Genomic DNA, 115,343 nt, shown 5'->3' on the forward strand with positions numbered 1-115,343 from the left:
CGCGGCCCTCGGCGTCCACAACACCGTCTTCCCCGCCGTCGTGGCCGGGGACGACGACCGCGCCTCCTTCGCCTTCATCGGCACCACGACCGCGGGCAACTACCAGGACGCCACCAACTTCAAGGGTGACTGGCACCTCTACGTGTCGACGACCTACGACGGCGGCAAGAGCTGGGTCACGGTCGACACGACGCCGAGCGACCCGGTGCAGCGCGGATCCATCTGCACGGGCGGCACCACGTGCGGCAACGACCGCAACCTGCTCGACTTCATGGACGCCACCGTCGACCGCACCGGACGCGTGCAGGTCGGCTACGCCGACGGCTGCACGGGCGCCTGCGCCCAGCCCGGCGGGGCCCAGAACTTCGACGCGTACGCCACCATCGCCCGCCAGCAGACGGGCAACACCCTGTATGCCGCCTACGACGCCCTGCCCAACCTGACCCCGACGGCCCTGTCGATGGCCAAGAGCAACGGCCTCTACGCGGCGTCCGCCTCCGTCGCGAACACGGGCGCCGCCCCGGCACCGGGCGTCACGACGCGGCTCTTCGTCGACGGGGTCAACGTCGCCACGTCGGCACCGGTCGACCTGCCCGCCGGCCGGTCGACGTCGGTCACCTTCCCCGGCGTCCGTCTCGCCAAGGGCACCCACTCGGTCGTCGTCGTGGCCGACCCGGACGGGCGCATCCGCGAGTCGAGCGAGACCGACAACCGCCGAGAGCTGCAGGTCACCAGGTGAGCAGGCGAGCCCGCAGCGGAAGGGGGCACCCGGCATACGCCCTGTGTGCCGTCGCCGCCCTGGTCCTGCTCGGCGGCTGCGGCACCGACGAGATGGAGTCGGCGATGGCCGAGACGGGCGGCGTCGCCACCCCGCCGGCCACGGTGTGCGCCAAGGACGCGAAGGGCGTGCAGCTGCCGGCCTCGTTCCCGGCCCAGGCGACGCTCCCCGCGGGCTACGTCGTGACGGGGGTGCAGGCGCGGAGCGCGGGACGCACGGTCGTCACGGCGGTGTCGCCGAAACCGTTCAAGCAGACGCTCGCCGAGATGCAGGGCGCCTACTCCACCCGCGGGTGGGCTGCGTCCGAGGGTGAGGTCGAGGAGCGGGACGCCGAATCCAACTTCGACGGCAACGGCCTGCGCGGCCGGTGGGCGATCCGCGAGCTTCCCGAGTGCACCGACAACACCACGGTGAGCGTGCTCATCGGCAAGTGACCGGACGACGACGGCAGGGTGCGTTCAGCGCCCTGCCGTCGTGCTGTTCCCCGTGTCCGGGATGTCCACCCTGTCCACGCTGTCTGGGCTGTCACAACTCGACCCCGAACGCGGTCCGGAGCGGGACGATGGAGGTGGCCGGAGCATGCGGCCCCGACCGCACGGGAAGGGGAGAGCGATGAACGCCGCAGCCAGCACCGCAGACGAGACCACGAGCCACGGCATCGTGGTGGGCTACGACGGGTCGCCCGGATCACGGCTGGCCCTCGACTGGGCCGTCCAGACCGCGAAGCGAGACGACCGTCCGCTGACCCTGCTGCACTGTGTCGGCCTGACGATGACACCGACCTTCCGCGCCTACGACCCGGGAGTCCAGGCGCACGCCTACGACGAGATGTCGAGGGGAGTCCTCGCCGAGGCCATCGAGATCGCCGCAGAGACCATGGACCGCAGCCAGATCCACCCGCTCAGTGTCATCGGCAGTGCCGCCGCGGAGCTCGTCGGGGTCTCCGCGCAGGCGGATCTCGTCGTCACCGGCTCCCGTGGACACGGCGCCATCTCAGCGGGTCTGCTGGGATCGACGTCGTATGCCGTCACCGCGCACGCCCACTGCCCCGCGGTCGTCGTGCGCGGCGACACGGTGGTGCACGCCGGGCGGTCCCACCCCGTCGTCGTGGCGTTCGACGACTCCAAGAACGCCCAGAAGGCGCTCGAGACGGGCGTGCAGGTCGCGGCGGCAGCGGAGGCTCCGTTGCACGTCGTGGCGGTCGACAACGTCGGCGGCCTCGAGGCCTGGCCCGAGACGGAGACGATGCTCGGCCGCGAGGAGATGATGGACCAGATGCACCGGCGCGTCGGCGAGACGCTGCGACAGGTGGCCGACGACGTTGCGCGTGCGCACCCGGGTCTCGACGTGCGCACCAACGTCCTCGGGGGTGGTGCCGGCGCCGCAATCGCCGCCTACGCCGTCGACGTGAAGGCGGGCCTCGTCGTAATGGGGTCGCGCGGCCACGGCGGCTTCACAGGGATGCTGCTGGGGTCCGTCAGCCATCGCGTGGTCCACGACGCCCCGTGCCCGGTCATGGTCATCCACTGACCGCGGCACCCGCCCGATCCGCCTGTCGCACAACGTGCCCCGGATGCACACGTCCAGGTCCGCCGACGGACTCGTCGTCGTCGGCTACGACGGGTCACCGGCCTCGCAGCGCGCGCTCGTCTGGGCCGCCGGGGTGTCCCGCGCGCTCGGTGCCGCGCTCAAGATCATCCACGCCGTCGAGCTCGACCTCGTGCCGAGCCGCCGGGGCTACGCGCTGCGACCGCTCAACCCCTCGCTCGAGATGGTCGCGGAGACGATGGTCGGCGGTCCGTCCACGTGGCCCGGCGAGCCGCTCGCCCGGTCCCGGGTCCGTGCCGTGCACGCGTTCGGCGGCCCCACGGCGGAGCTCGTCGACGCCTCGATGACGGCAGACCTCGTGGTCCTCGGCACGCGGGGTCGCGGCCGGGCCCGCAGCGCTCTCCTCGGCTCCGTCTCGAGCGAGGTCGCGGCCAGGGCCTACTGCCCGGTGGTGGTCCTCCACGGCCTCGCCCACGCACCGCCCCGAGGGAGTCGTCGTGACGTGCTGGTGCCGGGCCCGGAGCGCGAGGTCGTCTGCGCGGTCAAGGCGGGGGCCGCCGACGCCGGGGCGAGCAGGCTCGAGCGGATCGTCTCTGCCGCCGCGAGACTGGCGTCAGGGTGCTCGGCGCCGCTGCGCATCGTCACCGTCAGGGAGGGGGCGGCCGAAGACCCCAGTGCGGCCTCCCGCTCGTATGCCGCCGACGTGCTCGCCCTGCGCCACCCCGATCTGCCGATGACGGCGCAGACCCTGCTCGGCGACCCCGTGGAGCTCCTCACCCGGACGAGCCGCGACAGCGGGCTGCTCGTCGTCGGTGCACCTCACGACTCCGGCGTCGCAGCAGTCCTTGCCGGCACTCCGGCGTACCGGATCATCCACGACGCGACCTGCCCCGTCATGCTCGTTCACTGACCGGGACGCGTGGGTCCCGGGCCCGAATCGGTGCAACTCGCAAGGGATTCGGGTCCCGGGACCGGGCCACACGGCATACGACCGCAGGCGTGGTGTGGCGTCAGGTGGTGGGCGGGTGCTGGAAGCCGGGCCGGCCCGCGGTGCCGGCCGCGCGCTCGACCGAGCGACTCAGCCGACCCACGGCGGAGCCGAGCGGGCTGGACCCCCGGTCCCCGAGTGCGGGTGGCACGACGACGACGGGGCAGTGCGAGGCACGCACGAGCCGGCTGCCCAGCCAGCGCGCCTCGACCTCGGTGGAGTGACCCGCGTCGATCACGACGAGGTCCGCGGAGCGGCTCTCCTCGACGAGGACCGCGCGACGCTTGCCCGCGACGACCCGGGTCTCGACCAGGTGGTCGTGGCCCAGGACGTGTGCGACGTCCTCGGCCAGGCGCTCCATCTCGGCGGCGCGGGCGCTGTCGTCCGAGACGACCGACGGCACGCGGCCCCCGGTCGCCGTCTCGGGCGCGTGAGGGCGCCACGCCCGCACGGCCACCACGCGGCCACCGCGCAGGGACGCCTCCTCGACGGCCCAGCGCAACGCGCCGGGGGAGCCGCTGGTGGGACTCACCCCGACGACGATGGTGTGGGCACGCCCCAGGTTGGCGACGTTCATGCGGGGGCTCCCGACTCCTCCGAGACCTTGCTCAGCGGGTCGGCCACGTCCTCGAGCGATTTCTGCTCGGCGTCGATCCCGATGACCCAGGCGACGACGCCGCCGAAGATCATGATCACGGCCCCGGCGACGTAGCCCCACGTGAGCGGCATGCGGTCCTTGCCGTCACCGATGAGCGCACCGTAGAGGACCGGTGCGATCGCGCCGGCGCACTGGGCGACGACGAAGAAGTAGCTGATCGCCTGGCCACGCACCTCGAGCGGGAAGATCTCGCTCACCGTGAGGTAGGCGGCCGAGGCTCCGGCCGAGGCGAAGAAGAACGCGATGCACCAGAAGATCGTGTGCGTCGTCGCGTTGAGCATCTCGGCGTGGAAGGCCCAGGCCGACGCGAGCAGCACGACACCCGCGATCGTGTAGGTGCTGAAGATCATCTTGCGACGCCCGATGGTGTCGAAGAGGTGACCCAGCAGCAGCGGCCCCAGCAGGTTGCCGGCTGCGAAGGGCAGGAAGTAGAGCGAGGTGTCGGCCTTGGTGATGCCGTAGAAGTTCGTCAGCACGAGGGCGTAGGTGAAGAAGATCGCGTTGTAGAGGAACGACTGCGTCACCATCATCGTGAGTCCCAGGACGGTGCGGCGACCGTAGCGGTGCACGAAGACGTCCCACAGGACCTTGAACCCCATGCGGTCCTCCGGCTTGACGAGGATCGCCTTGCTCTCGTCGACCTCCGGGATCTCGCCGCCTTCGCGGCGCACGCGCTCCTCGATCTCGTCGACCGTGCGCTCGGCCTCCTCGCCGCGCCCGTGCGTGAGCAGCCAGCGGGGGCTCTCCGGGATGTGGCGACGCAGCCAGATGATCGACAGGCCCAGGATCGGGCCGATGAAGAACGCCAGGCGCCAGCCGATGTTCTCGGCGACGTTGTCGGGGTTGAGCAGGTAGAGGTTGGCGAGGGCGCCGAAGAACGCGCCGAACCAGTAGGTGCCGTTGATGGCGATGTCGACGCGGCCACGGAAGCGCGAGGGGATGAGCTCGTCGATGGCCGAGTTGATCGCGGTGTACTCGCCGCCGATGCCCATGCCGGCGATGAACCGGCACACCCACAGGAACCACATGTTCGGCGACAGGCCGGCGAGGCCCGATCCGACCAGGTAGATGACGAGCGTGATGATGAAGAGCTTGCGGCGCCCGAGCCGGTCGGTCAGGCGTCCGAACGTCAGCGCTCCGACCACCTGCCCGACGAGGTAGACCGTGCCGGTCAACCCCACCTGTGCGGCGGACATGCCGAGCGACTTCTGGAAGCCCGACTCGGACACGATCTGGATCTCGAGGCCGTCGAGGATCCACGACACCCCGAGCCCGAAGACGACCGACCAGTGGAACTTCGTCCACGGAAGTCGGTCCATGCGCGCGGGTACCAGACTCCTGATGGCACCATCCGTGCGTTGTGCGACAGTTTCGCTCATCCCATCTCCTTCGATCCGAATCGCTGTGAACCGTCGGGCAGGGCGTGCGGCGCCACGTCCTCACCAGCGGGAGTCGTACCCCGTGCATGAGCAGCCGCAACACATTCCGGGCAACCAGACGCTTTCGCCCATCAGTGGACGCGCGTTGCGGTCAGCCGCGGCGTTCGTCCTCGTCGTCGTCGCCGACCTCGACGCGCTGCTCGACGAGGTCGGCCTCGTCGGCCGCGGGCAGGGCGTCCTCTCGAGTCGTCGGTCGCAGGGTGTCGGGGAAGAGGACGTCCGGACCGTCCACCTCGGGTCCCTCCTCGTCGGTCGTCTGGGGCTGACCGCCGTCGAACTCGCTGGGGTCGGGGTTGCTCGGGTCGGGTCCGGTGCTGCCGCCGGCACGTGAGGTGTCCATAAGCGCCCCGTACCCGTGCCGCGGACCGCCAACCCCGGTCGTGTATGCCGTCACCCCTCCTCGCCGGTGCGTGGCGACCTCTCGCGGTGGGTACGTCCACGACGACCCGGTCGGCGCCCGCAGGCCTCGCGGCCATCGCAGGGCGTCCCCGACGAGTCCCGGAGTTGGCGAACGAGCAGCCGAGGAGGCCCACCATGCCCGCGAAGAAGCGTTCGACCTCGAGGTCGGGGACCGACCTGCCGTCCACCCTCGAGCGGTCACCGAAGAAGGCCCAGGAGACCTGGCTCGCCACGCACGACGCGGCCGTCGAGGAGTACGGCGAGGGCGAGCGTGCCCACCGGACCGCCTTCGCCTCGTTGAAGCACTCCTTCGAGAAGGTGGGGGACCACTGGGAGGAGAAGGACGAGAAGGGGCCGAGCGACGCCCAGGCCGCACGCCGCGGCGCCGACGCGCGGGCGCACCGGGACGACGGCGACTCCGCCGGCGGCGTCAACGCGAACGCCTCCAAGGACCACCTGCTCGAGGTGGCGCGCCGCCTCGAGGTCAAGGGCCGCTCTCGGATGACGAAGGCCGAGCTCGTCGAGGCGATCCAGAGGGCCAACGACCGCGCGACGGCAGCGGCGCGTGCCAGGGACAGCTGACCGAACTGCTTGTCGCACGGACGTTTTCGTCACCAAACGCTCGAAGGGGACGAAGGGGCTCCCGTGATCTGATCGAGCGCCCGCGCCGTTGCGCGCTTTCGCTGCACAGGCCCGTGGGGACGCCCTAGCGTGGTGAGCTGGGCCGCCGCAGGAGTCGGCCCAGCGGCGGGACGCTCATGCCGCCGCCGCGGAGGAGAACACCATGTCCGTGTCACGAAGTCGGGGTGGGTCTCGGGGAACTGCAGTACTCGGAGCGGTCGCAGTCGTCGCGGCCGCTGCGCTGGCCACGGCGGTGGCGTCGAGCGACGCCTCCGCCGCCGGCGCGACGTCCACCTATCTGGTGGTCTACAAGGAGAAGACGTCGACCGGTGGCGCCGGCAGCGCGGTGGCCGCGGCAGGCGGACAGGTCGTTGCGACCTATGCCCCCATCAGCGTCGTCGTCGCCCGCTCGTCCGACCCGGGCTTCGCCGAGAAGATGCGCGTGGTCAAGGGCGTCGAGGGCGCTGTCGCGACAACGAGGTTCGCCAGCGCCTTCGACGGGGGTGCCGTCTCGGCGGACGCAGCCGACACGGCAGACACGACAGTAGCTGCCCCGTCTGCCCCGGCCAATGGGGTCAGTGGGCTGAACGACGCGCTGTCCGGCCTGCAGTGGGACATGCGCCAGATCAAGGTCGGGGAGGCTCACGCCGTCAGCACCGGGTCGCCGACGGTCCTCGTCGGTGACATCGACACGGGCCTCGACTACACCCACCCCGACCTGGCTCCGAACGTCGACGCGGCCGCGAGTGCCAACTGCGTCAGCGGTGTGCCGGTGCCCGGGCTGGCGGCGGCGAACGACGACAACGGCCACGGCACGCACACCGCGGGCACGATCGCGGCGGCAGCCAACGGGATCGGCATCGTCGGGGTGGCGCCGAGCGTCAGGATCGCCGGCATCAAGGCCGGCAACGCGGCCGGCTTCTTCTTCCCCGAGGCTGTCGTGTGCTCCTTCATGTGGGCGGCCGACCACGGCGTCAACGTGACGAACAACAGCTACTTCGCCGACCCGTGGCTCTTCAACTGCCGCAACGACGCCGAGCAGCGCGCCATCTGGACCGCCGAACGTCGCGCCATCAAGTACGCCCAGTCCAAGGGCGTGCTCGTCGTGGCCGCCGAGGGCAACCAGGCGGACGACCTGTCGCACCCGACGTTCGACGCGACGAGCCCGGACGACACGAACCCGGTCCTGCGCGCCATCTCCAACGCGTGCGCCGTCGTGCCCACCGAGGTCCCGGGAGTCGTCGGCGTCAGCGCGACGGGCAACGAGCAGATGAAGTCGTTCTACTCCTCGTACGGCATCTCTGCGGTCGACGTCGCAGCCCCGGGCGGCGACTCCATCCTGCAGAGGACCGCGGCCGCCCCCAACGGCCGGGTCCTGTCGACCTGGCCCGCTTCGCTCCTCACCGTCACCTGCGCCCCGGCGCGGCGCGTGGTGGACCCGAGTGGAGCTGCGTACTGCTACCAGCAGGGCACCTCGATGGCCTCGCCGCACGCGGCCGGCGTCGCAGCCCTCATCGCCAGCGTCACCGGCAAGACCGGTGGTGCGCTGTCGGCGGCCCTGCAGAACGCGGTCAACCCGATTCCGTGCCCGGCGGACGTCTCGCCGTACGCCTTCTTCCCGGCGATCGACAATGGCGCGCCGCAGACGTGCGAGGGCACGCTCGCCCAGAACAGCTGGTTCGGGGCCGGGGAGATCGACGCGCTCAAGGCCGTCGGCTGAGCCCGCACGTGTGCCGTCGGGACGGGCCCATCCGACCCGGCCCGACGGCATACGTGACCGGTCGGCGCCGCTTGTCTGAGTGGTCACAAAGGTCCTGGCCGACCGCGGCTCCGCGGGAGGATGGAGGTGGCCGGAGCAGTGGCCCCGGTCCTGTGACCCAGGGAAGGGGTGCACCATGAACGGCCAGGTACGGACCACGTACGGCATCGTCGTCGGCTACGACGGTTCGGCAGCATCACAGCTCGCACTCGAGTGGGCCGCCGAGACGGCCCGCCAGCAGGGCAAGCACCTGACCCTGGTGCACAGCGTCAACCTGGCCAGCGTGCCGGCCTTCCCCGCCATGGACCTCTCCCAGATGGAGCCGACGCTCGAGCACGCCGCAAAGGCACTCGTCGACGACGGAGCGGTGCGCGCGGGCACGACCCTCGACGCCTCCCAGATCGAGACGCAGTACTGGCTGGGGAGCCCGGCGGCGCAGCTCATCGACGCCTCACGCGAGGCCGAGCTCGTCGTCGTGGGCAGCCGGGGACGCGGACGCCTGCTCGCGGGACTGCTCGGCTCGACGTCGTATGCCGTCGCGGCGCACGCCCAGTGCCCCGTCGTCGTCGTGCGCGGGCCTGAGGGCAAGACGCCCGACGACGTGCCCATGCCGGCGCGACCGGGCCGTGGTCACGACGTGGTCGTCGGGGTCGACGACTCCGACGCGGCGGTGCGCGCCGTCAACGCCGCGGTGGAGGTGGCCGAGCGGGAGGGGGCGGTGCTCCACATCGTCCGGGTCGCGCACTCGCCGTCGATGGAGGCGTGGACCTACGCCGAGACCGCCAAGGGCGGCACGGAGGAGACGCACGCGATCCGCGACCACGCCGAGGAGTCGGTGACACGCGCGGCCAACCGCGTCAGGGCGCTGCACCCCAAGGTGATCGTCACGACCGAGGTGCTCTACGGGGACCCCGGGCAGTCGCTGGCCGACCTGGGCGCGACGGCAGGGCTGATCGTCGTCGGCTCCCGCGGGCACGGCGGCTTCACGGGCATGCTGCTCGGGTCGGTCAGCCACCGCGTCATCCACGACGCGACCTGCCCGGTCATGGTCGTGCGCTGACGAAGGGCCTTGTGAGGCAGAGCATTTCAGTGATGAAGGGGATCAGGCCAACCCGGTGATCTCGGTGGGCCGGTCGTACTCGGCGACCGGCCTCGGGTCCGGTCGTGTCGCTCAGCCGAGGGCTTCGGCGAAGCGTCCGAGCGCGGCGTCCCAGCGCGACTTGTCGCCGGCGCCGTCCTCGGCGATGCCCTCACCCTCGTGGTAGAGGTCGACGCGCGTGCCGTCGCCGTCGGGCTTGAGCTGGAGGTCCACGATGCTGAGCGGCCCGTCCTCGTCGCGGTGCCACGACACGCGCACCTGCTCCATCGGGTGGTAGCTGCGCACGACGCCGTGCGGCCCGTCGGTGCTGTGCCACGACTCGCCCTTGTTGCCCAGCGTGACGCCGGGGCCGAGGAGGGCCTCCGTGCCGCGGGCGCTGATGAGGTGCTGCCACACCTGGTCCACCGGGGCACCCACCGTGAGCGTCGAGTGCACGCCGGCGGGAGACCCCTCGAGTTCTGCGTCCGCTGCGTCCGCTGAGTTCTCGGGGATCGACTGCGTTGAACTGCTCATGGGCACCTCCGGGTCGTTCGGGCCGGCCCCTGATGGGCCGGACCCACCACAGACAGTCGACCAAAGACGGGGCCGGAAGACAATGGCTCGGCGGGACCACTTCGGCCCTAGTCTTAGGGAGATGATCGACCACTTCGGGATCAACTGCTCGGACCTCGACGCGAGCGCGCGCTTCTACGACGCGGTGCTCGGCGTCCTCGGCTACAGCCGCCAGATGGACGTCGGGGTGGCCATCGGCTACGGCACCGAAGGACACCCCGACTTCTGGATCAGCCGCTGGCAGGGGCAGGAGCCCAACCGCGAGATGCACTGCGCCTTCCAGGCCGACGGCGTCGAGTCGGTGCGGGCCTTCCACGCCAAGGCTCTCGAGCTCGGTGCCGAGTCGCTGCACGCACCGCGGCTGTGGCCGGAGTACCACCCCGGCTACTACGGCGCGTTCGTGCGCGACCCCGACGGCAACAACGTCGAGGCCGTCTTCCACCGGGCGCCGCCGGAGGCCTGAACGGCCGCCGGAGCCGGGCCGGAGCCCGCCGGAGGCCCGAGAGCCTCGCAGGCGGGTCCGGTCCCCGCTTCCGCCTCGGAGCTCAGCCGGTGAAGCCGGCCCGGCGCAGCGCGTCGGCCATGGCGCTGTTGGCCGGTGCGTCGTCACGCCGGCCGCGGTTGCCCTGCCCCGCCGAGCCCTGCCCGCGGGACTGTCCACCCCGTGGCTGACCGTCACGGGGCTGACCGCCGCGGGGCTGACCGCCGCGGGGCTGACCGTCACGGCCGCCACGTGCCTGCCCCGGTGCGCCCTGCCCGCGCTCCTTGGAGCCCCCGGGAGTCACCTCGTCGTCGAGGCGCAGGGTGAGCGAGATGCGTTTGCGCGGTACGTCGACGTCGAGCACCTTGACCATGACGACGTCGCCGGGCTTGACCACCTCGCGCGGGTCGCGCACGAAGTTCTTCGACAGGGCGGAGACGTGGGCGAGGCCGTCCTGGTGCACACCGATGTCGATGAAGGCGCCGAAGGCCGCGACGTTGGTGACGACGCCCTCGAGCGTCATCCCCGGCTCGAGGTGCTTGATCTCCTCGACGCCCTCCTTGAAGGTCGCCGTCTTGAAGCTCGGCCTCGGGTCGCGGCCCGGCTTGTCGAGCTCGCTGATGATGTCGGTGACGGTCGGCAGGCCGAAGGTCTCGTCGACGTAGTCGGCAGGTCGGATCGACTGCAGCGCAGCGGTGTTGCCGATGAGCGTCGTCAGCTTCTGTCCGGTCGACTCGAGCATGCGGCGCACGACCGGGTAGGCCTCCGGGTGCACGGCGGACGCGTCCAGCGGGTCGTCACCGCCGGGGATGCGGAGGAAGCCGGCGGCCTGCTCGAATGCCTTGGGGCCGAGCCGCGGCACGTCCTTGAGGGCCTTGCGCGTGCGGAAGGGTCCGGCCGCGTCACGGTGGGCGACGATGCTGTCGGCGAGCCCGGGCGTGATGCCCGAGACGCGCGTCAGCAGGGGAGCCGAGGCCGTGTTGACGTCGACCCCGACGGCGTTGACGCAGTCCTCGACGACCGCGTCGAGCGAGCGCGACAGGGCGGTCTGGCTGATGTCGTGCTGGTACTGCCCGACGCCGATGGACTTCGGGTCGATCTTGACGAGCTCGGCCAGAGGGTCCTGCAGGCGGCGGGCGATCGACACGGCGCCGCGCAGCGAGACGTCCATGCCCGGCAGCTCCTGCGACGCGAAGGCCGACGCGGAGTAGACCGAGGCGCCGGCCTCGGAGACGACGGCCGACGTCAGCTTCAGCTCCGGGTGCGCCTTGATGAGGTCGGCCGCCAGACGGTCGGTCTCCCGTGACGCCGTGCCGTTGCCGATGGCGATGAGGTCGACGGAGTGCTCCTTGGCGAGCCGCGCGAGGGTCGCGATCGAGCGGTCCCACTGGTTCTGCGGGACGTGCGGGTAGATCACCTCGGTGGCGACGACGCGCCCCGTGCCGTCGACGACGGCGACCTTGACCCCGGTGCGGAAGCCCGGGTCGAGCCCCATCGTGGCTCGCGCCCCCGCAGGGGCCGCGAGCAGCAGGTCGCGCAGGTTGGCGGCGAAGACGCGTACGGCCTCCTCCTCGGCCGCCCGGCGCAGCTGCATGCGGGCGTCGATCCCGAGGTGGACGAGGATCTTCGTGCGCCACGCCCAGCGGACGGTCCCGGCGAGCCACTCGTCGGCCGGCCGGCCGTGGTTCTCGATGCCGAAGCGCCTCGCGATGGCGCGTTCGTATGCCGTGGGGCCGGGCTGCTGCTCGGCCGCGGGGTCGTCGGGGTTGATCTCGACGGAGAGGACGTCCTCCTTCTCGCCGCGGAAGAGGGCGAGGATGCGGTGGGACGGCAGCTTGGAGAGGGGCTCGGAGAAGTCGAAGTAGTCGGAGAACTTCGCGCCCTCCTCCTCCTTGCCCGAGCGCACGCGGGAGCCGACGTGGCCCTGCTTCCAGACCCGGTCGCGCAGGTCGCCGATGAGGTCGGCGTCCTCGGCGAAGCGCTCGACGAGGATGGCCCGAGCACCCTCGAGGGCAGCGGCGGCGTCGGCCACCTCGCGGTCGGAGTCGACGAATCCCGTTGCGGCAGCCGTGGGCTCGGTGTCGGGGGAGCCGAGCAGAAGGTCGGCGAGCGGCTCGAGTCCGGCCTCGCGGGCGATCTGCGCCTTGGTGCGGCGCTTGGGCTTGAACGGGAGGTAGATGTCCTCGAGGCGCGCCTTGGTCTCGGCGGCCATGATCTGCCCGCGCAGGGCGTCGTCGAGCTTGCCCTGCTCCTCGACGGAGGCCAGCACGGCGGCCCGACGCTCCTCGAGCTCCCGGAGGTAGCCCAGGCGCTCCTCGAGCGTGCGCAGCTGTGCGTCGTCGAGGCCGCCGGTGACCTCCTTCCGGTAGCGCGCCACGAAGGGGACGGTCGAGCCGCCGTCGAGCAGGCCCACGGCCGCGGTCACCTGTCCGTCACGGACGCCGAGCTCCTCCGCGATCCGACGTTCGATCGACGGCACCTTCACCTGCACGTTCACTGCGGCTGTTCTCCTGCTGGTCGACGACACACCGAGCCACGCATTCTGCCGTGCACCGGCCGGGAGCCGCGCGCGGGGCACGCGGAGCGAGCGGTCAGGATCGGATCGGCCACCTGGGGCACATGGTGTCGGGCCGGTGCGCCTCGAACCAGGCGAGGGCAGCGAGCACGCCGACGTCGTCGAAACGGCGACCTGACACCTGGACACCGATGGTGCGGCCGTCGGCGGTGAAGCCGCAGTTCGTCGTGCCTGCCGGCTGGCCCGAGAGGTTGTAGGGGGCGGTGAACCCGATGTGGGGCATGGCCGCGTCACCGTCGCCCCACGGCATCGGCCACTCGGCCGGGAAGGCCGGCACCGGGGCGACGGGCGAGAGCACGAGGTCGTAGGCCTCGGTCGCTGCGACCGTCGCCTGCTGGACCGCCATGATGCTGGCGTAGTCACGCACGACCCGGATCCCGTCGACCCCCCGACCGGCCTCGGCCCAGCGCCGGATGAAGGGCAGCACCCGTTCGCGGGCCGCGGCGTCGAGCACGTCGAGGTCGGAGAGGGAGCGGACCCGCCAGAACTGGTCGAGGTCGTCGAGCCAGGACGGGCGCATGAAGGGCTCGAGAGGCGTCACGACGGCGCCGGCGTCCGCGAAGGCGGCGGCGGCCTCCTCGACGGCCGTCCGGACCTCGGGCTCGACGGGAAGGCCGCAGCCCGCGTCCAGGTGGAGTCCGACGCGCAGGCCCACAGGATCGAGCGGACGAGGGGCCGCGGGCAGGGCCTCGGGCGGCAGGCTCGTCCAGTCGCGGGCGTCCGGGCGGCTGATCACCGACAGGAGCAAGGCTGCGTCGTCGGCGCTGCGCGTGATCGGCCCGGCCACGCGACCGAGGTAGGGCACGTCCAGCGGGACGCGCCCGGCGCTGGGCTTGAGCGTGGTGAGGCCCAGCCAGGTGCCCGGGAGGCGGATCGAGCCGCCGATGTCGGTGCCGACGTGGAGCGGTCCGTAGCCGGCCGCGGCGGCAGCGCCGGCGCCGGCGCTGGAGCCGCCGGTCGTCAGGGACTCGTCCCAGGGCGAGCGCGTGATGCCGTGCAGGCTCGAGACGCCCGAGCTGAGCATGCCCCAGTCAGGCATGGTGGTGGACCCGATGACGATCGCGCCCGCCTCCTCGAGACGCTCGACGACCGGACTGCTGCGAACCGGCACCACTGGGGTGACGCCGGCGTTTCCGAGCTGCATCGGGACGCCGGCACGCCCGAGGTTCTCCTTGACCGTGACGGGCACCCCGTCGAGCGGACCCTCGGGTATGCCGTCACGGTAGCGGCGCTCGCTGGCGGCGGCCCGGTCGTGGGCGGCTCCGAGGTCGTCAGCGGCCAGGGCGTTGAGGGTCGGCTCGCGTGCTGCGACCACGGTGGCCACGTCGGCGACGACGTCGACGGGCGAGTGGGTGCCTGCGGCATACGCCGCGAGGAGGTCGACGGCGCTCAGGGCGGCCGGACGCTGCATGACGGCTGCCTCCTCTCACCGTGCCTGCGGTCCGCGACCGAGGGCAGGCGTCCACGCTAACGCGTGTGGACAACGCACACCGACTGTCACCGGTCGCCGCCATCCTCGTGCCATGCGCTTCGACGAGCTACCCCGGGACTGGGCCCAACGACCGATCACCGACCCTGAGGTCTTCGAGGGGGTGGTCGACCTCATCGTGACGGAGCAGTCGCGGTCGGAGGGCGCCACCTACCTGCTGCTGTGCCACCCCAACCTGCACCTGCTGCAGCCGATCTGCTTGGCGGAGGAGCCTCGGCGCGTCGATGCCGGCGAGGTGCTGGAGGGTGTCCGCCTGCTGCTCGGCGAGGTCTCGCGCCACGACGTGCACGACGTCGTCATGGTGATCGCGCGTCCGGGTCGGGTCACGCCCACGCCGCGTGACCGGGACCTGAGAACGGCCTTCGAGGGCGCCTGCCGCGCGACGGGCGTCACCCTGCACGCGGTGGCCATCGCTGCGATGGACGACGTCGCCGTGCTCCCGCCGGAAGGTGCGTGCGCGGCGGCCTGACCCACGGGCGAGGGACGGACGCACGGCATGGGGAAGATGCCGAGGCGCCGTCTCGCTCCGGTCTGGTCGGCGGGGTAGCGTCCAAGCCGTGGTCGCGACCGCGGCGATGACGCCCCGAGCTCCGGAGGACCGATGGCCGAGCAGACCCCCAGCAGTGGGAAGAGAGTGACGCGCTCGTACCGGCGCCCGGTCGGCGGTGCGTGGTGGCTGTGGCTCCTGGTCGTCACCGTGGCGCTCGGTTTCGTCGGGCGCAGCGACAGTGGCTTCTGGAGCGTGTTCCTCTGGAGCGTGGTCGGTTTCGTCGTCGGCTCGCTGGCGGCCATCGCGCTGTCCGGTCGCCTCGTGCGGGCGGGCTCGGAGGACGAGGCCTTCGCCGGGCTCGTCGGTGCTGACGGGGTGGGAGGCGCGCGATGAAGTGGCTGCTCATGGTGGTGGCGTTCGTCCTGGGCGCGTCGATCACGTGGTTCCTCACCGTCAAGCGCGTCAGCCGGACGGTGACGGCCGATGGCGCGGCGGCCCCCGTCGTCCCGGAGGCCGAGGTCGCCCCGGTCGTCTCGCCGGGTGGGCCGGTCGCAGGAGCCGTCGGCGTCGCCGGCGGCGCCGACCTCGTGGCCGCGACGAATCCGGGCGTGCTCGCCACGGCGGCAGCAGCCTCGTCCGATGACGGTGACGATGAGGGAGACGACGTGCCCGAGGACGACGCGAGCAGGTTCGGTGGGGTCCACACCCCCGCGTCGGAGTCACCCGGCGTTGCGGAGGGGTGGGACCGAGACGCGGAGGACGAGGACGCCCTCGTGCGGCACGCATCTGACGACACGTCCGGGGATGACGCCCAGCCCGTCGATGCGGAGTCCCGTCACGGCGCGGACGAGGAGGCGACCCCGGGCCTGCCGCCCGTCGAAGGTGCGAGCCCCAAGGGCGATATGGCGGGAGTCGGAGATCCCACCGAGGTTGCCGCCCTCGAGGACGCGTCGCCGGACGCGACCCCCAAGCCCGACTGAAGTCTGCAGGCGGCCGTCGCCGTCGAGCCGGCGGCGCACACGTCCGGCTGAGTCAGCGGGCAACCAGCTGCGCAGCGTGCGTGCCAGAGGAGCTCACCTCGGTCACCGGTTGACGAGCACGCCCTTGGCCTCGCGGACCGTCACCGTCGTCGACGGGCCCGGCACCGTGACCGTCGACGGGATCTCGTCCCAGGTGGACCCGTCGATGCTGAAATCGGCGCCGAAGGTGGTGTCGACACGCACCGGGAACTTCCCCTTGGCGCGGTACACATGGGTGATGTCGCCATCCGGGTACACCCCACCCGTGGACGCGGTAGGCCCCACGGTCGAGCCGTCGCCGAAGACGTAGGTGAAACCGACCAGCTTCGGACGGATCTGCACGGGGATACCCCGCAGCACGGATCGATCCACCTCTCCGGGTTGGAATCCCGCCGCCGACCAGTTCACCTTGTAGAAGGTGCGCAGGTTCACCAAGGTGGTGTTGCCGGCAGGCTGGCTCGAGATCTGCGGCTTCGACCACGGTGTTCGCATGAACGCCGCCTTCAGGTCCGCCATCGTCAAGGTGGGCCGGGAACCGGGGGCGACTTCGGTGTGACACGTAAGACCGACACTGTTCCAGGCTTCGACAACGCGTCCATCGAGAACCGCCCGTCTCCACACCCGTGCCAGCGGCCCCGCGGTTTCAGGAGGGCAGGCTCGTAAGGCCTTACTGCACGACACATCTTGATTAGGCGTGCCCGGTATGGCCTCATCGCAGTCTGCGAGGGTCAAGTACTCGTATCTTGGTCGGTTGTCATTCGCGTCGATCACGGTAGACCCTTTGTCACCAGGAAACTGAGGCAACCTGCTGAGAGCGGCACGGTCAAGCAAGCCCACGGTCGCGTAATTCGTATCGGTCTCGCAATTCACGACATCGTTGGCGCCACATGCGAATGCATATTCGGGCAGAAGCACGATGGCACCGGCCGCGAGACACAAGGCCGCAGCCACACGAAGGGACCTCATGAGGGCCGACCAAGGTCTGTAATCACCCAATGATCAGTGAAGCGAAGTGCGGCGACGAAGGCCCCTTTGCCGGACTTGGTCGTATCAACCCGTTTGCCGCTCTTATTCAGCACGGCGACCGAATGTTGGTCCAGGGTGACCAAAACTTGACGATCCTTCTTGTTAAAGACCGTGGCCGACGCGAGGGTCACTGTCAGCGTGTTGCCAGCGTGATGGCGAGATTGTGCCTCTAGTTCGCGTGAGGACTTCTGCAAGTCTGTGCAGATGCGGCAAGAGGGATCAAAGAGCCCGTCGAGTATCTCGGGAGACGCGTCCATGAAAGAACGATTGAGCTGTTCGAAGTAAAATCGTGCGAACGCGGCGGCCCCCGATTGTGTCTCCAGCCGGGCTGCGGCCGGGATTTTGGCGAGGACGGGGTCGACCGAGGTCGTCGGGCTGGGGGTGGGTGTCGTGGTCGTCGGTGGCGGCGATGCGCTGCTGGCCGACGAGCTCGCCGTGCGGGCGGTCGTGACGGCGGGTCCTGGGTCTCCGCTGGTGCACGCCCCCAGCAGGCCCACGGCGAGGGCGGCGGCGGCATACGAGACGGGCGTGCGGTGTGGGCGTGCGGCGGCGGTCATCGGCGTCCCCTGTCGATCGTCGATCATCGTGCGAGTCCAAGTTCAGAAGGGCATTTCGTGCCCTTCGTTCCTCGAGGGCAACCTACGGGCATCCTCGCGCAGGCGCATCCCGGGCGTGGCCCGTCATCCACAGGCACCCGATGCACGCAGTCCCAGCCGGATCGGGTAAGAATGGACGCGATTCGCTGCCGTCAGGGGCCGTTCGACGCTGCGATTTCTGGGGACCGACGATGACACCCCCACGAGTTTCGAAGCATGGGCGACTGGCAGGTAACCTTCTCGCGGTCCTGCACGCACCTCCACGCGCGCAGTAGCTATGCGTCCTAGAAGTGGGCGTGCAAGGAGCCTCATGTCTCGCACTGACACCGTCGACGTCAAGCGTTGGCGCGCCAAGTACGCCCTCATCGAGCGGGCGGCGGAGGCGGACAAGGACGCGCAGGCCCTCTTCGCCGAGCTCGACGCCGAGCGAGGCGCCCGCAACGGGGAGCTGCGCGAGATCCTCGCCGACCTCGTGGCCTCCAGCGACCTCGTCGCCTTCAAGGAGGCGATGAACCAGTGGACCCGCAAGGACGGTCCCTACGTGGGCTTCGGCCCCGTCGGCGGCCCGTGGCTCGCCGCGCTCGTGCGCCGCGCCGAGGCGGAGTACGCCGAGGTCGTCGGCCTGCTCAAGCTCACCCTCCAGACCCCCGCCTCCCCGCAGGACGCCGGCGACAAGCTCCAGGCCATGGAGGCCTTCCTCGCCCGCGGTGGCTCCCGCGGCCACCGCGCCCCCGGACCGGGCCACACGGCATACGTCCTCTCGCTCTTCTGGTCGACCGACGACGGCGGCGAGTGGCCGCTCATGTGGGAGAACGCCCCGCACATGCTCCAGCGGCTCGGGTGGCTCGAGCGCGGCCTCAGCCACGCCGAGCGCTACGTCGCCTTCGCCGACCTGTGCGCGGCGCTGCGGCCCGAGGACCCGAAGTACGCCGCCCGCATCCTCTGGTACCTCAAGGAGTCGGGCGCGTTCGTCGGCATCGCCCCCCGCGCGCTCGACGTGTGCGTCGAGGCGGCCGAGATCGCGGCCGACTTCCGCCCGTCGACCGGCTACGGCGACGCCAAGCGCGAGGACCGCGCCGCCGACCTGGCCCGCCAGCTGCGCGGCGAGGCCGACCACATCTCCGACAGCCTCATCGAGCGGCTCTCCGCCGAGACCGGCCTCTACCTCGAGGCTCCGACGCTCGCCCTGCAGCAGCACGCGGGGGAGGACGCCGCCTACCGCTCCGACCTGTATGCCGCGTGGATCCTCGTCGGCGGCGCCGGCGCTCCCGGCTTCCGCCTCTGGGTCACCCCGTCCGGCGTCGCGTTCGGCCTGCACGGCGGCTGGGAGGGCGAGTCCGACCAGCAGCACCGCGAGGTCGGCACCATCGTCCAGGAGCACCTGCCCCGCGGCCTCAGCTTCCTGCGCGTCCACGAGGACGGCCGCACCGACCGTCTCGAGCCCGTCGGGCGCGAGTACCCCGGCGGCGAGACGTTCGTCGGCCGCTGGTGGAAGGGCGAGGAGGCCGTCGGTCGCGCCGACTTCGCCGACGACATCCTCACGACCGCGCGCGCCCTGACTCCGCTGCTGCGGTTCATGACCTCGAGCCAGCGCGGGCCGCTCGACGACCCCAGCCTCGAGCTGGCCGCCATGGTCGACCTCGACACCGAGGTCGAGATCTTCAAGTCCGAGCGGCCCTACCCGAGCGAACGCGACGCCTGGCACCAGGAGCAGCGCCGCGTCTTCGCCGCCTGCCTCTCCCGCGAGGGGCTCGAGGACTTCGACCTGCCGACCTTCAAGCGGATCGTCTCGACCCGCGGCTACGGCGACATCGGCGGCCAGTCCGTCCTCATCAGCAGCATCAACGCCCTCGACGCCGGCGGCATCGACGAGCTGCGCGCCATGGTGCGCGACCTGCTCTGGGGCGAGGGCCGTGACGAGGAGCGGATCAACCGCGTCCTCGGCTCCGACGACGTGCCCGTCCAGGGCTTCGGCGAGAGCGTCGTGCTCAAGCTCTTCGCCATCGCCCACCCGGAGCACTGGCTGCCGCTCTTCACCCTTGGCGGCGACTCCGGCAAGATCGCCATGCTCGGCCGTCTCGGCGGCCCCGCTCGCTGGACCGACGGCAAGTCCCGCGGACGCACCCACGTCGAGACCAACGCCCTGCTCAAGCAGACGCTCGACCCGTTGCTGCCCGACGACCCGTGGGGCCAGGCCCAGCTCGCCTACTGGCTCATGCGCCGCTCCGACAAGGCGCTCATGCCCGACCACGACGCCCTCGGCGAGGCCGCCCAGGAGCTGCTCATCGAGGAGGACTTCCTCCGCGAGCTGCAGGGCCTGCTCGAGGAGAAGAAGCAGATCATCTTCTACGGGCCTCCCGGCACCGGCAAGACCTACCTCGCGCAGCGCTTCGCGGCGGCCCTGCAGCCCGACCCGGCCAAGCGCGACATCGTCCAGTTCCACCCGAGCAGCAGCTACGAGGACTTCTTCGAGGGCTTCCGCCCCCAGATCGACCACCAGGGCCAGATGGTCTACGAGCTGCGCAAGGGCCCGCTCGCGCTGCTCGCCGAGGCGGCCGAGGCCGACCCGCTGACCCCACACATCATGATCATCGACGAGATCAACCGCGCGAACCTGCCGCGGGTCTTCGGCGAGCTGCTCTTCCTGCTCGAGTACCGCTCGCACTCGGTCAAGACGAGCTACCGCCCCGACGAGGGCTTCGAGCTGCCGCCGAACCTCTACTTCATCGGCACGATGAACACCGCCGACCGCTCGATCGCGCTCGTCGACGCCGCCCTGCGCCGCCGGTTCGACTTCGTGCCGTTCATGCCTCACGACGGCCCCATGGAGGGCCTGCTGCGCCGCTGGCTCGAGGCGAACGACGGCCCGGTCTGGGTCGCCGAGCTCGTCGACCGCGTCAACGAGGACCTGCGTCGCGCCCTCCGGGGCCCGCACCTGCAGATCGGCCACAGCTACTTCATGCGTCCCGGGCTCGACGGGGACGAGGCGACGCTGCGCCGCATCTGGGACTACAACGTCTACCCGTTCATCGAGGACCAGCTCTACGGGCGCGAGCACGAGCTGGCCCAGTTCCGCTGGGAGAACGTCAAGGCGCGCTACGGCCAGTTCGACCTGACCCGGCCATGACCGCGGAGTCGACGGTCCGATGACGATCGAGCTCGCCCCCATCCCCGAGCACGGGCGCTCGGGGCCGGTGCGCCTCACCCGTGAGACCCGCGCGGCGCTCGTCGCCGCCGCGGGGGAGCGGCTCGTCATCCACGCGACCGCCGACCCCGACGTCGTGACCATCGGCGCGACGAGCTGGGTCGGTGCGCTGGCCGTCCCCGGCCTCGTCGTGCGGGTCATGCCGAAGGTCTCCGTCACGAACTTCTTCGCGATGCTCGGCGCTGGTGTGTCGCCGGACGCCTTCGACCACGAGCACGTCACGTGGAGCGACACCGACGAGCTCATCGACGGCGTCGCCTACTTCGCCATCCGCCTCATCGACTCGGCGACGATGCGCGGCCTCGTGCACGGCTACGTCGCTCGCGAGGAGCGCATGCGCACCATCCGCGGCCGGCTGCTCGTCGAGGAGTTCGCGCGCCGCCCGTGGAGCGCTGCGGAGCCGCAGTGCCGCTTCGACGACTTCACCGCCGACATCGTCGAGAACCAGCTCTTCCGCTGCACCCTCCAGGCCATGCTGAGCTGGCCGCAGCTCGCACCGCACGTGCGTCGTGAGGCCCTGCGCGTCCTCGGCCGCTTCGAGGGTGTCGCCGACACCCCGGCGACGAAACACGCTGCGGCACTTCCGATCACGCGCCTCAACGAGCACTACGAGGACGCCATGCGCCTCAGCCGCCTCGTGCTGCAGGCGATGTCGCTGAGCCACGAGGCCGGCGACCAGCAGGCCAACAGCCTGATGGTCGACATGGACGACCTCTTCCAGCGCTGGATCGCCCAGGAGCTCGACCTGCGTCTGGCCCCGGAGATGCGCATCGAGCGCGACGAGGACGTCTGGCTCGACGAGGGCCGCGCGCTCACGATGGCCCCGGACCTCGTCGTGCGCCGAGGCAGCGAGGTCGTCCTCGTCGGCGACGCGAAGTACTCCATGGGCGCCGATGGCTACGTCGCCTCCCGCGACTACCTCGAGCTCGTCGCCTACACGACCGCCATGGGCCTGCCCACCGGCCTGCTCGTCCACTGCAACAGCGACCGTGCCCCCGAGTCCGAGATCGTCATCCGCAACGCCGGGACGCGCATCCTCTGCCGTCCCATTCGCCTCGACGGGTCGTATGCCGCCGTGTGCCGGTCGCTCGACTCGCTGGCCGAGCTCGTGCGTGAGCTCGTCGAGGCGCCAGGGGAGTTCGAGGTCCCCGCGCTCATCCGTTCGCGTCGCTGAGCGGCTGTCCCCTAGATCACACGGGAATGGGTAGCGGCTGTGAACCAGTCACTACTACGCTTTGTAGTACCGACAGAGAAGCTGCCGGAACACACACCGAGTTCTGGAGTTGAGTTCAATGAGCACCATCCCTCGCGGCACGCACGCCCAAGGCACCACGCCCGTCAGCGCGCACGACCCCACCCAGGGCGTCGTCACCTTCCAGGAGGAGGTGGTCCGTTCGGCCGTTGCTCGTAAGTTCCTCGCTGGTCTTCGCATCGTGCTCGGCTTCACCTTCCTCTGGCCCTTCATCGACAAGATGTTCGGCCTCGGCTACATGACCCCGTCGGCCAGGGCCTGGATCCACGGTGGCACTCCCGCACAAGGCTTCATGAAGAACGCCGAAGGCCCGTTCGCCGGCTTCTTCAAGAGCATCGCCGGCCCGTGGGCCGACTGGCTGTTCATGGCCGGCCTCCTCGGCATCGGCATCGCCCTCCTCGCCGGCGCAGGCCTCAAGCTCGCCGCCGGGACCGGTGCCCTCCTCCTCGCGCTGATGTACCTCGCCGAGTTCCCCCTCGGCACCACCGGCGCCTACACGAACCCGCTCTTCGACAGCCACTGGATCGAGGCACTGGGCATCGCGGTTCTCGCCACGACGCTCGCCGGGGACACCTGGGGCCTTGGCAAGTGGTGGGGCCGCCACGTCGGTAACGGCCTCCTGCGGTGAGCGGGTCGGGTGACCACCGTCCCTGACGTGGTCACCGGCACGGGCCGCACGGCCCGAGCAGCAAGGCGGTCCTCCCGGGAGGGCCGCCTTCCTGCTGCCCCCGACCATCGGACCGGGCCGCTGGGAGGCCGCTGCCGCTGCCGTCACCGCAGGACGACGTATGCCGTCCGCCCGTGGTGGGCGGACGGCATACGTCGTCGGGATGGTGCGAGGGCTGGCTCAGCTCACGCGGAGCGTCACCTTCGCGGAGGTGGACGGGTTGTAGCGCGTCGATCCGTTGTACGTCGCGGTCACCGTGTGCGTGCCGCGAGAGAGGACCGGCAGGTGGAGCGTGGCCCGCCCCTGGGAGACGGACGACGTGCCGAGGACCCGTGCGCCGTCACGGAAGGTGACGGAGCCGGTGGCGCCCGACGGGGAGACCGTCGCGGTCAGCGTCGGCCGCGCGCCGTAGCGGTAGGCCGAGCTGCTCGTGCGCAGGGACGTGGAGGACGTGACGCCCTTGACCGTGACCCTGACCCCCGCCGAGGTGCTGCCGGTGGCGTGGGCGTCACCGCTGTACGTCGCGGTGAAGGTCACCGTGCCGCGGGGCATCCCGTTGACCGTCAGCACGGCCTTGCCGCCCGAGAGCGCGACCGTCCTCAGGAGGGCCCCGTTCTTGCGGAAGACCACGGTGCCCGTCCCACCCGACGGGGTGACCGTCGCCGTGAGCACCGTCCTGCCGCCCTGGGTGAAGGTCGTCGGACTGGCCGTGAGCGACGTGGCCGACGTCGTGCGCACCGTGACGACCTCGGCCCGTGAGCCGTCGGTGTTGAGGTGGTGCAGCAGGAGCAGACCCTGAGGCCGGTCGACCTTCGACGAGGCGTCGTCACGCCGGACCTCGAGCTTCCTGCCGGGGAGGTCGGTGCTCGTGAGCGTGCCGAAGTCACCGAAGGCGGACAGGCCCGGAGAGGCAAGGCTGATCGTCATCGGACGAGCGGCCGAGCCCACGGCGTCGACAGCGACGCCCTGGGCGAGCGAGTCGACCCAGTAGCGCACCCGGGGGGCGCTCCCCGTCACGAGGCCGGCCTTCTGGAGCACCTTGACCGACACGGGCAGCACCAGCGAGTCGCTGTTGAAGACGTCCGTGTCGAACGACCCGTCGATGCCGTTGACCAGCGCGTCGTCGAGCACCTTGCCGTAGCCGGCACCGGGCCGCAGGTCGACGAGCTCGGCCACGAAGTAGTCGAAGTCGTCGGTCGTGGACAGGCGGGTGTTGTAGACGGCGGCGTCGGCGGTGCCGTCCGCGTTCGTGTCGAGGAAGACGTCGAACTCGGTGGACGTGGCCGGCGTGCGCCACGGTCCGTGGGTGCTGACCCCGAAGGTCAGCGTCGCCTGGTCGAGCCCGGCGACGAGCGGTGCGTCGGACGCGGCCCCGACGTAGCGCAGGTCGGCCCCGCGGTCGTCGGGCGTGCCGATGCAGTCGACGACCTGGCTCGGGGAGCAGTCCGTCATCCGCGGGCTTGTGCCCTGGAGCTGGAACGTCGACACCGACGAGGCGTAGGACGTCGTCCCGTCGCCCTGGTCGAGGCCGGTCCCCGTGAGGGGCAGCATCGAGGTGGCGATCCCGGACGGCATACCGGCCTGGTGGGTGACGGTCGTGCTCGACGGCGACGACATGGTCGAGGCTGCGCGGGGAGCCGACCACACCGGCACGCGCAGCTCACCACCCGGCGTGCCCTGCACCGGCTCGAGGACCATGCGGCCGCTCGCGTCGGTGCGGTAGCTGCGCACCAGGTCGATCCCGAGCGGGTCCGTCGCCGTCGTGGGATCGGGCACGGCCCGAAGTGCCGACCGAGTGAAGGTCGCGGTGACCGTGACGTCGACGGACCCACCGGCCGGCACGCGCACCTGCGACGGGCTGAACGCATACGTGACGCCCGGCGTCGGGTGGGCGGCGTCGTAGGAGAGGACGTAGGACGCCGGCCGCAGGGGACGCTTGTTGACGATGTGCACCGTCTTGGTGAGCGTCTTCGTCGGCCCGGTGACCGCGACCGGGCCGAAGGACACGCTGACCGCGCCCTTGTCGTCGGCGACGTAGGCGAGCGTGCCGGTGTCGACGGCCGCATCGGCCACGACCCTTCCGGCACCGACGCGCTCGGGACCGTAGACGTCCCCCGTGTGGTCGGGGCCCACGAAGACGTCCTGCGTGGCGGTGTTCATGATCGAGGCCTTGACCTCCTCGACGGACCACGTCGGGTGCGAGCCGCGCACGAGCGCGGCCTCGCCGGCGACGTGCGGAGACGCCATCGACGTGCCGCTCTCGGACACGCCCTCGTGCCCGGTGCCGACGGCCACGGAGAACGTCGTGACGCCGGGTGCGGTCACGTCGGGCTTGACGCCTCCGGCCACGCCGACACCGCGGGAGGAGAAGCCGGCGAGCTGGTCGACGGCCTTGGGGTTGCGGATGGTGACGGCGTTGCGGAGGTCGTTCGTCATGGTGACGCGCACCTCGTTCGAGGCGTCGAGCTGCGCCTTGACGGCCCGCGTCGCCTGGTTGACGACGAGCATCGCCGGGAGCACCTTGCTGCCGGTGACGCCGGCGGAGAAGGCGTTCACGTCGCTGCCGTAGATGATCCCGGCTGCTCCGGCGGCCTCGGCGTTGGCGCCGCGGGCGACGGAGCCGCAGCGACGGCCGTTGCCGTCGAGCCACATCTGCAGCACGACCTTGCCGGCGATCTTCGCGGCGTCTTGCGCGGAGTAGGGGTCGCAGCCGTCGGTGTTGTTCGTGGCGGACGCCGCCGCGGACCAGTCGCCGACGGACGCGACCGCGGTGTCGGTCACGCCGGGCTTGCCGCCCCAGTCGTAGTCGACGGACTTCAGCGCCCCGAAGACGTCGTCCTGCTTGCCGTCCACGGTGTCGGCCGGCTCGATGCCGGAGGGCGCGTCGACCTTGATGCCGTCCACGACGTCGTTGCCGTCGTCGGACGCGGCCACCGCGAGCACGCGCGGTGCGTTGCCGGGGGAGCCTCCGACCTCGTAGACGTCGCCGGAGTTGCCCATGGAGGCCACGACGACGGTGCCGAGCGCGGCGAGGTTGTTCGCGGCGACGGCGTCGGGGTCCTGCGGTGAGCCGTAGGAGCTGCCGAGCGACATGTTGACGACGTCGAGGTGGTCGGAGAGGTCTCCGTCGCCGTTCGGGTCGGCTGCCCAGTCGAGAGCCTGCCCGACGACGTTGGTCGAGCCGTCGCAGCCGAAGACCTTGAGGGCGTAGAGGCTCGCCTCGGGTGCGACGCCCGGGCCGATCTCCAGGCTCGCCGGGTCGATGTCCTTGGTGTAACCGCCGGACCACGTCTTCCCGTCCGAGGCGACACCGAGTCCGGCGGTCGTGCCGGCGACGTGCGAGCCGTGCCCGTTGCAGTCGAGCGGGTTGGCGTCGGGGTGGGGGACCGGGTCGAACGTGTCGGAGCTCGGGTCGGCGTTGTAGGCGTCGCCCGCGAAGTCGTAGCCGCCGACGACCTTGGCCGTCGGCGTGAAGGTGTTGGAGGCCCCGGCGGCCTTGAACGCCTCGACGGTGCCCGGACCGCCGAAGTCGGCGTGGGTGTAGTCGATGCCGGTGTCGATGATGCCGACGCGGACGCCCTTGCCCGTCTCGGAGAGGGCCTGCCACACCTTGGGGGCGCCGATGAGCGGCACCGAGTAGCTGTTGGTGGGCTGCTTGGGGGTGAGGCGGTGGATCGCCTTGACACCGGGGATCGCTGCGAGCGAGGCGAGCCTCGACGCGTCGGTGCGCACGGCGATGCCTGCGTATGCCGTGTGGAGGCGGTAGAGCGTGCGCGCCTTGGTCGCGGTCGCGCCGAAGCGGGACTCGACGCCCTTCTGGGCGGCCTTGACGGTGGAGGTCTGCAGGCGGCCCGCGGTCCTCGCAGCGGCCAGACCTCGCCCGCGGGCCTGTCCGAAGGCTGCGGTGGCGGGGGCGGCGTCGAGCTCGATCATGACGTCGACCGGCCCCTTGGCCGAGTGCAACGCCTGGTCGACCTTGTCGCCGGCACCGACACGCTGGGTGCCGAGGCCGAGGGCGCCGGCTCCCGTGACGTGGTCGGGCACCGTGCGGTCGCTGCGGTGCTTGACCGACGGGTCAGGGCTCGCCGACACCGGCGTGGCCCCGAGGCTGGTGGCGGCCAGCGCCGCGATGGCACCGGCGCTCACCGTGCACATCACGCCACGGCGCGCGCGCCGTGGTCCCCGAGTGTTGTCGGACAACGAATCCTCCTCGCGCGGCTCCATTCGCACACGGCGCAACGACGCCGCGTGCGCAGGGACGCTCGCCCCCGAACTTGCCTGCCACGCCGGATGCAACCTATATCCGTTCGGGGCTGCGCGCGCGCCGACTCGCACGAGCGCCCACGCCCTGGTCGACGGGCCGGCGAGCGGGCCGGCGAGCGGGCCGCCGGGCTGTCGGTGGGCCCCGGCATACTCGCCTGCATGCAGCGCATCGACGGCCACCTCGTCCTGAGCCCCACGGACCTGACGAAGCACGTCGCGTGCGCGCACATCACGACGCTCGACCTCGAGGCGCTCGACACCGCACGGGGAAGCTCCCGGAGCGGCGTGACGCCGGGAGCGAGCGGGGCCGACGACTCCCTCAACCTCGTCTTCGCCAAGGGCCTCGAGCACGAGCGCGCCTACCTCGAGCGGCTTCGCGCCGAGGGGCGCGTCGTCGAGGACCTCGCGGCGCTCGGGCTTCGGGGCGCCGAGGCCGAGGGGGCCACGCTCGAGGCGATGCGGCGCGGTGTCGACGTCATCTACCAGGCGACCTTCTTCGACGGCCACTGGGTGGGCCTCGCCGACTTCCTCCTGAAGGTCGACGAGCCGAGCAACCTCGGACCCTGGCGCTACGACATCGCCGACACCAAGCTCGCTCGCCGGCTCAAGGTGCCGGCCCTGCTCCAGATGGCGACGTATGCCGCTCGGCTCGAGCTGCTCCAGGGCGTCCCGCCGCAGTGGCTGACCGTCGTCACGGGCGACGTCGAGTCGCACCCGTGGCGGCTCGTCGACGTCGCCCCCTACGCCCGTCGACGGCGGGCAGAGCTGCTCGACGCCATCGCCGGCCGGCACGAGACCGAGTCGGCCCGGGTGCAGCACTGCGGCCAGTGTCGGTGGAAGGAGAGGTGCGCCCAGGAGTGGCTCGAGCGTGACGACCTCATCCAGGTCGCGGGCATGCGCGCCGACCACCGGGCGGCGCTCATCGACCTCGGCATCCCGACGCTGCGGTCGCTGGCGACCGCCGACGAGCAGCAGCTCGCACCAGCCCTGTCCACGGCCTCGCGGCGCCGGCTGCTCCAGCAGGCCCGACTGCAGCTCGCCGAGCGCGAGACGGGCCGGGCGCAGTACGAGCTGCTCGACCCGGAGCCCGGCCGCGGCCTGCAGATGCTGCCCGAGCCCGACGAGGGCGACGTCTACCTCGACTTCGAGGGCGACCCGTGGGCCGAGGGCGGCGCCGGCCGGGAGTACCTCGCCGGGATCTGGACCCGCCAGGGCGAGTTCGTCGAGTTCTGGGCCCACGACTTCGCCGAGGAGGGGCGGCTCACCTCCGGCCTGCTCGACTGGCTGACCGAGCGGTGGCGCCAGCACCCCGACATGCACGTCTACCACTACGCCCCCTACGAGACGACGGCCCTCAAGCGACTCGTCGGCCAGCACGCCACGCGCGAGGCCGAGCTCGACCAGCTGCTGCGCCACGAGGTCTTCGTCGACCTCTACGCGGTGGTGCGCCAGGGCGTCCGGATCAGCAAGGGCTCCTACTCGATCAAGAAGCTCGAGGAGTTCTACTGGGGCCACACCCGATCCGCCGACGGTGCAGGTGTCGCGGACGGGCTGTCGTCCGTCGTCGAGTACGAACGCTGGCTCGCCGGGCGCGGAGACGGCACGGCAGACCAGGCGATCCTCGACGACATCCGTCGCTACAACGAGGAGGACGTGCGCTCCACGCTCGCGCTGCACGAGTGGCTCGAGGAGCGCCGCGCCGAGCTCCAGCGTTCGGGCCACGCCCTGTCGCGTCCGGTGCCGGAGCAGCTGCGCGAGATCTCCGACGAGGAGCGGGCCGAGATCGCGCTGGCCGAACGCCTCGTCGACGGCGGGCACGAGCTGCTCGCCGGACTCGTGGGTTGGCACCGGCGCGAGAAGCGGCCCGAGTGGTGGGACTTCTTCCGCTACAAGGAGCTCGAGACCTCCGAGCTCGTCGAGGACGGGACCGCCATCGGTGACCTCGGCGAGCCCGAGGAGATGCGCGTCGTCAAGCTCTCCAAGGTCTGGCGCTATCCCTTCCCGCCGCAGGACTGCAAGGTGTCGGTCGGCAAGTACGTCCCCGACGTCGACACCCACGCCCCGGTCGGCAAGGTCGTCGCCGTCGACCCCGTGGAGGGCTGGGTCGAACTGTCCATGAAGAAGTCGCTCGCGCCGCCCCGCCCCCGCGGCCTCGGCGGCCCCGGACCGGTGATGGATGCGGCCCTGCGCGCCAGCATCGCCCGCACCGGCGAGCTCGCGCTCGCCGGCGGCTCCAACCTCGCGACGAGGCTCATCGACCGGCTGGTCCCTGTCACCGACGTGCTCGCCGCTCGCGAGGGCGAGACCCCGAAGGACGTCGTCGTGCGCGCCGGCCTCGGGCTCGGTGGCGAGGTCCTCGCCGTCCAGGGGCCGCCCGGCACTGGCAAGACGTATGCCGGGTCGGCCCTGGTGCGTGGGCTGCTCGACGCCGGGCTACGCGTCGGGGTCACCGCGCAGTCGCACGCGGTCGTGCTCAACCTGCTCGACGAGGTGGCGCGGCCCGCCTGGCACAAGGACGGCACCAACGCCGAGGAGGGTAACGAGCCGGTCGACCCCAACGCCCTCGTCCGGCACACGTCCGACAACGGAGAGATCGTGGCCGCGCTCGCGAGCGGTCAGGCCACGCTCGTCGGTGGCACCGCCTGGCTCTGGTCGCGCGAGGACATGGTCGACGCGGTCGACGTGCTCGTCATCGACGAGGCAGGGCAGTTCTCGCTCGCCAACGCCGTGGCCGTGGCACCGGCTGCGCGCTCGCTCGTCCTCCTGGGCGACCCGCAGCAGCTGACCCAGCCGACCAAGGCCGTCCACCCCTACGGGTCCGGCGTGTCCGCCCTCGACCACCTCCGCACGACCGTCGACGGCATCGTCCACGACGTCATCCCGGCAGACCGTGGGGTCTTCCTCGACCGCACGCACCGCATGCACCCGAGCCTCACGGCGTTCGTCTCACAGCTCGCCTACGAAGGCCGGCTCGAGTCCGCCCCCGGGCGTGAGCGGATGTCGGTCGAAGCGCCGGGAGCCCTCTCCGGTGACGGCCTCCGGTGGGTGCCGGTCGAGCACGAGACCCTCAGCGAGCAGGCGAGCCGGCAGGAGGCGGCGGTCGTCCGTGGCCTCGTCGACGACCTGCTGAAGGGCAGCTGGACCACCGCAGAAGGGGACTCGCGGCCGATCGGCCTCGACGACATCCTCGTCGTCGCCCCGTACAACGCGCACGTCGCCGTGCTCGCGGCCGAGCTGCCGGTCGGTGCGCGGGTGGGCACGGTCGACAAGTTCCAGGGCCAGCAGGGCGCCGTCGTCATCTACTCCATGGCCAGCACGACGGCGGCACTCGCGCCGCGCGGGGTGCCGTTCCTCTACGACCTGCACCGCCTCAACGTCGCGATCTCGCGGGCCAGGGCGCTGGCGGTCGTCGTCGGCAGCCCCCTGCTCACCGACGCCGAGGTGCACACCCCCGAGGAGCTGCGGGCCGTGAACGCGCTCTGCCGCTACGTCGACGAGGCCAAGACCGTCTGAACCCGTCGCCGGGTGCGCCAATGGTCCTGTGCCGCCCTGAGCGGTCTGTGCCGTCCTGAGCGGCTGTGCCGTCCTGTGCCGTCAGGCGCGGTCCTGCCCCGGGCTCAGGCGCCGTGCGCTGCGACCTCCCACAAGCGCCCCTCGCCGCGGATGCCGGGCAGCGCCGCACGGATGGACCGCTCGGCGAGCTCGGGGGCGACACCGAGGTCGACGGCATACCGCAGCGCGACCGCAGGGGTGCGCTGGACGCCCTGGCGGCAGTGCACGAGCACCCGCTTTCCCTCGGCCCGGAACTGGCGAAGGGCCGACGACGCGTCGTCGAGGACGAAGTCGAGGTGGGGATTGCTCTCCTCCTGCTCCTCGTCGTTGATCCAGAACTCGATGTGGTCCCGGGCGGTCATCCCGGTGGCCGGGATGTCCTCGAGGCCCAGGGCGCAGAGGGAGACGATGGCCTGCACGTCGAGCTCACGGACGCGGCCGAGGTCCGAGATGGTCCCGAGCACGATGTCGGGGTCGATCGGGTGCGGGGTCCCGAGGGTGGGGATCTGGGGGTCGCCCATGGTCGCGACCGAGGGCCACGAGCCGTGCCGCCTGCCGCCCACGGACGTGGACACGGCGAGCTCGACGAGGTCGTGGGCGCGCAACCCCGGCCAGCCGTGAACCATGCGGCGCCATTGAGTCGGCACCGCGGACGCGCCGTAGCGTGCGCCGAGCAGCGAGCCGGCGATGGCCGCCACGGTGTCGGTGTCGTGCCCGGCTCGGACCGCCGCCTGCAGTCCCCGCTGAAGGTGCATGGCCGAGCCGTCGCCGCGGTCGGTCGTCGTGATGGCGGCCCACGCGTCCTGAAGCGCCGTCACCGTGTAGCCGTTGTTGCCGAACCCGCCCGGCTCGGCGCCGGTCGCGGCCTCGATCCAGTCTCCCCAGCGCCCGACGTGCGCGGCGCTGACGAGGTCCAGGCCGGCGGCGAGGTCGAGACGCCCCTCGGTGACGGCGACACGGATCGCCTCGGACCACAGCACCGCAGAGTCGCCGGCCAACGGGTCCGCGTGGGTCAGCAGCGCGATCGCCCGTGCGGCCCGCGCGGTGGCACCGCGGTCGTCGAGGGCCGACAGCCCGACGATGGGCGTGCGCATCAGGGCGCCGTTGCCGGCAGTCAGGCCGGTCCGCTCGTGGAGGGCCTCGCTGGCACGGGTCAGCCGCTCGTGGGGGGCGCCGGACAGCGCCTTGGCCTCCGTCAGGACGGCCCGGGTCTGGGTCCCGACGTCGGTGGCGCCGCCGTCCAGCCACGCGGTGAACGCCTCGGCGACGGCGTCGAGACCCTCGGGCGAGGCGAGGTCGATGCCCTGGGCGGCCACACGGGCGACGCACAGTGTCATCTGGGTGTCGTCGCTCCACTCGCCCGGCTCGTAGGGGCCGAGGCCGCCGCCCTTCATGACCGCCTCGCCGATCGGCGGCGCGGCCATCTCGTAGGGCACGCCGAGGGCGTCGCCGCAGGCCTCGCCCAGCAGGACCCCGGCCGCACGGTCGACGGCGATGGGGCGGATCGGCACGGCTGCTCCTCTGGCGCGGCGGCTGGTGGTCAGGAAGGCAAACTACCGTCCGGCACGTCCCCCGCGACGGCTGGTCCGACCCTCGACTCCGGTGCGGCAGCGCCGGTTCGACGCCGTAGGCTTCTCGCGTGCTCCAACCCCTGACCGTCGTGCTGCTCGTCGGGAGCGGCCTGCTCGGCCTGCTGGCCGCCCACCACCTGGTGCGACGACGTCTCGTCGACGACCCGCTCATCATCGTCGGTGCCGTCATCGAGCTGGCGCTGCTCGTGCAGCTCGTCGTGGGGCTGACCAAGGCGTCGGCGATCAGCGACGGTGCCGAGCGGGCGACCTTCATCGCCTACCTCTTCACGGTCCTGCTCGTCATCCCGGTCAGCGTCGTCATCGCCGTCAAGGAGAAGACTCAGTGGGCCATGGCGGTCGTGCTCGGCGGGGCACTCGTCGTGGCGATCCTCGTCGCCCGCCTGCAACAGGTCTGGAGCCTCAATGCCTGAACCGACGCCCTCGTCCCCGCAGCCGTCGCCGGAGCCGACGCCGGGATCCTCTCCGGTGTCCCCGCCCGAGTCCTCGTCCGGGCCCGCGCCCGACGTGTCGCCGGCCACCGAGCGTCCGCACACCGGGCACGGCTTCGGCCGTCTGCTCGTCGCCGTCTACGGCCTGCTGGCGCTCGCGGCGACCGGTCGCTCGATCCTGCAGATCCTCGAGTACTTCGACCGGGCGCCCGTCCCGTTCCTGCTGTCGGCGCTCGCGGCGGTCATCTACCTCGTGGCCACCGTCGGGCTGGCCCGCGGCGACCGCGCGTCCGTGCGCCTCGCGACCATCGCCCTGACGGTCGAGCTCGTCGGGGTGCTCACCGTCGGGCTCTGGAGCGTCGCGGACCCCAGCGCCTTCCCGGAGAAGACCGTCTGGTCCCACTTCGGTCAGGGCTACGGCTACGTCCCGCTCGTGCTGCCGCTCGTCGGCCTGTGGTGGATCCGTCGCACCGCCCGTGCCACGGCCGCCTCCGACGCGGACGTGGCGCGGTCGGCGCACTGATCCCGCGCCGCTAGGGTTGCCGCCATGACCGAGCAGACCCCTGCCCCTGTGTCGCCGGCGTCTCCCGTGGCGCCCGAGCCGGACGAGTCGCGCACGTCGCCCGAGCCGGCGACCGGTCCTGCCGCGCCCGTCGCCGGCCCCCTCACAGTGCGTGAGATCACCCCGGACGAGGCCGTCGAGACGCTCCTCGAGCTGGGGGGCAGCTTCCTGCAGACCCCCGCGTGGGGCCGCGCCAAGGCCGGGTGGCGTCGTACGCATCTCGGCTGGTTCGACGCCTCGGGTCGCCGGGTCGGTGCCGGCCTCGTGCTCTCGCGCACCATCCCGCGCCTGTCCCGCTCGTACGCCTACCTCCCCGAGGGTCCGGGCCTGCCGTGGGACGCCGTGGCGACCGACCCGGCCGCCTGGATCGACCCGCTCGTCGCGTGGGCCAAGGCCAACAAGGCCTTCGCGCTCCGGCTCGGCTACCCCGTCGTCTCGCGCATCTGGGACCGCGAGCCGGTCAAGAAGCAGGTCGTCGAGAACGGGCTGCTGAGCTTCACGAGCCTCCCCACGGCCGTCGACAACCCGGCCGCCCGGAGCCTCGAGGCGTGGCTCGGGCGCAACCACTGGCTCCCGCTCGGCGCCGACGGTGTGGCTGTCGGCCAGCCGCGCCTCCTGTGCGTCGTCGACCTGCGCGGCCGCACCGACGCCGAGCTGCTCAAGGGCATGAACCAGCAGTGGCGCCGCAACGTCAAGAAGGCCGAGAAGGCCGGGGTGCAGGTGCGCACGGTCGGTTCCGAGGGTCTCGACACCTTCCACGCCCTCTACGTCGAGTCGGCCGAGCGCGACAACTTCCTGCCCCGCCCGAAGTCCTACTTCGACGTCATGGCTCGCTCGTTCGCGTCGGAGGGCGACGGCGTGGACGCCCCGGTGTCGGCCCGCTTCTACGAGGCCCACGTCGACGGCGACGTGCTCGCGTCCGCCCTGATGATCCGCTTCGGCCGCACGTTCTCCTACCTCTACGGCGGCTCGACCGAGCGCAATCGCGACGCCAGGGCGTCCAACGCCCTGCAGTGGCGGGCCATGCGTGACGCGGCGGCGGCCGGCTGCGAGGCCTACGACTTCCGCGGCTTCAACACCTCGCTCGGGGCGACGAGCCCGCTCACCGGCCTGCTGCTCTTCAAGCTCGGCGCCGGCGCCGACGTCGTCGAGATGGTGGGGGAGCGCGAGCTGGTCATCAGCCGGTTCTGGCACTTCGCCTTCGCGCGTGCCATGGCTGCCCGCATCGCGATCAACAAGCGCCGCAAGGCTGCTCGCGCGACACCGGACGCAGCAGACATCTGAGGCGCACGGCATTCCACGGCGTGCGGGCGTGGGCGCGAGTCGACGCCCGCGGTCGGCTCAGTGTCGCTGGATGTCGAAGTAGGGGCTGAGCGAGCACGTCGCGTAGCCCTGACCCTGCTGCGCCGTGACGACGATCCCGTCGACGAGGATGCGGCAGGTCACGGCCCCGCGGACCGCTGATCCCGTGGGGTCGCTGATGCGCACCCGCAGGCTGTAGTAGTCGTTGCTCGTCGCCGCGGGGTCGACCGGTGCCTCGAAGGCGAGGGGCGCCGCCTGCGGGGGGAAGTCGGTGCGCCGGTGGGCCGCGTCGGAGAGCGAGACCTCGATACGGGCGTTGTTCTCGGCGTACGTCTCGAAGCGGATCGTCCGCGCGGCCGCCGGGACCGGCGTGACCGGGACGGCCGGGACCGTGACCACCTTCGGCGGCGCCGCCGCGGCGGACCGCGTGGGCCGGGGAGCGGCGGTCACGGTCTTCGTCGCTGCCGGAGCGGAGGGACGGCCGCCGGGGACGAGGGGGGTGACCGTCGGCACGGGCACGGTCAGCGTGACCGAGGGACGGAGCCGGGTGATGCCGACCCTCGGCTGTGCGACAGGGGCGGACTCGTCCGCGCTGCTGGTGACCGCCCAGAGGCCCAGGGGGACCAGGAGCCCGACCACGACCGCGGCGACGTGCCAAGGCTGGAGCCGACCGCCCAGCGCGCGGCCGGTGATCGAGGACAGGGTGACCGTGCGAGGCGCGTCGGCGCTCGCAGGGAGCGCAGGCGCCGCGGGCGGAGGGTCGTCGCCGGCACGCGCCGGCACCCAGCTCGACGTGGCCGGCTGCTGCACGCCGAACGTCGTGTCGTATGCGGTCACCCCCTCCCGACCCGACGCCGCGCTGGGCAGGTCGGACGGGGAGGCGGACGTCTCTGCGGCCGGTGCGCCGGCGACGGTGGCGTCATCGGACCAGCTGTCGGCCGTCGCGTCACGCGTCGGGTCGGGTTCGTAGGGCGGGATGTCGGACACGGGGTCCCCTCGTCTCAGGTGCCGGCAGCCCGATCATGCACGGCTGTCGGCTGGTCGGTCGTCACAGGGCGGGGATGCACGTCGCGGTCGCGGTCGAGGTGGCGACGGCCACGAGGGTGTCGCTGGCGTAGACACGGCACTGGATGGTCCCCGACCCCCAGGTGATGCTCGCGGACACCTGCAGATCGGTGGGTCGGTCGACGAGGCCGATGTCGAGCGCCAGCGGTGGCTCCTGCTCGCGAGCGTCGATCGGGACGCCCCCAGCGCTGACGTCGATCTGGGCCTTGAGGATGTCGGAGGAGTCTCCGCGCGGCCCGGCCGCGTCCGGGGTGGCCACGACCTCCACGCGGAGCGCCGTAGCGTCCGCGGGCACGCGGGCGACGGGGGGAGTGTCGCGCAGCAGAGGCGTCAGGTGCCCCGCCGACGAGGTGACGTCCTCGACCGTGCCCGCGAAGGAGGGGCCCGGGTCGCAGGGGCTGGTCTGCTGGTCGACCCCGGTGCCGTACCAGCACTCCCCGGTCACGGTTCCCGACTCCGCACCGCCGCCGTTGTGGGCGACCCCGAAGAGCAGGATCGGCACGAACAGCAGGGCAGCCCAGCCGCGGCCACGCCGCCGGCGCTCGGGGCGAAGGGGCGGCGTGGCGAGGATGGTGTGGACGGGGATGCCCGCGGACGACCTGGTGCTGGACGCCCTCGGCGTCCGTGGGGCCCAGGCCTCGGGAGGCAGCGAGGTCCCCGCGCTCGTGGCGCAGCCGGAGTCGGCGTCGTCGGGAAAGGCGACGTGGCGGTCCTGCTGCGGATCCGGCACGGCCGGTTGACTGCGGGCGGGATCGGACAACGGTGCCTCGTTTCGGCCGGGTGGGGAACACGGTAGGTCCTCGGGTGCCTCCGTGGTCGCACCTCAGACCGACTCCTCGTCGTCGGCGTTCCCTCCCCGCGGCGGGGAACGACGAGCGGCGCAGCGGTGTGCGACCTGCCGCGTGGCGGTGCCCGACCGATGTCGTTCCCACCCGACCGTGGTGACCGCCTCCGGCCCGTCGCCGCCCTCACCCGAGGCGCCGGGACCGATATCGGTTCGGACCGTCCGCCGTCCCCGCCTATCCTGTCCAGCATGTCCGACGAGCCCGCGAACGCCCCCACGCGCTCGCGGCCACCCCGGCGCCGCGGGCGGCGTCGCCCGACGTCAGGCGAGTCCACGGCCCAGCCGGCGGGGCTGACCCCGGCCGTTGCCGAGCCGAACGGCGGTCGCACCCCCACGAACGGCCACCCCGCCGCCCGCGGTCAGGGACCACGTCGTGAACCACGTCGGCCGGGGGGTCGCGTCCAGAGCCCCGAGCAGCGCGAGGCCCGGCGGGCAGCGCGTGCGTCGACGGTGCCCCCGATCACGTATCCCGAGCACCTGCCCGTCGTCGAGCGCCGCGACGACATCGCCGCCGCGATCCGTGACCACCAGGTCGTCGTCATCGCGGGCGAGACCGGGTCGGGCAAGACGACCCAGATCCCCAAGATCTGCCTCGAGCTCGGCCGAGGGCTCGATGGCGTCATCGGCCACACGCAGCCGCGGCGCATCGCGGCGCGTGCCGTCGCCGAGCGCCTCTCCGAGGAGCTGGCCGTCGAGCTCGGCACCGCCGTCGGCTACCAGGTCCGCTTCACCGACCAGAGCAGCCGCGACACCCTCGTCAAGGTGATGACCGACGGCATCCTGCTCGCCGAGATGCAGCGTGACCGCGAGCTGCGGCGCTACGACACGATCATCATCGACGAGGCGCACGAGCGCAGCCTCAACATCGACTTCATCCTCGGCTACCTCAAGCAGCTGCTGCCGCGCCGGCCCGACCTCAAGGTCATCATCACCTCGGCGACGATCGACCCGCAGCGCTTCGCCGAGCACTTCGCCGACCCGTCCACGGGCGAGCCGGCCCCCATCATCGAGGTCTCCGGCCGCACCTTCCCCGTCGAGATCCGCTACCGGCCGCTCGTCGACCCCGACCGCCCCGAGGCGGAGGAGCGCGACATGGTCACAGGCGTCTGCGAGGCCGTCGAGGAGCTGTGGACCGAGCGCCACTCCGGCACGAGCAGCGACATCCTTGTCTTCTTCTCGGGAGAGCGGGAGATCCGTGACGCCGCGGACGCGCTCAACGGGATGAAGCTGCCCGTCACCGAGGTCGTGCCGCTCTACGGGCGCCTCTCCGCGGCCGAGCAGCACCGCGTCTTCTCGTCGCACACCGGACGACGGATCGTCCTGGCCACCAATGTCGCCGAGACCTCGCTCACCGTCCCGGGCATCCGCTACGTCATCGACACGGGGACCGCCCGCATCAGCCGCTACAGCCAGCGCACCAAGGTGCAGCGCCTCCCCATCGAGCCCGTCAGCCAGGCGTCGGCCAACCAACGCTCCGGCCGCTGTGGCCGCGTCGCCGACGGCATCGCGATCCGGCTCTACTCCGAGGACGACTACGACAGCCGCCCCGAGTTCACCGACCCCGAGATCCTGCGCACCAACCTCGCCTCGGTCATCCTCCAGATGACGAGCCTCGGGCTCGGCGACATCGCGCGCTTCCCGTTCGTCGACCCGCCCGACAGCCGCCAGATCACCGACGGTGTGCGCCTCCTCGAGGAGCTCCAGGCCTTCTCCCCGGAGGACGAGGCGACCCAGACGAACGGGCGCCGGCGTCCGGGACGCCGCCTCACGGCATACGGCCGCACCATCGCGACGCTGCCGATCGACCCGCGCCACGCCCGCATGGTCATCGAGGCCGACAAGCGCGGAGTGCTGCGCGAGGTGCTCGTCATCGTCGCGGCCCTCTCGATCCAGGACCCGCGCGAGCGGCCGCAGGACAAGCAGGAGCTCGCCAACGCCTCGCACAAGCGCTTCGCCGACGAGACGAGCGACTTCGTCACCTGGCTCAACCTCTGGGCCTACCTCAAGGAGCAGCAGAAGGAGCTGAGCAGCAGCGCCTTCCGCCGGATGTGCAAGGCGGAGTTCCTGCACTACCTGCGCATCCGTGAGTGGCAGGACCTGCACAGCCAGGTCAAGCAGGCCGCCAAGCAGGCCGGTCTCGACATCAGCCGTGGCACCGTCCACGTCGGCGAGGGCGAGATCGACGCGGACGCGATCCACCAGTCCCTGCTGGCCGGACTCCTGTCGCACGTCGGCGTCCGCGACGAGCAGAAGCGGGAGTATGCCGGCGCGCGCGGCACCCGGTTCGGCATCAGTCCCGGGTCGGCGCTCTTCCGCAAGCAGCCCCAGTTCGTCATGGCCGAGGAGCTCGTCGAGACGAGCCGCCTCTGGGCTCGGGTCAACGCCCGCATCGACCCCGTGTGGGCCGAGCAGCTCGGCGAGCACCTCGTCAAACGGCAGTACTCCGAGCCGCGGTGGTCGGGCAAGCGCGGGTCGGCCGTCGCGACCGAACGGGTCACCCTCTATGGCGTGCCGCTCGTCGTCGGGCGCGTCGTCGGGCTCGGGCGCATCGACCCCGAGCTCGCGCGGGACCTCTTCATCCGGCACGCGCTCGTCGAGGGGGACTGGCACACCGAGCACGCGTTCCTGCGCGACAACGCGGCACTCGTCGAGCAGCTCGGCGAGCTCGAGGCCCGCACCCGACGCCGCGACATCGTCGTCGACGACAGCACCCTCGTCGCCTTCTACGACAAGCGGATCCCGTCCGAGGTGGTGTCCGGCCGGCACTTCGACTCGTGGTGGAAGAAGGCGCGCCGCCAGACACCCGACCTGCTCACCTTCACCGAGGAGCTGCTCCTGCGCGAGAGCGCCGGCAGCATCGCCGACGAGGACCACCCCACGACGTGGACGCAGGGCGAGAACGTCCTGCCCGTCACGTACCAGTTCGAGCCCGGCTCGGCACTCGACGGGGTCACCGTGCACATCCCCGTCGAGCGTCTCAACCAGGTGACGCCTGACGGGTTCGACTGGCAGGTCCCGGGCTTCCGCGAGGAGCTCGTCACGGCCCTGATCCGCAGCCTCCCCAAGGGGATCCGTCGCAACCTCGTCCCGGCGCCGGACCACGCCCGCGCGGTCCTGCCCGAGCTCGACCCCACGTCGGGGCCGCTGCTCGAGGCGCTCGCGACGGTGCTGCGGCGGCGGGCCGGCGTGGCCGTCACGCCTGCGGACTTCGACGTCGAGCGGGTCCCGCCCCACCTGACCGTCACCTTCCAGGTCGACGGGTCCGACGGTCGGGCCGTGGCCACCGGCAAGGACCTCGAGGCCGTCCGGGACGCCGCCACCCCGCAGCTGCGCCGGCAGGTCAGCCGCGCCGGCTCCCGCGTCGAGCGCACGGGCCTGACCTCGTTCCCCGACGAGGGCGTGGCCGAGAGCTTCGAGAGCGCCCAGGGCATCCAGGGCTTCCCCGCCCTCGTCGACACCGGCTCCGCCGTCGACCTCCGGGTCCTGCCGACCCGCGCCGAGGCCGACGCCGAGCACCGCCTCGGCGTGCGCCGGCTGCTGCTCCTCGGCATCACCCCGCCGTGGAAGCAGATCCTCGCCCGCCTCACCAACACCCAGAAGCTGGCGCTCGGGCACAACCCGCACGGCAGCGTCCCCGCCCTGCTCGACGACTGCCTCGCCGCCGCCGTCGACGCGATCCGCGACGACGCGGTCACCGACCGGGAGGACCACACGGTGCGCACCCGGGAGGACTTCGAGTGGGCGCTCTCCGCCGTCCGCACCCACACGAGTGCCAAGGTCGTGCAGGTCGTCGGGCTGGTCGAGCCGATCCTCGCCAAGGACCTGGCGCTGACCAACCGGCTCGCCGAGCTGGACCGCTCGAGCAGCCCCGCGATCCGTCCCATGCTCGCCGACGTGCGCGCCCAGCTGCGCGAGCTCGTGCGGCCTGGCTTCGTCGCCGACACCGGGCTGCGCCGGCTGCCCGACCTCGACCGCTACCTGCGCGCCATCGCCCACCGGCTCGACAAGGCCCCCGCCAACCTGGCGCGCGACACCCAAGCCCTCGAGCAGGTCGACCTCGTCGAGGGGCGCTACGCCGACCTGCTCGACACGCTGCGGCCCGCCCAGCGTGGCGCGGCCCAGGTCGTCGACATCGGCTGGATGATCGAGGAGCTGCGGGTCTCGCTCTTCGCCCAGACGGTCGGGACGGCATACACGGTCTCTCCCCAGCGCATCCTCAAGGCCATCGCGAAGGTCGGCGCCTGACCTGTCCGCCCACCCTGCGGCAGGGAATCATGGGGTGCGGCGGGGCGTTGGACCCTTCGACCCGTACGACGAAAGGCCAGACCCGTGCAGGACCCGACCGAGCTCTTCCAGTTCGAGAGCGACACCTCGCCCAGCCAGCTCCAGGAGCTGCAGGCCTCGGTGCTCGTCGTCGCCCTCGGCGGATTCATCGACGCCGGCCACACCCAGCGACTCATGGCCGACCACATCCTCGAGACGCACGAGTCGCGCGTCATCGCCTCCTTCGACGTCGACCAGCTGCTCGACTACCGCGGCCGCCGTCCCGTCATGGTCTTCGACCGCGACCACTGGAGCAGCTACGACGACCCCAGCCTGCTGCTGCACCGCGTCGTCGACAAGGAGGGCGTGCCCTTCCTGCTCCTCGTCGGCCCCGAGCCCGACTACCAGTGGAACCGGATGGTCGAGGCCACCACGACGCTCATCAAGACCTTCGGCGTCGACCTGACCGTCAGCGTCCACGGCATCCCCATGGCCGTGCCGCACACCCGCCCGCTCGGCGTGACCGCCCACGGCACCAACCCGCGTCTCATCACCGGCAACGACCCGGCCTTCGGCACCGTCCAGGTGCCGGCCAGCTTCTCGTCGCTGCTCGAGTACCGCCTCGGTGAGGCCGGGCTCGACGCCATCGGCTTCGCCGTGCACGTGCCGCACTACCTCGGCCAGAGCGAGTTCGCGGACGCCGCCGTGCTCGGTCTCGAGCGCGTCCGGGCCGCCACCGGCCTCGACCTCGACCTGCGCGAGCTGTCCGCGACGGCCGGGCTCAACCGCGCCGAGATCAGCCGGCAGATGGAGGAGTCCGACGAGATCACCGCAGTGGTTCGGGCCCTCGAGCAGCAGTACGACACCTTCCTCGAGGGGCGCCAGCAGCGCAACCTGCTCGCCACCGACCTGTCCGACCTGCCCACGGCCGACGAGATCGGCGCCGAGTTCGAGGCCTTCCTCAAGGACGTCACCGAGGACGAGGAGCACGGCGACACACCGGGCGACGAGCCCGGCGACAGCCACAGCTGAACCAGAACGTCCACGGAGCGGGTCCGACCTCACGGTCGGGCCCGCTTCGTCGTCTCCGGCGCTCGCGGCGTGGGTGCGCTCCCGGGGCGCGACGGCGCTCGCGGCGTGGAGCGTCGGCGGCCCGCTCCCAGCGCGGTCTCGCCTCTTGTATGCCGTGGGCCGCCTCCGATGCCGCTCCCACCGCCGCGCCCCGCTCCCTTGCGCGGCGTCCGCCTCCGACGCCCGGCTCGCCTCAACCGTCGAGAGGCCGAAGTTCGTGGGTCCGCGACCGTCGAGAGGCCAAAGTTCGTGGGTCCGCAACCGTCGAGAGGCCAAAGTTCGTGGGTCTGGAACCGTCGAGAGGTCAGAGTTTGTGGGTCGGCGCGGTCGAGAGGCCAGAGTTCGCGGGTCGGGCGCGGCTGAGCGGCGGGTTCAGGGTTTGGCTTCGCTCCAGCGGCGGACGACCGAGGTGTCGGCGACGAAGCGGACCTCGTCGGTGCCGGCCCAGGTGCGGGCGGCGCTCGTCAGGGTGTGCTCGACGGCGGCCGCCGCGGCTGCGGCGTGCTGCTCGGGCACGTGGACGAGGAGCTCGTCGTGCAGGCACAGCACGATCTGCCCGCCGAGGGGGCGGACCGCATGCCGCACCGTCGCCGCCCAGGCCTTGAAGAGCTCGGCGGCGGACCCCTGGATGATCGCGTTGCGCGCGTAGCGGCCCCGGGCGCCGTCGGCCCCGGTGGCCGAGAACTCGGCGCTGCCCGACGGTTCCGGCGCGCCTGGCTCGAGCGGCGGCACGGGCACTCCGCCGAAGCGGATGAGCCGGCCGCCCCACGTGCGGACCGGGCGCCGCGCGACCCCGTCGGCGTAGGCGCGGTCGAGCAGCCCCATGGCCACGGGGTAGGCGCGCTCGAGGTCCTTCAGGGCCTCGCCGGCCGCTCCGGAGCGCTGGCCGTACATCGCGGCGAGCACCGCGACCTTGGCCTTGGGCCGGTCGGCGCCGAGCTTGGCCGCGACAGGTGCGTAGAGGTCGTCGGCGCGGGTCGCCTCGGCGAAGGCCCGGTCGGCGCTGACGACGGCCAGCACCCGGGGCTCGATCTGGCCGAGGTCGGCACGGACGAAGACGTGTGCCGGGGCCGCGCAGATCGCGGGTCTGAGCGGGGCGGGCAGGTTGTGCAGGCCGTTCTGGGCCGTCATGCGCCCGGCGGCACCGTCGCACGCCGTCCAGCCGCCGCGGAGCCGGTCGTCGGCGCCGACGTGGTCGTCGAGCCAGCGGTAGCCGTAGGTCGTCGCGATGCGCTCGTCCTTGCGCCAGCGCAGCAGCGCGTCGACGAGCGGGTGGGTGTGCCGGTAGGGCTCGAGCACCCAAGCCCGGGTGTTGGGCACGTCGACCCCGGCGGAGAGCAGCAGGTCGCGCACCTGCGTGGGGTTGCGCAGGTCGGTGCGCTCACGGCCGGGAGCGTGTCGCAGGACGAGGGCGTCGCGTTCGGAGCGGATGCGGGCGCCGTCCGCGTCGTCGAGTGGCCGGGCTCCGGCAGAGGCGGCGATGAGGTCCTCGGCCGCTGCACGGTCCACGGGCAGCCCGTCACGCTCCAGCTCGAGGCAGAGCACCGCTGCCGCGGACTCGGACCACACGGTCCGCTCGAGGCGCAGAAAGTTGGAGCCGCCGATGCGGCCCAGCCCCTCGCGCTGCGCCTGCTGGCAGTCGAGCGCCAGCACCGCGAGCTCGCGCAGCCGGGTGTCGTCCGTCGCCCAGCCGAGCGCGTCCGCGCGCAGGTGCCCGTCGGCGGTGAGGAGCGCGACGTCCTCGCCGGCGGCGACGTCGAAGAGGTCGCCGTCGAAGCCGCTGAGGCGCGGCGCTCGTGGAGCCGGGACGGCCGCCTCGTCGAGACCGCGACACCCCGCGACGATGTGGCCGGGGGTCGCCCACCAACCACCGTGGACGATGCGGTGCGCCTCCGCGAGATCCCACGTGCGCGACACGCCGACCCCGGCGCCGACGACCCCGCGCAGCGTCGATGCCGCCGACCACACGACCCATCGCGGGCCGAGCTGGTCGGTAGCCGACGTGAAGCGTCGTACGACGTCGTCGAGTGGCCACGGTTCGTCGAGGCCGGGCCCCACGGCATACGCCCCCTGCGGCCCGACGACGAGCGCGACGAGCGGCGGCCCGGCACTGTTGTCAGTCAACGATGCTCGCGATCCGGTCGACCGCCTCGCGGAGGATCTCCGGTGAGGTGGCGTAGTTGACCCGCGCGTGCCCGTGACCGCCCGAGCCGAAGATGGGTCCGGGGGAGAGCGCCACCCGGGCGCGGCGCAGCACCTCGCCCGCTGGGTCGTCGCCGAGGCCCAGGCCGCTGAGGTCGAGCCACGCGAGGTAGGTCGCCTCGGGCACGACGAGACGGGCCCCGGGCAGCTGCTCGGCGACGAGGTCGGCGAGCAGGCGCCGGTTGGCGTCCAGCTCGCCGACGAGTCGGCGGAGCCACGCGCGTCCGTCGCGGTAGGCCGCCGTCTGGGCGATGACGCCCAGGTGGCTCGCACCGAACGTGACGTAGGGGTGGAGCCGGCGCACGTCGTCCACCGCGTCCTCGCCCGGCACGATGACCGCGGCCTTGAGGCCGGCGAGGTTCCACGCCTTGGAGGCCGAGGTCACCGTGACGCCGCGCTCGGTGCCGGGCACCGTCAGGTAGGGCGTGAAGGTGCTCGTCGGGAGCACGAGCGGCCCGTGGATCTCGTCGGACAGGACACGCACCCCGTGCGCGTCGGCCACGCGGGCGAGCGCCTCGAGCTCGGCGGGCGTGTGCACCGTGCCCGTCGGGTTGTGCGGGTTGGACAGCAGGTATGCCGTCGGGGCGCCCCCCGCGGTCTCGCGGGCGAAGACCTCGGCGAGGCCGTCGACGTCGAGGCGGTGGTCGGGTCCGAGGGGTGCCTCGACGACCCGGCGACCGCAGGCCTCGATGACCTCGTAGAAGGCGTTGTAGACCGGCGGGCTGACGACCACCGGGCCACCCACCTCGGTGAAGAGGCCGAGCAGGTGGGTCACCCCGGACAGGACGTCGGCCACCCGGGTGGTGGTGCGAGGGTCGAAGTCCCACGACCACTCGGCCTCGGCGAAGGCTGCGAGCTCGGCGGCATACTCCTCGGTCAGGGCGTAGCCCGTGTCGCCCCGGACCATGGCCGCGCTCACGGCATCGACGACGGCCGGGCACGGCGCGCAGTCCATCTCGGCGATCCACATCGGGATGACGTCCGGACCGTGCACGCCCCACTTCACCGACGTGCGGTCGCGTCGCAGGTCCTCCAGCGGCACGCCGAGGATCGGTGGCTGCCCGCTCGTCGTCTTGCCCATGGGGCGACCCTACGAGAGGCGACCGACGTCGTCCCGCGCGGTCCCGGTCCTGCTGCGCGGCGTCGCCGTGCCGCCCTGCGGTCGACTGGGTACGAACGTGCCACGGCCGATTGCCGCGGCATACGGTGTCGTCGGCGGCGGGACCGCAGATGAAGACGTCGGACTAAGAGGGTGGCAACTGGTGGGCATCATGGGCTGGGGCAGGAACGAGACGGTCGAGGCATCCAACGCGACCGCCGCGAAGCTGCGGCGATCGAAGGACGCCGGGGCGCTCGAGCGCGCGGCGCTGCCCGCAGAGGGAGGGCTCTCCGGAGCCGCGACGCGGCTCGTCGAGCGCCTCCTCGACGTCGGCATCGACGGCAAGGGCCCCTTCGACTCCGCCCACGAGGTCGCCGCCAACGCCCTCAAGCACGCGCGCGGCGACGCCGACCAGGCCCTGCGCGTCATCGTGCGCGACCACCGTCAGCTCGGTGCCGTCGGCGGCTTCGCCACGGGTCTGGGCGGCTTCTTCACGATGCCGGTGTCGCTGCCCGCCAACGTGCTCGAGTTCTACCTCCTCGCCACGCGCATGACGGCTGCCACCGCCAAGGTGCGCGGCTACGACATCGACCAGCCCGAGATCCGCTCCGCGGTACTGCTGACGCTCGCCGGCGCGGACAGCGACGACCTGCTCAAGAAGGCCGGGCTGCAGGCCGCCGGCGGCAAGCTGTCGTCGGTCGCCTTCGACCGGCTGCCCGCTCCGGCGCTGATGGTCCTCAACAAGGCCGTCGGCTTCCGGCTGCTCGGCCGCATCGGTCAGGGCACGTTCGCCCGGCTCGGGCGGGCCGTGCCCCTCGTCGGTGGCCTCATCGGTGCAGGGGTCGACGTCTACATGCTGAACCGCATCGGCAAGCAGGCCGCCAAGGAGTTCCCGCCCGTCGAGACGTTCGGCCGCTGAGGTCGGCGCTGCTGTCTTGGCCTGCGCGATGAGCAACCATCAGGTCACCGTCCCGTATCGCTGCCGGCAACGGGGAATCGCCTCGCCCTCCTGCTCGTTGGGCCGGGCATGAAGACCGCATCCCGCATCAAGCTGGCCGCCACGGTCGCCTCGGTCGTGCGAGCCTCCACGCGGCCCGGGGCGCCCAGTCTGCCCGAACGGGTGCAGGCGGTGCCGCGCCTCGTTCGCTGCACCCTCGAACGGACGTATGCCGGGACGTCGCTCAAGCGGCTCGGGCTCGTCGCGGGGGCGGTGGCCTACGTCGCCTCCCCGGTCGACCTCGTGCCGGAGGCGTTCCTCCCCGTCGTGGGGGCCGCCGACGACGCGGTCGTCATCTCGTGGGCGGTCACGGCGTTCTTCGAGGAGACCGACCGGTTCCTCGCGTGGGAGGCAGGCCAGGGCCTGCGCCGGTCGGGGGCGTTCCAGCCGTCACCCGGGACCGCGCCGGCAGCGCCGGGAGGGGCTGCGCAAGGCCGGGGCGGCGCGGATCCGGCCGGCGCCGACGGGCTGCGCCGCGACCGCGACGAGACCGGTGCTGCGGCACCGCGACGCCTCCTCGGTGGCGTCGCGCGCGTGAGCTCAGGCGGTTCGCGGCCGCGCCCGACCGCAGGGGCCACGGGCGGTCGCACCAGCCCCGACCCGGCTGCGAGGAAGTCTGCGGGGCCCGGAACGGGGGAGCGCAGCAGGTTGCCCGAGGGCGCCAGGCAGGCCGCCACGGACTACGTGCTCGAGTCGGTGCGCAAGCGCCTGGAGCGCTGAGCCCGGTCGCGCGACGACGGCTCGACCCGCACGGCGACGGCGTCGGTCCACACCTCTCTGCGGCGAACGGCCTTCGTCCACAGGCGGATCGATGGGCCGACCGAGAACCGGCGCGGGCGGCGAGGCTCGGCACATGCCGAAGATCTCACTGTCCGGGCCGGCCGAGCTGCTGACCATCATCCCCTTCCACCTGGGCTTCCAGCCCGAGCGCAGTGTCGTCGTGGTCTGCTTCCACGGCAAACGGCTCGGTCTCGTGGCCCGCCTCGACGTCATCGACCCGTCACTCGCCTTCGAGGCAGCCGCACAGACCCTGCCGACCCTGCTGCAGGGCTCGCCCTCGTCCGTGGCCATCGTCGGGTTCGAGGACATCCCCGACGAGTCCCTGCCCCTGCTCGAGGCCCTCGCCGACGGCGTCGAGGCAGAGCGGGTCGTCGTCAGGGAGCGTCTCGTCCTGCGCGGCGGGCGTTGGCGGTCCGTCGGCTGCGACTGCTGCCCCGACGAGGGCTGGCTGCTCCCGGAGCAGGCCGAGGTCCCTGCGGTCGCAAGCTACGTGGCTCTCGGCCACGCGGTGCTCCCGGACCGCGACGAGCTCGCCCGTCTCGTCGAGCCACTGGAGCCGACGGAGCCGCGTCACGACCTGGCCGTGACCGCCATCGAGGACTGGCAGCGCCGCTACCGGGCGGCGGGAGGGGCCATCTGCGACGAGCCTGCCTCGTCCGGACGTCGACGAGGCTCTCGCCGGTCGAAGGTGGCCGGGTCGGAGCTCGGCCTGCTCGACGGCGGGGATCCGAGCCCGCGCCAGTTCCTCGTCAACGATGCGCTCGTCGCCTGGGGCGGCGTGCTGGGTGGTGACGTCGAGGGCTACGGCATGGAGCACTGGCTGCCCTCGCTCGTCGGCCCCCTGCGCGACGTCGAGTTCCGCGACGCCCTCATCGGCTGGTTGTGCCCGGGCACGGTGCCGCTCGACACGTTCCCCGAGGAGCTCGTCGTCATGCTCGACGTGCTCCTCGGTCCCCACCTGCGGCTCGCCTCCGGGTCCGACGGCGCCGGACGTCCGGGTGCCGACGGATCGGGCAGGGACACGGAGGTCGGGGACGACATCGCCTCCCGCCTGTCGGCGTCGGACCGCGAGGCGCTGCGGGCTCTGCACGCCCTGCTCGACCTCGGCCCGGACGCGCTGGAGGCGCTCGACGGCGACGACCCGCGCGACACCGCCGAACTCAGCGAGCTCGCGCGGCTCGCCGGGTCGGGCATCGCTCCCGACGACTGGGAGGGCATCGACGACGGGCACGAACAGGAGACGGGCGAGGGCTGGGACGACTGGGAGGCGGCAGCGGTCCCGCGCGTGGTGCTCGGGCGTCTGGAGCAGGTCTGCCGGCTCACGCCGGCGGCCCACGCGGCGCCGGTGCTCTCCGTCGTGGCGTCGGTCGCGTGGTGGTGCGGGGACGGGGCCCGCGCCGGAGTCGCCGTCGACCAGGCGCTCGAGCTCGAGCCGGAGCACCGGCTGAGCCGCCTCGTGCGCCGGTCCCTCGACCACGGTGTCCGACCGTCGCGCTGCGCCTGAGCGCCGACAGGGCCACCGGAGGCCGTCGGAGGCTGTTTGGAACCCGGGCCATCACGGACGCCGTACGGAGCGGGCGGGTCGACCCACGTGTCCGCCAGGTGGGAGGAGTCGAGAGCCCCGACGAGCAACCTCGGGCGTCCATGTCGTGGACCGGTCGATCTCCTCCGGTCGGCTCCTCGCGTATGGTTGTGGCAGGTCACGAGTACCAGCGACAAGCCCCGGCTCGCTGGTCGGCAACCCTCCTTCGCGGTGGGGTGCCCCGGGTGAGGACCAGGCCACACCCGTCCCGGGTGCGTGCAAGCGCGAGGACCGAGGAGTACCCCGATGACCGTCACCCACCGGAAGCAGAGCACGCGTGTGTCGCCCGCGCGCCACGCGGCCGATGGCTCACCAGCCCGCGACGGGTTCGGCCCGGCCACCCGGACGCCGTCCGGCGTCGACCCGTCAGGTGCACCGTCCGGACGGGCCGGCGCAGAGGCCCACGTCGACGGTCCGGCCGACCCGCCGCGACGGGTGTCGGACGGCGCCTGGCGTGAGGGCGACCCGGTGGGCGGACGCCAGTTCGTCCACATCGGTGACGTCGAGCTCGAGCGGGGCGGCGTGCTGCCCGACGTCCGGATCGCCTACGAGACGTGGGGCCGGCTCAACGAGGCCGGCGACAACGTCGTCCTCGTCGAGCACGCCCTGACCGGTGACAGCCACGTCGTGGGCGAGGCCGGCCCCGGCCACGCGTCGCCGGGGTGGTGGAACTCCCTCGTGGCGTCCGGCGGTCCGGTCGACCCCGACGAGTGGTTCGTCATCGCCTCCAACGTCCTCGGCGGCTGCCAGGGGAGCACCGGCCCGTCGAGCCCGGCCCCCGACGGCCAGCCGTGGGGGAGCCGCTTTCCCTACGTCACCGTCCGCGACCAGGTAGCGGCCGAGCGTCTGCTGCTCGACCGGCTGGGGATCGCCAGAGTGGCCGCCGTGGTCGGCGGGTCCATGGGCGGCATGCGTGCCATCGAGTGGGCGGTCACCCATCCTGACGACGTCGACCGCTGCATCGTGCTCGCCTCGACGCCGAGCGCCACGGCAGACCAGATCGCCTGGTGCCAGCCGCAGCTGCTCGCCATCCGGCAGGACCCCGACTTCGCCGGCGGCGACTACTACGCCGGTGACCGCCGTCCGGACGCCGGCCTCGGCCTCGCGCGCCGCATCGCCCACATCACCTACCGGACCGAGAGCGAGCTCGACGAGCGCTTCGGTCGCGCTGCGCAGCTGGGCGAGGACCCGCTCCGAGCGGGGGACCGGGGGCGCTTCGCCGTCGAGTCCTACCTCGACCACCACGCAGGCAAGCTGGCCCGCCGCTTCGACGCGAACTCCTACGTCGTGCTGACCGAGGCGATGAACTCCCACGACGTCGGTCGCGACCGCGGCGGGGTGCAGCAGGCGCTCAGCCGGGTCCGTGCCGACTGCACCGTCGTCTCCGTCGACACCGACCGGCTCTACCCGCCGCGTCTGTCGGACGACCTGCACGCCGCGCTCCCGGTGTCGCGCCGCGCCCACATCGTGTCCGACTTCGGCCACGACGGGTTCCTCATCGAGGAGGACCAGGTGGGTCGGATCATCCGCGACGCCCTGGAGCGTGGCCGCGGCTGAGCCCTGCTGCGGGGCGGGGCGGTTCGTCGACCCGGATGCTGCGACCGAGCCCTTCGCGGGCCGGCCGGCAGGACCGTCCGGGGGTGTGACGAAGCACGTTCGGCACTCCCGGCGCGGGACGCGCCGGGCGCCTCGATATCGGGTACGGTGCGAGCACTGGTTGTTTCCGTCCCAAGGAGGTCCGGGAAAGTGGCCATCGTCGTTGGTTATGTCGCCACCAAGGAAGGTCGCGCGGCGCTCAAGCGAGCCGCCGAGGAGTGCGTCCTGCGTGGTGCGAAGCTCGTCGTCATCAGCTCCCACCGAGGGGGCAAGGACTTTGACGCGGACGAGGCCAGACAGTTCGAGACCGAGCTCGCCCGCGTGCAGGCCGTTCTCGAGGAGAAGGGGCTCGAGCACGAGGTGCGCCAGCTCGTCCGGGGCAACGACCCCGCCGAGGACCTCATCTCCGTCGCCGAGGAGGAGAAGGCCGACTTCATCGTCATCGGCCTGCGCCGGCGCAGCCCGGTCGGCAAGCTGATCCTCGGCTCCAACGCCCAGCGCATCCTGCTCGACGCGAGCTGCCCGGTGCTGGCGGTCAAGGGCGACTGAAAGTCCCTCTCGCGGGGGTGGGACGGGGTCTTCCGGCCCTCGTCAGGACGAGCGCGCCGTGCGCGGGTTCGACGCGCGTTCGCCCAGATGGCATCCGCCGTTTTATAATGTCGTAGTACGGGATCGCACAAGGCGCACCGAGAGATCGAAACAGGGACCGACTCCAACCGGCCAAGCCTTCCCGGCACCAACCCCCATTCTCGTTCGTTGTGATGATGCATGCCCGGAATCGGGTCGACACAACGAGACCTGCGACGAAAGGCGACTGCATCCGTGCCCAAGGCAACAACCGCTGGAGCTCCGAAGACCCTGCCGAAGGTGTTCCAGCACGAGGCGATCATGCAGCTCCTGGTCAAGGGCAGCACCAACGGCACCATCACGGGAACTGAGATCGCGCGTGCTCAGGTCGACGCCGGTCTCGACCTGAAGCAGATGAAGCCGGTCCTCACGACCCTCGAGGCCCACGACATCGAGATCGTTGTCGACGCGCCGCACGTCACCACGACGAAGAAGACCCGAACAGGGACCAAGGGAGGCACTGTGGCCACCGCACGCACCAGCACTGCCGCGGCGACGAAGTCCGCGACGCGGACGACGACCGCGACCACCAAGACCGCCGCCAAGAAGACGACGACCAAGATGGCCGCCCGCGCGGCGGCTCCGGCCGCCGACGAGGCTGCCACGACCGCGACGGGAACGGCCAGGAAGGCCGCCACCAACGCCGGGGTTGCCAAGGCTGCTGCCAAGCCGGTCGCCGCGAAGAAGGCGGCGGTGAAGAAGACCGCGGCCAAGAAGGCCACCTCCGCGGACGGCGTCGACGTCGCCGGCGACGAGGCCGATGACGAGGGTCCCGACGACGCCCCGGTGGGCGAGCTCGAGGACGTCGTCGTCGAGCCGGTCGAGGCCGGCGACGACAGCGACGAGGACGCCGAGGACGGCGCGACCCCGGCTGCCGCCGCCAAGACGGAGGAGACCGAGGAGTCCGGCTTCGTCATCCGCGACGACGACGAGGACGACGCCCCGGCTCAGCAGGTCGTGACCGCCGGCGCCACCGCCGACCCCGTCAAGGACTACCTCAAGCAGATCGGCAAGGTCGCCCTCCTGAACGCCGAGCAGGAGGTCGAGCTCGCCAAGCGCATCGAGGCCGGCCTGTTCGCCGAGGAGAAGCTCAACTCCGGCGACAAGATCGACATGAAGCTCAAGCGCGAGCTGTGGTGGATCGCCCAGGACGGCAAGAAGGCCAAGAACCACCTCCTCGAGGCCAACCTGCGACTCGTCGTGTCGCTGGCCAAGCGCTACACCGGTCGCGGCATGCTCTTCCTCGACCTCATCCAGGAGGGCAACCTCGGCCTCATCCGTGCGGTCGAGAAGTTCGACTACACCAAGGGCTACAAGTTCTCGACCTACGCGACGTGGTGGATCCGCCAGGCCATCACCCGCGCCATGGCCGACCAGGCGCGCACGATCCGCATCCCGGTCCACATGGTCGAGGTCATCAACAAGCTGGCCCGCGTGCAGCGCCAGATGCTCCAGGACCTGGGCCGCGAGCCCACCCCGGAGGAGCTCGCCAAGGAGCTCGACATGACGCCCGAGAAGGTCGTTGAGGTCCAGAAGTACGGCCGCGAGCCCATCTCCCTGCACACGCCGCTCGGTGAGGACGGTGACAGCGAGTTCGGTGACCTCATCGAGGACTCCGAGGCCGTCGTCCCGGCCGACGCCGTGAGCTTCACGCTCCTGCAGGAGCAGCTGCACTCGGTCCTCGACACGCTCTCCGAGCGCGAGGCGGGCGTCGTGTCGATGCGCTTCGGCCTGACCGACGGCCAGCCGAAGACGCTCGACGAGATCGGCAAGGTCTACGGCGTGACGCGTGAGCGCATTCGTCAGATCGAGTCCAAGACGATGAGCAAGCTGCGCCACCCGAGCCGCAGCCAGGTCCTGCGCGACTACCTCGACTGAGGTCGAGCCGCAGCGTCCCGGACCATCGAAGGAGCCCACGACCGTCGGGTCGTGGGCTCCTTCGCGTCGCGCGCGCCCCGAGACGCCCGAGGGTGCCGTATGCCGTATGCCGTATGCCGTATGCCGTATGCCGTATGCCGTATGCCGTATGCCGTATGCCGTATGCCGTATGCCGTATGCCGTATGCCGTATGCCGCGTGGCGTCGAGCCCTGACCGGGCGGCCGCTCAGCGACGGCGGGACGTCAGGCGCTGGGGGAGCGAGCGCCAGAAGGAGACGCCGGTCGCGGGCCAGAAGAAGGAACGGGCTCGGGCCTGCCAGGCGCGGGTGCGCCCCACCTGGCGGCGGATCGAGCGGATGTCCTCGTGCAGCTGCGACGCCTCCTCGGGTGTCGTGCGCTCGGGTCGGTCGTAGCGCGACTTCTCCAGGGTCGAGGTGACCCGCCGCATGGCGGTCGCGTTGTCCTCGTCGAGGTGGCCGTCGCTCACGTAGCGCTCGCGCAGCTGCCGCAGGGTCACACCCTCCGGTGCCTCGATGCCGAGGTCGCCGAGGTGGCAGGTGAGCTCGTCCCACTCGGCCTCGATGAGGTCCTGCTGGGTGACGGCGGCTCGACGTCGCCGCAGTCGCACGAGCCAGGCCGTGATCGGCATCGCGAAGGCGGCGAGCAGCCCGACGAGGACGGCGACGAGCAGGACGAGGTTGCGCAGGGTCAGGAACGCTCCGAGCCGGTCGAGCACGCCCTTCTGCACCGGCGTCGCGACCGCGGTGGGGGCGGCGGTCGTCGTCGTCGCGGCCCTCGAGGGGCCTCGTGAGGCCGACTCGGTCACGCCGCGGCCGCCTCCGGTCGGTCCCGAGTCGGAGCCGAGCACGGCATACGGCGGAGGGGTGCCGGCGCGGGCTCCCGGCGTCGGCTCGAAGCGGAGCCAGCCGTAGCCCTGGAAGTAGAGCTCGGGCCAGGCGTGGGCGTCGCTGGCGCGGACGACGTAGTGCTCACCGGAGAGCTGTCCCGGCAGGAAGCCGATGGCCATGCGGGCGGGGATGCCCTGCGCCCGCGCCATCATGATCATCGCCGTCGCGAACTGCACGCAGTAGCCGCGTCGGGTCTCGTAGAAGTTCTGGATGGGCTCGAGGATGCGTCCCTGCGCGTCGCGCTTCGGCTCGCCGAGGTCGAGCGAGTAGGTGTAGCGGCTCGTGTCGCGCAGGTGGTCCTGGATCGAGATGGCCTTGTCGAGCGCGTTGCCCTGCCCGCGGGTGACCTCGTCCGACCAGCGCTGCACGAGGTCGCGCGAGCGGTCCGGGATGCTGAGGTCGTCTTCGGTGATGTCGGGGGATTCGGGCGCCCCGGCCTCGCGCAGCTGCGGGGGGGTGGGGGCGAGGTCGGCGTAGGTGACGCGGTAGCTGCTGACGGCTCGGCCGACACGCACGTCGCGGGTGACCGGGTCGATGGTCCACGGCGTGCCCTCCATCGCGACGGCCACGACGGGGTAGGGCGCGGCGATGCGCGGCGCCGCGAGGGTGTTGTCCGAGACGGTGATGACGTAGTCGCGTCGCTTCTCCTGCGGCGGCAGCGGCGGCGGGTTCTCGGGCCGGGCGCCGGTCGAGCCGGCGACGAGCCACTGGCCGCGGGAGTAGTACGACGTGGCGAGCACCCGCAGCGGGGCGCGCGTGAACGCCGTCGTCGTGTAGGTCAGGACCGGGGACTGGTCCTGGTTGTTGAGGCTGCGGGACAGGTCGAGGGTGTCGTTGAAGCCGACGGAGCCCTCGCCGCCGCTGTCGCCGGAGCGCCCGAGGCCCTCGGTGAGGTAGCGCGGCGGGAAGTGGGGGACCACCGCGGGGACGACGAGGGCGACGACGACCCCCACGGCGCCGAGCTTGAGCGCCCCGGCGGTGAAGGAGCGCAAGGCGTCGCGGTCGTGGGCCGCCTCGTCGATCTCGCTGTGCGACGCCGCGTTGGCCGTGCTCCACCGGCCGAACTGGGCCCGCGCCGTCGTGTGCAGCATGACGAGCCACAGCGTCACGGGCACGACGAAGAACCGCAGCCCCAGGGCGTCGTTGCTGTTGATCGTCGTGATGAGGTATGCCGTCAGCAGCGGCAGCCCTGCAGCTGCCGGGCTGCGCCAGGTGGCCGCCATGGCGTCGACCGCGATCGCGACGATGGCGACCGCGATGACGAGGCAGAACGTGACGCCGTCGTTGAGCGGCGCCGGCACCGTGTAGCGGTTGACCGTGTCGAGCGCCTGCAGCCCGAGCGAGTTGGCCGCCTCGAGCGTCGCGGGGGTGGGCAGGAGCAGGGTGAAGGAGTCGCCGGTCCAGCGAGCGAGGATGACGTACGTGGTGACGAGCACCTGGACGGCCACGACGAGGCCGCGCGAGCGCGTCAACCCGCGACCGACGAGGCCGAGGCCGGCCACGAGGGCGATGACCATCACCGTGGGGCCGAGCCACGAGTTGTCGGCGAAGAGGGTGGTGATCGGGTAGATCGCGCCGAGCGTCGCGAGGGCGGCCAGGAGCGTGATCCTCCAGCGGCGGCGGGTCATCGGCTGCCTCCCACGGTCGCGGCGGTCAGCACGGCCCACGCGTGCGCGACGTCCTCGTCACGCTCCACCCCGACGGCGCGCCAGCCGGCGAGGCGCAGGCTCTCGACGTGCGGCTCGGCCTCCTCCGCCTGGGTCTCCCCGAAGCTGCGTGCGTCGAGGACGAGGGCGAGGCCGGTCGTCCCGGGCTGACGCAGGCTCGCCACGCGCGAGGTCAGCTCGCGTCCGGAGGGCCCGACGAGGGCCACGAGGAAACCGCCGGCGGCAGCGAGCGCCTGGGCCGCGCGCAGGATCTCGTCCTCGCCGGTGTCGTCGCGCATCGTCGCCACCGCGAGCACGTCGAGGATCTCGTCGGGGGTCATCGTGTCGGCCGCCCGCGCGGTCTCGACGGTCTCGGCGCAGACGAGGTGGACGGCATACCCCGACTCGCACAGGTGCACGGCGACCGAGGCCGCGGCCGTGACCGCCCACTCGAAGGAGCTGTTGGCCCCGGTGCCGCCGTGCGCCGACGGCCGCGGATCGAGCAGCACGACCGCACGCCGCTGGGCGGGGCGGTCCTCCTGGCGCACCATGAGGTCGCCGGTTCGGGCCGTCGCCGGCCAGTGGATCCGGCGCAGGTCGTCGCCGTCGCGGTACTCGCGGATGGTCACGTCGTCCTCGCCGTGCAGCGCGATGAGCTGGGCCTGCTCACCCTCCGAGCCGACGCCCGAGCTGGGCTGGCGGTTCGAGGAGAGCGGGTGCACGGCAGGCAGCACGACGAGGTCGGCGCTCCCCTCGAGGACCGCGTTACGGTTGGCCAGGCCGAACGGGTCCTGCACCTGCACGCCCAGGGGGCCGAGGTGGTGGCGCCCGCGCAGATGCGACCGGACGGCATAGTCGATCGCGCGCACGCGTCCCGAGGGGATGCGGCCGACGACGAACCGGGGGCGGTCACCGAGCACGTAGTCGAGCCGCTCCTCGGCGAGGAAGATCGGCGTCGTCGCGCTGGAGACGTTCTCGAAGGAGAGCGTGACGTGCGCGTCCTGACCGACGCTGATCCGCTCGGGGTGGGTGTGGCGCTCGATGCGCATCCGGGTCTTGCGCGTGCGCACGAGCAGCGCGGAGACGAGCGGGAGCGCGACGAGGAGGACCCCGAAGCGGGTGAGGTCGCGGAATCCGAAGATGATGCCGGCGAGCACGAGGACGACCCCCGCGCCGACGAAGGCCCGGCCCCGTGTCGTCAGGACGCTCCGCAGTGACGGCATGTGCGTCCCCCGCTCAGCGTGCTGCGGGCGGCACCGGCACCTGGCGCAGCAGGTCGCTCACGACCTCGGCAGTGGTGCGGCGCGCGAGCTGGGTCTCGCTCGAGGGCATGAGCCGGTGGGCGAGGACGGGCCCGGCGAGCACCTGCACGTCGTCGGGGATCACGTGGTCGCGCCCCTCGAGCGCGGCGTAGGCCCGCGATGCGCGGAGCAGGTGCAGGGCGGCCCGCGGGGAGGCGCCGAGGCGCAGCGCCGTCGTGGACCGGGACCGGGTCACGAGGTCGACGATGTACTGGCGCACGGCCGGGCTCGCGTGCACGTGGCTGACCGACTGCACGACGCGGTTGATCGTCTCGGCGTCGGTGACGGGCGTCAGGGCGTCGAGGGGTGAGCTCGAGCCATGGGTCTCGAGCAGGTCGAGCTCCGCCCGGGGGGCCGGGTAGCCCATCGAGATGCGGGCCATGAAGCGGTCACGCTGGGCCTCCGGAAGGGGATAGGTGCCCTCCATCTCGATCGGGTTCTGGGTCGCCATGACGATGAAGGGGGTCTGCAGCGTGTAGGTCGTGCCGTCGACGGTGACCTGCCGCTCCTCCATGGACTCGAGCAGCGCCGACTGCGTCTTGGGCGAGGCACGGTTGATCTCGTCCCCGACGACGACGTTGGCGAAGATGGCCCCGGGGCGGAACTCGAAGCGTCGGGCGTCCTGGTTGAAGATGCTGACGCCCGTGACGTCGCTCGGGAGCAGGTCGGGCGTGAACTGGATGCGCCGCACCGTGGCGTCGATCGAGCGGGCCAGCGTCTTGGCGAGCATCGTCTTGCCGACGCCGGGGACGTCCTCGATGAGCAGGTGGCCGCCGGCGAAGAGCACCGTGACGGTGGTGCGGACGACGTCTGCCTTGCCCTCGATGACGCTCGTCATCGCCCCGATGAGGCGATCGGCCACCTCGTGGATGAGACCGAGGTCGGCCCCACCGGCGCTCCCGTTGCTGCCGCCGCCCGAGGGCCGGCCGGGAGTGGCCGTGGTCTCGATCCCCGTGTCCGTCGTGGTCACACTGTCCTCCGCTGGTCGTCCCCATGTCGTGGCGCAGCACCGCTCGTGGCGGGCTGCTCCACCCGTCAGGCGATCTTCTCCCATGGACCCTCGTCACCGGTAGGGCTGCCTCGGTCGTGACCGGATGGAGACCTGTCGGAGCTGGGAGCCGTGGACGCTGTCGCCCACCTCCACTTTCCTCCACCTCCAACGACCGGGGGAGCCGTTCGGTTCGGTCGGGCCGGTCGACCGGCCGTTGCTGAGCACGCGGCCAGGCCTTTCGGACGACGTATGCCGTGTGGCCACGTCGGGTGGACGGGGCGAGCCCGGTGCCCGGTCGGCACCCAGCGTCCTTGGGGGCTCGAAGCGCTCCACTTCGCACCACCGTGGCTGACCTGCGAAAACGTGGGACTCGCGGGGTCGAAAACGCCCAAACATCGTTGACGGTGGAGGAGAGTGGAGTATCGTGGGGCATCAAGGTAGTGAATGGGTGCGCCCGCGGGTCGACAAAGGGGAGGTGGCGAACCATGTTTCTCGGGACGCACACACCCCGGCTCGACGACAAGGGCCGTCTCTTCCTGCCGGCCAAGTACCGCGAGCGGATGGCCGGTGGCCTCGTCGTCACGCGCGGCCAGGAGCGCAGCCTGTTCATCTACCCGATGGACGAGTTCGTCCGGGTCGCGGACCAGATGCGCCAGGCCCCGACGACGAGCAAGGTCGCCCGCGACTACATGCGCGTCTTCCTCTCCGGCGCCTCCGACGAGATCCCCGACAAGCAGGGACGCTTCACCATCCCGGCCAACCTGCGTCAGTACGCCGGGCTCGATCGCGAGGTCACGGTCATCGGCGCCGGCTCCCGCCTCGAGGTCTGGGACAGCACGGTCTGGAACACCTACCTCGAGCAGACCGAGCAGAGCTTCGCCGACACGGCGGAGGAGGTGATCCCGGGGCTCTTCTGAGCCCTCAGGACACCAGTACCACCAGTGCCGCCCGAGACCCACCAGCCCAGACCCACCACCACCCGAGATCCGCCTCCGAGATCCCCGACCGAAGACCACCTGCACGCCGGCCTCCAGCCGCTCCGCTCCCGGGACGACTTCCCCCGTCCCGGGCGACGTAGCGGATGGGGACCAGCCTCCAGGTGGACACAGCACCACAGGCCCAGAACGACTCCACCAGCATTCGAACGGCCCCGATCAGCACCCTCCACCTGATCGGAGCCACATCGGCCGACCGGCCACACCCACACCGAAGAAGACCACGGCGGACCTGTATGCGCCGCCAGGTCACATGAGTCACATCAGCCCCGTGCGCCACAGGCGCACCAGCAGGGGTGTCGCAGAGCACGAGCGTGAGAGGGACGCACCATGAGCGATCGAGGACCGGCGCAGGAGCGCCACGTCCCCGTCATGCGTGACCGGATCCTCGAGCTGCTCGCCCCGGCCCTCGACCGTCCCGGAGCGGTGCACGTCGACGGCACGCTCGGCATGGGCGGCCACGCCGAGGGCGTGCTGGAACGGTTCCCCGAGTGCGTCGTCGTGGGCATCGACCGCGACCACGAGGCCCTGGCCCTGGCGGGTCGGCGCCTCGCGCGCTTCGGTGACCGCTTCCGCCCCGTGCACGCCGTCTACGACGACATCAAGCAGGTGGTCGCCGACCTCGAGCTCCCCGTCGTCGACGGCATCCTCTTCGACCTCGGCGTCAGCTCGCTCCAGCTCGACGAGACCGACCGCGGGTTCGCCTACCGCGTCGACGCACCGCTCGACATGCGGATGGACCAGTCGAGTGGGATGACCGCGGCCGACGTGCTCAACACCTACTCGGTGGAGGACCTGACCCGCATCCTGCGCGACTACGGCGAGGAGCGCTTCGCCCGCAAGATCGCCAAGGCCGTCGTCCAGGACCGCGCGGTCGAGCCCTACACCTCGTCCGGTCGCCTCGTGGAGATGCTTCGGCGGGTCATCCCGACGGCCTCCCAGCGCCAGAGCGGTCACCCGGCCAAGCGCACCTTCCAGGCCCTGCGCATCGAGGTCAACGACGAGCTCGAGGTCTGGCGCCGCGCCATCGACGAGGCGATCGACGTCCTCGCCGTGGGCGGGCGGATCGCGGTCCTGTCGTACCACTCCCTCGAGGACCGCGCCACGAAGCAGGCCTTCGCGGCGGGCGCCACCTCCAGCACCCCGCCCGGGCTGCCCGTCGAGCTCCCCGAGCACGCGGCATACCTCCGGCTCGTCACCCGCGGCGCCGAGGCGCCCGGGGACGACGAGGTCACCACCAACCCCCGGGCCGCCTCGGCCCGACTCCGCGTCGCAGAGCGCGTGCGCGACACCTCCACGAACACCACGACCGGCAGCACAGACAGCAGGACCAGGAAGGGAACCACCCGATGAGCCAGATGACCGCCACGGCCCGGCCGCTCCGCGCGCCGCGGCGCGGGCCAGCCCCCACACCGCTGCGGGTCATCCCGAGCAGCATCACGCGCACCGGGAACGGCGCCTTCGCCACGACGTGCATCGCGCTGCTCATCGCCGGCCTCATCGCCCTGCTCCTGCTCAACACCGCCCTGGCCCAGGGCTCGCTCGCCCTCGGGGACCTCCAGCGACAGTCGGCCACCCTCAGCGACACCGCGGGCAACCTCCAGGAGGAGATCGACCGGGCCTCGGCCACGGGCGCCCTCGCGCGCAGCGCTGCCGAGCTCGGGATGGTCCGCATGAACACCCGCGGCTACATCGACCTCGCCAAGGGCACGGTCTCGGGCCAGCCCGAGGCGGCCACGAAGAACAACGCCTTCCCGATCGTCACGAGCCCGACGCCGCCCGCCGTCCTGTCGTCGGTCGAGAAGGTCCTGTCGTCGGCGACGAAGGTCGGCGCGGCCGCGACGGCGGCCTCGGCCACGCCGGCCGCGGGCGCCACGCCGACGGCGCCCGGTGCCAGCCGGCAGGCCCCCGCAACGCCCACACTGGGCACGACGCCCGGTGCGTCGACCGGGCCTGCGACGAGCGGGACCGCGTCGGTCAGCGGTGGGCAGCACCGGACGACGACGAGGTGATCGTGTGACGCAGGCCCGAGGAACCGATCCTGGACGGACCGGTCGCGGAGCTGCGCCCGCACGACAGACCCGGCGGGACCCGTCGGCGACCTCCACTGCACGCACCGCGCAGTCCCATAAGGCGGGTCAGGCCGGTCCGTCGCGGCAGGGCGGCGTGCGAGCCCCCGGTGCCAAGACGGCGTCCACGGCCTCGACGGCGCGCGCGACATCCTCCGGACGCGGCGCTGCTCCCTCCCGTGCGCGCCCCCAGGGCGGGGCGCCGGGCCGGTCCCAGGGACGTTCCCAGAGCGCCGCCCAGAGCCAGGGCCGGCGACCCGGCAACGACCGCTCCGGCACCGCCCCCGCCAGGGGCCGCGGTCCGGCGGCGAAGGCCGCTCCCGGCTCCCGCGGCCCGGGTGGCCCGCGCGGACCCCGAGGCCCGCGAGGACCCCGCCGCCCGCTCAGGATCTCGCGTGCCAACCCGCGCCGCCGCGCGCGGGTCATCTTCGTCGCGATCCTCTTCGTCTTCACGATCTTCGCCGGGCAGCTGCTGCGGATCCAGGCCTTCGACGCGTCCGCGACGCAGGAGGCGGCGCTGTTCAAGCGGTCGGTCAAGACGACGACCCCGGCCATGCGCGGCCAGATCCTCGACACCAACGGCCAGGTCCTCGCCGACTCGGTGGAGCGCTTCACCATCGCCGCGGACCCCACGATCATCCCGGAGTACGTCGTCAGCATCGACGGGGTGCGCACCAAGGTCGGCGTCACCCGCGCCGCCGCGGACCTCGCGCCCCTCCTCCAGATGACGACGGCGCAGCTGACCAAGCTCTTCACCCGCTCGGGCACTCGCTACGTCGTCATCAAGAAGGAGGTGAACCCCGCGATCTACCGCGAGATCCGGGCCCTCGGCATCCCGGGCATCAGCGGTGAGCGCACCGCCCAGCGCATCTACCCGACGTCGATGGCGCTCGGCCAGCTCGTCGGTTTCGTCCGGCCGATCGACCAGAGCGGCGCCGGGGGCGTCGAGCAGATGTTCGACACGGCCCTGCGGGGCACGCCCGGCGTCAGCGTCGCCGAGCGGGCGCGTGACGGCTACATCATCCCGGGGTCCCAGCGCGTCGACACCCCGGTCGTCAACGGCCGCGACGTCAAGCTGACCATCGACGCCGACCTGCAGTGGTACGCCCAGAACGCCCTGGCCAAGCAGGTGACGGCCGTCGGCGCCGAGTCGGGCACCGCGGTCGTCATGGAGGTCGCCACCGGCAAGGTGCGCGCCGCCGCGAGCTACCCGACGTTCGACCCCAACGACCTCAAGGACGCCAAGCCGGGGGCGCTGGGCAACTACGCCTTCAACGACGCCTTCGAGCCCGGCTCCACCGGCAAGCTCATGACGATGGCGGCGGCGCTCGAGCAGGGGGTCATCACCCCCGACACCGGGGTCATCGTGCCTCCGCGCCTTCCACGGGCCGGCACCTCGTTCAAGGACAACGAGCCGCACGGGGTCGAGAACATGACCGCGACGGGCGTGCTCGCCAAGTCCTCCAACATGGGCACCATGCTCATCGGCGAGCGGGTCCCGCCGACGATGATGGAGGCGTACTACCGCAAGTTCGGGATCGGCACGAGGACGCCGGTCGGGTTCCCCGGCGAGTCCGCCGGCCTGCTCGCCGGCGCCAAGGACTGGGTCTCGACCCGCCGCTACACCATCCTCTTCGGGCAGGGCTACGCCGTGACCGCCATCCAGCAGGCCGGCGTCTTCCAGACGATCGCCAACAAGGGTGTGCGGGTGCCCCCCTCGCTCGTCGAGGGCACCGTCAACGACAGCGGGACCTTCATCCCGTCCACGCCGACGACGCCCATCCGGGTCGTCACCCAGGACACCGCGGTCAATTTGTCGCGGATGATGGAGGAGGTCACGGGCAAGGACGGCACGGCCATGGCTGCCCGGATCAAGGGCTACCGCGTGGCCGGCAAGACCGGCACCGCCGACCGCTACGACGACAAGCTCAAGCGCTACAACGGCTTCACGGCCTCCTTCATCGGCTTCGCCCCGGCCGAGGCCCCGAAGTACGTCGTGGCCGTCTTCATCCAGAAGCCGAGCGCCGGGATGTTCGGCGGCGCCCTGGCCGGACCCGTCTTCAACCAGGTGATGTCCTACCTCCTCGAGCGCACCGGCGCTCCGCCCAGCCCGAAGTCGAGCCTGAACTACCACGTCTGGGCCGACAAGCCGCTGTCGTCCGACGACCCGACGGTCATCAGCAATGCGCGGGCCAAGCGGGATGGCCTGTAAGTTGGGATGACGTGTCACCTTCCCCCCTCCGACCTGCCACGTCGGGCCTGTTCCTTCGCGACCTGACGGCCCGGATCGCAGCGACCTCTCCGGTGCGCACGACCGGCCCCGAGGGCCCCGACGTGGTCGTCACCGGCATCACGCTGGACAGCCGCGCCGTGCTGCCCGGTGACCTGTATGCCGCCCTGCCGGGCTTCAACGTGCACGGCGCCCGCTTCGCCGCCGACGCCGTCGCCGCCGGCGCGGTGGCCGTCCTCACCGACGAGGCCGGCCTGGACGCGCTGCCACCGACGGTCCCCGTCGTCGTGGCGGACGAGCCGCGCCGGGTCCTCGGCGCGGTGGCCGCCGAGGTCTACGGCCACCCGTCCGAGGGGCTGACGATGATCGGCATCACCGGCACCAACGGCAAGACGACGACCGCCTACCTCGTGGAGTCGGCCCTGCGCGCGCACGGCGAGCGCACCGGCCTCATCGGCACGGTGGAGACGCGGATCGGTGACGAGCGCATCGAGTCGGTGCGCACGACGCCGGAGGCCACCGACCTGCACGCGCTGCTCGGGCTCATGCGCGAGCGAGACCTCGATGCCTGCGTCATGGAGGTCTCCAGCCACGCCCTCGAGCTGCGGCGGGTCGACGGCGTCGTCTACGACGTGGCGCTCTTCACGAACCTCTCGCAGGACCACCTCGACTTCCACCCGACGATGGACGACTACTTCGCCGCCAAGGCCTCGCTCTTCACCCCCGAGCGCTCCCGCGCGGCCGTCGTGTGCGTCGACGACGACTGGGGCCGCCGCCTCGCCGCGCAGGCCTCGGTGCCGACGACGACGCTGGCCACCTCCCAGGAGGGCGGCCGTGACGCCGACTGGGTCGCCGTGGAGTCGCCGGACGCGCCCGGCGAAGGCCGCGCGTCCGCCGGGCCCGGCGCCTTCTCGCTGCGTGAGAGGTCCACCGGCCGGGTCCTGGACCTCGTCTCGCACCTGCCCGGGCACTTCAACGTCGCCAACACCGCGCTGGCGGCGCTCGCCCTGCTGAAGATCGGCCTGACGCCCACCGAGGTCGAGTCCGCCATGTCGGTGGCCCCCGACGTGCCGGGCCGCATGGAGGTCGTCTCGCCGGGAGGCGCCGAGGGCCCGCGCTGCGTCGTCGACTTCGCGCACACGCCCGACGCCGTCGACGCCGCCCTCGCTGCGCTGCGGGACTCGACCGCCGGCCGGCTCATCGCCGTCCTCGGCGCCGGCGGCGACCGCGACCGCGGCAAGCGTCCCGCCATGGGGGCCGCCGCAGCGCGCCGGGCCGACGTCGTCGTCGTCACCGACGACAACCCGCGCTCCGAGGACCCGGTCGAGATCCGGGCCTCGGTCATGGCCGGGGCCCGCGAGGCCGTCCGGGACGGAGCGCCCGGAGTGGCGACCGAGATCATCGACGGTGGCTCGCGTTCGAGCGCCATCGCCGAGGCCATCGCACTCGCGGTGGTCGACACGGGGGAGGACCGCCCTGTCGACACCGTCGTGGTGCTCGGCAAGGGACACGAGAAGGGTCAGGAGATCCACGGAGTGAAACACCCGTTCGACGACCGCGACGCCGTGCGCGCCGCCCTCGCAGCCCTCACCTCGTCGGGGGTGAACTCGTGATCCCCTTGACGCTCAGCGAGATCCGTGACGTCACGGGCGGCCAGGTGCACGGCGTGCAGACCCCTGAGCTCTGCGAGACCGTCGTCATCGACGGAACCGTCACGACCGACTCCCGCGACTGCGGACCGGGCAGCCTCTACGTCGCGCGCGTCGGTGAGACCGCCGACGGCCACGACTTCGTCGGCCCGGCGGTCGAGGCAGGAGCCGTGGCGGCCCTGACGTCCCGTCCCGTCGAGGGCGTCCCGTGCGTTGTCGTCGACGACGTTCAGACTGCCTTCGGCGCGATCGCCCGGGCCGTCGTCGACCGCGCCCCCGAGCTGCGCATCGTCGGCGTCACCGGATCGTCGGGCAAGACGAGCGTCAAGGACCTCCTCGCCTCGGTGCTGTCCTCGGTCGCCGAGACCGTCGCACCCGTCAACTCCCTCAACGGAGAGATCGGCGTGCCGCTCACCGTGTGCCGGGTCACCCCGACCACCCGGTTCCTCGTCGCCGAGATGGGTGCCCGCGGGATCGGCCACATCGACTACCTCACGCGCATCGCGCCCCCGCAGGTCGCCATCGTGCTCAACGTCGGCACCGCCCACATCGGCGAGTTCGGCTCCCGCGAGAACATCGCCCGCGCCAAGTCCGAGCTCCCGCAGTCGGTGCCGGCCGAGGGCCTGTCGATCCTCAACGCCGACGACGCCTTCGTCGCCGCGATGGCCGCCGGCCTCGCCTCCCGCGTCCAGCTCGTCGGGCTGGATCCCGAGGCGGACGTCCGCGCGGTCGACGTGACCCTCGACGAGCGCGGCAGGGCGGCATACACCATCGTCTCCCCGCAGGGCACGGCCCGAGTCTCCTTGCAGCAGAGCGGCGCCCATCACGTCGGCAACTCCCTGGCCGTCGCCGCAGCAGCCCTCGAGCTCGGTCTGTCGCTCGACCAGGTCGTCGCGGGCCTCTGCGCCGCCGAGCCGGCGAGCCGCTGGCGGATGGAGATCACCGACCGTCCTGACGGGGTGGTCGTCGTCAACGACGCCTACAACGCCAACCCCGACTCCATGCGAGCCGCGCTCGACGCCGTCGCCGCGATGCACGTGGCGGGGGAGCGCTGGGCGGTCCTCGGGGGCATGCTCGAGCTCGGCCCCGACAGCGACGCCGAGCACGCGGCCGTGGGGGCGTATGCCGCGTCGCTCGCCTTCGACCACGTCGTGGCCGTCGGCGAGGGCGCCCGGCCGCTCGCCGACGCGTTCCCGGGCTCGGAGTGGGTCCCGGACACCGACGCCGCCCACGACCTGCTCGAACCCCGCCTGTGCGCCGGCGACGTCGTCCTGCTCAAGTCGAGCCGCGACAGCGGCCTGCGCTGGCTCGGCGACCGGCTCGCGTCCGAGGGCGGCGGCCTCACGACCCCACCGGTTCCCGCGTCCTCGAGAGAGGGGGACCGGTGATGAAGGGCGTCCTCCTCGCGGCCTCGATCTCACTGCTCATCTCGCTGTTCGGCACCCCGCTGTTCATCAAGTACCTCGTCAAGCGGGGCTACGGGCAGTTCATCCGCGACGACGGACCCACCTCGCACCACACGAAGCGCGGCACGCCCACGATGGGTGGCGCCGTCATCCTCGCGGCGATGGTCGGCGCCTACTTCCTCGCCCACCTCCTGACGCTCAACCCGCCCACGGCGAGCGGCCTGCTCGTGCTCTTCCTCGCCGCGGGCCTGGGCTTCGTCGGCTTCCTCGACGACTTCATCAAGATCAGCAAGCAGCGCAGCCTCGGCCTGCGATCGAAGCAGAAGCTGCTCGGGCAGGCGCTCGTCGGCATCACCTTCGCGGGCCTCGCGCTGCAGTTCCCCAACGAGCAGTACCGCACGCCCGCCTCGCTGCTCGTCTCGTTCGTGCGCGACACGAACTTCAGCCTCGCCCTCGGCGGCAGCACCGTCGTCGGTGTCATCCTCTTCGTCATCTTCGCCAACGTCATGATCGCCGGCGCGTCCAACGGGGTGAACCTCACCGACGGCCTCGACGGCCTCGCGACGGGTGTCTCGACGATGGTGTTCGGCGCCTACGTCCTCATCAGCATCTGGACCTACAACCAGAACTGCCAGACCAACCCTGGCATCAAGTGCTACGAGGTGCGCGACTCCCACGACCTCGCGCTCGTCGCGGCGGCCGGCATGGGCGCCTGCTTCGGGTTCCTCTGGTGGAACGCGACGCCCGCGAAGATCTTCATGGGCGACACGGGCTCGCTCGCCCTCGGCGGCGCCCTCGCCGGACTCGCCATCACGACCCACACCGAGATGCTCCTGGTCATCCTCGGCGGCATGTTCGTCCTCGAGACGCTCTCCGTCGTCGCCCAGGTGGCCTCGTTCAAGACCACCGGTAAACGGGTGCTGAGGATGGCACCCCTGCATCACCACTTCGAGATGGTCGGGTGGAACGAGGTGACCGTCGTGGTCCGCTTCTGGATCATCGCCGGGCTCTTCGTCGCCTTCGGCCTCGGCGTCTTCTACGCCGAGTGGGTGGTGGGGTCCCAGTGAGCCACGACCCGCTCTACGAGCCGCGCGAGGGACTGACCCACCGGGACGCCGACTGGTCGGGGCTGCACGTCCTCGTCGTCGGGCTCGGTGTGTCCGGCTTCGCCGCGGCCGACGCCCTGGCCGACCGCGGCGCCCACGTCGTCGCCGTCTCCCGCGACGAGACCGAGGCGATCCGCGAGCGCGCCACGATCCTCGAGATCCTCGACGTCGACGTCCGGCTCGGTGCCGAGCACATGGCCGAGCCCCCGGCGGGGACCGAGCTCGTCGTCACCTCCCCAGGCGTGCCACCCCACGACCCGCTCATGCTCGCGGCGGCCACGGCCGGCATTCCCGTGTGGGGAGAGGTCGAGCTCGCCTGGCGCATGCGGGCCCGCGAGGGCGCGGCCCCGTGGCTCACCGTCACGGGCACCAACGGCAAGACGACGACCGTCAACATGCTCGCCTCGATCCTGCGTCACGCCGGGCTGCGCGCCACGTCGGCCGGCAACGTCGGGACCCCCCTGCTGGAGGCGGTGCTCCACCCCGAGCCCTACGACGTCCTCGCCGTCGAGCTCTCGAGCTTCCAGCTGCACTGGCAGCGCTCCGTCTCGGCCGTCGCCTCGGCGGTGCTCAACGTCGCGCCCGACCACATCGACTGGCACGGCAGCTACGCCGAGTACCTCCGGGCCAAGGGCAAGATCTACGAGAACACCCACCTGGCCTGCATCTACAACGTCGCCGACATCCAGACCGAGCAGCTCGTCATGGAGGCCAACGTCGTCGAGGGCTGCCGCGCGATCGGCTTCACCACCGGCATACCGGCGCCGTCGATGGTCGGTGTGGTCGAGGACGTGCTCGCCGACCGCGCCTTCGTCGAGCAGCGGCAGCGCTCCGCCGCAGAGCTGTGCACCATCGCCGACCTTCAGGGCGACGCGCCCTCGATCGCGCCGCACTACGTCGCCAACGCCCTGGCGGCCGCAGCCCTGGCTCGCGCCTACGGCGTGGGTCCGATCGCGGTCCGCGACGGGCTGCGGGCCTTCCGCCCCGACCGCCACCGGATCGCCGAGATCGCCACGGTCAAGGGTGTCCGGTTCGTCAACGACTCCAAGGCCACTAACCCGCACGCCGCGGCCGCTGCCATCCGCTCGTTCGACTCGGTCGTCTGGATCGCGGGAGGGCTGCTCAAGGGCGCCGACGTCGACAGCCTCGTCGAGGAGATGGCCTCGCGGCTGCGCGCCGTGGTGCTCATCGGCGCCGACCGCGACCAGATCGCCCAGGCCCTGTCCCGACACGCGCCGGATGTCCCGGTCGTGGACCTGTCCGAGACCGACACTGGTGTCATGGACCTAGTCGTCAGGGAGGCCGCGCGCCTCGCGCAGCCGGGCGACGTCGTGCTGCTCGCCCCGGCTGCTGCCTCGATGGACATGTTCACCAACTACGGGGCCCGCGGAGACGCCTTCGAGGAGGCGGTCCGGCGGCACCTGGAGGCACACGGGGGGCTGGAGTGAGCACGACGACCGCCGGCGACGCGGCGGGTGCCGCGAGCCCGAAGGCCAAGGGGTCGGCCAAGGCCGCGTCATCGAGCACGTCCGGCACGTCGTCGAGCGTCCGGTCCCTGCCGATCATCGGCAAGCTCGAGTCACCCCTGACGACGTACTACCTCATCCTCGGCGCCACCTCGACGCTCGTCGTCTTCGGCCTGATCATGGTGTTCTCCGCCTCCAGCGTCGAGGCGCTCCTCGCCGACGAGGCCTCCTACTCGGTCTTCCTGCGCCAGCTCCTCTTCGCGGTCGTCGGGGCGGTGGCCGCCGGTTTCGCCAGTCGTCTGGACGTCCGCTGGTGGAAGCGTCTCGCCTTCCCGATCGTCGCGGTGTCGATCCTGCTGCTGGCGGCCGTCATCCCGTTCGGCCGCAGCGTCAACGGCAACCAGAACTGGCTCGCGATCGGTCCGGTGCAGTTCCAGCCGTCGGAGTTCGCCAAGCTGGGGCTCGTCCTCGTCGGCGCCGTCGTCTTCGCCAACAAGTCGGCGCGCATCACGAGCGTCGTGCACATCGTGCTGCCCTTCCTCGTGCCGATCAGTGCCTTCGTCGTCGGGCTGATCCTCGCGGGCCACGACCTCGGCACGGCCATGGTCGTGCTCGTCATCATCGCTGCGGTGCTGCTCGTCGCCGGGGCCCCCATGCGGGTCTTCGCGGTGGGCGGCGCGCTGGCCGCTCTCGGGGTCGGGCTGCTCGTGACGGGCAGCAGCAACCGCTCCAGCCGCATCACCGACTTCCTCGACCCGACCTGCAACGCCAACCCCGACGGCTGGTGCGGCCAGTCGGTGCACGGCCTCTACGCCCTCGCCGACGGCGGCTGGTGGGGTGTCGGTCTCGGCGCCTCCAAGGAGAAGTGGGAGTGGCTCTCCGAGGCCCACAACGACTTCATCTTCGCCATCATCGGCGAGGAGCTCGGCCTGCCGGGCACGCTCATGGTGCTGCTCCTCTTCGGCATCCTCGCGTGGGCCTGCTTCCGGCTCGTCAGCCGCACCCAGGACCGCTTCGTGCGCATCGCCGGGTTCGGCATCATGGCCTGGCTGCTCGGGCAGGCGATCATCAACATCGGTGCGGTCATCGGCCTCTTCCCGGTCATCGGTGTCCCGCTCCCGCTCGTCTCCGCCGGTGGGTCCTCGCTCGTGACGACACTGCTCGCCCTGGGGATACTCCTGTCGTTCGCGCGCAACGAGCCGGGCTGCAAGGCCCTGCTCGACGCGCGTCCGAGCCTCGTCCGTCGGTCCCTCGCGGTGCTGCCCTCCCGCGTCCGCTCCGTCCCGCAACGTCGTAGAAGTCGGTGATCCCGCTGTCCTCGCCCACCTCCGTCCTGCTCGCCGGGGGAGGGAGCGCCGGCCACGTGTCGCCGCTCCTGGCCCTCGCCGACGCCCTGCGCCGCCGTCACCCCGAGCTGCGGGTGACGGCGCTCGGCACGCAGGGGGGCCTCGAGGCGCGGCTCGTGCCGGCCCGCGGCTACGACCTGAGGTTCGTCCCGAAGGTGCCGCTGCCGCGGCGTCCGAGCGCCGACCTCCTGCGGCTCCCGGGGCGCCTCAAGGCCGCCGTTGACGCGGCCGGGGCCGCCATCGACGAGACCGGTGCCGAGGTCGTCGTGGGCTTCGGCGGCTACGTCAGCGCGCCGGCCTACCTCGCGGCGCGGCGTCGGCACGTGCCCATCGTCGTCCACGAGCAGAACGCCCGCCCGGGCCTGGCCAACCGCCTCGGCGCCCGTTGGGCCAGCGCGGTGGCCACGACCTTCTCCAGCACGTCGCTGCCGCACGCCCAGCGGGTCGGCATGCCGCTGCGGCGCGAGGTGAGCACGCTCGACCGGGCTGCCGTCCGCGCCGAGGCGCTCGAGCACTTCGGGCTCGAGCCGCAGTGGCCCACGGTCCTCGTCACCGGCGGGTCGCTCGGCGCGCAGCGCCTCAACGACGCCTTCCGTGCCCGCGTGGCGCGGCTGACGGAGGGCGGCGTCCAGGTGCTGCACGTCACCGGGTTGGGCAAGGAGTTCGTCCCGGAGACGACCGGCACGGGGGCGCCGTACGTCGTGCTCCCGTACGCCGACCGGATGGAGCTCGCGTATGCCGTCGCCGACCTCGTCGTCGCACGCTCGGGCGCCAACACGGTGTGCGAGCTGACCGCCGTGGGCCTGCCGGCGGTGTACGTCCCGCTGCCGGTCGGCAACGGCGAGCAGGTGCTCAACGCCACCGACGTCGTGGCAGCAGGCGGTGGTCTGCTCGTCGACGACGCCGCGCTCACCCCGGACTGGATCGACACCGTCCTGCTCCCGCTCGTGACCGACGCGGAGCGGGTGGCCCGGATGGCAGCTGCCGCCCGCACCCTCGGTGAGCCCACGGCCGACGAGACCCTGGCCGACCTCGTCGACCGGGCGGCGGAAGGCAGGAACCGCTCGTGACCCAGACTCCGCACACGCCCACGGTGGACGACCCGTTCGCGGCGGCCCGCTTCGACTTCAGGGCGCCGGTGCCGACCGCCGCCGAGCTCGGCCGCGTGCACTTCCTCGCCATCGGCGGCGCCGGCATGTCCGGCGTGGCCCGCATCATGCTCGCCCGCGGCATCCGCGTCACGGGCAGCGACGCCAAGGACGTGCCCGTCCTCAAGGCCCTCGAGAGCGAGGGCGCCGGCGTCTGGGTCGGGTTCCACGAGGGCCATCAGGAGCGCGCCGACGCGATCGTCATGAGCAGCTCCATCCGGGACGACAACGTCGAGCTCGTGGCCGCCCGTGAGCGCGGCGTGCCCGTGCTGCACCGGGCGCAGGGGCTCGCGGCCCTGATGCAGGGCCGACGGCCCGTGGCCGTGGCCGGTGCCAACGGCAAGACGACGACGACCTCGATGCTCACGGTGGCGTTGCAGGGGAGCGGGCTCGACCCGTCGTTCGCCGTCGGTGGCGAGCTGGCGAAGCACGGCACGAACGCCCACGACGGGGCCGACGACATCTTCGTCGTCGAGGCCGACGAGAGCGACGGGTCGTTCGTCGTCTACCGGCCCGAGGTCGCCATCGTCACCAACGTGCAGCCCGACCACCTCGACTTCTACTCGAACTTCAATGTTGTGCAGGCCGCCTACGACGCCTTCGTCGGCACGATCCGGCCCGGTGGGCTGCTCGTGACGTGCGCCGACGACGCCGGCTCGGTGGCGCTGGCCGACCGGGCCCGGGCCGCGGGGACGCGGGTGCTGACCTACGGCTTCGACCCGACCTCGGACGTCGTGCTCGAGGACCACCGACAGGACGGCGTCACCTCGTCGGTGACCGTGCGCGACGGCGGCCACGAGCGCCGGATGACGCTCGGGGTGCCCGGGCGCCACAACGCGCTCAACGCCGCCGCGGCCTACGCCGCCGCGGTCCACGGGCTGGGGCAGGATCCCGAGCGCGTCCTCTCGGGCCTGGCCTCCTTCACCGGCACGCGACGCCGCTTCGAGCCCAAGGGCGAGGCGGGGGGAGTGGTGGTGGTCGACGACTACGCCCACAACGCCGGCAAGGTCGCCGCGGTCGTCGGGACCGCCAAGGACCTCGTCGGAGACACCGGACGCCTCGTCGTCGTCTTCCAGCCGCACCTCTACAGCCGGACCCGTGACTTCGCGACCGAGCTCGGGGCGGGTCTGTCACCGGCCGACGTCGTCGTCGTCATGGACGTCTACGCCGCGCGGGAGGACCCCGTGCCCGGCGTGTCCGGACGCATCGTGGCCGATGCCGTCACGGCGGCCCGCCCGGACGTCGAGGTGCACTACGTGCCGTCCTGGTCCGAGGTCGCGCCGATGGTGGCGGGCCTGGCGCGGCCCGGCGACCTCGTCCTGACCGTGGGCGCCGGCGACGTCACGATGATCGGCCCGGAGGTGCTGCGGGTCCTCGGGGGAGACGCGCCGTGACGCTCGAGCGGGGCACGTCGCGCCGTCGCGTGGCCGGCACCGGTCTCGCGTCGTCGCGCACGCGCTTCGAGCGCCGCGCGGCAGCAGCCCGCCGTCGCCCACGACTGGTGGCGGGCGTCCTCGTCGCCCTCCTGGCCGTCGCCGGCGTCGTGGTCTGGCTGGGCTGGTTCAGCAGCGTCCTGACCGTCTCGAAGGTCGAGGTCCGCGGCGTGAGCGCAGCGGACGCCGGTCAGGTGCGCACCGTCGCGCAGGTGCCCCTCGGTGGGCCGCTGATGCGGGTCGACACCGACGCCGTCACGGCCCGGCTGCTGGCGGGGCGGGCGTGGAGCGGCGTCTCGGTCAGCCGCAGCCTCCCCGACACCGTCGTCGTCACGGTGACGCCGCGGGTGGCCGTGCTCGCCGTGCGCAACCCTCAAGGTGAGGTGGACGTCGTGGACCGCGAGGGCTTCACCTTCAGGACCGTCGGGAGCGCCCCCGACGGAGTGCCTCTCGTCAGCTCCGGTGCGGCCCAGGTGACCAAGGCCGGGGTCGACGCGGCCCTCGCCGCCCTCGGCTCGCTGTCGCCCGCGCTGCGGGCCGACGTCTCGGGAGTCTCGGTGTCGGCGGCCGACCAGGTGTCCTTCACGGTCACGGCCAAGGGCGACCGGGGCAAGACCGTCGTCTGGGGCGGCGCCGACAACGGCGCCCGCAAGGCCGAGCTCGTCAGGCTCCTGCTGCCCCAGCCGGGCTCGACGATCGACGTCAGCGTCCCCTCGTCGCCGGTCACGCGCTGACCAGGTCGCTCTGTGGTCGGGGGCGGTGGGTCGCTGGGACCCCGGCGCCCGACTCGGGCGGGTTCGTGGGAGGCTGTCCCCTCGGACAGCCCCGTTGTCCGGTGGTGCTGGTGTGGCCCGTGGGGCGCGGCTCCCGGAAATGGGGCAATCCCCGCGACGACACGCCGCGCCGTGGGTTGAACGACCCTGTGGCGCGTCATACCGTCGGGGCACTGGTTCGTGACCAAACTGTAACCTTTATGTCGACGTTGAAGGTTTGAGGGCTACAGGCTCGGAACGAGCCGCACGATCTCCAGCTCCACCCGCAGATCCCCAGCACCCAGACCGCACGAAGCACCGGCACCACCAGTCAGGAAGGCCCACTCTCGTGGCAGCAGCACCGCAGAACTACTTGGCCGTCATCAAGGTCGTCGGCATCGGCGGCGGCGGCGTCAATGCCATCAATCGCATGATCGAGGTCGGCCTCAAGGGTGTCGAGTTCATCGCCATCAACACCGACGCCCAGGCCCTGCTCATGAGCGACGCCGACGTCAAGCTCGACGTCGGTCGCGAGCTCACCCGCGGGCTCGGCGCCGGCGCCGACCCCGAGGTCGGCAAGAAGGCCGCCGAGGACCACGCGGAGGAGATCGAGGAGGTCCTCAAGGGGGCCGACATGGTCTTCGTCACCGCCGGTGAGGGCGGTGGCACCGGCACCGGCGGCGCGCCCGTCGTGGCCCGCATCGCCCGCCAGCTCGGCGCCCTGACCATCGGTGTCGTCACGCGCCCGTTCACCTTCGAGGGCCGGCGCCGCGCCAACCAGGCCGAGTCCGGCATCGGGAGCCTCCGTGAGGAGGTCGACACCCTCATCGTCATCCCCAACGACCGCCTGCTGTCGATCAGCGACCGCAACGTGTCGATGATGGACGCCTTCCGGTCGGCGGACCAGGTCCTGCTCTCCGGCGTGCAGGGCATCACCGACCTCATCACGACGCCCGGCCTGATCAACCTCGACTTCGCGGACGTCAAGTCGGTCATGCAGGGCGCCGGCTCGGCGCTCATGGGCATCGGCTCGGCCCGGGGCGAGGACCGCGCCGTCCAGGCCGCCGAGCTCGCCATCAGCAGCCCCCTGCTCGAGGCCTCCATCGACGGTGCGCACGGCGTGCTGCTGTCGATCCAGGGTGGCTCGGACCTCGGTCTCTTCGAGATCAACGAGGCGGCGCGTCTCGTGCAGGAGGCCGCGCACCCCGAGGCCAACATCATCTTCGGTGCGGTCATCGACGACGCCCTCGGCGACGAGGTCCGGGTCACGGTCATCGCGGCCGGGTTCGACAGCGGCGGTCCCACGCAGCGCCACGACGACCGAGCCCTCGGGCAGGTCATGGGGCGCCCGCAGCAGGCCCAGCAGCAGCGGCCGGCGGCGCCCGCGCCGCAGCAGGCCCAGCCGGTCCAGCAGGCCCAGCAGCCGGTCGTCCAGCAGACCAACGGCGTCCCGCAGCAGGCCCCGGTGCACCCCACCCCGGTCCAGCACCAGCCGCAGCACCAGCAGTCGCAGCAGCTGCCGACCCAGCAGCAGTCGGCTCCGCCGGTGCACCAGCAGCAGCCGCAGCACCACGTCCCGGCTCCTGCGACGCAGCAGCCGCCGCGCCAGGTGACCTTCGACGAGGGCGACGAGCTCGACGTGCCGGACTTCCTCAAGTAGGTCCCCGCACCGCGACTCGACAGCGAGACCCGGCGACGGGACCGAACTCGACGGGCGGCAGACGCACACCGCGTCTGCCGCCCGTCGTCGTTCCCCGGGGTCGTCGTTCACGCCGGCCGACGCAGCCGTGCAGCCGTCCGACCGGCGACGCCGCTCGGATAGGTTGTCCCCGTGTTCTACTGGCGCAGCAGCATCGCGACCGACGGCGAGGGTCCCGCGGTCGACCTCGGCTTCACCGGCCGGTCGGCCGGGCGGGGGAGCGGGCCGTATGCCGGCCTCAACCTCGGCGGCCACGTGGGCGACGACCCCGCCGACGTGGAGGGCAACCGCACCGCGCTGGCGCACGAGCTCGACGTCCCCAGAGAGCGCCTCGTCCTCATGAACCAGGTCCACGGACCCGACGTCGTCGAGGTCGACGGCCCCTGGGCCGGTGAGCCGCCCGCTGTCGACGGGATCGTCACGCGCACCACCGGGCTCGCACTCGGGGTCCTCGTCGCCGACTGCGTCCCCGTGCTCCTCCACGACGCGAGGGCCGGCGTCGTGGGCGCTGTCCACGCCGGCCGTCCGGGCATGCTCGCCGGCATCGTCACGCGGGCCGTCGCCGCCATGCGCGACCTCGGCGCCACCACCGTGTCCGCGACGGTGGGTCCGTCCGTCTGCGGCCGGTGCTACGAGGTGCCGGAGGAGATGGCCGCCGCTGCCGCGTCCACCGTCCCGTCCTCGGCGGCCCGCTCGTGGACCGGCACGCCGGCCATCGACGTCGCAGCCGGCGTCGTCGAGCAGCTCGCGGCGGCGGACGTCGCGGTCCAGTGGGTCCCCGGGTGCTCGCGCGAGAGCGGTGACCTCTACTCCTACCGACGCGACGGCAGGACCGGGCGGTTCGCCGGCGTCGTCACCCTCCAGCGGGACGCGTCATGACGGGCGACGCCGCGGGTGACGAGGTCCGTCTGGCGCAGCTGCGCGACAACCTCGGTGCCGTCCACGACCGGATCGCCCGGGGCTGCGCCGAGGCGGGTCGTGACCCCGCCGAGGTCACCCTCGTGGTCGTCACGAAGTACTTCCCGGCCTCGGACGTGCTGCTGCTGCACCGGCTCGGCGTGCGCGACTTCGGGGAGAACCGCGACCAGGAGGCGGGAGAGAAGTTCCGCGAGGTGCGCCAGGTGCTGTCCGAGGCGGGCGAGCCCGACCTCACCCTGCACTTCATCGGGCAGCTGCAGAGCAACAAGGCCCCCCACGTCGCGGGCTACGCCGACGTCGTGGAGTCGGTCGACCGGGTCAAGCTGGTCACCGCCCTCGCCAAGGGCGCGCACAGCGCGGACCGACACCTGCAGGTCCTGCTCCAGGTCAGCCTCGACGGTGACACCTCGCGCGGCGGAGTGCTGCCCGAGGACGCCATGACCCTCGCCGATTCCGTTGCGGCGCAAGGGCTCCTCGAGCTGCGTGGTGTCATGGCCGTCGCGCCCCTCGGAGCCGACCCCGACGAGGCCTTCGCGCGCCTGCACGACGTCGCAGACGGCATACGCGCCCGGTACCCGCAGGCCGGGTGGATCTCGGCGGGGATGAGCGGCGACCTCGAGGCCGGGCTGCGGCACGGCGCGACACACCTGCGTGTCGGCACCGCAATCCTCGGTTCACGCCCGTCACTTCTGTAACGTCGGCAGCGATCACAATCCGACGTTTTGGGAGTTGGCCATGGCAGGGGCACTGCGCAAGACGATGGTGTACCTCGGACTCAGCGAGGAGGACCAGCGTCACGAGCGATACGACGAGTACGACGCCTACGACGACTCCGACCGCTACGACGACGAGTCCGAGCACACCGCAGCGGTGACCCAGCTGCCCACCAAGCGACCCGTGGCCGCCGTCGTGCGCGACGTCGAGGTCGGCTCGCTCAACCGCATCACGACCATCCACCCGCGCACCTACAACGAGGCCAAGAACATCGGCGAGTGGTTCCGCGACCAGGTGCCGGTCATCATGAACCTCAGCGACATGGACGACGCGGACGCCAAGCGCCTCGTCGACTTCGCCGCCGGCCTCGTCTTCGGGCTCCACGGCACGATCGAGCGGGTCACCTCCAAGGTGTTCCTCCTCTCGCCCGCCCACGTCGAGATCTCCGCCGACGAGCCCGAGGTGCCCGCCGCCTCCACGCGCGGCTTCTTCAACCAGAGCTGAGCGTCCCGGTCCGGGCGAGCGAGCACGAAGCGGGGTCGAGGGTGCACCGACCCGGACCCCGGTTCACACTCCTGCCCCCGAATCAGGGACACTGACGGACATGGACGCGTTCTGGACGATCTACGGGGTGGTGGTCTTCACCTTCTTCATCGCCCTCATCGGTCGCTTCGTCATCGACTGGGTGCAGGTGCTGGCTCGGTCGTGGCGGCCCTCCGGGGTCGTCCTCGTCCTGGCCGAGGCCGTCTACACCGTGACCGACCCGCCGCTGCGTGCACTGCGCAAGGTGATCCCGTCGCCGAACCTCGGTGGCGTCCGACTCGACCTCAGCTTCCTCGTCCTGATGTTGCTGACCTCTCTCGCTCTCAACGTGCCGAGCTTCTTCTGACCGACCGGCCGCCACCTCGTCCCGCACCGCGGGTCAAGGGGGCACACCCGCCGATCGGTGAGCATGGCTTTGGTTCGTGACCGGAACGTTAGATACCGTTGACCCGAACCATTACGTCTGTATCGAGGTGACACATGGCGCTTACGCCTGAACAGGTGCTCAACAAGCACTTCCAGACCACGCAGTTCCGTCGTGGCTACGAGGAGCGGGACGTTGACGACTTCCTGGACGAGATCGTGGCGGAGATGCGTTCGCTCATCGAGCAGCGTGACGACTACCTGAAGCAGCTCAACGACTGCCGCGCGAGCAAGAACCAGTCGGCCGTCCGCGCCGACGGCCCCACGGCTGCCATGCCGGCTGTCGGTCGCCCCGGCGACGAGGCCAAGCTCGGCGGCCTGACCGCCAAGATCCAGGACGCCGAGCGCGCCTTCAAGGCCGCCTCCGACCGGGCGGCCAAGGCGAAGGCCGACGCCGAGAACGCCGAGCGCGCCGCCAAGGAGCGCATCGACCGCGCCAAGGCCGAGGCCGACCGTGCCGAGGCCGCCGCCAAGTCGGCCGTCGACTCGCAGGCCCTCAACGACGCGCAGGCCAAGCTCAACGGCCTCAACTCGCAGGTCGCCGACGCCGAGGCCAAGCTGACCAAGGCCCAGGAGAACGCCCGCGCCTCCGAGGAGCGCGCCGCGAAGGCCCAGGCCGACGCCGAGGCGGCTGCCGCCGAGGCCGCCCGCCTGCGCGAGGAGGCCGCCAAGGCGGCCAAGGCGCCCGCTCAGGCAGCACCCGTCGCCGCGGCGGCCGCTGCCCCTGCGGCCGCAGCCGCGACAGGCAACCTCGACGCCGCCGGGGTCATCGCCCTCGCCCAGCGCCTCCACGACGAGCACGTCGCTGCCGGTGAGACCCGACGCAACGAGCTCATCTCCGAGGCGGAGAACCGCCACCGCGAGATGCTCGCCGCCGCGCAGTCGCGTCACGACGAGCTCATCAGCGCCGGCCAGAACCGGCACAACGAGGCCACGCAGCAGGCCGAGCAGATTGCGACCGCCGCGGCAGCCCAGCGCGACCAGATGATCGCCGAGGCCACCTCGCAGCGCGACCAGATGATCGCCGAGGCCACGGCCAAGCGCGACGAGATGCTCACCGAGGCGCGGGAGCGCGCGACCGGCATGGTCGCCGAGGCCCAGCAGCGCAAGGCTGCCCTCCTCGAGGAGCTCGACAAGCAGAAGGGCCTGCTCGACCGCAAGATCTCCGAGCTGCGAGGCTTCGAGAAGAACTACCGCAGCAACCTCAAGTCCTACATCGAAGGTCAGCTCCACGACCTCGACTCGAGTGCCCAGGAGCCGGCCCACGCCGGCGCCGGTGACGGCAACCAGGGCTGAGTCCCACCTCGAACAGACGCGCGCAGGCCGTCCGGGAATCCTCCCGGGCGGCCTGCGTCGTCCTGAGGGGGGAACACTTTGGCCTCCTGAGCGTTTCGCGTTTGTGCACGACCCGTGCGGGGCTTATTGTCAGCCCCACTTGTCAGCGTCGACGGCTTGAGCGACGGAGGGTCTGATGGCGGCGAAGAAGACGGCAGCGGCTACCACCGCGGTCCAGAGGTCAGCGACGGGCAGGACCACGGGCACCGCCACGAAGGCGGCTCCGGCGAAGACGGCCTCGGCCACGAAGACGGTTCCGGCGAAGAAGACGTCGGCGACCAAGGCCGCTCCGGCCAAGAAGACCTCAGCCAGCAAGACGGCCGCGACCACGAAGGCCGCTCCGGCGAAGAAGACGTCGGCGACCAAAGCGGCCCCGGCGAAGAAGACGCCGGCCACCAAGGCGGCCCCGGCGAAGAAGACCTCGGCCGCGAAGACGGCTACGGCTCCGGCGAAGAAGACGTCGGCGACCAAGGCGGCCCCGGCGAAGAAGACGTCGGCCACGAAGGCGGCCCCGGCGAAGAAGACCTCGGCCACCAAGGCGGCCCCGGCGAAGAAGACCTCGGCCACCAAGGCCGCTCCGGCGAAGAAGACCTCGGCCACCAAGGCGGCCGCGACCACGAAGGCCGCTCCGGCGAAGAAGACGCCGGCGACGAAGGCCGCCCCGGCCACGAGGACCTCGGCCACCAAGGCCGCTTCGGCCCGCACGACTCCCGCGACGAAGCGGGCGACCACCCCTCAGACCACCTCAGCAGGGGCCACGGCAGCCAAGACCGCAGCCAGGGCCACCGCCACCCGAACCAAGAAGGCAGCAGTGACGACGAGCTCCACCGCAGGAACCCGCGCAACCGCCGGCAAGACGGCAGCCAAGTCCGGCGCCGGCCGCCCCAGCGCCCGCAAGATCGCCGAGCAGCTGCGGGTCAAGGACGACGAGAGCCCTTGGAGCGAGGACGAGATCAGCGAGGTGCGCGGCGTGCTCCTCGAGGAGATCGACCAGCACCGGATCGAGCTGAAGCTGGCCGAGGACGAGCTGGACGACCTCCTGCGCGCCTCGGGCGACGGCTCCGGTGACGACCAGGCCGACGCCGGCGCGAAGACCGCGGAGCGCGAGCACGAGATCTCCGTGGCCGCCAACGCCCGCGCGAGCCTGCGCCAGGCCGAGCACGCGCTAGAGCAGCTGGAGGCCGGCACCTACGGCATCTGCGAGAACTGCGGCAACCCGATCGGCAAGCTTCGACTTCAGGCCCGTCCTCGTGCGACCCTGTGCATGACATGCCAGGAGAAGCAGGACCGCCACTGACGCCCGACCACGCCACGTCGACCCCCCGAGCGGGGGTCGACGGCGTGTCCACCACTACACCGACCGAGGCCGTGAGCACGACGACCGCCGAGGAGACCCGCCCGCGGGCTGACCGCCGGAAGCGACTGTTCGTCGTCCTGGGCGTTGTCGCGGTCCTCGCCTACCTCAGTGACCAGCTGACCAAGATGGTCGCCCTCGACGTGCTCGGCGACGGCGAACCGCGCCCGTTCATCGGCCAGCTCATCCGTTTCAAGCTCATCGGCAACCCCGGAGCGGCCCTGTCGCTGGGGGCAGGCAACACGTGGGTCATGACCGGCATCGCCCTCGCGGTGCTCGTCGCGATCATCGTCGTCGCGCGCCAGCTGGGGTCGCGGGCGTGGGCCATCGCGCTCGGGCTGCTGCTCGGCGCCGCGATCGGCAACCTCACCGACCGCTTCGTCCGTCCCCCCGGGGGCGGCCAGGGTCACGTGGTCGACTTCATCGACTACAACCGCTGGTTCATCGGCAACGTCGCCGACATCTGGATCGTCTCGGCGGCCGGGCTGATCGTGGTCCTGGCGATGCTCGGCATCGGGGTCGACGGGCGCCGGGACCACGGCCGCTCCCGCGCGGCCACCGCCGACGAGGACACGTCGCGGCACGAGACGCAGGACCACCTGAACGACCCCCGTCGCGGGACGGGCCAGACCACCCGGAACGACGAGGCCGACATGAGCACACAGACCGACGACGCGTCCGGCACGCCCGAGCGCCGCCGCCAGGAGGGCGACCATGCCTGACGTGCGCACCGTGCTCGTGCCCGACGGCCTCGAGGGAGAGCGGGTCGACGCCGGAGTGGCGCGCCTCTTCGGGGTCTCCCGCACCAAGGCCGCCGACCTCGCCGCCGACGGCCACGTCGTGCTCGACGGCAAGTCCGTCGCCAAGTCCGAGCGGCTGTCGGCCGGCTCGATGCTCGAGGTGTCGCTGCCGCGACCCGAGGAGAGCCCGAGCCTGCAGGTCATCGCCCAGCCGGTGCCCGGGATGGCGATCGTGCACGACGACGACGACATCGTCGTCGTCGACAAGCCCGTCGGGGTGGCCGCCCACCCGAGCGTCGGCTGGGTCGGGCCCGACGTCGTGTCCGGGCTCGCCGCCGCCGGCTACCGCATCTCGACCTCGGGCGCCCCCGAGCGGCAGGGGATCGTGAGCCGGCTCGACGTCGGCACCTCGGGCCTCATGGTCGTGGCCAAGAGCGAGAACGCCTACTCGCGCCTCAAGCAGGCCTTCCGCAGCCGCACCGTCGACAAGACCTACCACGCGCTCGTGCAGGGCCTGCCCGACCCGGTGGTCGGCACGGTCGACGCGCCCATCGGTCGCCACCCCGGCCACGACTACAAGTTCGCGGTCATGAAGAGCGGCAAGCCGTCGGTCACGCACTACGAGGTCCTCGAGGCCTTCCGTCACGCGAGCCTGCTCGACATCCACCTCGAGACCGGCCGCACGCACCAGATCCGGGTCCACTTCGCGGCGCTGCACCACCCGTGCTGCGGTGACCTGACCTACGGTGCCGACCCGAAGCTCGCGGCCCGCCTGAAGCTGGACCGGCAGTGGCTGCACGCCGTGGGTCTGGGCTTCGAGCACCCCGGCACGGGGGAGTACGTCCACTTCGAGAGCCCCTACCCCGAGGACCTGCAGCGCGCCCTGGACATCGTCGCGACCTTCTGAGGTGGCCGTCCCGGACCACGTCGTCATCCCCCGTCCTCAGGACGGGGGATGACGTATGCCGTCCGCCCGCCGCGCAGGGGCTCGGTGACCCGGGTCGGGGCCGGGTCGCAGACGCTGCCGACGGGCCGGACGGACGTGGCCGGGACGTGGGTGGTGAGGTGGGTCGTGAGGTAGGTCGCGGGACGGCCGCGACACCCGGCCCCGACACGCCGAGGAGTGTCTGCGGGGAGGCTTAGACTCGTCCACGATGTCGACCGAAGCCGCCCCGCGAAACGACCCGAACTTCGTGCACCTCCACGTGCACACGGAGTACTCCATGCTCGACGGGGCCGCCCGCATCGGCGACCTCTTCAGCGAGGCGGCGCGGATGGGCATGCCGGCCCTCGCGACGACCGACCACGGCTACGTCTTCGGCGCCTACGAGTTCTGGAAGAAGGCGCAGGGCACGGGCGTCAAGCCGATCATCGGCGTCGAGGCCTACATCACGCCGGGCACGCAGCGCACCGACCGCACGAAGGTCAGCTGGGGTGACGGCGGTCGCGACGACGTCTCCGGCAGTGGCGCCTACACCCACATGACGATGCTCGCCCAGAACAACGAGGGCATGCACAACCTCTTCCGGATGACCTCCATCGCCTCGCTGGACCAGGTCTACACGAAGTGGCCGCGCATCGACCGTGACCTGCTCTCGACCTACGGCAAGGGCCTCATCGTCACGACCGGGTGCCCGTCGAGCGAGATCCAGACCAAGCTGCGCTTCGGGATGTACGACGAGGCGCGCGAGGTCGCCGGCGAGCTGCGCGACATCTTCGGCAACGAGAACGTCTACGTCGAGCTGATGGACCACGGCCTCGACATCGAGCGGCGCACGCAGAAGGACCTCATCCGTCTTGCGCGTGACCTCAAGCTGCCGCTCGTGGCCACCAACGACCTGCACTACACGCGGGCCGAGGACGCCAAGGCGCACGCCGCCCTGCTCTGCGTCCAGTCCGGCTCGACCCTGATGGACCCCAACCGGTTCAAGTTCGACGCCGACGACTTCTACCTCAAGTCCGCCCAGGAGATGCGCCACCTGTGGCGCGAGCTGCCCGAGGCGTGCGACAACACCCTGCTCATCGCCGAGCGCTGCGAGGTCTCCTTCACCGAGGGTGAGGGCCGCTACATGCCGCGGTTCCCCTGCCCCGAGGGTGAGGACGAGACGTCGTGGTTCATCAAGGAGGTCGAGACCGGCCTCCAGCGTCGCTTCCCCAACGGGGTGCCGGACTACGCCCGCAAGCAGGCGGCCTTCGAGGAGGACGTCATCGTCTCCAAGGGCTACCCGGGCTACTTCCTCGTCGTTGCCGACTTCATCAACTGGGCCAAGCGCAACGGCATCCGCGTCGGGCCGGGGCGTGGCTCCGGTGCCGGGTCCATGTGCGCCTACGCCATGGGCATCACCGACCTCGACCCGGTCCCGCACGGTCTCATCTTCGAGCGGTTCCTCAACCCCGAGCGCATGTCGATGCCCGACTTCGACGTCGACTTCGACGAGCGCCGGCGCGGTGAGGTCATCCGCTACGTCACGGAGAAGTACGGCGAGGAGCGCGTCGCGCAGATCGTCACCTACGGCACGATCAAGGCCAAGCAGGCCCTCAAGGACGCGAGCCGTGTCCTCGGCCACCCCTTCGCCATGGGCGAGAAGCTCACCAAGGCGATGCCGCCGGACGTCATGGGCAAGGGCATGCCGCTCGCCGACGTCTTCAAGCCGGACTCCAAGCGCTACAACGAGGCCGGCGACTTCCGTGTCGTCCACGACGAGGACCCGCAGGCCCAGGAGGTCGTGGCGACGGCGCTCGGTCTTGAGGGCCTGAAGCGCCAGTGGGGCGTGCACGCGGCCGGCGTCATCATGAGCAGCGAGCCCCTCGTCGACGTCATCCCGATCATGCGCCGCCTGCAGGACGGCCAGATCATCACGCAGTTCGACTACCCCAGCTGCGAGTCGCTGGGTCTGGTCAAGATGGACTTCCTCGGTCTGCGCAACCTGACGATCCTCGACGACGCCATCGAGAACATCAAGCTCAACCGCGACGAGGACATCGACCTCGACGAGCTGTCCAAGACCCTCGACGACCGCGCCACCTACGACCTGCTCGGTCGCGGCGACACCCTCGGTGTCTTCCAGCTCGACGGTGGGGGCATGCGCTCGCTGCTGCGCCTCATGCAGCCCGACAACTTCGAGGACATCTCGGCCGCCCTCGCGCTCTACCGCCCGGGCCCGATGGGCGTCAACGCGCACACCAACTTCGCGCTGCGCAAGAACGGCAAGCAGGAGGTCGTGCCGCTCGACCCCCAGCTGAAGGGCAAGCTCCAGCAGGAGATGATCGACGCCCTCGACCCGATCCTCGGGATGACCTACGGCCTGGTCATCTACCAGGAGCAGGTCATGGAGATCGCCCAGAAGCTGGCGGGCTACACGCTCGGCAACGCCGACCTGCTCCGTCGCGCCATGGGCAAGAAGAAGAAGGAGGTCCTCGACGCCGAGTACGTCCCCTTCTCCGAGGGGATGAAGTCGCAGGGCTTCAACGAGGCGTCGATCGCCGCGCTCTGGGGTGTCCTCGTCCCCTTCTCGGACTACGCGTTCAACAAGGCGCACACGGCGGCATACGGCCTCGTGTCGTACTGGACGGGCTACCTCAAGGCGAACTACCCCGCCGAGTACATGGCGGCGCTGCTGACGAGCGTGCGCGACGACAAGGACAAGTCCGCGCTCTACCTCAACGAGTGCCGGCACATGGGCATCAAGGTGCTGCCGCCCGACGTCAACGAGTCGATCGCCAACTTCGCGGCCGTCGGCACCGACATCCGCTTCGGCCTCGCCGCGATCCGCAACGTCGGCCTGCCGGTGGTGCAGGCGATCGTCAAGGCCCGTGAGGACAAGGGCGCCTTCGCCTCGTTCAAGGACTTCCTCTCCAAGGTGCCCGCGGTCGTGTGCAACAAGCGCACCATCGAGTCGCTCATCAAGGGCGGCGCGTTCGACTCGCTCGGCGAGAGCCGCCGCGGCATGGTCGAGGTCCACGAGCGTTACATCGACGCGCTCGTCGAGGTGAAGAAGCAGGAGGCCATCGGCCAGGACAGCCTCTTCGGCAGCTTCGGTGACGACGACACCGACGCCGGGGCGGACGGTCCGGGTGCGTTCGACGGCCTGCCGCCGGTGCCGACGCTCGAGTGGGACAAGGCGAGCCTGCTCTCCTTCGAGCGCGAGATGCTCGGCCTCTACGTCAGCGACCACCCGCTCTTCGGCATCGAGCACATCCTCGCCACGCACGCCGACACCTCGATCGCCTCGCTCATGGGTGACGACCCCAAGCCGGACGGCACGCCGGTGACGGTGGCGGGGCTCATCACGAGCCTGCAGCTCAAGCGCACGAAGAAGGGCGACCTCTGGGCCATCGCGACCGTCGAGGACCTCGACGGCGCGATCGAGTGCCTCTTCTTCCCGTCGGCCTACATGACCTACTCCACGATGCTCGCCCAGGACACCGTCTGTGCCGTCAAGGGCCGCATCTCCGCCCGCGACGACTCGATCTCGATCTTCGCCCAGGAGCTGACGATCCCCGACATCAAGGAGGGCCCCCGGGGGCCGGTCGTGCTGACGCTGCCGCTGGGCCGCGCGACCCCGGCCGTCGCCGAGAGCCTCAAGCGGGTGCTGGGGGAGCACCCCGGCGCCACGGAGGTGCAGGTCAAGCTGACCCAGCCGGGCCGCTCGGTGCTCATGTCGCTCGACGACTCGCTCCGGGTCACGGCCACGTCCGCCCTCTTCGGTGACCTCAAGGCGCTGCTCGGTCCGGCCTGTCTCAGCTGATGCCCGACTGATGCGGGCGACCGAGCGTCGGCGGCTTCGCCGGATGCGCATGGCAGCCCTGGGTCTGACGCCCCGCCTCGACGCGGACGCACCGGTGTCGGCGCTCGACGTGGCCCGAGAGCTGGGGGCGCTGCAGGCCCAGGACTACGCGAGCGGCGCGTGGTCCCTCGGGTTGCGCTCCGGCTTGACGCTGGCCCGGGTCGAGCAGGCCGTGCGCGACCGGGAGGTCGTGCGCACCTGGCCGATGCGCGGCACCATCCACTGGGTCCCGGCCGAGGACGCCCGGTGGATGTGTGAGCTCCTCGCCGCCCCGCGCAGCACGACGCTCGCGACGCGCTTCGCGCAGCTGGGCATCTCCGAGTCCGACGTCGAGCTGTCGGGGAGGCTCTTCGAGGAGCACCTCCGTGCGCCGATGAGCCGGCCCGACGTGGCCGCGCTGCTCGTCGAGCACGGCATCGACCCGACCGGCCAGCGCAGCTACCACCTCATCAGCCACCACTGCATGAGCGGTCTGCTCTGCCAGGGGCCGCTCATCGGCAAGCAACCGAGCTTCGTCCTCCTCGACTCCTGGGTTCCCCACTCCCGCAAGCCATCCCGTGAGGAGGCACTCGCGACGGTGGCCGAACGCTACGTGCGCAGCCACGGGCCGGTCACCGAGAGGGACCTTGCAGGCTGGCTGCTCAAGCCGCTGGGGCTGGCGCGTGAGGCGCTGGCCCTCGTCGGCGACCGCCTGGTGCGCGAGGAGGTCGACGGCAGCACGTGGCTGACGCACGTCGAGGCCCGCGGAGTGCCCGACGGGCCGGGCGGCGTGCACCTGCTGCCCCAGTGGGACGAGTTCCTCCTCGGCTACAAGTCGCGCGAGGTCACCCTGCCCTCCGAGCACGTCGCCAAGGTCGTCCCCGGGCGCAACATGGTGTTCAGGCCGACGCTCGTCGTCGACGGCGAGGTGGCGGGGACCTGGCGCCGCGCGCAGCGGCGCCACCGCGTCGTCGTCGAGGTGACCCCGTTCGCCGCCCTGCCGGCGCGGCGGTGGCGCGAAATCGAGCGGGCGGCGTCCGCCTACGGGAGCTTCCTCGACGTCGAGGTCGATGTCGTCCCTGCCGACCCCGCCGCCCCGTCCCTCCCGTCCGGCGTGGAGACCTGAGTGGCCCGCGGAGCCATCCCACCCTCGCCGCTGCCCCCACGTCACGGGGTCGACGCCCAGCGCTTCCGTATGCCGCAGGCCGGGCCGTGGGCGTCCCTGCGCGACCATCTCGTCGACCGGCTCTCTCCGGGCCTGACGGCGGACGACGTCGACCGGATGCTCAGGGACGGTGAGTTCGTCGACGCCGCAGGTGCTCCCGTGCCGGCCGACGCCCCGTTCGTGCCCCAGTCGGCCGTCTGGGCCCACCGGGACCTCCCGAGCGAGGTCACGCACCCGGAGGATCCCGTCGTCCTGCACCGCGACGAGCGCATCGTCGTCGTCGACAAGCCCCACGACATGGCCACGATGCCGCGGGGGCGCCACGTCGTGCAGAGCGCGCTGGCGCGCACCCGCGTGCTGACGGGCGAGCACCGCCTGACTCCCGCGCACCGCCTCGACCGCCCGACGGCCGGCGTGCTGATGTTCACGACCGAGCAGCGGTGGCGAGGGGCGTACCAAGGCATCTTCGCGGGCGGGCTCGCGCACAAGGAGTACCTCGCCGTCGCTCCGGTCAGGGCAGGGCTGGAGCTGCCCATGGTGCGGCGAACGCACCTCGTCAAGGAGCACGGCACCCACCGGGCCCACGAGGTCCACGGGGCACAACCCAACGCCGAGACCCTCGTGGAGCTGCTCGAGACGGTGACGGGGCCCGGCGCTCCCGAGGGGAGGCTCGGGCTGTACCGGCTGACGCCGAGGACGGGGCGCACCCACCAGCTGAGGTGCCAGCTGGACGGGCTCGGCATCCCCATCCTCGACGACCCGCTCTACCCCGTGGAGCGCGACGTCCCGCTCGACGACTTCAGCGCTCCCCTCCAGCTGCTCGCGGCCGTCCTGGCCTTCGAGGACCCGGTCGACGGCCGGCCACGGCGGTTCGTGACCCTACGCCGCCTCTCCGGGTGGCCGGGCCCGTGGCCGGTCCTCGACGCTCCCTGACAGCCGTCCGAGCCGGTCGGCCGGCTCGCTCGTCAGGCGCTTCCCCACGCGGCCGCAGACCCCACCGGGGAACTGACAGCCCGTTGTCACCGAGCGTTCAGGAAGGTGTGGCGTTCTCGCCGCGCGAGGACGACGACCGCGGTCTAGGGTGACCCGCAGACCGCGCGGAGGAGCCGGTCCCAGGGAGGAACTCATGCGTCAATCTCGTCCTGCCCTGCGTCGGGTCGCCGCGGTCACCACCGCTGCGCTCGCCGTGGGCATCACCCCTTTCGTCGCGGCCGCACCGGCCTCAGCGGCGGCCCCGACGGAGCTGTTCATCAGCGAGTACGTCGAGGGCTCGAGCAACAACAAGGCGCTCGAGATCTACAACGGCACCGGCGGCAGCGTGGACCTGTCGGCCTACAACGTGCAGGTCTATGCCAACGGACTTTCGACTGCCGGGTCCACGACGACGCTCTCAGGCACGCTGGCGTCCGGTGCGACGTACGTCTACGCCAACAGTTCGTCCGGCGCCGCGATCAAGGCCGTCGCCAACCTGTTGAGCGGTAGCGCCAACTGGAACGGCAACGACGCTGTCGTCCTGCGCAAGGGGACCGCCGTGGTGGACGTCATCGGTCAGATCGGGTTCGACCCGGGCACCGAGTGGGGCACCGGTCTCACGTCCACGATGGACAACACGCTCCGACGCAAGCCGTCCGTCACGGCGGGTGACCCGAACGGCGCCGACGCGTTCGACCCTGCCGTCCAGTGGGACGGCTTCGCCGTCGACACCTTCGACGGCCTCGGCAGCCACACCGTCGACGGCGGCCCGGCCACGGACGTCGCCCCCAGCGTCACCTCGACGACCCCCGCAGACGGCGCGTCGAACGTCGCCGTCGACGCCAGCCCGACCGTCACCTTCTCGGAGCCGGTCGACGCCGCGGCAGGGGCCTTCACGCTCTCGTGCTCGATCTCCGGGGCCAAGACCCTCGCGGTCACCGGGGGGCCCACGACCTTCACGCTCGACCCGTCGAGCAACTTCGCCCTCGGCGACGCCTGCTCCCTGACCGTCTCGGCAGCAGCGGTCACCGACCAGGACTCCATCGACCCCCCGGACCACCCCGCGAGCGACGTCACCGTGCGCTTCTCGGTGCCGGCGGCCAACCCGTGTGACGTCAGCGCCACCCCCGTCCCCGCGATCCAGGGGAGCGGTGACACCGCGGCCATCACGGGCACGGTGACGACGCGTGGCGTCGTCGTCGGCGACTACGAGGGTCCGTCACCGGCCCTGCGCGGCTTCTTCATCCAGGACCCGGAGGGCGACGGCAACCCCGCGACGTCCGACGGCATCTTCGTCTTCGAGGGCAGCAACGCCGACAGCGTCAAGCTCGGTGACCTCGTCACCGTGACGGGCAACGCCGGCGAGAACCAGGGCCAGACCCAGGTGAGCGCCAGCAGTGTCACGGTCTGCGGCACCGGCTCGGTCGCTCCGACCGAGGTCAGCTTCCCCGTCACCAGCGGGACGGCCCTCGAGCGCTACGAGGGCATGCTCGTGAAGCTCCCGCAGACGATGTCGGTGACCGAGCACTTCCAGCTCGGTCGCTTCGGACAGGTCACCCTCTCCCAGGGCGGCCGGCTCGAGCAGCCCACCAACGTCGTGGCGCCGGGTGCCCCGGCCGCGGCGCTGCAGGCCTCCAACAACCTGCGCAAGATCATCCTCGACGACACCACGCAGGCGCAGAACGTCGACCCGATCGTGTTCGGCCGCGGCGGTCAGCCGCTGACGGCGTCCAACACGCTGCGCGGTGGCGACACGGTCACCGGTCTCACGGGCGTCCTCAACTGGACGTGGGGCGGCAACGCCTCCAGCGCCAACGCCTACCGCATCCGCCCGGTCTCTCCCGCTGCCACGGTCGACTTCCGGCCCGCCAACGCCCGGCCCTCGGGCCCGCCCGCGGTCGGAGGTGACACCCGCGTCGTCGGGATGAACCTGCTCAACTTCTTCAACACCCTCGACACGACCGGCAACAACTGCCGTGGCGGCCTGACCGGCTCGGTCATGGACTGCCGCGGCGCCAACACCGCCACGGAGTTCGACCGCCAGTGGCGCAAGACCGTCGCTGCAGTCTCGGGCACGGAGGCCGACGTCATCGCCTTCATGGAGATGGAGAACGACGGCTACGGCCCCGGCAGCGCCGAGCAGTTCCTCGTCGGCAAGCTCAACGAGAAGGACGGCGCGGGCACGTGGGCGTTCATCGACGCCGACGCCCGCACCGGGCAGCCGGACGCGATGGGCAACGACGCGATCAAGGTCGGCATGCTCTACAAGCCGGACGCCGTCACGCCCGTCGGGACGACCGCAGCCCTCAACGGCACCGACTTCGTCAACGGTGGGGACTCGGGCCCGCGCAACCGCCCCTCGCTCGCGCAGGCGTTCCGCGACAACTCGAGCGGCGGCACGTTCATCGCTGTCGCCAACCACCTCAAGAGCAAGGGCAGCGCCTGCGACGTCCCCGACGCCGGCGACGGCCAGGGCAACTGCAACGCGGTCCGCGTCCGGTCGGCCAAGCTCCTTGCGAGCTGGCTGGCGAGCGACCCCACGGGCACCGGTGACCCCGACGTCCTCATCCTCGGCGACATGAACTCCTACGCCAAGGAGGACCCGATCACGACGCTCGAGGGGGCCGGCTTCGCCAACCTCATCGAGCAGCGGAACGGGCGCGAGGCGTACTCCTACGCCTTCGACGGGCAGTGGGGCTACCTCGACCACGCGCTCGGGTCGGCGTCGATCAACAGCCAGGTGACGGGGGTCGGCGACTGGCACGTCAACGCCGACGAGCCCTCGATCCTCGACTACAACACCGAGTTCAAGACGCCGGCACAGGTCACCAGCCTCTACGCGCCCGACCAGTTCCGGATCTCCGACCACGACCCCGTGGTCGTCGGACTGAACCTGACGAACGCGGCTCCGGTCGTCGGTGCGGTCACCGGACCGTCCACGGCCACCTCGGTCGGCTCGCCGGTGGCGGTGAGCGCGCCGTTCACCGACGCCGACCCGCTCGACACCCACACGGCCTCGATCGCGTGGGGCGACGGCAGCACCACGGCCGCCTCCGTGACCGCGGGCACCGTCAACGGCGACCACGTCTACTCGGCAGCCGGGGTCTACACCGTCACCGTGACGGTCACCGACCAGTGGGGCAACACGGGCACGGGCTCCACCACCGTGGTCGTCTACGACCGCGCGGCCGGGTTCCTCACGGGCGGAGGCTGGTTCACCTCGCCCACGGGTTCGGTGGCCGGTGACCCGTCCGCCACCGGCAAGGCGCAGTTCCAGCTGTCGGCGAAGTACGAGTCCGGTGCGAGCCGGCCGGACGGCGCGTTCACCCTGGCGACCCCGGGTCTGACGCTCGCGTCCACCGCTCTCGACTGGCTCGTCGTCGCCGGTGACACGGCCCGCCTCGCGGGCCAGGCCACCGTCGACGGCACGCCCGGCTACCGCTTCGAGGTGACCGCTCGCGACTCGGCGACCGACACGATCCGCGTCGTCGTCCGTGACGCGTCCGGGACGGTCGTCTACGACGGCGGCACCCAGCGGGTCCAGGGACAGGTCAAGCTGCACTGACGCGCTCCTGACGACGCACGACGGACCGGCGTCCGGTGGGGTGGTCACCCCGCCGGACGCCGGTCCTCGTGCTGCGCCACGGGCGACCGCCGGCCCGGGCCGGTCCCGTCCGACCCCGTGGTCGCGGACCGAGGTCCGTAGACTTCGCGGAATGCAGCAGCCCCCGATTGCCCGGCGCGAGCCGACCACCCGCGAGCACCACGGCGACCGCTTCGAGGACCCCTACGCCTGGATGGCCGACCGCGACTCGGAGGAGCTGCGCGAGCTGCTGGTGGGCGAGAACGCCTACGCCACCGAGCGCACCGAGCACCTGCGGCCGCTGGCCGACCAGGTCTTCGAGGAGTTCCGGTCGCGCATCGAGGAGACCGACCTCTCGGTGCCGGTGCGCCACGACCGCTGGTGGTACTACTCGCGCACCGTCGAGGGCGAGCAGTACGCCGTCGAGGCCCGGGTCCGCGTCAGCGACCACCCGGCGCGCCCGGCCCTGGAGGCCGGACGTCCGCCCGCAGGTGAGCAGGTCCTCCTCGACCAGAACGTGGAGGGCCGCGGCCACGAGTTCTTCGCCGTGGGGGCCAGCGAGGTCTCGCCGTCGGGTGACCTGCTGGCGTATGCCGTCGACGTCGTCGGCGACGAGCGCTACGACGTGTGCGTGCGCCGGATCGAGGACGCCTCGGTCCTCGACGACTCCGTCCGTCGCACCGGCGGTTCCCTGGCGTGGTCTCTCGACGCCAGGCACTTCTTCTACACCCGGGTCGACGAGGCCTGGCGCCCGCACCAGGTCTGGCGGCACGAGGTGGGCACCCCCGCCGACGCCGACGTCCTCGTCCACGAGGAGACCGACGAGCGCTTCTTCGTCGGCGTGGGCACCTCGCGCGACGACCGGCTCGTGCTCATCGCCATCGGGTCCAAGACCACGAGCGAGTTCCGGATCCTCGACGCCGACGACGCACTGGGCACCCCTCGGGTCGTGGCCGAGCGCCGTCAGGGGGTCGAGTACGACATCGAGCCGTTCGGCGACCAGCTGCTCGTGACCCACAACGCGAACCGGGTGAACTTCGAGCTCGCCCTCGCCCCCGTCTCGAGCACGACGGCAGACGACTGGGTGCCGCTGGACGTCACCACCGAAGACGAGTACGTCACGGGCGCAGAGGGATTCGACGACTTCATCGCCGTGTCGCTCCGTCGCGAGGGTGGCACCGGGGTGCGGGTGGTCCTCCGGGACCCCGACGCCCCGAACGGGCTGGGGGAGGCCCACGACGTCGCGGTCGGCGAGCCGATCGGCACCCTGCACGTCGGCGTCAACCCCGAGGCGTCGACCCCGACGCTGCAGGTGGTGCACGAGTCGCTCGTCACTCCCCGCACGGTGCAGGACTATGACGTCCGCTCACGCACCTTCACCCTGCTCAAGCAGCAGCACGTGCGCGGCGACGTCGACCTCGGCAGCTATGTCCAGCGGCGCGAGTGGGCCACGGCCGCCGACGGCACGCGGATCCCGATCTCGGTCGTCCACCGGCACGACGTGACGGCCGACGGCACCGCACCCGGACTCCTCAACGCCTACGGCTCCTACGGCATCTCCAGCGACCCGTGGTTCTCCGTGCTGCGCCTGTCGCTGCTCGACCGCGGCTGGGTCTTCGCCATCGCCCACGTGCGGGGCGGCTCCGAGATGGGCCGCTCCTGGTACGACGACGGCAAGCTCGAGGCCAAGCCCAACACCTTCACCGACTTCGTCGCGTGCGCTGACCACCTGGTCGACTCCGGCATCGTGGCTCCGGACAGGCTTGCGGCAGAAGGCGGTTCGGCGGGCGGACTGCTCATGGGTGCGGTCGTCAACCTCGCCCCGGGGCGCTTCCGCTTCGTCCACGCCCAGGTGCCGTTCGTCGACGCCCTGACGACGGTCCTCGACCCGAGCCTCCCGCTCACGGTCGTCGAGTGGGAGGAGTGGGGCAACCCGCTCGAGGACGCTGCGGCATACGCCCTCATGAAGTCCTACACGCCCTACGAGAACGTCCGTCCGTCACGCCACCCGAGCCTGCTCGTCACGGCCGGCCTCGACGACACCCGTGTCTACGTCACCGAGCCGGCCAAGTGGGTGGCCGCGCTCCGTCACGCCGACCTCGGGATGGACGAGCCGGCGCAGATCCTCTTCCGCACCGAGATGGCCGCTGGTCACGGCGGACGCTCGGGTCGCTACGACCTGTGGCACCAGTGGGCCTGGGAGACGGCCGTGCTCATCGACCAGACGTCGTGAGCCGGCCGCCCCGCCGCGGCGGTCCCGGTCAGGAGCCGTAGATCGCGGTCACCCACTCCGGGTGGTCGACGAACGGGTTGCGGTTGTGCTGCCACGTGTCGAAGATGACCTGGTTCCGGCGCTTCTCGAACGCGTCGGGCGGGTCCTGGAGATTCCACTGCTTGAGCACCGAGATCCGGCCGATGGCGGGGGCGGTGCCGTTGCCGACGAGGTCGTCGGGCTCGAGGTCCGCGAAGCCGTCGCCGCCGTCCCAGCGGACCGCCATGTAGAAGATCATCCGCGCCACGTCGCCCTTGACCGCGTCGCGTGGCTCGAACGAGTCGCTGTCGCTCAGGCAGCCGGTGCACTGGGCCACCGGCGAGCCGCCCTTGTCGAAGTCGAGGTTGCCGCGGGTGCTGTTGACGGTGACGTCCTCGGGACGCAGGTGGTGCACGTCGGTGCCGGGGCCGTTGACCGTGCCGAAGTCGCCGTGGCTCTTGGCCCAGACGTGCTCGCGGTTCCACTGGTCGACGCCGCCGCCGTTGTCGGACTTGGCGATCGAGCGGCCCGAGTAGACCTCGATGACGTTGTTCGCGTTGGCAGGGTCCTGGTCGGTGTCCTTCAGCGCGGTCCAGACCTGGTCGTAGGTCAGGGTGGTGACGCCGCTGGAGATGATCCGGTGCAGCTCGGTGTGCAGCGCCGTGCCGGTCTTGCCGATCGCCGACGCGTAGTAGGTCGAGTCGTACGGGCTCGTCGTCCCGGTCGGGCTCGGGCTCGTGGTGGTGCTCGTCGGGCTGGTGGTCGTGCTCGACGTGCCGCTGAAGGCGAAGGCGCTCGTGGACGTCATCCCGGGGTGGGAGAAGTACGCCGAGAGGGCGCCCGTCACGTCGATCTGGCGACCCATGAGCGAGGGGTTGCTCTGCAGGCCCCACGAGGACCGGAACGCGGAGGGGATCTGGACGTAGAGCATCCTGCTCGTCGAGGTCTCGGTGGCCGAGTCGGCGACGGCGAGGGCGTAGTCGTTGGGGAAGCCGGAGCGGACCACGGTGCTCGTGGCCGTGGGCTGGCCCACGACGTAGCCGCGGACGGTGGCGCTCTGCCCGGTCTGGGAGGCGACCGCCTGCGCGACGGTGAGGGGGGCGGCGGCGGCGAGGGCCGGAGCTGCGGCACGCGGGAGAGGCAGTGCTCCTGCAGCGGGGGATCCGGCCGCGCTGGTGAGCGCGAGGCTGGGCGGGACGAGGGCGAAGGCCAGTCCGGTGAGGACGGCGGCGATGCGGCGCCGGGGGAGGACGACGGGCACGGGTGCTCCTGTGGGGGCGGGGGTCGGGTGGACCCTGACGGGTCGAGGCCCGCGTCGCCCGGGCGGGCGACGGCTCAACGAGCGTGGCGGACCCGTCGTGGAGTCCGGGTCAGTCGTTGGTCTCACCTTCGTCAGGGCGGCCCCAAGATTCGGCAGGACGGCCGGCCGGCCGGTCGTAGGTGCTCCCGGACCCTGAGACCGTGGTCCGGGCCCTGCACGGCGCCTTCTAGACTGGTGACCCATGATGTCCTCCCTCGACCTGCGCGGCCGCACGCTCGACGTGCGCTTCCTGCGCCGGGCCCTTCCGCGAGCCGAGTTCGACGTCACGGCCGCCCTCGAGCAGGTGCGGCCGATCTGCGAGGACGTCGAGCATCGCGGTGCCGCCGCGCTGCGTGATCTCGGGGAGCGCTTCGACGGCGTCCGGCCCACCCACCTGCGCGTCCCGCGTGCGCTGCTGCAGTCCGCCCTCGACCAGCTCGACCCCGACCTGCGCGCGGCGCTCGAGGAGTCGATCCGTCGGGCCCGCATCGTGCACGCCGACCAGCGCCGCACCGACACGAGCACGCAGGTCGTGCCCGGCGGCACCGTCACCGAGCGGTGGGTGCCGGTCGACCGCGTGGGCCTCTACGTGCCGGGCGGCCTCGCGGTCTACCCGAGCAGCGTCATCATGAACGTCGTCCCGGCCCAGCTCGCCGAGGTCGGCTCCCTGGCCGTCGCCTCACCGCCGCAGCGCGAGAACGTCGGCGAGTTCGCCGGCTACCCCAACCCGACGATCCTCGCGGCGTGCGCGCTGCTCGGCGTCGACGAGGTGTATGCCGTCGGGGGCGCCCAGGCGGTTGCGATGTTCGCGCACGGCTTCGTCGACGACGACCCGCAGTGGGGCGAGGTCGACGGCGAGAAGGTCGTGTGCGACCCCGTGTCGCTCGTCACCGGTCCCGGCAACATCTGGGTCGTGGCCGCCAAGCGGCTGCTCAAGGGTCTCATCGGCATCGACGCCGAGGCCGGTCCCACCGAGATCGCCATCCTCGCCGACGACTCCGCCGACCCCGACCACGTGGCCGCCGACCTCGTCAGCCAGGCCGAGCACGACCCGCTCGCCGCCTCCGTGCTCGTGACCGACAGCGAGGAGCTCGCCGACGCGACCCGTCGCTCGCTCGCGCGGCGGGTCCCGGCCACGAAGCACTCCGAGCGCGTCACCGAGGCCCTCGAGGGCACGCAGTCGCGCATCGTCCTCGTCGACGACGTCGACGCGGGCCTCGACGTCGTCAACGCGTATGCCGCGGAGCACCTCGAGATCCAGACTCGCGACGCCGCCGACGTGGCCGCACGGGTGCGCAACGCCGGCGCCGTCTTCGTCGGTCCGCACAGCCCGGTCAGCCTCGGCGACTACGCCGCCGGCTCGAACCACGTGCTGCCCACCGCCGGGTGCGCCTGCCACAGCAGCGGCCTGTCGGTCCAGTCGTTCCTGCGTGGCATCCACGTCGTCGACTACGACGAGCCGGCCCTGCGCGGCGTCGCGCGTCACGTGGTGACGCTGGCGCAGGCCGAGGACCTCCCGGCCCACGGCGAGGCCGTGACGGCGCGCTTCGGCGACGAGGTGCCCTCGTGACCGATGCCCAGTCCGAGTCCGAGTCGGGCTCCCAGCCGGGTTCCCGCGCGGCGAACGAATCCCCGTCCGGGGCCGGGCGCCCCAGGGCGGCGGAGGAGGTGCAGCGGCTGCTGCGCCCCGACCTGCGTGGTCGCACGCCCTACGGCGCCCCGCAGCTGGACGTGCCCGTGCGCCTCAACACCAACGAGAACTCCTACCCGGTGCCGCAGGTCGTCGTCGACGCCGTCCTCGCGGTGCTCGCCGAGGACGTGGCGTTGCTCAACCGCTACCCCGACCGCGAGTTCACCGACCTGCGCAAGGCGCTGACGGCATACCTCGAGAAGCAGTCGGGGGTGTCGGTCACCCCTGAGCAGGTCTGGGCGGGCAACGGCTCCAACGAGGTGCTCTCGCACATCGTGCAGGCCTTCGGCGGCCACGGCAGGGTGGCGCTCGGCTTCACCCCGAGCTACTCGATGCACCCCATCATCAGCGAGACCAACGGCATGACGTGGGTCGACGGGCTGCGTTCCGCCGCAACCGAACCCGATGCGTTCGACCTCACGCCCGAGTCGGCGGCGGCGCAGGCGCGACAGCACGACCCGTCGATCGTCTTCCTCTGCTCGCCCAACAACCCCACGGGCACGGCGCTGCCGTTCGAGGTCATCGGCGCAGTCCTCGACGCGGCGCCGAACGCGCTCGTCGTCGTCGACGAGGCCTACGCCGAGTTCGCCCGTCCCGGCACGCGGTCCGCGCTCACGCTGCTGGCCGACCACCCGCGGCTCGTCGTGACGCGCACCATGAGCAAGGCGTTCGCCTTCGCCGGTGGTCGCCTGGGCTACCTCGTCGCGGCCCCCGAGCTGGTCGACGCGCTGCGCCTCGTGCGGCTGCCCTACCACCTGAGCAGCCCCACCCAGACGATCGCCCGCATCGCCCTCGAGCACGCCGACGTCATGCTCGGCGCGGTCGAGGTCATCAAGCACCAGCGCGACCGCATCGTCGACCGCCTCACCGAGCTCGGGGCCCGTCCCGTCGCCAGCGACAGCAACTTCGTCCTCTTCGGTGGGCTGCGCGACGAGAAGGCCACGTGGCAGGCCCTGCTCGACGAGGGCGTGCTCGTGCGTGACATGGGCATCGCCCACCACCTGCGCGTCACGGCGGGCGACCCCGACGAGACGAGCGCGTTCCTCGAGGCCATGACCCGTCTCGCCCCGACCCACGTGTCCTCCGACAACGCCGACCGGCAGGAGCCCACCGCATGAGCCGCACCGCGACGATCACCCGCGCGACGTCCGAGTCGTCCGTCGAGCTGACGCTCGACCTCGACGGCACCGGCACGTCCGACATCTCCACGGGCGTCCCGTTCTACGACCACATGCTGCACTCGCTGAGCAAGCACTCGCTCATCGACCTCACCGTCAAGGCGACGGGTGACGTCGACGTCGACGTGCACCACACGGTCGAGGACACCGCGATCGTCCTCGGACAGGCCCTGCGTGAGGCGCTCGGCGACAAGTCCGGCATCGCGCGCTTCGGCGACGCCACGGTCCCGCTCGACGAGGCGCTGTGCCACGCGGTCGTCGACGTGGCCGGTCGACCGTACGTCGTGCACGAGGGCGAGCCCGAGGGGCAGCAGTACGCCCTCATCGGCGGCCACTTCACCGGCTCCATGACCCGCCACGTCCTCGAGTCGTTCGCCTACAACGCCGGGCTGTGCCTGCACGTGCGGGTCCTGGCCGGCCGCGACCCCCACCACATCGTCGAGGCGCAGTTCAAGGCGGTCGCGCGGGCTCTGCGCGCCGCCGTGGCACTCGACCCCCGGGTGGTCGGTGTCCCCAGCGCCAAGGGAGCGCTCTGACGATGGCGGCACGTCGATGACCGCCGACGTCGTCGTCCTCGACTACGGCAGCGGCAACGTCCGGTCGGCCGTGCGCGCCCTCGAACGCGTCGGCGCGACGGTCACCCTCACGGACGACCCGCACCGCGCCCTCGAGTGCGACGGCCTCTTCGTGCCCGGGGTCGGCAACTTCCACGCCTGCATGGCCGGGCTCGCCGCAGCGCACGGGCCGCGCATCATCGGCCGTCGCATCAGTGGCGGACGGGCGGTGCTCGGCGTGTGCGTCGGCATGCAGGTGCTCTTCGACGGCTCGACCGAGCCGTCCGAGCACCCCCTCGACGGGCTCGCGGAGTGGCCCGGCACCGTCGAGCGGCTGCCGGCCGACATCGTGCCCCACATGGGGTGGTCGGAGGTCGAGGTCCCGGACGGGTCGAGCCTCTTCGCCGGTGTCGAGCACGAGCGCTTCTACTTCGTCCACTCGTATGCCGTGCAGGCCTGGACGCTCGAGGCCACCGGAGCGTTCGTCCGCGTCGCCCCCCGTGTCACGTGGGCGCGTCACGGTGCGAAGTTCGTCGCCGCCGTCGAGAATGGCCCTCTGAGCGCGACGCAGTTCCACCCCGAGAAGTCCGGCGACGCCGGGCTGCACCTGCTCGAGAACTGGGTCCGCAGCCTGTGACCGTGCCGTGCCCCACCGCCCCGACGGGCGGACCGGGGCCGGCACCGACGAGGAGGGGACCGTGGCGACGAGGAAGTCGGCGAGCAGCCGGAGCACGAAGGGCACGACGACCCGGGCCCGCAGCAGCGCGAGCCGCACGACCACGGCCGGCACCCGGCGGCGCACGTCGTCCGGTTCGCTCTACCCGCGTCGACGGGCCAGCCGGCCCGGGCTGCCGACCACCGTCGGCACGGCCCTCGGCACGCTCGTCGTGACGACCCTGCTCGACCTGTCCTGGCCCGTGCGCATCGCGCTCATCGTCGTCGTCCTCGTCGTCGGTCTGGCCTACGTCCTGTGGAGGCACCGGGCCGAGATCGCGGCAGCCGCCGCGCAGGGTGCGCCGGGCCCGACATCGACACCGGCGCCCGACGCGCCGGGGGACGCGACGCCGCCACCCGCCCGGGGCTGAGGGGCGGACCCGCGTCGGGTCAGCCGACGCCCCAGAGGCGCGCCACGTGGGCCGCGCCCGTGCCGCAGCAGCCGCCGACCACCGCCAGGTCCGGCAGCAGGGGCGCGACCGTCGCGTGACCCGCCGCGATCCGGTCGAGGTCGCCGGCGTCGAGGTCCTCGGCCTCGTCCAGCTCGCCATGACTGCGCGTCGACGCGTTGTAGCGCACGCCGAGCAGCCTGGTGCGCCAGTCGGCCCCGTCCCCGTCCTCGTCCCCGTCGGCGGACGCCGGGAGCGCGGCCATCACGTGCTCGGGGTGGGCACAGTTGACGAGGAAGTAGTCCGGCGCCCCGTGCCGATCGACCTCGCCGACGGCGTCGGCCAGCGTCGTCCCGTCCGGGAGGCGGCCGTCGACCTCCACGGTGAACGAGATCGCCGCCGGGAGCCCGTGGGCCCGGCACGCGCGCACGATCCCGACGGCCTCGCCCGTGGTGGTCAGCGTGTAGGCCCCGACGAGGTCGGCACCCGCAGCGGCGAAGGCGGCCACCTGGGGAGCGTGGTAGTCCGCGGCCTCGTCGGCACTCGGCGCGCCGGCGCTGTCGTAGCCGTCGCCCCGAGGACCGACCGTGCCGCTCACGACCACATCGGTCAGACCGAGCTCGGCGGCATACCTGCCCCGGAGCGCGCACAGCAGGTCGACGGCCAGGGCGTCGGCGCGGACCAGGTCGGCAGGGAGTGGCCGAGGCGGGCGCCCCAGTCGGGGTTGGCCCGCCAGGTCGGCGCCTCGAGGAGCAGGCCGGCGCCGGCCCGCGCGGCGATGGCCGCGAAGGCGTCGTAGTAGTCGGTGAGCAGTCGACGCCCCGCGTCGTCGCCCAGCAGGGGATAGGCGGCGAACTCGGGCAGGTCGACTCGGTGCCGGAAGATCAGCTCGGTCTCGAGGCCGCCGTCCGTCACCATCTGGCGGCCGGACAGCTGCGGCAGTGCGTCCATCGTCGGTCTCCGGGGTCGGCGGTCGTCTGACACCTCCCGGTGTAGCAGCGCCGCCGGCCCGATACGGCTGAAGGCGCGAATCCCGGCGGCCTCCCCGAGCTGCGGCCGGTTACGTCCGGAGCGGGTCTGGGTGCGTGCCGCCCAGGACGTGGCCCGATGGACCGGCTGACCCCGTGCCCACGGCATACTCGGATGTCCACACCGACCACCGAGGAGCCCGGACTCGATGACCACGCCCACCGACCAGCCCCGCCTCGAGCTGCTGCCCGCCGTCGACATCGCTGGTGGCCGCGCCGTCCAGCTCGTGCAGGGCGTCGCCGGCAGCGGCGGCGAGTTCGGCGACCCGTGGGAGGCCGCGCTGCGCTGGCAGGAGCAGGGCGCCGAGTGGATCCATCTGGTCGACCTCGACGCCGCGTTCGGTCGTGGGAGCAACCGCGAGCTGATCGCCTCGATCGTCGGGCGCCTCGACCTGCAGGTCGAGCTCTCCGGCGGCATCCGAGACTCCGAGTCCCTCGAGGCCGCTCTGGCGACGGGCTGTCGCCGGGTCAACATCGGCACGGCCGCCCTCGAGGACCCGGAGTGGACGGCCTCGATCATCGCCGCCCACGGGGACCGCGTCGCCATCGGCCTGGACGTGCGCGGCACGACCCTCGCCGCCCGGGGCTGGACCCGCGAGGGCGGTGACCTGTGGGAGACGCTGGCGCGCCTCGACGCCGAGGGCTGCGCCCGCTACGTCGTCACCGACGTCAACAAGGACGGCATGCTCCAGGGCGCCAACGTCGAGCTGCTGCGCGAGGTCTGTGCGCGCACCGACCGGCCCGTCGTGGCGAGCGGCGGCGTCTCGACGCTGCAGGACATCGCCACGATCCGCGAGCTCGTCGGTGAGGGTGTCGAGGGCGCCATCGTCGGGTCCGCGCTCTATCGCGGCGCCTTCACCCTTCCCGAGGCGCTCGACGTCGCCGGGCGACCCGGCGCATGACCGCCCCGACGCCGACTGGGGGCCACCAGGACGAGCACGGCCGGCCGGCGGACTCCGCCGGCCAGGCATGGGAGGGCAAGTCGATCCCGTCCCACGGCTTCTCGGGCGACGAGGGGGGGGCCGACGCAAACCTGTTAATGGCCCTCGCCGCGGCCCAGGAGGCGCCGGGGGACGACACGGAGGTGTCCCTGCTGCAGCTCGTCGCCGGCGCCCGGTGGCTCGTGCCCGTGGTCGCCGTGGCCGCGGAGGTCGACGAGTCCGGCCCCCACGCCGTCGACACCCGGAGCGACATGGCCGCCGTGACGCTGACCGCGCCCGACGGCTCACGCGCCCTGCCGATGTTCACCTCCCTCGAGAGCCTGGCCGCGTGGGACTCGAGCGCCCGCCCGGTGCCCGTGCGGGCGGCCGCGGCCGCGCAGGCCGCGATCAGCGAGGAGTGCCAGGTGCTCGTCGTCGACGTCGCCTCACCGCACGCCACCGTGCTGCGGCCGAGCATGCTGTGGGCCCTCGCGCAGGAGCGGGCCTGGGAGCCGAGCCACCGCGACGCCCATGTGCAGGCGGCGGTCCGTGCTGCCGTGGAGGCCGAGCCGCAGGTCTCGACGCACCGCGTGGAGGCCGGTGAGCCCGCCGGAGCCGGCGTCCTGCGGGTCGTGCTCGCGCTCGAGCCCGGTCTCGACGCCGACCAGGTCGGAGCCGTCGCCACCCGGATCGGCGAGCGCATCGCGACCGACGGCGAGACCCGTGCGAGGATCGATGCTCTGACCTTCGCGCTCGAAGCGGCGCGCTGAGCACACCACCAGCGGAGGTGCCGGACGTGGACACCACACCCCAGGCGACCCGGGAGCCCGATCTCGGGGACGACCCGACGACGGCCGGCGCCATCGGCGCTGCACCGGGAGCGGTCCCGACCGGGGACGGACACCGCAGCGGCTCGAGTGGCTCGAGCGGCGCGAGCGGATCCGGCGGTTCACGTGGTTCCGGCGGCTCGCGTGGCGCGAGCGGTGCCGGCGGTGCCGGTGGCGGTGGTCCGCTCGGGTTCATGGTCGACCCCGCCCTGGATGCGCAGCGTCGTCGCGACCTGCGCCGGATGCGGCTCGTGGCCACAGGCCTGCTCGTGCTGGCGGCCGTCGTCTACGTCCTCACCCGCGGGCACGACGACGGTGTGCTCGGCTTCGTCAACGCCGGCGCCGAGGCCTCCATGGTCGGCGCGTGCGCCGACTGGTTCGCCGTGACGGCGATCTTCCGGCACCCGTTGGGCCTGCCGATCCCACACACGGCCCTCATCCCGCGCAAGAAGGAGATGATCGGCCGAAGCCTCGAGGAGTTCGTCAGCGAGAACTTCATGCGCGAGGACATCATCCGCGAGCGGGTCCTCGACGCCGAGCCCACGCGCCGAGCCGCCGAGTGGGCGCTGACGCCGGGGCATGCCAAGCGTCTCGTGGACGAGGTCGCCACGGTCACCGTGCACGCGCTGCACCGCATCCCCGACGATGACGTGCGGGCGGTCATCGAGCAGGCTGTCCTGCCGCGCCTCGCCCAGGAGCCGGTCAGCTCCCTCGCCGGGGGGCTGCTCGACCAGGTGGTGCGCGACGACGCCCACGTCGGCCTCGTCGACCTGGCACTCGACGAGATGCGAGTGTGGCTCGTCGACAACGAGGACCTCTTCGAGTCGCTCATCACCCAGCGCGCACCGGCCTGGGTCCCCACCGCGGTCAACGACCTCGTGGCCCGCAAGATCCACGTCGAGGCCCTCAAGTGGCTCGCCGACATCCGCAACGACCCCAAGCACGACGTGCGGCTCGCGCTCGACAAGCTGCTCATCGACCTCGCCGACGACCTCCAGCACGACCCGGTCACGCAGGCCAAGGCCGAGCGGCTCAAGGAACGCGTGCTCTCGCACCCGCAGGTGGCCGACACCGCCATGTCGTTGTGGGGCTCGCTGCGTGCCGTCGTCGTCGCGGCCCTCGAGGACGAGGAGGGCCCCGTCCGGGTCCGCGCGGTCAAGGAGGTGACGGCGCTCGCCGAGCGCCTCCTCGCCGACGCCGCGCTGCGCGACCGCATCGACGCCCGCATCTGCGACGCGACGATCTACGCGATCGACCGCTACGGCACCGAGCTGACGCGGATCATCAGCGACACCGTCGACCGCTGGGACGGCAAGGAGACGGCCGAGCGGGTCGAGCTCCAGGTCGGCCGCGACCTGCAGTTCATCCGCATCAACGGCACGCTCGTCGGCGGCCTCATCGGCATGCTCATCCACGCCGTCTCGATCCTGCTGCCGTCCTGAGACCGGTCCCCGACCCGCGTCCCCGACCTGCGGGTGGGAGGACGGACACCGGCTGACATACTGCTCGTCTCGGACCATGGGGGAGTCTTGTGAGAGCTGTTCTGTATGCCGTGTGGGTGCTCTTCGTGCTCGCAGCCGCCTTCTCGCTGGTGCGGGTCGTCCGGCAGCGCCGGCGTCACGAGCAGCGCACGGCAGGCTGGCCGCGGACGACAGCGGTCGTGACCGGCTCACGGGCGGGGTGGACGAGTGGCGTCGGCAGCACGACGCGCAACCGTCGCTTCTGGCCCACCTACCGGTTCACCGACCCGAGCGGCACGACGTGCACCGGTGAGTCGCAGGTCTCGGACGTGAACGCACCGGAGCCCGGGGACGTCCTCGAGGTGGCCTACGACCCGCGGAACCCGGCGGAGTCCTTCGTCGTCTCCTCGCAGGAGCGCACGGCGATCGGCTGCCTCATCCCGTTCTTCGTCGTCTTCTCGGCCGCGCTCCTCTGGTTCGTCGCCCACTTCCCGCTGCCGTGATCGGCCCGCAGGGAGGTCGGCCGACGGTCGGCCTGCCGGACCCCGTCCTTCTCGCACCCATCCTTCGGAGCCGCCGCATGAAGCCTGTCGCCGTCCCGGCCATCCGGACGCGCAGGGTGCCGAGCGCGCCCAGCGTCCTCACCCGTGCGGCCATGGCGGTGCTCGCGTGCGCCCTGGTCCTCACCGGCTGCACGTCTCAGTCCGGACGGCCCGAGCCGGCACCCCGCTCGTCGGCTCCGGGGGCGTACTCCTTGCTCGACGAGGCCGGAGTGGCGCAGATCAGGGCGAGCCGCACGATCCGGCTCGACATGCGCTCGGGGAGGTTGGAGAAGACCTCCGTCGGCCTCGACCCCGCCGTGGGCCTCGGGCCCGACATCGACACGCGGCGCTCCGGCACGCTTCGCCTGACGATCTCAACGCCGTCGGGTGAGATCGGCGACGACACCGGCTACGTCCGCTTCGACACCACCTCCGGTCGGACCGACTTCCGGGAGGTCACCTACTTCCTGACGGCGACCTCACTGGACGAGCTCGCCCGGGTGATCCGCGACGGCGTCGACCGCTATGGCATCGATCGTGCGTCGGCCGAGCGCTGGATCGAGTCCACCGAGCTCCGCCCGAAGTCCCGCAGCAGCTTCTCCATCACGTCGGGCACGTCCACCGGCGTGTCGGTGAACTACGACGTGCGCTACGACGGGACGAAGGCCACCCAGGTCGTCATCGTCCACGTGAACCCGATCGACTAGCCGCCCAGGACACCCACGGGGCCGTGTGCCGTCATCGACGTGTGCGCCCGTCAGCTCAGCACCACGAGGGACGGCTCGGTCTCGCCGGAGACGAGGGCGACGCCGGACCGAGTCGTGACGACCGAGTCGTGACGGGCCGCGACAGGTGACGCCGCCGCGTGCACCGCGGCGCGCGTGATGCTCCCGACCCTGATCGACCTCAGGCGAGGGCGCCGAGGTTGTCGGTGATCTCGCGCAGGGTGCGGTGCAGGTCGAGCATCGCCTCCCGGGACAGCCCGCTGCGCTCGGCGATGCGCTTCGGCACGTCGCCGAGCCCGTCGAGGCGCTCGCGCCCGACACCGGTGAGCGACACCTGCACCCGCCGCTCGTCCTCGGGGTCGCGGGTCCGTCCGACGAGACCGGCGGACTCCATGCGCTTGAGCAGGGGGGAGAGCGTCCCGGAGTCGAGGTGCATCAGCTCGCCGAGCTGCCCGACGGTCAGCGGGCCGTGCTCCCCGACGGTCATCAGGGCGATGTACTGCGGGTACGAGAGCGCGTGCTCCGAGAGCAGGTCGCGGTAGACGGCGTCGAAGGCCCTCACGGTCGTGTGCATGGCGTAGCAGATCTGCCGTTCGAGGCTGAGGGCGTTCGGGGTCGGGGACTGCGGCGACGCGGGTGCTGTGGCGGACGGATTGGACGGGCTCATGACTCAAGCGTACTATCAAATTGCGCACAACTTAATTGCCAGCAATGAAGGAGCCTGATGAGCACCGCAACCCAGACCGCCCAGTACGTCGCCTCGGCCACCGCCTCCGGCCGCGAGGGACGCGCCGTCACCTCCGACGGCCGCCTCGACGTCACGCTCGCCGCCCCGCGTGAGCTCGGTGGCAGCGGCGAGGGCACCAACCCGGAGCAGCTCTTCGCCGCCGGGTATGCCGCGTGCTTCGCCAGCGCTCTCGGGCTCGTCGCCCGGGGGCGCCGGGTCGAGGACTTCGACGTCGCGGTGACCGCCGACGTCAGCCTCTCCGGGTCCTCGAGCACCGGCTTCGGCCTCGGGGTCGTGCTCCACGTCGAGCTGCCCGAGGGCATCGACCCGCAGCTCGGCCGCGAGCTCGTCGACACCGCACACCAGGTGTGCCCCTACTCCAACGCGACGCGCGGCAACATCCCGGTCGAGATCGTCGTCGACTGACTGGCGCACCGCCCGCGCCCACCCCAACTGAAATCCCCTGACACCCAAGGAGACCCGATGACCAACCCCCGTGAGGTCCAGCTCAAGAGCCGTCCCGTCGGCTGGCCCACCCATGACGACTTCGCCCTCGTCGAGAGCGCGCACGTCGACCTCGCCGACGGCCAGGTCCGTGTCCGCAACGAGGTCATGTCGGTCGACCCCTACATGCGCGGCCGCATGAGCGACGCCAAGTCCTACGCCGAGCCGTACGCGCTCGGTGAGGCCATGCACGGTGGCGCCGTCGGTGTCGTCACCGAGTCCCGTGCCGAGGGCGTAGCCGTCGGCGACCACGTGCTCCACGGTCTCGGCTGGCGCGAGGAGGCCGTCGTGGACGGTTCCGCCGTGCGTGTCGTCGACACGGCAGTGGCCCCGGCCTCGGCCTACCTCGGCGTGCTGGGCATGACCGGCCTGACGGCATACGCAGGCCTGACCCGCGTCGCCGGGCTCAAGGAGGGCGACGTCGTCTTCGTCTCGGGCGCCGCGGGCGCCGTCGGCAGCGTCGTCGGCCAGGTGGCCAAGGCGCTCGGAGCCAGCCGCGTCATCGGCAGCGCCGGCTCCGACGAGAAGGTCCGTCACCTCATCGACGACCTCGGCTTCGACGCCGCCTTCAACTACAAGGACGGTCGCGTGTCCGACCTGCTCCGCGAGGCGGCGCCCGAGGGCATCGACGTCTACTTCGACAACGTCGGCGGCGACCACCTCGAGGCCGCGGTGGGGTCGCTCCGCCTCGGCGGGCGCATCGCGATCTGCGGCGCGATCTCGGTCTACAACAACACCGAGGCCGCCCCCGGCCCGCGCAACCTCGCGCGTCTGATCCAGACGCGCGGCACGATCACCGGCTTCCTCGTAGGGGACCACTGGGACCTCGCCGGCGAGTACGCCCAGCGCGCCGCGGGCTGGATCGCCGACGGGACCCTGACCTCCCGTGAGACCTTCAACGACGGGATCGACCACGCGGTCGACGCCTTCCTCGGCGTCCTGCGCGGCGAGAACGTCGGCAAGATGCTCGTGCGCCTCTGACGCGACGAGGACCGCACGGAGGGGGCGGGTGCCACGGGCACCCGCCCCCTCCGGCATGCCGGTCCGTCAGCTGCCGAGCAGCTCCTTGGCCTTGTCGGCGGGCAGCAGGTCGTGACGCAGGGGTTCGCGCACGAACGAGCCGGTGCCGTGCGACACCGACCGGAGGTCGATCGGGTAGCGGGACAGCTCCGCCGAGGGCACCTCGGCGTGCACGACCGTCCAGCCGCCCTCCGGCCCCATCCCGTCGGCCGGCTCCGTGCCGAGCACCTGCCCGCGCCGCCCGCGCAGGTCGGACATCACGGCGCCGAGGTACTCGTCGGCGATGGTGATGTCGACCCGGTCGATCGGCTCGAGCAGCGCCATGGTCGAGGCGTTGGCCGCCTCCTTGAGCGCGAGGGCCGCCGCGGTCTGGAAGGCGACGTCGGAGGAGTCCACCGAGTGCGCCTTGCCGTCCGTCAGGGTGACCCGGACGTCGACGACAGGGTGACCGGTGAGCAGGCCCTTCTCCAGCTGGAGGCGGGCCCCCTTCTCGACCGACGGGATGAACTGGCGCGGCACAGCACCGCCGACGACCTTGTCGACGAACTCGAAGCCCGAGCCGCGGGGGAGCGGCTCGATGTCGATCGAGCACACGGCGTACTGCCCGTGGCCGCCGGACTGCTTGACGTGCCGACCCTGCACCGAGCACCGGCGCACGAAGGTCTCGCGCAGCGACGTGCGGTAGGGCTCGGCCGTCACCGTGACGCCGTAGCGGTCGGCCAGCTGACCGATGAGGTCGTCGACGTGGGCCTGGCCCATCGTCCACAGGACGACCTGGTCCGTCTCGGTCGAGTGCTCCATCCGCATCGTCACGTCCTCCGCGACGAGGCGCTGCAGGGCGCCCCCGAGCTTGTCGTCGTCGGACTTCGTCGCCGCCCGGATGGCGACGGGCAGCTGGGGCTCGGGCAGCAGCCATGGCGCGACCACCGCCGGCCGGTCCGGCGAGGAGAGCGTGTCCGACGTCTCGGCCCGGGTCAGTTTGGTCACGAGCGCGAGGTCACCGGCGATGGCCGTGCCGCGCGGCCGGTGCGTGTCGACGAACGGTGAGGCGAGCGGCCCGACCCGCTCGTCGTCGTCGTGGGCGGGGTGGCCGGCGACCTCGTGCCCGACGAAGTCGCCGAGGTGCCCCGACACGTGCACGGGCTCGTCGACGCGCAAGGTGCCGGAGAAGACGCGCACGAGCGACAGGCGGCCGACGTAGGGGTCGGTCGTCGTGCGCACCACCTCGGCGACGAGAGGCTGGGACGGGTCGCACGCGACGCCGTTGATCGCACCGCCCGCGGGGGTGGTGACGCTGGGGAGCGGGTGGACGGTCGGGTCGGGGAATGCCCGCTCGACCATCCCGAGCAGCTCCTCCACCCCGGCACCGGAGAGCGGCGAGACGGGGACGATGGGGAAGAAGGTGCCCTGGGCGATGGCGGCGCGCAGGTCGGCGAGCAGGGCCTCGGTGTCGATCTGCTCACCCTCGAGGTAGCGGTCGAGCAGCGTCGCGTCCTCGGACTCCTCGATGACGGACTCGATGAGGGCCGCCCGGGCGTCCTCGTGCTCCTCGGACGTCTCGCCGGTGAGCAGTCCGACGACCCCCGTGACCGACCCGTCGTGGACGACGGGCCAGTGCGTGGCGCGCGCGTCCCCGAAGGTGCGGCGGCACGTCTCGACGGTCGCCGCGAAGTCGGCGCGGGGCTGGTCCAGGTGCGTCACGACGACGGCCCTCGGCATGCCGACGGCAGCGCACTCGCGCCACAGCAGCGACACCGGGCGGTCGATGTCGTCGGCGCCGGACACGACGAAGACCGCGGCGTCGGCGGCGCGCAGGCCGGCTCGCAGGTCACCGACGAAGTCGGGGTAGCCGGGGGTGTCGAGCAGGTTGAGGGTGACCGAGCCGGAGGAGAAGGAGGCCGCCGTCAGGGTCGTCGTGCGCACGTGGTCGCCGGCGCCGGTGCGCTGACCGGGGACCCGCGCTGCGACGAGCGCCTCGAAGAGTGCGGTCTTGCCGGCCCCGCCGGGTCCGACCAGCACGACGTTGCGGATGTCCTGCGGCGAGGCGGGGTTGGGGGCCGCAGGAAGGTCTGATCTGCCGGGCGTCTTTGCCATGCCCCCACCCTTCTCCTGTCCCACGGTCGTCACAAGACCTCTGGCGTATGCCGCGTGCCACCTGGCGGGCACGGGCGCGGTGAGGACGTGGGCGGGTGGCGACCACGGGGTGGGTGGCGACCACGGGGTGTGTGGCCGCACCGGTGCCGGGAACCCGGGTGCGTGCCGTCGGTGGGAGGTGGCAGGCTTCGTGCCATGGATCTGGGGGCCTACCGGCCGGTGCTGGCCAACCGCGACACGCGGTCGGCCCTGCTGCTCGGCTTCCTCATCCGCGTCCCGATGTGGGCGGGCGCCGTCATCCTCACCCTCCACGTCGTGTCCTCCCTCGGCCGCAGCTACGGCGAGGCCGGGCTCGTCACCGCGGCGTCGACGGTCGCCGTCGCCGTGTCGGGGCCGTGGCGCGGGCGGCTGCTCGACCGGATCGGTCTGCGCCGCACCGTCGGGCCGTCGCTCGTCGTGCAGGTGGTCTGCTGGTCGATCGCGCCGTGGGTCGGCTACGCGCCGCTCATCGGGTTCGCGGCTCTTGCCGGGCTCTTCGTCGTGCCGACCTTCTCGATCCTGCGTCAGGTCATCATCCGCTCGGTGCCGGTCGGGCAGCGGCGCACGGCCCTCTCGCTCGACTCGTCGGCGACCGAGCTGTCGTTCATGGCGGGCCCCGCCATCGGCGTCTGGCTGGCCACCTCGTGGGACACCGGCTGGGCACTGCTCGTGTGCGAGCTCACCTCGGTCGCAGCGGGGTTCGTCCTGTGGCTCGTCAACCCACGGCTCACCTCGGACGACGACGGCGCCGCGCCCACCGCCGACCGGTCGGACGACACGACCAGCGTGCCGACGGGGGAGCGCGTCGCGCTCGACGAGGTGGGCGAGGCCGGGCGCGCGGAGGCCATCGCCTCGGGCGCCGCGCTGGCCGACGACACCCCGCCCGGGCGCGCGGTGCGAGGGTTCATCACCCTGCCCGTGGCCGCCGTCTACCTCGCCGCTGCCTGCTCGACGCTCGTGCTCAGCGGGACCGACGTCTCGATCGTCGCTGCGCTGCGCTTCTTCGGGGCCACCGGCTCGATCGGCTGGGTCCTCGCGCTCTGGGGTGCGGGTTCCCTCGTCGGGGGGCTGGTCTACGGCGCGTGGCACCGCTCCTTCTCGGTCTTCTGGCTGCTCCTCGGCCTCGCCGCCACCACGGCTCCCGTGGCCCTCGCGGTCGGCGTGCCCAGCTTCGCCGTGCTCATCACCGTCTCCGGCCTCCTCTGCGCCCCGACGATCACCGCCACCGTCGAGCAGCTGAGCCGCCAGGTCCCCGAGCGCTTCCGCGGAGAGATGATGGGCTGGCACGGCTCGGCGATGACTGCCGGCTCGGCCGTGGGGGCGCCCGTCGCGGGCTTCGCGATCGACCGGGGCGGCTGGCCGTACGGCTTCCTGGTGGTGTCCGCCCTCGGTGTCCTCATCGCGGTGGCGGGCCTGCTGGGCTCCAGGGCCGGCCGTCGGGCGCGCGCTTCAGCTGGTCCTGATGCCCAACCGGCGCAGCCGACAGCCCCGGCCCCTCCGGCCTCTCCTGCTGTCACCGATGGCGCCGATTCGGAGCACGGGCTCCCGGCTGCTAACATCGATCACTGACCAGCCGTCACCATGCTCCCGCTCCGGCGGAGGCCGGTGACGACGTGCAAGAGAAGCTCGCTTCCACCCGCGTCGACCTCACGGTTGCCGGGTCAAGGTCTGCTCGACCGGTTGCCGCCCGCGGCACGCCTGCCGAGCCGTGTGACGAGACGGCGACCGTCCGGCATGCGCGACCCTTGGGCTTCCCGTGCACACACGGGGAGCCCTTTTCTCGTTGTGGTCGCAGCAGGACAGGAACCTCCCGTCTGGTCACACCATTTCTCGAAACTTAGGAGCACCACATCAGCGAGCCTCGCATCAACGAGCGCATCCGGGTCCCGGAAGTGCGCTTGGTTGGCCCCAACGGCGAGCAGGTCGGCATCGTCCGCGTCGAGGACGCGCTGCGTCTGGCCGAGGAGGCGAACCTCGACCTCGTCGAGGTGGCCCCCATGGCCAAGCCGCCGGTCGCCAAGCTCATGGACTTCGGCAAGTTCAAGTACGAAGCCGCCATGAAGGCACGGGAAGCGCGCAAGAACCAGGTCAACACCGTCATCAAGGAGATCAAGCTCCGCCCGAAGATCGACCCGCACGACTACGGCACCAAGAAGGGCCACGTCGAGCGGTTCCTCAAGGCGGGCGACAAGGTCAAGGTGACGATCATGTTCCGAGGCCGCGAGCAGTCGCGGCCCGAGCTCGGGCGCCGTCTGCTCGAGCGCCTCGCCGAGGACATCGCCGAGCTCGGCTTCGTCGAGTCGGCCCCGAAGCAGGACGGCCGCAACATGATCATGGTGATCGGCCCGACCAAGAAGAAGGCCGAGGCCAAGGCCGAGCAGCGTCGCTCCCGCGAGCAGCACGACCAGCGCCCCGCCGAGCCTGGGACCACGGAGACGACGGACGCCACGACGACGGACGCCACGCCGGCCCCGGCCGACGAGCAGCCGGCGGCCCAGGCCCCACAGACCGACCAGGCCACCGCCGCCGCCGAGTGATCGGCCGGCGGTGACCAGCCGGAGGCGCGAGCCCAGTCTCGAGCAACCGGCCCGACACACCACGTGCGTCCACTGACGCACGCAACACGAAGGAGATCGGCCCCCATGCCGAAGATGAAGACGCACAGCGGTGCGAAGAAGCGTTTCCGCCTGACCGGCACCGGCAAGGTCATGCGCGAGCAGGCCGGCGGTCGCCACCTGCTCGAGCACAAGTCGAGCAAGAAGATGCGTTCCATCGCGAACGACGTCGAGCTCGCCAAGCCGGACGCCAAGAAGGCCAAGAAGCTCCTCGGCAAGTGAGCCGGGACCCCCACCCATCAGCACTTCGCTGAGCAGCCGGGTCCCCGGTAGGCCAGCAGCAGCAAGCACTGCGTCAAGCAGAGAAGGAGTATTCACGTGGCACGCGTGAAGCGGGCGGTCAACGCCCAGAAGAAGCGTCGGGTCGTTCTCGAGCGCGCCAGCGGTTACCGCGGCCAGCGCTCGCGTCTGTACCGCAAGGCCAAGGAGCAGGTCACCCACTCGCTGGGTTACGCCTACCGTGACCGTCGCGCCAAGAAGGGCGACTTCCGTCGCCTCTGGATCCAGCGCATCAACGCTGCGGCCCGCGCCAACGGCATGACCTACAACCGGTTCATGCAGGGCCTCAAGGCCGCCGGTGTCGAGGTCGACCGCAAGATCCTCGCGGACCTCGCCGTCAACGACGCGCCGGCATTCGCCACGCTCGTGGAGCTCTCCCGCGCCAACGTGCCCGCCCAGGCGGACGCGAAGGCCGGCGACGCCGCCTGAGCGTCGTCCGACTGCGCACCACACCTCTCGAGCGCCGGGACGCCCCGTGCTGACCAACCCCCGATCCGATCGGGTCAAGGCAGTGCGGGCGCTGTCCCGGCGCTCGGTGCGTGCGCGCACGGGTGACTTCCTCGCCGAGGGGCCCCAGGCCGTCCGCGAGGCGGTCGCTTTCCGCCCCGACCTGGTGCGCGACGTCTACGTGACCCCGGAGGCCGCGCAGCGTCACGCCGACATCGTCGAGGACGCCCGCAGCGCCGACCTGTGGGTCAACGAGGTGACCCCCGAGGTGCTGGCCGCCATGTGCGACACCGAGTCGCCACAGGGCATCGCCGCCGTCTGTCGCGCCGTGGACCGGCCGCTGACCGACGTCCTTGGAGACCTGCCCTCCGACGCCCTCGTCTGCGTCCTGACCAACGTGCGCGACCCCGGCAACGCCGGCACCGTCATCCGGGGGGCCGACGCGGCCGGCGCCGACGCCGTCATCGTCAGCGACGCCAGCGTCGACATCTACAACAGCAAGGTCGTCCGCTCGACCGTCGGCTCGCTGTGGCACCTGCCGATCTCGGTCGGCGCCACCGTGCCGGAGATCCTCGCGGCCCTGCGGTCCCGGGGCGTCCGGCTGCTCGCCGCAGACGGTGCCGGAACCACCCTGCTGCACGACGCCGACCTGTCGGGCGCCCACGCCTGGGTCATGGGCAACGAGGCCTGGGGCCTCCCGGTCGAGGTGCGCCAGGAGTGCGACGACGTCGTCCGCGTGCCCATCCACGGCCACGCCGAGTCGCTCAACCTCGCCATGGCGGCGACGATCTGCCTCTACGCCTCGGCCGAGGTGCGTCGGACCAGCCGCTGAGGGCGTCCGGTCTCGAGCGGGCACGAGCGGACGCGCGGACACAGCTGAGGCTGCGGACGACGGCGCCGTCCCTGATGTCCTTGATGTCCACAATGTCTTGGATGTCGTGAAGGGCCCGTCACCCTGTCACCGGGGGACCGGTGGCTATCCTCGGGCCATGACCTCCGTCGACGGGCCCGGTGCGCTGCGGCCCGGGGCGGCGACGGACCCCGTCGCCGAGATGGCCGAGCTGCTGCCCGACGGGCTGGTCGTCGTCGGGAGCGACCGGCGCATCCACTTCGCCAATGCCGAGGCGTTGCGCATCCTCGACTGCGAGGCCTCCGCCCTCGTGGGACGGCCGCTCTCCGACGGCCTGCCCCTCACCGACAAGTACGGCCGCGACTGGTGGGCCCACAGCGACCCGTGGAACGGTCCGGCGAGCCGCCCCGGGCACCGCGAGAAGCTCCTCGTCGCCCCGAAGGGCCACGACGTCCTCGTCACGGCCCGCTACCTCAGGTCCGACGGCGGCCACACCGTCGAACGCGTCGTTCTCGGCCTCCGCGACGCCGAGGACCGCATGCGCGCCGAGCGCGACCAGGCCACGGTGCTCTCGACGGTCGCACACGAGCTGAGGGCGCCCCTGACGTCGGTCACGGGCTTCACCAGCAGCCTGCTGCGGCGCTGGGACCGCTTCTCCGACGAGCAGAAGCGCCTCATGATCGAGACGATCGAGTCCGACGCGACCCGCCTGACGCGGCTCATCACCGAGCTGCTCGACATCTCCCGGCTCGACTCGGACAGCCTGAACCTCCGCCTCGGCCCGGTCGACCTGCACGACCTGCTGACGACCCACGTCGTGCGCTACGAGCTCGGGCGCTCCACCGGCACCGTCGAGCTGCGTCTCGGTGGACTGGCCCGTGAGCACGGGCTGCCTCCCATGTGGGCCGACACCGACCGCCTCGAGCAGATCTTCTTCAACCTCATCGAGAACGGCCTGCTCCACGGTGCCGGCAAGGTCACGGTGACCCTCGACCGCGCCGGGGCTCTCGGCGACGCACCCAAGTCGGTGGTCGTGGAGGTCGAGGACGAGGGGGACGGCATACCCCCGTCCGACCGCGAGAAGATCTTCGGCCGCTTCTGGCACGGGCCGTCCAACGCGAGCACGGGCCTCGGCCTCTACGTCGTGCGGGGGCTCGTCGAGGCCCACGGCGGCTCGGTGCACGTCACCGACGGCGAGACCGGTGGAGCGCGCTTCGTCGTCGCCCTCCCGGCGGGTCTCCCCGCCGTCGTCGGCAGCTGAGCCACCGCCCCGGCGGGACGCTCGGCCGGCCACGCCGGGCGCGCCCCTAGACTGGGCAACCGCACGACAGCCACCGAGAACCCGAGCGAGAGCAGCGAACGCACGCCGATGTCCGGACCCAACACGAACTACGACCCGGTCGAGGTCTCCGCGCTCGACCCGGCGAACGTCGATGCCGCGGTGCAGGAGGCGCTGACCGCCATCGCGGCGGCCGCCTCCCTCGACGACCTCAAGGCCGTGCGCATCGCGCACCAGGGGGAGAAGAGCCCGCTGGCCCTCGCCAACCGCGAGATCGGCGCGCTCCCGCCCAGCGCCAAGGCCGAGGCCGGCAAGCGTGTCGGTCAGGCCCGTGGCCGCGTGGCGCAGGCGCTCAGCGCCCGCCAGGCCGAGCTCGAGGCCGAGCGTGACGAGCGCATCCTCGTCGAGGAGCGGGTCGACGTGACCATCCCGGCGCTGCGTCGCCAGCTCGGCGCGCGCCACCCCATCGAGCTCGTCGCGCAGCGCCTCGTCGACGCCTTCGTCGGGATGGGCTGGGAGGTCGCGGAGGGTCCGGAGCTCGAGAGCGAGTGGCTCAACTTCGACGCGCTCAACCTCGGGCCGGACCATCCGGCCCGGCAGATGCAGGACACCTTCTTCCTCGACCCGGTCGACTCCGGGCTCGTGCTGCGCACGCAGACCTCCCCGGTGCAGATCCGGACGATGCTCGAGAAGGAGCCGCCGATCTACATCGTGGCCCCGGGCAAGGTCTTCCGCACCGACGACCTCGACGCGACGCACACGCCGGTCTTCCACCAGATCGAGTGCCTCGCCATCGACAAGGGCCTGACGATGGCCCACCTGCGCGGCGCGCTCGACGCGTTCGTCCGCATCATGTTCGGCGAGGAGACGCGCACCCGCGTCCGGGCCAACTACTTCCCGTTCACCGAG

94 protein-coding genes and 1 riboswitch (2 of these 95 running past the window's edge) are annotated in these 115,343 nt (G+C 71.9%); of the genes, 71 read left to right on the forward strand and 23 right to left on the reverse strand.

The features are described from left to right. From ABD297_RS08140 to ABD297_RS08155, 4 genes are all read left to right on the forward strand, one after another. Positions 1-739: the final stretch of a CARDB domain-containing protein gene (locus tag ABD297_RS08140; protein WP_344254365.1), read on the forward strand. The gene continues 1,364 nt to the left of window position 1, outside the view; only the last 739 of its 2,103 coding nucleotides appear in the window; the start codon falls outside the window, past its left edge; it ends in the stop codon at positions 737-739. Next, positions 736-1,212 carry a hypothetical protein gene (locus ABD297_RS08145; protein ID WP_344254366.1) on the forward strand — a complete coding sequence of 159 codons (477 nt, stop codon included), beginning with the start codon at positions 736-738 and terminating at the stop codon, positions 1,210-1,212. The genes ABD297_RS08140 and ABD297_RS08145 overlap by 4 nt, the downstream gene beginning before the upstream one ends. A gap of 178 nt (positions 1,213-1,390) precedes the next feature. Further along, complete coding sequence (locus ABD297_RS08150; protein ID WP_344254367.1) at positions 1,391-2,308, forward strand: universal stress protein; 918 nt, start codon at positions 1,391-1,393, stop codon at positions 2,306-2,308. Between the two features lie 43 nt (positions 2,309-2,351). Next, complete coding sequence (locus tag ABD297_RS08155) at positions 2,352-3,236, forward strand: universal stress protein (protein WP_344254368.1); 885 nt, start codon at positions 2,352-2,354, stop codon at positions 3,234-3,236. Positions 3,237-3,336: 100 nt separating this feature from the next. Here ABD297_RS08155 and ABD297_RS08160 read toward each other — a convergent pair whose 3' ends face one another. From ABD297_RS08160 to ABD297_RS08170, 3 genes are all read right to left on the reverse strand, one after another. Further along, positions 3,337-3,891 carry a universal stress protein gene (locus tag ABD297_RS08160; RefSeq protein WP_344254369.1) on the reverse strand — a complete coding sequence of 185 codons (555 nt, stop codon included), beginning with the start codon at positions 3,889-3,891 and terminating at the stop codon, positions 3,337-3,339. Then, positions 3,888-5,291, reverse strand: a complete 1,404-nt coding sequence (locus ABD297_RS08165) for an MFS transporter (protein WP_344254370.1) — start codon at positions 5,289-5,291, stop codon at positions 3,888-3,890. The genes ABD297_RS08160 and ABD297_RS08165 overlap by 4 nt, the downstream gene beginning before the upstream one ends. Positions 5,292-5,502: 211 nt before the next feature. Continuing rightward, entirely contained in the window at positions 5,503-5,751 is a 249-nt protein-coding gene (locus ABD297_RS08170) for a hypothetical protein (RefSeq protein ID WP_344254371.1), read from the reverse strand. 194 nt (positions 5,752-5,945) lie between these two features. On the opposite strand from ABD297_RS08170, the gene ABD297_RS08175 reads away from it, so the two are divergent. The 3 genes from ABD297_RS08175 (at position 5,946) to ABD297_RS08185 (ending at position 9,250) form a co-directional block, all read left to right on the forward strand. Then, positions 5,946-6,392, forward strand: coding sequence for a ChaB family protein (locus ABD297_RS08175; RefSeq protein WP_344254372.1), 447 nt, complete (start codon positions 5,946-5,948; stop codon positions 6,390-6,392). A 202-nt stretch (positions 6,393-6,594) separates the two neighbouring features. Further along, the gene (locus tag ABD297_RS08180; RefSeq protein WP_344254374.1) at positions 6,595-8,151 is read left to right on the forward strand and encodes a S8 family serine peptidase; all 1,557 of its coding nucleotides are present in this window, start codon (positions 6,595-6,597) and stop codon (positions 8,149-8,151) included. A gap of 175 nt (positions 8,152-8,326) precedes the next feature. Beyond that, the gene (locus tag ABD297_RS08185; RefSeq protein WP_344254376.1) at positions 8,327-9,250 is read left to right on the forward strand and encodes a universal stress protein; all 924 of its coding nucleotides are present in this window, start codon (positions 8,327-8,329) and stop codon (positions 9,248-9,250) included. 111 nt (positions 9,251-9,361) lie between these two features. Here the strand turns inward: ABD297_RS08185 and ABD297_RS08190 are convergent, their stop codons facing one another. Further along, positions 9,362-9,802 (reverse strand): SRPBCC family protein, encoded by a 441-nt coding sequence (locus tag ABD297_RS08190; protein WP_344254377.1) that lies wholly within the window; start codon positions 9,800-9,802, stop codon positions 9,362-9,364. A 121-nt stretch (positions 9,803-9,923) separates the two neighbouring features. Between ABD297_RS08190 and ABD297_RS08195 the strand changes: the two genes are divergently transcribed. Further along, on the forward strand, positions 9,924-10,304 hold the full coding sequence (locus tag ABD297_RS08195) for a VOC family protein (protein ID WP_344254379.1): 381 nt from the start codon (positions 9,924-9,926) through the stop codon (positions 10,302-10,304). Between the two features lie 82 nt (positions 10,305-10,386). On the opposite strand, the gene ABD297_RS08200 is transcribed toward ABD297_RS08195, so the two are convergent. Together ABD297_RS08200 and ABD297_RS08205 are read right to left on the reverse strand one after the other, a co-directional pair. Further along, entirely contained in the window at positions 10,387-12,819 is a 2,433-nt protein-coding gene (locus ABD297_RS08200; RefSeq protein ID WP_344254380.1) for a Tex-like N-terminal domain-containing protein, read from the reverse strand. A 94-nt stretch (positions 12,820-12,913) separates the two neighbouring features. After that, positions 12,914-14,308, reverse strand: a complete 1,395-nt coding sequence (locus ABD297_RS08205) for an amidase (protein ID WP_344254381.1) — start codon at positions 14,306-14,308, stop codon at positions 12,914-12,916. A gap of 112 nt (positions 14,309-14,420) precedes the next feature. Here ABD297_RS08205 and ABD297_RS08210 point away from each other — a divergent pair, with 112 nt between their 5' ends. From ABD297_RS08210 to arfC, 3 genes are all read left to right on the forward strand, one after another. Continuing rightward, positions 14,421-14,855, forward strand: coding sequence for a hypothetical protein (locus tag ABD297_RS08210; protein ID WP_344254382.1), 435 nt, complete (start codon positions 14,421-14,423; stop codon positions 14,853-14,855). A 132-nt stretch (positions 14,856-14,987) separates the two neighbouring features. Continuing rightward, entirely contained in the window at positions 14,988-15,269 is a 282-nt protein-coding gene (locus tag ABD297_RS08215; RefSeq protein WP_344254383.1) for a hypothetical protein, read from the forward strand. Further along, the gene (arfC, locus tag ABD297_RS08220; protein WP_344254384.1) at positions 15,266-15,856 is read left to right on the forward strand and encodes a channel accessory protein ArfC; all 591 of its coding nucleotides are present in this window, start codon (positions 15,266-15,268) and stop codon (positions 15,854-15,856) included. Before ABD297_RS08215 ends, arfC begins: the two co-directional genes overlap by 4 nt. Before the next feature lie 102 nt (positions 15,857-15,958). Here the strand turns inward: arfC and ABD297_RS08225 are convergent, their stop codons facing one another. Together ABD297_RS08225 and ABD297_RS08230 are read right to left on the reverse strand one after the other, a co-directional pair. Continuing rightward, positions 15,959-16,411 carry a hypothetical protein gene (locus ABD297_RS08225; protein ID WP_344254385.1) on the reverse strand — a complete coding sequence of 151 codons (453 nt, stop codon included), beginning with the start codon at positions 16,409-16,411 and terminating at the stop codon, positions 15,959-15,961. A 446-nt stretch (positions 16,412-16,857) separates the two neighbouring features. After that, positions 16,858-17,505, reverse strand: coding sequence for a DUF6318 family protein (locus tag ABD297_RS08230; protein ID WP_344254387.1), 648 nt, complete (start codon positions 17,503-17,505; stop codon positions 16,858-16,860). A gap of 322 nt (positions 17,506-17,827) precedes the next feature. Here ABD297_RS08230 and ABD297_RS08235 point away from each other — a divergent pair, with 322 nt between their 5' ends. The 3 genes from ABD297_RS08235 to ABD297_RS08245 all read left to right on the forward strand — a co-directional run bounded on the left by ABD297_RS08235 (position 17,828) and on the right by ABD297_RS08245 (position 22,602). Beyond that, positions 17,828-20,644, forward strand: coding sequence for an McrB family protein (locus ABD297_RS08235; RefSeq protein WP_344254388.1), 2,817 nt, complete (start codon positions 17,828-17,830; stop codon positions 20,642-20,644). Positions 20,645-20,663: 19 nt separating this feature from the next. Continuing rightward, positions 20,664-21,896 (forward strand): McrC family protein, encoded by a 1,233-nt coding sequence (locus ABD297_RS08240; RefSeq protein WP_344254389.1) that lies wholly within the window; start codon positions 20,664-20,666, stop codon positions 21,894-21,896. Positions 21,897-22,014: 118 nt separating this feature from the next. Next, entirely contained in the window at positions 22,015-22,602 is a 588-nt protein-coding gene (locus tag ABD297_RS08245) for a DoxX family protein (RefSeq protein WP_344254390.1), read from the forward strand. A 219-nt stretch (positions 22,603-22,821) separates the two neighbouring features. Here ABD297_RS08245 and ABD297_RS08250 read toward each other — a convergent pair whose 3' ends face one another. After that, a complete protein-coding gene (locus tag ABD297_RS08250) occupies positions 22,822-26,787 on the reverse strand; it encodes a S8 family serine peptidase (RefSeq protein ID WP_344254391.1) in 3,966 nt (1,321 codons plus the stop codon). A gap of 276 nt (positions 26,788-27,063) precedes the next feature. Here ABD297_RS08250 and ABD297_RS08255 point away from each other — a divergent pair, with 276 nt between their 5' ends. Beyond that, positions 27,064-30,417: a TM0106 family RecB-like putative nuclease gene (locus ABD297_RS08255; RefSeq protein ID WP_344254392.1), complete on the forward strand. Its 3,354-nt coding sequence runs from the start codon at positions 27,064-27,066 to the stop codon at positions 30,415-30,417. A 104-nt stretch (positions 30,418-30,521) separates the two neighbouring features. Here ABD297_RS08255 and ABD297_RS08260 read toward each other — a convergent pair whose 3' ends face one another. After that, positions 30,522-31,967: an ADP-ribosylglycohydrolase family protein gene (locus ABD297_RS08260; RefSeq protein WP_344254393.1), complete on the reverse strand. Its 1,446-nt coding sequence runs from the start codon at positions 31,965-31,967 to the stop codon at positions 30,522-30,524. A gap of 128 nt (positions 31,968-32,095) precedes the next feature. Between ABD297_RS08260 and ABD297_RS08265 the strand changes: the two genes are divergently transcribed. From ABD297_RS08265 to ABD297_RS08275, 3 genes are read left to right on the forward strand one after another with little or no spacing between them, the layout of a single operon-like run. After that, on the forward strand, positions 32,096-32,458 hold the full coding sequence (locus tag ABD297_RS08265) for a hypothetical protein (RefSeq protein WP_344254394.1): 363 nt from the start codon (positions 32,096-32,098) through the stop codon (positions 32,456-32,458). A gap of 55 nt (positions 32,459-32,513) precedes the next feature. After that, positions 32,514-32,999 (forward strand): hypothetical protein, encoded by a 486-nt coding sequence (locus ABD297_RS08270; RefSeq protein ID WP_425581147.1) that lies wholly within the window; start codon positions 32,514-32,516, stop codon positions 32,997-32,999. A gap of 24 nt (positions 33,000-33,023) precedes the next feature. Further along, a complete protein-coding gene (locus ABD297_RS08275) occupies positions 33,024-34,322 on the forward strand; it encodes a lipid II:glycine glycyltransferase FemX (RefSeq protein WP_344254395.1) in 1,299 nt (432 codons plus the stop codon). Between the two features lie 57 nt (positions 34,323-34,379). Here ABD297_RS08275 and ABD297_RS08280 read toward each other — a convergent pair whose 3' ends face one another. Together ABD297_RS08280 and ABD297_RS08285 are read right to left on the reverse strand one after the other, a co-directional pair. Continuing rightward, a complete protein-coding gene (locus ABD297_RS08280) occupies positions 34,380-35,327 on the reverse strand; it encodes a hypothetical protein (protein WP_344254396.1) in 948 nt (315 codons plus the stop codon). 61 nt (positions 35,328-35,388) lie between these two features. After that, entirely contained in the window at positions 35,389-36,135 is a 747-nt protein-coding gene (locus tag ABD297_RS08285) for a hypothetical protein (protein WP_344254397.1), read from the reverse strand. A gap of 303 nt (positions 36,136-36,438) precedes the next feature. Here ABD297_RS08285 and hrpA point away from each other — a divergent pair, with 303 nt between their 5' ends. Together hrpA and ABD297_RS08295 are read left to right on the forward strand one after the other, a co-directional pair. Further along, the gene (gene hrpA, locus ABD297_RS08290) at positions 36,439-40,494 is read left to right on the forward strand and encodes an ATP-dependent RNA helicase HrpA (protein ID WP_344254399.1); all 4,056 of its coding nucleotides are present in this window, start codon (positions 36,439-36,441) and stop codon (positions 40,492-40,494) included. An 84-nt stretch (positions 40,495-40,578) separates the two neighbouring features. Continuing rightward, the gene (locus ABD297_RS08295) at positions 40,579-41,544 is read left to right on the forward strand and encodes a PAC2 family protein (protein ID WP_344254400.1); all 966 of its coding nucleotides are present in this window, start codon (positions 40,579-40,581) and stop codon (positions 41,542-41,544) included. Positions 41,545-41,955: 411 nt separating this feature from the next. Here ABD297_RS08295 and ABD297_RS08300 read toward each other — a convergent pair whose 3' ends face one another. Beyond that, positions 41,956-43,707 carry a DNA polymerase gene (locus ABD297_RS08300; RefSeq protein ID WP_344254401.1) on the reverse strand — a complete coding sequence of 584 codons (1,752 nt, stop codon included), beginning with the start codon at positions 43,705-43,707 and terminating at the stop codon, positions 41,956-41,958. Further along, positions 43,700-44,866, reverse strand: a complete 1,167-nt coding sequence (locus tag ABD297_RS08305) for a MalY/PatB family protein (RefSeq protein ID WP_344254402.1) — start codon at positions 44,864-44,866, stop codon at positions 43,700-43,702. The genes ABD297_RS08300 and ABD297_RS08305 overlap by 8 nt, the downstream gene beginning before the upstream one ends. Positions 44,867-45,056: 190 nt before the next feature. On the opposite strand from ABD297_RS08305, the gene ABD297_RS08310 reads away from it, so the two are divergent. From ABD297_RS08310 to ABD297_RS08335, 6 genes are all read left to right on the forward strand, one after another. Continuing rightward, positions 45,057-45,803 (forward strand): EcsC family protein, encoded by a 747-nt coding sequence (locus ABD297_RS08310; RefSeq protein ID WP_344254403.1) that lies wholly within the window; start codon positions 45,057-45,059, stop codon positions 45,801-45,803. A 108-nt stretch (positions 45,804-45,911) separates the two neighbouring features. Continuing rightward, entirely contained in the window at positions 45,912-46,601 is a 690-nt protein-coding gene (locus tag ABD297_RS08315; RefSeq protein WP_344254404.1) for a YkvA family protein, read from the forward strand. A gap of 133 nt (positions 46,602-46,734) precedes the next feature. Continuing rightward, the gene (locus ABD297_RS08320; protein WP_344254405.1) at positions 46,735-48,165 is read left to right on the forward strand and encodes a DUF4192 domain-containing protein; all 1,431 of its coding nucleotides are present in this window, start codon (positions 46,735-46,737) and stop codon (positions 48,163-48,165) included. Positions 48,166-48,359: 194 nt separating this feature from the next. Then, positions 48,360-48,474: riboswitch (SAM riboswitch) on the forward strand. Between the two features lie 15 nt (positions 48,475-48,489). Next, entirely contained in the window at positions 48,490-49,800 is a 1,311-nt protein-coding gene (gene metX, locus ABD297_RS08325) for a homoserine O-acetyltransferase MetX (RefSeq protein ID WP_344254406.1), read from the forward strand. A 189-nt stretch (positions 49,801-49,989) separates the two neighbouring features. Then, entirely contained in the window at positions 49,990-50,388 is a 399-nt protein-coding gene (locus ABD297_RS08330; protein WP_344254407.1) for a universal stress protein, read from the forward strand. A gap of 318 nt (positions 50,389-50,706) precedes the next feature. Next, positions 50,707-52,344 carry an RNA polymerase sigma factor gene (locus ABD297_RS08335; protein WP_425581148.1) on the forward strand — a complete coding sequence of 546 codons (1,638 nt, stop codon included), beginning with the start codon at positions 50,707-50,709 and terminating at the stop codon, positions 52,342-52,344. A gap of 226 nt (positions 52,345-52,570) precedes the next feature. On the opposite strand, the gene ABD297_RS08340 is transcribed toward ABD297_RS08335, so the two are convergent. From ABD297_RS08340 to ABD297_RS08350, 3 genes are read right to left on the reverse strand one after another with little or no spacing between them, the layout of a single operon-like run. After that, positions 52,571-54,880, reverse strand: coding sequence for a transglutaminase TgpA family protein (locus tag ABD297_RS08340; protein WP_344254408.1), 2,310 nt, complete (start codon positions 54,878-54,880; stop codon positions 52,571-52,573). Next, positions 54,877-56,121 (reverse strand): DUF58 domain-containing protein, encoded by a 1,245-nt coding sequence (locus ABD297_RS08345; protein ID WP_344254409.1) that lies wholly within the window; start codon positions 56,119-56,121, stop codon positions 54,877-54,879. Before ABD297_RS08345 ends, ABD297_RS08340 begins: the two co-directional genes overlap by 4 nt. 13 nt (positions 56,122-56,134) lie before the next feature. Further along, complete coding sequence (locus ABD297_RS08350; RefSeq protein ID WP_425581149.1) at positions 56,135-57,169, reverse strand: AAA family ATPase; 1,035 nt, start codon at positions 57,167-57,169, stop codon at positions 56,135-56,137. A gap of 506 nt (positions 57,170-57,675) precedes the next feature. Here ABD297_RS08350 and mraZ point away from each other — a divergent pair. The 18 genes from mraZ to ABD297_RS08440 all read left to right on the forward strand — a co-directional run bounded on the left by mraZ (position 57,676) and on the right by ABD297_RS08440 (position 78,383). After that, positions 57,676-58,107, forward strand: a complete 432-nt coding sequence (mraZ, locus tag ABD297_RS08355) for a division/cell wall cluster transcriptional repressor MraZ (protein WP_344254410.1) — start codon at positions 57,676-57,678, stop codon at positions 58,105-58,107. A gap of 408 nt (positions 58,108-58,515) precedes the next feature. Continuing rightward, on the forward strand, positions 58,516-59,538 hold the full coding sequence (gene rsmH, locus ABD297_RS08360; protein WP_344254411.1) for a 16S rRNA (cytosine(1402)-N(4))-methyltransferase RsmH: 1,023 nt from the start codon (positions 58,516-58,518) through the stop codon (positions 59,536-59,538). Next, positions 59,535-60,197, forward strand: a complete 663-nt coding sequence (gene ftsL / locus ABD297_RS08365; RefSeq protein WP_344254412.1) for a cell division protein FtsL — start codon at positions 59,535-59,537, stop codon at positions 60,195-60,197. The genes rsmH and ftsL overlap by 4 nt, the downstream gene beginning before the upstream one ends. Positions 60,198-60,351: 154 nt before the next feature. After that, on the forward strand, positions 60,352-62,466 hold the full coding sequence (locus tag ABD297_RS08370) for a peptidoglycan D,D-transpeptidase FtsI family protein (protein ID WP_344254413.1): 2,115 nt from the start codon (positions 60,352-60,354) through the stop codon (positions 62,464-62,466). A gap of 11 nt (positions 62,467-62,477) precedes the next feature. Beyond that, the gene (locus tag ABD297_RS08375) at positions 62,478-64,097 is read left to right on the forward strand and encodes a UDP-N-acetylmuramoyl-L-alanyl-D-glutamate--2,6-diaminopimelate ligase (protein WP_344254415.1); all 1,620 of its coding nucleotides are present in this window, start codon (positions 62,478-62,480) and stop codon (positions 64,095-64,097) included. Then, positions 64,094-65,521: a UDP-N-acetylmuramoyl-tripeptide--D-alanyl-D-alanine ligase gene (locus ABD297_RS08380; protein WP_344254416.1), complete on the forward strand. Its 1,428-nt coding sequence runs from the start codon at positions 64,094-64,096 to the stop codon at positions 65,519-65,521. Before ABD297_RS08375 ends, ABD297_RS08380 begins: the two co-directional genes overlap by 4 nt. Further along, complete coding sequence (gene mraY / locus ABD297_RS08385; RefSeq protein WP_147063725.1) at positions 65,521-66,606, forward strand: phospho-N-acetylmuramoyl-pentapeptide-transferase; 1,086 nt, start codon at positions 65,521-65,523, stop codon at positions 66,604-66,606. Before ABD297_RS08380 ends, mraY begins: the two co-directional genes overlap by 1 nt. Continuing rightward, positions 66,603-68,093: a UDP-N-acetylmuramoyl-L-alanine--D-glutamate ligase gene (murD, locus tag ABD297_RS08390; protein ID WP_344254417.1), complete on the forward strand. Its 1,491-nt coding sequence runs from the start codon at positions 66,603-66,605 to the stop codon at positions 68,091-68,093. Before mraY ends, murD begins: the two co-directional genes overlap by 4 nt. Next, a complete protein-coding gene (ftsW, locus tag ABD297_RS08395; RefSeq protein ID WP_344254418.1) occupies positions 68,090-69,418 on the forward strand; it encodes a putative lipid II flippase FtsW in 1,329 nt (442 codons plus the stop codon). The genes murD and ftsW overlap by 4 nt, the downstream gene beginning before the upstream one ends. Then, the gene (murG, locus tag ABD297_RS08400; protein ID WP_344254419.1) at positions 69,415-70,527 is read left to right on the forward strand and encodes an undecaprenyldiphospho-muramoylpentapeptide beta-N-acetylglucosaminyltransferase; all 1,113 of its coding nucleotides are present in this window, start codon (positions 69,415-69,417) and stop codon (positions 70,525-70,527) included. Before ftsW ends, murG begins: the two co-directional genes overlap by 4 nt. Continuing rightward, complete coding sequence (gene murC, locus ABD297_RS08405; RefSeq protein WP_344254420.1) at positions 70,524-71,999, forward strand: UDP-N-acetylmuramate--L-alanine ligase; 1,476 nt, start codon at positions 70,524-70,526, stop codon at positions 71,997-71,999. Before murG ends, murC begins: the two co-directional genes overlap by 4 nt. Beyond that, complete coding sequence (locus ABD297_RS08410) at positions 71,996-72,772, forward strand: cell division protein FtsQ/DivIB (RefSeq protein WP_344254422.1); 777 nt, start codon at positions 71,996-71,998, stop codon at positions 72,770-72,772. The genes murC and ABD297_RS08410 overlap by 4 nt, the downstream gene beginning before the upstream one ends. Positions 72,773-73,139: 367 nt before the next feature. After that, positions 73,140-74,450 carry a cell division protein FtsZ gene (ftsZ, locus tag ABD297_RS08415; RefSeq protein ID WP_344254423.1) on the forward strand — a complete coding sequence of 437 codons (1,311 nt, stop codon included), beginning with the start codon at positions 73,140-73,142 and terminating at the stop codon, positions 74,448-74,450. Between the two features lie 171 nt (positions 74,451-74,621). Next, positions 74,622-75,368, forward strand: a complete 747-nt coding sequence (locus ABD297_RS08420) for a purine nucleoside phosphorylase YfiH/LACC1 family protein (RefSeq protein ID WP_344254425.1) — start codon at positions 74,622-74,624, stop codon at positions 75,366-75,368. Then, positions 75,365-76,102, forward strand: coding sequence for a YggS family pyridoxal phosphate-dependent enzyme (locus ABD297_RS08425; protein WP_344254426.1), 738 nt, complete (start codon positions 75,365-75,367; stop codon positions 76,100-76,102). The genes ABD297_RS08420 and ABD297_RS08425 overlap by 4 nt, the downstream gene beginning before the upstream one ends. Before the next feature lie 40 nt (positions 76,103-76,142). Further along, positions 76,143-76,625 carry a cell division protein SepF gene (locus ABD297_RS08430; RefSeq protein ID WP_344254427.1) on the forward strand — a complete coding sequence of 161 codons (483 nt, stop codon included), beginning with the start codon at positions 76,143-76,145 and terminating at the stop codon, positions 76,623-76,625. 100 nt (positions 76,626-76,725) lie between these two features. Then, positions 76,726-77,010, forward strand: coding sequence for a YggT family protein (locus ABD297_RS08435; RefSeq protein WP_045193091.1), 285 nt, complete (start codon positions 76,726-76,728; stop codon positions 77,008-77,010). Positions 77,011-77,144: 134 nt separating this feature from the next. After that, positions 77,145-78,383 (forward strand): DivIVA domain-containing protein, encoded by a 1,239-nt coding sequence (locus ABD297_RS08440; protein ID WP_344254428.1) that lies wholly within the window; start codon positions 77,145-77,147, stop codon positions 78,381-78,383. 129 nt (positions 78,384-78,512) lie between these two features. Here the strand turns inward: ABD297_RS08440 and ABD297_RS08445 are convergent, their stop codons facing one another. Next, positions 78,513-79,154: a hypothetical protein gene (locus ABD297_RS08445; RefSeq protein WP_344254429.1), complete on the reverse strand. Its 642-nt coding sequence runs from the start codon at positions 79,152-79,154 to the stop codon at positions 78,513-78,515. Positions 79,155-79,233: 79 nt separating this feature from the next. Here ABD297_RS08445 and ABD297_RS08450 point away from each other — a divergent pair, with 79 nt between their 5' ends. From ABD297_RS08450 to ABD297_RS08485, 8 genes are all read left to right on the forward strand, one after another. Further along, complete coding sequence (locus tag ABD297_RS08450) at positions 79,234-79,719, forward strand: TraR/DksA family transcriptional regulator (RefSeq protein ID WP_344254430.1); 486 nt, start codon at positions 79,234-79,236, stop codon at positions 79,717-79,719. 71 nt (positions 79,720-79,790) lie between these two features. Beyond that, positions 79,791-80,498: a signal peptidase II gene (gene lspA / locus ABD297_RS08455; RefSeq protein ID WP_344254431.1), complete on the forward strand. Its 708-nt coding sequence runs from the start codon at positions 79,791-79,793 to the stop codon at positions 80,496-80,498. Continuing rightward, the gene (locus ABD297_RS08460) at positions 80,491-81,423 is read left to right on the forward strand and encodes an RluA family pseudouridine synthase (RefSeq protein ID WP_344254432.1); all 933 of its coding nucleotides are present in this window, start codon (positions 80,491-80,493) and stop codon (positions 81,421-81,423) included. Before lspA ends, ABD297_RS08460 begins: the two co-directional genes overlap by 8 nt. Before the next feature lie 247 nt (positions 81,424-81,670). Beyond that, on the forward strand, positions 81,671-85,264 hold the full coding sequence (gene dnaE, locus ABD297_RS08465) for a DNA polymerase III subunit alpha (RefSeq protein ID WP_344254433.1): 3,594 nt from the start codon (positions 81,671-81,673) through the stop codon (positions 85,262-85,264). A gap of 49 nt (positions 85,265-85,313) precedes the next feature. Further along, positions 85,314-86,408: a winged helix DNA-binding domain-containing protein gene (locus ABD297_RS08470; RefSeq protein ID WP_344254434.1), complete on the forward strand. Its 1,095-nt coding sequence runs from the start codon at positions 85,314-85,316 to the stop codon at positions 86,406-86,408. Beyond that, positions 86,409-87,380: a pseudouridine synthase gene (locus tag ABD297_RS08475; RefSeq protein WP_344254435.1), complete on the forward strand. Its 972-nt coding sequence runs from the start codon at positions 86,409-86,411 to the stop codon at positions 87,378-87,380. A gap of 193 nt (positions 87,381-87,573) precedes the next feature. Then, the gene (locus ABD297_RS08480) at positions 87,574-90,984 is read left to right on the forward strand and encodes an ExeM/NucH family extracellular endonuclease (RefSeq protein ID WP_344254436.1); all 3,411 of its coding nucleotides are present in this window, start codon (positions 87,574-87,576) and stop codon (positions 90,982-90,984) included. Positions 90,985-91,135: 151 nt separating this feature from the next. Beyond that, positions 91,136-93,235, forward strand: a complete 2,100-nt coding sequence (locus ABD297_RS08485) for a S9 family peptidase (RefSeq protein ID WP_344254437.1) — start codon at positions 91,136-91,138, stop codon at positions 93,233-93,235. 28 nt (positions 93,236-93,263) lie between these two features. On the opposite strand, the gene ABD297_RS08490 is transcribed toward ABD297_RS08485, so the two are convergent. Then, positions 93,264-94,514, reverse strand: coding sequence for an endonuclease (locus tag ABD297_RS08490; protein WP_344254438.1), 1,251 nt, complete (start codon positions 94,512-94,514; stop codon positions 93,264-93,266). Positions 94,515-94,755: 241 nt separating this feature from the next. Between ABD297_RS08490 and hisD the strand changes: the two genes are divergently transcribed. The 5 genes from hisD to ABD297_RS08515 all read left to right on the forward strand — a co-directional run bounded on the left by hisD (position 94,756) and on the right by ABD297_RS08515 (position 99,060). Further along, positions 94,756-96,123, forward strand: a complete 1,368-nt coding sequence (hisD, locus tag ABD297_RS08495; RefSeq protein WP_344254439.1) for a histidinol dehydrogenase — start codon at positions 94,756-94,758, stop codon at positions 96,121-96,123. Positions 96,124-96,221: 98 nt separating this feature from the next. After that, positions 96,222-97,361: a histidinol-phosphate transaminase gene (locus ABD297_RS08500; protein ID WP_344254474.1), complete on the forward strand. Its 1,140-nt coding sequence runs from the start codon at positions 96,222-96,224 to the stop codon at positions 97,359-97,361. After that, positions 97,358-97,957, forward strand: coding sequence for an imidazoleglycerol-phosphate dehydratase HisB (hisB, locus tag ABD297_RS08505; protein ID WP_344254440.1), 600 nt, complete (start codon positions 97,358-97,360; stop codon positions 97,955-97,957). The genes ABD297_RS08500 and hisB overlap by 4 nt, the downstream gene beginning before the upstream one ends. Positions 97,958-97,973: 16 nt before the next feature. Beyond that, positions 97,974-98,612 carry an imidazole glycerol phosphate synthase subunit HisH gene (gene hisH, locus ABD297_RS08510; protein ID WP_344254441.1) on the forward strand — a complete coding sequence of 213 codons (639 nt, stop codon included), beginning with the start codon at positions 97,974-97,976 and terminating at the stop codon, positions 98,610-98,612. Positions 98,613-98,673: 61 nt separating this feature from the next. Next, on the forward strand, positions 98,674-99,060 hold the full coding sequence (locus ABD297_RS08515; protein WP_344254442.1) for a hypothetical protein: 387 nt from the start codon (positions 98,674-98,676) through the stop codon (positions 99,058-99,060). A gap of 19 nt (positions 99,061-99,079) precedes the next feature. On the opposite strand, the gene ABD297_RS08520 is transcribed toward ABD297_RS08515, so the two are convergent. After that, the gene (locus tag ABD297_RS08520; RefSeq protein WP_486388994.1) at positions 99,080-99,796 is read right to left on the reverse strand and encodes a homocysteine S-methyltransferase family protein; all 717 of its coding nucleotides are present in this window, start codon (positions 99,794-99,796) and stop codon (positions 99,080-99,082) included. After that, positions 99,688-100,029 (reverse strand): homocysteine S-methyltransferase family protein, encoded by a 342-nt coding sequence (locus ABD297_RS08525; protein ID WP_344254444.1) that lies wholly within the window; start codon positions 100,027-100,029, stop codon positions 99,688-99,690. Before ABD297_RS08525 ends, ABD297_RS08520 begins: the two co-directional genes overlap by 109 nt. A 226-nt stretch (positions 100,030-100,255) precedes the next feature. On the opposite strand from ABD297_RS08525, the gene priA reads away from it, so the two are divergent. The 5 genes from priA (at position 100,256) to ABD297_RS08550 (ending at position 104,562) form a co-directional block, all read left to right on the forward strand. Beyond that, on the forward strand, positions 100,256-101,008 hold the full coding sequence (gene priA / locus ABD297_RS08530; protein WP_344254445.1) for a bifunctional 1-(5-phosphoribosyl)-5-((5-phosphoribosylamino)methylideneamino)imidazole-4-carboxamide isomerase/phosphoribosylanthranilate isomerase PriA: 753 nt from the start codon (positions 100,256-100,258) through the stop codon (positions 101,006-101,008). Continuing rightward, on the forward strand, positions 101,005-101,796 hold the full coding sequence (locus ABD297_RS08535) for an SseB family protein (protein WP_344254446.1): 792 nt from the start codon (positions 101,005-101,007) through the stop codon (positions 101,794-101,796). Before priA ends, ABD297_RS08535 begins: the two co-directional genes overlap by 4 nt. A 26-nt stretch (positions 101,797-101,822) precedes the next feature. Then, the gene (locus ABD297_RS08540) at positions 101,823-103,295 is read left to right on the forward strand and encodes a DUF445 domain-containing protein (protein ID WP_344254447.1); all 1,473 of its coding nucleotides are present in this window, start codon (positions 101,823-101,825) and stop codon (positions 103,293-103,295) included. Positions 103,296-103,384: 89 nt separating this feature from the next. Next, positions 103,385-103,816 (forward strand): DUF3592 domain-containing protein, encoded by a 432-nt coding sequence (locus ABD297_RS08545; RefSeq protein ID WP_344254448.1) that lies wholly within the window; start codon positions 103,385-103,387, stop codon positions 103,814-103,816. 77 nt (positions 103,817-103,893) lie between these two features. Further along, positions 103,894-104,562, forward strand: coding sequence for a hypothetical protein (locus ABD297_RS08550; protein WP_344254449.1), 669 nt, complete (start codon positions 103,894-103,896; stop codon positions 104,560-104,562). Positions 104,563-104,761: 199 nt separating this feature from the next. Here the strand turns inward: ABD297_RS08550 and ABD297_RS08555 are convergent, their stop codons facing one another. Beyond that, positions 104,762-105,247: a MarR family winged helix-turn-helix transcriptional regulator gene (locus ABD297_RS08555; protein WP_344254450.1), complete on the reverse strand. Its 486-nt coding sequence runs from the start codon at positions 105,245-105,247 to the stop codon at positions 104,762-104,764. Between the two features lie 57 nt (positions 105,248-105,304). On the opposite strand from ABD297_RS08555, the gene ABD297_RS08560 reads away from it, so the two are divergent. Both ABD297_RS08560 and ABD297_RS08565 read left to right on the forward strand, forming a co-directional pair. Beyond that, positions 105,305-105,733: an organic hydroperoxide resistance protein gene (locus ABD297_RS08560; RefSeq protein ID WP_344254451.1), complete on the forward strand. Its 429-nt coding sequence runs from the start codon at positions 105,305-105,307 to the stop codon at positions 105,731-105,733. Between the two features lie 57 nt (positions 105,734-105,790). Next, entirely contained in the window at positions 105,791-106,792 is a 1,002-nt protein-coding gene (locus ABD297_RS08565; RefSeq protein WP_344254452.1) for an NADP-dependent oxidoreductase, read from the forward strand. Positions 106,793-106,858: 66 nt separating this feature from the next. Here the strand turns inward: ABD297_RS08565 and ABD297_RS08570 are convergent, their stop codons facing one another. Further along, positions 106,859-108,925, reverse strand: coding sequence for an elongation factor G-like protein EF-G2 (locus ABD297_RS08570; RefSeq protein ID WP_344254453.1), 2,067 nt, complete (start codon positions 108,923-108,925; stop codon positions 106,859-106,861). Positions 108,926-109,120: 195 nt separating this feature from the next. On the opposite strand from ABD297_RS08570, the gene ABD297_RS08575 reads away from it, so the two are divergent. The 7 genes from ABD297_RS08575 to pheS all read left to right on the forward strand — a co-directional run. Then, positions 109,121-110,533: an MFS transporter gene (locus tag ABD297_RS08575; RefSeq protein ID WP_344254454.1), complete on the forward strand. Its 1,413-nt coding sequence runs from the start codon at positions 109,121-109,123 to the stop codon at positions 110,531-110,533. 281 nt (positions 110,534-110,814) lie between these two features. Beyond that, positions 110,815-111,501, forward strand: coding sequence for a translation initiation factor IF-3 (infC, locus tag ABD297_RS08580; protein ID WP_344254476.1), 687 nt, complete (start codon positions 110,815-110,817; stop codon positions 111,499-111,501). A 105-nt stretch (positions 111,502-111,606) separates the two neighbouring features. After that, positions 111,607-111,801 carry a 50S ribosomal protein L35 gene (rpmI, locus tag ABD297_RS08585; protein ID WP_020144695.1) on the forward strand — a complete coding sequence of 65 codons (195 nt, stop codon included), beginning with the start codon at positions 111,607-111,609 and terminating at the stop codon, positions 111,799-111,801. A gap of 96 nt (positions 111,802-111,897) precedes the next feature. Then, positions 111,898-112,287 (forward strand): 50S ribosomal protein L20, encoded by a 390-nt coding sequence (rplT, locus tag ABD297_RS08590; RefSeq protein ID WP_147063660.1) that lies wholly within the window; start codon positions 111,898-111,900, stop codon positions 112,285-112,287. Between the two features lie 46 nt (positions 112,288-112,333). After that, a complete protein-coding gene (locus tag ABD297_RS08595) occupies positions 112,334-113,137 on the forward strand; it encodes a TrmH family RNA methyltransferase (RefSeq protein ID WP_344254455.1) in 804 nt (267 codons plus the stop codon). Positions 113,138-113,294: 157 nt separating this feature from the next. Next, positions 113,295-114,416, forward strand: a complete 1,122-nt coding sequence (locus ABD297_RS08600; RefSeq protein ID WP_344254456.1) for a sensor histidine kinase — start codon at positions 113,295-113,297, stop codon at positions 114,414-114,416. A gap of 108 nt (positions 114,417-114,524) precedes the next feature. Continuing rightward, on the forward strand, positions 114,525-115,343 hold the 5' portion of the coding sequence (gene pheS / locus ABD297_RS08605) for a phenylalanine--tRNA ligase subunit alpha (protein ID WP_344254457.1). It continues 291 nt past the right edge of the window; the window shows 819 of its 1,110 coding nt (coding positions 1-819); it begins with the start codon at positions 114,525-114,527; its stop codon lies beyond the right edge, outside the window.

The organism is Terrabacter carboxydivorans, assembly GCF_039532035.1.
Classification (GTDB): Bacteria; Actinomycetota; Actinomycetes; order Actinomycetales; family Dermatophilaceae; genus Terrabacter; species Terrabacter carboxydivorans.

What these genes read in the sequence shown, in the direction of transcription:
- ABD297_RS08150 (WP_344254367.1), top strand. Translation starts at nt 1,391, where the DNA reads ATGAACGCCGCAGCCAGCACCGCAGACGAGACCACGAGCCACGGCATC.
- ABD297_RS08155 (WP_344254368.1), top strand. Translation starts at nt 2,352, where the DNA reads ATGCACACGTCCAGGTCCGCCGACGGACTCGTCGTCGTCGGCTACGAC.
- ABD297_RS08160 (WP_344254369.1), bottom strand. Translation starts at nt 3,891, where the DNA reads ATGAACGTCGCCAACCTGGGGCGTGCCCACACCATCGTCGTCGGGGTG.
- ABD297_RS08165 (WP_344254370.1), bottom strand. Translation starts at nt 5,291, where the DNA reads ATGGACCGACTTCCGTGGACGAAGTTCCACTGGTCGGTCGTCTTCGGG.
- ABD297_RS08170 (WP_344254371.1), bottom strand. Translation starts at nt 5,751, where the DNA reads ATGGACACCTCACGTGCCGGCGGCAGCACCGGACCCGACCCGAGCAAC.
- ABD297_RS08175 (WP_344254372.1), top strand. Translation starts at nt 5,946, where the DNA reads ATGCCCGCGAAGAAGCGTTCGACCTCGAGGTCGGGGACCGACCTGCCG.
- ABD297_RS08180 (WP_344254374.1), top strand. Translation starts at nt 6,595, where the DNA reads ATGTCCGTGTCACGAAGTCGGGGTGGGTCTCGGGGAACTGCAGTACTC.
- ABD297_RS08185 (WP_344254376.1), top strand. Translation starts at nt 8,327, where the DNA reads ATGAACGGCCAGGTACGGACCACGTACGGCATCGTCGTCGGCTACGAC.
- ABD297_RS08190 (WP_344254377.1), bottom strand. Translation starts at nt 9,802, where the DNA reads ATGAGCAGTTCAACGCAGTCGATCCCCGAGAACTCAGCGGACGCAGCG.
- ABD297_RS08195 (WP_344254379.1), top strand. Translation starts at nt 9,924, where the DNA reads ATGATCGACCACTTCGGGATCAACTGCTCGGACCTCGACGCGAGCGCG.
- ABD297_RS08205 (WP_344254381.1), bottom strand. Translation starts at nt 14,308, where the DNA reads ATGCAGCGTCCGGCCGCCCTGAGCGCCGTCGACCTCCTCGCGGCGTAT.
- ABD297_RS08210 (WP_344254382.1), top strand. Translation starts at nt 14,421, where the DNA reads ATGCGCTTCGACGAGCTACCCCGGGACTGGGCCCAACGACCGATCACC.
- ABD297_RS08215 (WP_344254383.1), top strand. Translation starts at nt 14,988, where the DNA reads ATGGCCGAGCAGACCCCCAGCAGTGGGAAGAGAGTGACGCGCTCGTAC.
- arfC (WP_344254384.1), top strand. Translation starts at nt 15,266, where the DNA reads ATGAAGTGGCTGCTCATGGTGGTGGCGTTCGTCCTGGGCGCGTCGATC.
- ABD297_RS08225 (WP_344254385.1), bottom strand. Translation starts at nt 16,411, where the DNA reads ATGGCGGACCTGAAGGCGGCGTTCATGCGAACACCGTGGTCGAAGCCG.
- ABD297_RS08230 (WP_344254387.1), bottom strand. Translation starts at nt 17,505, where the DNA reads ATGATCGACGATCGACAGGGGACGCCGATGACCGCCGCCGCACGCCCA.
- ABD297_RS08235 (WP_344254388.1), top strand. Translation starts at nt 17,828, where the DNA reads ATGTCTCGCACTGACACCGTCGACGTCAAGCGTTGGCGCGCCAAGTAC.
- ABD297_RS08240 (WP_344254389.1), top strand. Translation starts at nt 20,664, where the DNA reads ATGACGATCGAGCTCGCCCCCATCCCCGAGCACGGGCGCTCGGGGCCG.
- ABD297_RS08245 (WP_344254390.1), top strand. Translation starts at nt 22,015, where the DNA reads ATGAGCACCATCCCTCGCGGCACGCACGCCCAAGGCACCACGCCCGTC.
- ABD297_RS08255 (WP_344254392.1), top strand. Translation starts at nt 27,064, where the DNA reads ATGCAGCGCATCGACGGCCACCTCGTCCTGAGCCCCACGGACCTGACG.
- ABD297_RS08275 (WP_344254395.1), top strand. Translation starts at nt 33,024, where the DNA reads ATGACCGAGCAGACCCCTGCCCCTGTGTCGCCGGCGTCTCCCGTGGCG.
- hrpA (WP_344254399.1), top strand. Translation starts at nt 36,439, where the DNA reads ATGTCCGACGAGCCCGCGAACGCCCCCACGCGCTCGCGGCCACCCCGG.
- ABD297_RS08305 (WP_344254402.1), bottom strand. Translation starts at nt 44,866, where the DNA reads ATGGGCAAGACGACGAGCGGGCAGCCACCGATCCTCGGCGTGCCGCTG.
- ABD297_RS08310 (WP_344254403.1), top strand. Translation starts at nt 45,057, where the DNA reads ATGGGCTGGGGCAGGAACGAGACGGTCGAGGCATCCAACGCGACCGCC.
- ABD297_RS08315 (WP_344254404.1), top strand. Translation starts at nt 45,912, where the DNA reads ATGAAGACCGCATCCCGCATCAAGCTGGCCGCCACGGTCGCCTCGGTC.
- ABD297_RS08320 (WP_344254405.1), top strand. Translation starts at nt 46,735, where the DNA reads ATGCCGAAGATCTCACTGTCCGGGCCGGCCGAGCTGCTGACCATCATC.
- metX (WP_344254406.1), top strand. Translation starts at nt 48,490, where the DNA reads ATGACCGTCACCCACCGGAAGCAGAGCACGCGTGTGTCGCCCGCGCGC.
- ABD297_RS08340 (WP_344254408.1), bottom strand. Translation starts at nt 54,880, where the DNA reads ATGACCCGCCGCCGCTGGAGGATCACGCTCCTGGCCGCCCTCGCGACG.
- ABD297_RS08345 (WP_344254409.1), bottom strand. Translation starts at nt 56,121, where the DNA reads ATGCCGTCACTGCGGAGCGTCCTGACGACACGGGGCCGGGCCTTCGTC.
- mraZ (WP_344254410.1), top strand. Translation starts at nt 57,676, where the DNA reads ATGTTTCTCGGGACGCACACACCCCGGCTCGACGACAAGGGCCGTCTC.
- rsmH (WP_344254411.1), top strand. Translation starts at nt 58,516, where the DNA reads ATGAGCGATCGAGGACCGGCGCAGGAGCGCCACGTCCCCGTCATGCGT.
- ftsL (WP_344254412.1), top strand. Translation starts at nt 59,535, where the DNA reads ATGAGCCAGATGACCGCCACGGCCCGGCCGCTCCGCGCGCCGCGGCGC.
- mraY (WP_147063725.1), top strand. Translation starts at nt 65,521, where the DNA reads ATGAAGGGCGTCCTCCTCGCGGCCTCGATCTCACTGCTCATCTCGCTG.
- ABD297_RS08425 (WP_344254426.1), top strand. Translation starts at nt 75,365, where the DNA reads ATGACGGGCGACGCCGCGGGTGACGAGGTCCGTCTGGCGCAGCTGCGC.
- ABD297_RS08430 (WP_344254427.1), top strand. Translation starts at nt 76,143, where the DNA reads ATGGCAGGGGCACTGCGCAAGACGATGGTGTACCTCGGACTCAGCGAG.
- ABD297_RS08435 (WP_045193091.1), top strand. Translation starts at nt 76,726, where the DNA reads ATGGACGCGTTCTGGACGATCTACGGGGTGGTGGTCTTCACCTTCTTC.
- ABD297_RS08440 (WP_344254428.1), top strand. Translation starts at nt 77,145, where the DNA reads ATGGCGCTTACGCCTGAACAGGTGCTCAACAAGCACTTCCAGACCACG.
- ABD297_RS08460 (WP_344254432.1), top strand. Translation starts at nt 80,491, where the DNA reads ATGCCTGACGTGCGCACCGTGCTCGTGCCCGACGGCCTCGAGGGAGAG.
- dnaE (WP_344254433.1), top strand. Translation starts at nt 81,671, where the DNA reads ATGTCGACCGAAGCCGCCCCGCGAAACGACCCGAACTTCGTGCACCTC.
- ABD297_RS08470 (WP_344254434.1), top strand. Translation starts at nt 85,314, where the DNA reads ATGGCAGCCCTGGGTCTGACGCCCCGCCTCGACGCGGACGCACCGGTG.
- ABD297_RS08480 (WP_344254436.1), top strand. Translation starts at nt 87,574, where the DNA reads ATGCGTCAATCTCGTCCTGCCCTGCGTCGGGTCGCCGCGGTCACCACC.
- ABD297_RS08485 (WP_344254437.1), top strand. Translation starts at nt 91,136, where the DNA reads ATGCAGCAGCCCCCGATTGCCCGGCGCGAGCCGACCACCCGCGAGCAC.
- hisD (WP_344254439.1), top strand. Translation starts at nt 94,756, where the DNA reads ATGATGTCCTCCCTCGACCTGCGCGGCCGCACGCTCGACGTGCGCTTC.
- hisB (WP_344254440.1), top strand. Translation starts at nt 97,358, where the DNA reads ATGAGCCGCACCGCGACGATCACCCGCGCGACGTCCGAGTCGTCCGTC.
- hisH (WP_344254441.1), top strand. Translation starts at nt 97,974, where the DNA reads ATGACCGCCGACGTCGTCGTCCTCGACTACGGCAGCGGCAACGTCCGG.
- ABD297_RS08525 (WP_344254444.1), bottom strand. Translation starts at nt 100,029, where the DNA reads ATGGACGCACTGCCGCAGCTGTCCGGCCGCCAGATGGTGACGGACGGC.
- priA (WP_344254445.1), top strand. Translation starts at nt 100,256, where the DNA reads ATGACCACGCCCACCGACCAGCCCCGCCTCGAGCTGCTGCCCGCCGTC.
- ABD297_RS08535 (WP_344254446.1), top strand. Translation starts at nt 101,005, where the DNA reads ATGACCGCCCCGACGCCGACTGGGGGCCACCAGGACGAGCACGGCCGG.
- ABD297_RS08550 (WP_344254449.1), top strand. Translation starts at nt 103,894, where the DNA reads ATGAAGCCTGTCGCCGTCCCGGCCATCCGGACGCGCAGGGTGCCGAGC.
- ABD297_RS08555 (WP_344254450.1), bottom strand. Translation starts at nt 105,247, where the DNA reads ATGAGCCCGTCCAATCCGTCCGCCACAGCACCCGCGTCGCCGCAGTCC.
- ABD297_RS08560 (WP_344254451.1), top strand. Translation starts at nt 105,305, where the DNA reads ATGAGCACCGCAACCCAGACCGCCCAGTACGTCGCCTCGGCCACCGCC.
- ABD297_RS08565 (WP_344254452.1), top strand. Translation starts at nt 105,791, where the DNA reads ATGACCAACCCCCGTGAGGTCCAGCTCAAGAGCCGTCCCGTCGGCTGG.
- ABD297_RS08570 (WP_344254453.1), bottom strand. Translation starts at nt 108,925, where the DNA reads ATGGCAAAGACGCCCGGCAGATCAGACCTTCCTGCGGCCCCCAACCCC.
- ABD297_RS08575 (WP_344254454.1), top strand. Translation starts at nt 109,121, where the DNA reads ATGGATCTGGGGGCCTACCGGCCGGTGCTGGCCAACCGCGACACGCGG.
- rpmI (WP_020144695.1), top strand. Translation starts at nt 111,607, where the DNA reads ATGCCGAAGATGAAGACGCACAGCGGTGCGAAGAAGCGTTTCCGCCTG.
- ABD297_RS08600 (WP_344254456.1), top strand. Translation starts at nt 113,295, where the DNA reads ATGACCTCCGTCGACGGGCCCGGTGCGCTGCGGCCCGGGGCGGCGACG.